This window comes from Pseudonocardia kujensis (assembly GCF_021283305.1).
GTDB classification, from domain to species: domain Bacteria; phylum Actinomycetota; class Actinomycetes; order Mycobacteriales; family Pseudonocardiaceae; genus Pseudonocardia; species Pseudonocardia kujensis.
This window is the reverse complement of record NZ_JAJSOK010000014.1, coordinates 57,672-142,127: the sequence shown is the minus strand read 5'-3', so window position 1 is coordinate 142,127 and position 84,456 is coordinate 57,672. Positions and strand designations below refer to the sequence as shown.

Genomic DNA, 84,456 nt, shown 5'->3' with positions numbered 1-84,456 from the left:
GGTCATCGGTCCCGCCGGGCCCGGCGGCCGATGACCCGCCGGGTCCGGCTCCGCGTCTTCGCCGTCGCGGCGGCGGCCGTCGGCGTGCTGCTGGTGGTCACGGCACTGGGCATGCCGCCGTTCGGCAGCGCGTCCCACCCGTACCGGGACGCCGCGGTGGCCGCCTCGCTCGCGCACACCACCGCCAACGTCGTCTCCGGCGTCAACTACGACCTGCGGGCGTTCGACACGCTGGGCGAGGAGACGATCCTGCTGGGGTCGGTCGTCGGCGCGTCGGTGCTGCTGCGGCCCGGCCGGGAGGAGCGCGCGCGGACGGCGCCGCCCGAGGACGCCCCGCCGCTGCAGGCGGTCCGGCTGATCGGGTACCTGCTGCTGCCCGTCACGCTGCTGCTCGGGCTCGACGTCGTCGCCCACGGCCACCTCACCCCGGGCGGCGGGTTCCAGGGCGGGGTGGTGCTCGGCACGGGGCTGCACCTGCTCTACCTGGCGGGCGGCTACCGGGCGCTCGAGCGGCTGCGGCCCTTCGCGCCGTTCGAGGCGGGGGAGGCGGTCGGCACCGCCGCCTTCGTCGCGGTCGGCGTCGCGGGGCTGGCGATCGCCGGCTCCTTCCTGGCGAACGTGCTGCCCCTCGGCTCCTTCGGGGCGCCGCTGTCGAGCGGCATCGTCCCCGTGCTCAACATCGCGGTCGGGGCGGAGGTCGCCTCGGGGGTGGTCCTCCTGCTCGGCCACTTCCTCGACCAGGCCCTGCGGGTGGAGCGCCGATGACGGTCCTGCACGTGTCCGCGTACCTGGTCGCGGGCTGGCTGCTCCTCGCCGGCGCGTTCGGCATCGCACGCAGCCGGAACCTCGTCCACGCGGTGGTGTGCCTGTCGGTGGCGCAGTCCGGCACGTACGTCCTGCTCATCGCGGTGGGGTACCAGTCCGGGGCGTCGCCGCCGGTGTTCGACGGCAGCACCCCGCCCGACGTCGCCGCCCGGAGCCCGGTGGTCGACCCCGTGGTGCAGGCGATGACGCTGACCGACGTCGTCGTGTCGGCCACGGTGACGGCGCTGCTGCTGGCGCTGGCCGTGCAGGTGGCGAAGCGGCACGGCACGCTCGACCCCGACGAGCTGACCTCGTTGCGGGGCTGACGTGGCCGTCTCCGTGCTGGCCCCGCTCGCCGTCGGGGTGCCGATCGTCGGGGCCTGCCTGCTGCTGGTCGTCGGGCGGTGGGCCCCGCGCCCACTCGTCGACTGGACGGCGGTCGCGACCGCCGCGGCCGTCGTGGTCCTCGACGTGCTGCTGCTCCTGGGCAGCGCGGCGGCCCCCGCCGGACACGTCGCCACCTGGCTCGGCGGGTGGGGCCCGGGCGGGCCGCTCGGCATCGCCCTGGTGGCCGACCCGGTGTCCGCCGGGGCCGCCGTGCTCGCGGCGGCGCTCACCGTGGCCGCCCTGGTCTACACGTGGCGCTACCTCGACTCGGCCGAGGCGCACTTCCACGCGCTGCTGCTGCTGTTCCTCGCCGGGATGACCGGGTTCGTGCTCAGCGGCGACCTGTTCGACATGTTCGTGTTCTTCGAGCTCATGGGCGCGGTCGCCTACGCGCTCACCGGGTTCCGGGTCGAGGAGCCGAGCTCGGTGCAGGGGGCGCTCGCGTTCGGCGTCGTGAACTCCTTCGGCGCCTACGTCACTCTGACCGGCATCGGCGTGCTGTACGCGCAGACGGGGCAGCTCGGCCTCGCCCCCCTCGCGGTCGCGCTGCAGGAGCATCCACCCGGGGCCGTGGTCGTCGGCGGGTTCGTGCTGGTGCTCACCGGGTTCTGCGTCAAGGCCGCGATCGTCCCCTTCCACTTCTGGCTCGACGACGCCCACGCGGTCGCGCCCACCCCGGTGTGCGTCCTCTTCTCGGGGATCATGGTCGAGCTCGGGCTCTACGGCGTGTTCCGGGTGACGACGACTGTGTTCGGCCCGGTGCTCCCGGAGGCCGACCTGCACCGGGCCTTCCTGGTGCTCGGCACCCTCACCGCGCTGCTCGGCGCCCTGCTGTGCTTCCTGCAGCGCCATCTCAAACGCCTGCTGGCCTACTCCACGATCGCGCACGTCGGGCTGTTCGTCGCGGCGTTCGGCACGCTCGACCCGGCGGGGACCGCCGGGGGCGCCCTCTACGTGGCCGGCCACGCCGCGGTGAAGTCGGCCCTGTTCCTCGTCGCCGGGTCGATCCTCGACCGGTACGGCAGCGTCGACGAGATCGACCTGCACGGCGCGGGCCGGCGCGCCCGGTTGCTGCCCTGGCTCATGCTGCTCGCCGGCTTCGCCCTCGCGGGGCTGCCGCCGTTCGGCGCGGGACTGGGGAAGGCCGTCGCCGAGGAGGCCGTCGCCGAGGCCGGTGCGCCCTGGGCTCCGGTGCTGTTCGTGCTGGTCTCCGCGGTGACCGGGGCGGCGGTGCTGCGGGCCGCCTGCCGGATCTACTTCGGCCTCGGGAGCAGGCCGGACAAGGACACCGCCCGGGAGGACACGACCGGGAGCGGGGAGGAGGCCGAGGTCGGCGGGCTGCTGCAGCGGATCCCGGCGACCATGCTGGCGCCGATCGTGGTGCTGCTGGCGGGCGGTCTCGTGCTCGGCGTGCTGCCGGGCGTGCCGGCGGCGTTCGCCGTGGCCGCCGGTCACTTCCTCGACCGTGCGGGCTACCTCGCCGCCGCGTTCGGCACGGTCGCCGCCCCGCCCGCCCCGCCGGCCGCCTCCGGGTGGACGGCCTCGGGCGTGGCCCTCGGGCTGGTCTCCGCGGTCCTCGCCGCGCTGCTCGCGCTGGCCGCGCTGTACCGGGACCGCCTCCTGCATCCGCCGGGACCCGGGCGCCGGGTGGGCGTCGCCGCGGTCGGCCGGCTGCGGGGCCTGCACTCCGGGCACATCGGCGACTACCTGACCTGGCTCCTGGTCGGGGTCGCGCTGCTCGCCGTGCTGATCGGGGTGCCGGTGCTGCTCCGCTGAGGTCCGGCTCACCCGATCGCGTGCGACGCGGGGTACGGCGGGTAGTCCCCCGGCATGCCGGACGAGCCCACCACCGAGCCCGTCGGTCCCGACGCCGCCGACACCACGGACCCCGACACCACGGACCCCGACACCGACACGCTCACCGTCGTCGGCCTGCTGGCCGACCCGAACCTGCCCGGCGAGCTGGCCGAGCGACTCGCCGAGGGCCTGCCGCAGGTCCTCGCCGCGCGCCTCGACGGACCACGCACCTGGGAGGTCGAGACCGTGGTCGAGCCCTTCGAGGCCAACGACCGCGGCGAGCGTGCCCTGGACCGGGCGCGGGAGCGGGTCCGGCGCACCCGCTGGGACGTCGCGGTGTGCCTCACCGACGTCCCGGCGAAGTCGAGCGGTGTCCCGGTCGTCGCGCAGGTGGGCGAGCGGGACCGGGTGGCCGTGGTGTCCGTGCCCGCACTCGGCGGGGTGCGGCTGCTCCCGCGGGTCCGCGACGCCGTCGTCGACCTGGTGGGGCGGCTGCTCGGCATCGACGCGGCGCCCTCGGCCCGCCGGCCCACCCGGCGGCCGGCTGTGCAGCACGAGCCGGGCACGACCACCGAGGACTCCGACGAGATCGTCCTGACCCGGGGTGGTTCGGTGCGGCTGCTGGCCGGGATGGTGCGCACCAACCGGCCGTGGCGGCTGACCGTCGGGTTGGGCACCGCCCTCGCCGGGGCCGCCGCGGGCTCGGCGTTCGGGCTGCTCTACTCGAACATCTGGCAGCTCGCCACCTCCCTCGCGGCCTGGCGGCTCGCCCTCGCGTTCGTCGGATCGCTCGCGATCTTCGTGGTGTGGCTGATCGTGGGGCACCGGCTCTGGGAGCGGGGTTCCCCCGAGCTCGGCCTCGACCGCCTGCTCAACCTGGGTACCGTCCTCACGCTCGCGACCGGGACGGGCCTGTTCTCGCTGGCCCTGCTGGTGCTCAACTCGATCGTCGCGTCGGTGATCATCCCGGCCTCGTACCTGACCCGGGTGCTCGGCCATCCCGCCGGGCTCACGGACTACGTGTCGATCGTGGTCCTCGCGACGATCATGGGCGTGGTCGCCGGGGCGGTCGGCTCCGGGCTGGAGGACGACGCCACGGTCCGGCTGGTCGCCTACGGCCACCGGCAGCGGGAACGCCGCGACATCGCCGCCCGGCTCGACGCCGCGGCCCGGGAGGAGTGAGCCCCCGCCGTGCACCGAGGTCGTCGTCCCGGCCGGCCGTCCCGGCCGACATCGGTCGACGACCAGCGTCCGGCGCGTTCGTGGGCGATGTCGCTGTGCGGGGCTGTGAACGGGCCGGGTGGCGCGCAGGACCGGACGGGCCCTTCCCCACCGGCGCACGGAGGGGCCGCTACGACAGCAGCCCGTGCCGCAGGGTGGCGAGCGCGCGGGCGAGCAGGCGGGAGACGTGCATCTGCGAGAGCCCGACCAGCTCCCCGATCTCGGACTGGGTCTTGTTGCCGAAGAAGCGCAGCAGCACGATCCGCCGTTCCCGATCGGGCAGCTCCGCCAGCAGCGGCCACACGCTGCGGCGCAGATCCACCTCGTCGAGGTCGGGGTCCGCGTCACCGAGCCGCTCGGCGAGCGGGGGCTCGCCGGGCTCGATCGAGGCGTCGAGGCTGGCGCTGCGCCGCTCGGCCCGGACGGCGAGCGCGTCGATCACCTCGTCGACGCCGACCCCGAGCTGCTCGGCCAGCTCGCTCGGCCGCGGCGCCCGCCCCAGCCGCTGGGTGAGCGGCCCGACGGCCTTGTCGAGCGACACCACCAGCTCCTTGACCGGCCGCGACACCCGCACCGACCAGGTGCGGTCCCGCAGGTGCCGCAGGATCTCCCCGCGCACGCAGGGGACGACGTACCCGAGCGCGTCGCCGCGGGCGGAGCCGGGATCCCAGTGGTCGACCGCGTGGATCAGCCCGATCACGCCGGCCTGGGTCAGGTCCTCCTGCGCGGCGTCGTCGCCGTACCGCCGCGCGATGTGCTGCACGACCGGCAGGAACGCGAGGATCAACGTGGACCGCAGGCCCGCCCGGCGCGGGTCGTCGCCGGGCAGCCCGGCGTACTCGGCGAGCGTCGGCAGGTAGCGGGCGTAGTCGCTGGGGACGTCCACCGTGCACGCAGCCTCCTCCACGGGAAGGGGGTGGATCCGGCGTGGCCGGAGGGAGGGCGGGAGGCGGCCGCCCGGTTCCCGCCGCCGCCTGCCGGGCGGCGGGCCCGCCGCGCGGGAGCGGCGGGAGTGCGGGGCGGATGCCCGGGCGCAGGCGGGCCAAACCGGTCGCCGCAGGTTTCCCACGGGCCTCCACACCACCCCGCGGCCTGGCGCACCCGTTCCGGTCCGCCGCCACACCCGACGGTCCCCGACTTCCTGACGGCACCTGTCAGGGATGCCGGACAGATTGACCGACATGACCGACATGACCGACACGACCGGCGGAACGGCACCACTGCAGGGCAGGATCGCGCTGGTCGCGGGGGCGACCCGGGGCGCGGGGCGGGGCATCGCGCTCGAGCTGGCGGCGGCGGGCGCGACCGTCTACGCGACCGGGCGCAGCACCACCGGCCGACCCTCGGAGTACGGCCGAGGGGAGACGATCGAGCAGACCGCCGAGCTGGCGGCGGGGCTGCCCGGGCGGGTGGTCCCGGTCGTCGTCGACCACCTCGACCCGGCACGGGTGGAGGCGTTGTGCGCGCGGATCGACACCGAGCAGGGCCGCCTCGACGTGCTGGTCAACGACATCTTCGGCGGCGACCCGCTGACCGAGTGGCTCCGGCCGGTCTGGGAGCACTCCCTCGACGACGGCCTGCGCCTGCTGCGGCTCGCGATCGACACGCACATCGTCACGGCCCGCTTCGCCTTCCCGCTGCTCGTCCGCGAACCGGGCGGGCTCGTCGTCGAGGTCACCGACGGCACCGCGGAGTACAACGCCGAGAACTACCGGTTGACCGTCTACTACGACCTCGCCAAGGTCGCGCCGATCCGGTTGGCCCGCAGCTGGGCGCACGAGCTGCGCGAGCACGGCGGCACCGCGGTCGCGGTGACCCCCGGTTGGCTGCGGTCGGAGGCGATGCTGGACCACTACGGCGTCACCGAGGAGACCTGGCGGGACGCGCTGACCACGGTGCCGCACTTCGCCATCTCGGAGACGCCGCGGTTCGTCGGCCGGGGGATCGCCGCGCTGGCCGCGGACCCGGACCGGGCCCGCTGGACCGGCCGCTCGACGTCGAGCGGGGAGCTCGCGAAGGTCTACGGCGTCGACGATCTCGACGGTTCCCGGCCCGACGCCTGGCGCTACGTCGTCGAGGTCCAGGACCCGGGCAAACCGGCCGACACCACCGGATACCGGTGATCAGGCCAGCGCGCCGCGCCGGGCGAGCCGCCCGATCGTCAGCGCGCCGAGCAGGGGCACGGCGGTCAGTCCCACCCACGCGACGACGGGCGGGGCGACGGCCGGGTCGAGCAGGGCGCCGGCCACGGTGCTGCCGACCAGCACCGCGAGCCCGCCCGCCGAGGACAGCACGCCGAAGTAGGCGCCGAGCCGCCGCTCGCCGGCCAGCCGGGGCACGAGGTCCTGCGCGATCGGCACGGCGAGCATCTGCCCGGCGGTGAGCAGCACGACGAAGACCACCGCGGGCCAGGGCGCCGGGGGCAGCGCGGCGATCGCCACCGCCACGACCGCGAACGCCGCCGCCATCAGCACGAACCCGAGCACCAGCGGTCGCAGCCCGCCCCGCCGCCGCGCCCACCGGGTGACCGGCAGCTGCCCGACGATCACCAGCACCGAGGCCAGCACGAACAGCCATCCGAGCGCCGCCTGCCCGCCGGTCGCGCGGGTGAGCTCGGCGGGCAGGGCCAGGTAGAGCTGGTTGTAGCAGAGCAGGTAGCCGGAGTAGCCCGCCGCGAACGCCAGGAAGCGCCGGTTGGCCAGCACCTCCGCCCAGCCCGCCAGGATCGGCTCGCCGGCGTGCGGGGCGGGCCGGTGCGGCAGCCAGGCGGCGTGCGCGGCCAGGATCAGCACGAACGCGCCGGCGGCGACCAGGCAGGCCAGCCGGAAGTCGACGAGCAGCAGCGCGGTGCCGACGAGCGGCCCGACCACGGACCCGATCTGGCCGCTGACGGCGAACATCGCGAAGACGTCCGCCCGTGCGACCCCGCCGAGCTCCTCCTGCGCCCCGGCCTCCCGGGCCAGCGACGACTCGACGGCCGGCGAGAACAGCGCGGCCGCGAACCCGGTGAGCAGCGCCCCGGCCAGCACGCCGGGCAACGCCGTCGCGAGGCCGAGGAGCACGAACCCCGCGACCCGCAGCACGCAGCCCGCCAGGACGACCGGTTTCGCCCCCCACCGATCGGCCAGCGCGCCGCCCACCACGAACAGGCCCTGCTGGCTGAACGTGCGCAGCCCGAGCACCAACCCGACGACACCGCCCGCGAGCGCGAGGTCCTCGGCGAGATGCGTGGCCAGATAGGGCAGCACCATGTAGAAGCCGATGTTGAAAGCCAGCTGGGTCGCCACGAGCAGCCGCACGACCGGCGGCAGCCGGCCGAAGTCCGCCAGGGCGCCGAACCGGCGCAGGCCGGCCCGGGCGGGGAGAGGGCCCTCGGGCCGGGTTCCGGGCATAACCGCCCATTACTAGCATTTGCACTGCTCCCGCGACAGAGGGCGTCCGCGATCATGGTCGCGGCTTTCATGCAGGCCGGCGCACATGATTGACAGGCTGTTCCGATGCACGGACGATCTCCGCGGCCCGGCGGCGCCTGCCGGCCCCGACGCCGTGCCGAGCGGCGTCGAGACCAGTGGCGAGACCAGGAAGGCCCCGATGCCCCGCCCCACCACGCCCCGCCGACGCCTGCGCGCCCGGCCCGTCGTCGCACTCGCCGTCCTGCTCGGGCTGGTCACGGCGTGTGGATCGGGGGCCGGGCCGTCCGGCACGCCGGTGCCGGACGGCGAGCTCCGCCTCGCCGCGCAGTTCGCTCCGCGCTCCGGCTACGCCATGGACACCGACGACGCGTTCGTCGTCGCGCAGCTGGGGTCGGCCGAGACGCTGGTGGAGGCCGGGCCGGACGGCACCCCGCAGCCCGGCCTCGCGACCTCCTGGGCGCAGACCGCCGACCCGCGCACGTGGCGGATCACGCTCCGGCCCGGCGTCACCTTCCACGACGGGACCCCGCTCACCCCGGCCGCCGTGGTCACCGCCCTGTCCTGGGTCGCCGGCGTCACCGCTCCGCCGCGGGCGGTCAAGGGCATCGGGCTGCGGGCCGCCGAGGACGGCCCGTCCGCGGTCACGGTCACGACGACCGCCCCCGACCCGATCCTTCCGTTGCGACTGAGCAGCGTGAACACCGCGATCCTCGCGCCCTCGGCCTACACCGGCGGGCCGCCCGCCGTCGTCGGCACGGGGACCGGGCCCATGCGCCTGGTCGCCACCGACGGGACCCAGTCGGCCACCCTCGAGCGCAACGAGGCCTACTGGGGCGGGCGGCCGCAGCTGGCGAAGGTGAGCGTGCGCTACGTGACCGACCCGGCGGCCCGCGCCCTGGCGCTGCGGGCCGGGGACGTCGACGTCGCGCAGGGCCTGCCCGAGTCCGCCCTGCTCGAGTTCACGCCCGGCTCGGGTTACGACGACCGGACCGTGGCCGCCCCGCGGACCGTCTCGCTGAAGCTCAACCAGTCCGCCGCGCCCTTCTCCGACGTCCGGGTCCGGCGGGCCGTCGCGAAGGCGATCGACCGCACCGCCCTGGCCGAGCAGGCGCTCGCGGGGTCGGCCCTGCCGGCGTCGGAGCTCTTCGGGCCGGCCGTGGCCTGGGGCAGCCAGGACCCGCCGCCCGCGCCGGACCTGCAGGGCGCCAAGGATCTGCTGGCCCAGGCCGGGTACGGGCCGGAGCGGCCGCTGACCGTGCGGCTGCAGACCTACCCGAACCGTCCCGAGCTGCCCACGCTGGCCACCGCGGTCCAGGGCATGCTCCGCGAGGTCGGCGTCGACGCGCAGATCCGGATCGGGGAGTACGGGCCGCAGGAGCCGGAGCTGCTGGCCGGTCGCTACGACATGTTCCTGCTGTCCCGCAACTACCTGACCGACGTGCCGGACCCCGGGTCCACGCTGGTCACGGACTACTCCTGCGCCGGCTCGTACAACATCGACCGGTACTGCTCGGGCGAGTACGACGCGCTCCTCGCCCCGCTGGCCACGACCGCGGATCCCGCGCAGCGCCAGGAGGTGTTCAGGGCCGCCGCGGCGAAGCTGACCGCGGACGCCGTGGGCCTGCCGCTGGTGCACTCGCAGGAGAACGCCGTGGCGAAGGGTGTCGCCGGGTTCGCCGTCGACCCGCTGGCGAAGTCGTTGATCACGCCCGAGCTGACCCGCACCGGCTGAGTGGGCGGCACCCTCGCGCGCCGGCTCGCGACCCTGCCGGCGCTCCTGCTCGGCGCCTCGCTGCTGATCTTCCTGCTGCCGCGTCTGGCCGGTGTCGACACCGTCCGGGCGGTGCTGCGCAGCCGCGTCGCCGAGGCCGAGCCGGATCCTGTGGTGGCCGCGCGGGTGGCGGCCGAGCTGGGCCTCGACCGCTCGTGGCCCGAGCAGTACCTGCGCTGGCTCGGCCAGGCGCTCACCGGAGACCTCGGCCTCTCCTTCGCCACCCGCACCCCGATCGCCCCGCAGCTGGCCGCGGCGCTCGGCGTGTCGGCGGTGCTGGCGGCGCTCGCGCTGCTGGTCGCCGCGGTGGTCGGGATCCCGCTCGGGGTGCGGGCCGCCCGGCGCCCGGGCCGCCTGCTCGACCGGGCGGTCACGGGCTGCGCGGTGCTGGGCGTGGCCGTGCCGGAGTTCGTGCTGGCGCCGGTACTGGTGCTGCTGCTCGCGGTCGCGGTGCCGCTGTTCCCGGCGACCGGCTGGGGCACGCCCGCGCAAGCCGTGCTCCCCGTGCTGACCCTGGCCGCGTTCCCCGCCGCGCTGGCCGCCCAGCTCGCCCGGGCGGAGACGATCGACGCCCTCGCCCGCCCGCACGTCGCCGTCGCCCTCGCCAAGGGGATAGGCGGGTCGCAGCTGCTCTGGCGGCACGGGGCCCGGCTCGCGCTGACCGGGGTCACGGCGCTGTCCGGGATGTTCTTCGCCGGCCTGCTCGGCGGGGCGGTCGTGGTCGAGGTCGCGTTCGGGATCCCCGGGCTGGGCCGGCTGCTCTACGACGCCGTGATCGCCCAGGACCTGCCGATGCTGCAGGCCGGGCTGCTGGGCGTGGTGGCCGTGGCGGTGCCGGCGGGCCTCGCGGGCGAGCTGCTGCAGCTCGCGCTGGACCCGGTCGCGCGGGCGGCGGTGGAGGCGTGAGGCGCGGCCGTGTCCCGGTCGGCTCGGTCGGCCCCGCGGTGCTCGCCGCGCTGCTGGTGGCGGCCGCCCTGCTGCCGGTCGACGCGCTCACCACGAACCTCGCCGACCGGTTCGCCGGGCCCTCCCTCGCGCACCCGCTCGGTACGGACAACCTGGGCCGCGACGTCCTCGCCCGGCTGCTCGCCGGCACCCGGCTCTCGGTGTGGTTCACCCTGGTCGCGGTGCTGGCGTGTGCCGCGGTCGGCACGCTGGCGGGGCTCGCCGCGGGCTACGCGGGCGGGGCCGCGGGCCAGCTCCTGCAACGGGTGCTCGACGTCCTGGTGGCGATCCCGACCGTGGTCGTCGGCCTGGTCGTGGCGGCGGTCCGCGAGCCCGGCACGACCACGCTGCTGATCGCGGTGCTGCTCACCGGATGGACGCCGTTCGCCCGGCTCGCGTACCAGCTCACGGTGCGGGAACGGGGCCGCGAGTACGTCGAGGGCGCGGTGGCGCTGGGCGCCGGGCCCGGCCGGATCGCGCTGCGGCACATCCTCCCCAACGCGCTTCGCCCGCTGACCGCGCACGCCTGCCTGCGGTTCGCGAACGTGCTCCTCTCGCTCGCCGGCCTGTCGTTCCTCGGGCTCGGTGCCCAGCCGCCCACCCCCGAGTGGGGCGCGATGCTGGCCGAGGGACGGCAGTACCTGTTCACCGCGCCGCAGCTGGTGCTGGTGCCCGCGGTGGCGGTCGTTGCCGTGTCGCTGGCCGTCACCCTGCTGGGTCGGAGGCTGGAGTCGCGGTGGTCCGGCCGATAAGGTGCTCCTGCCAGTAATTTGCGAAAGGGGCTCCGGGTGGCGGTCACGGATGCGGGCGGGCGGCGGCGCGGCGAGGTCCGGCCGGAGTGGAAGGACACGCTCGGCGCGGTCGGCCGCGTCCCGCCGGTGGTGACCGACCTGCGTGCGGGGCTCGCGGCCGAGGGCGCGGTGATCGTCCCGGGGTACGCCGCGGAGCCGGAGCGGCTGGTCGACGCGGCCGCCACCGCGCTCGGCGGCCGGCTGCGCGAGCTGCTCGGCATCCGTCCGCAGGGCGGGCCCGACGCGCCGCCGCTCGGGCTGCACTCGGACGGCGCGAACGTCGTCGTCGACGTGCACGGCCGGTCGGTCCGGCTGCGCGACCCGGACGAGGACTGGCTGCTCATGTTGTGCGGCAAGGCGGCCGACGACGGCGGCGACTCGGTCCTGATCGACGGGTACGCGCTGGTCGAGGCGCTGCGGACCGCCGCGGAGCCCGAGCTGCGCGAGGTGCACGACTTCCTCGTCGGCACCGACGTGGACTACTTCGGCACGTGGGTGAACCCGGCTCGAGGGGTGCCGGGGACCCCGCTGGTCCGGCGGCTGGTCGAGTACACCCGCGCCGGCCGCCGGGTGGTGCGGGCGAGCGACTACGCGGCCCCGGTCCCGCGCGAGCCGGAGTGGGACCGGCACCTCGCGCTGCTCGAGCGGTACGCCGACGTGCTGGCCACGGCGATGGAGGTGGCGCCGCGCTTCCGGCTCGACGCGGGCGACCTGTTCGTCCTGGACAACTACCGGTTCCTGCACGGCCGGGACGGCTACCGGGGCGAGCGCACCCTGCACGTGCTCACGGTGCGCTCCACCGAGGCGGCGTAGTCCTCACCGGCGCAGGTGTCGCCGGAGGACCTGCAGCTCTCGGCCCGCCCGGCCCCGCGTGGCCGCCAGCAGGAGGAGAGCGAGCGCCGGGGCGGCGACGGTGGCGGCGAAGCCGAGTGCGCCGTAGCCGGCGTGCAGCGGCACCCACACCAGCGGGGCGAGCGCGCCGCCGAAGAACTGGAAGGACAGCGCCAGCGACGCCGCCCCCGCCCGGTTCGTCGGCGCGCTGGTCGCGGCCACCGAGTTGATCGTGGTGCGCAGCCCGGTCACCGCGATTCCGACCGCGGCGATCCCGACCCCCAGGAGCAGCACCGAGGGACCGAGCGCGGCGACCAGCAGACCGGCCGCCAGCAGCAGGTTCATCGTGACGCCGGTGCGGCGCGGACCGAGCGCGTCGAGCCGGCGGCCGAGCAGCGGCGCAGCCAGTAGCCCCGCCACGCCGAACGCCGCGGCGAGCAGCCCGCGCTGCCAGGGGCCCAGCCCGAACTCCTCCTCGGCCCGGAGGATCGACAGCACGGTGAGGCCGACCGCGCCCAGGTAGCAGAGGAACGACAGCCCGCACGCCGTCGCCAGGTCGCGGTTCGCCAGCGCCCGGACCGACGGCGGGCCGCCCCGGGCGCCGGAGGTCATGGTCGGCGGGAACACCGCCAGGACCAGCGCCACCACCGCCGGGAACGCGAACGCCAACCGCCAGTCCACGGCCGCCGACGGCCCGCTCACCAGCGGGCTGGAGGCCTGCCCCGCCGCCTGCAGCCCCGCGAACAGGCCCAACGCCCGTCCCAGCCGCTCGCGCGGAACCAGGTCGGTGATCGCCGCGACGAGCAGCGGGGTGGTGAAGGCGTTGGTCGCGCCCTGCGCCGCCCGCGCCACGAGGAACCAGCCCATGCCCGGCGCCAGCACGCAGGCCGCGCAGGCCAGCACGAACAGCAGCAGCGAGACCTGCATCGTGCGCGTCCGGCCCCAGCGCTCGGCCAGCGTGCCCGAGACCAGCATCAACGCGGCGAAGGGGAGCATGTAGGCCGTGACGGCGCCCGCCGCGAGCTCGGGCGTGGAGCCCAGTCCCGCCGCGACCTCGTGCACCATCGGCGTGACCATCGTGCTGGCGTAGGGGCCGAGGAACCCCCCGACGTACAGCGGCCACGCCCGGACCGCCGGGCGTGGCCGCACGACCGCCGGGACGGCGTCAGACATTCACCAGGTTCTTCACGACGGAGTCGTAGGAGTTCGTGTCCTCGATCAGGCCCCAGGACACCATCCAGTCGTAGGTGCGCTGGAACTGGTCCTGCGGGTACGGCGCCGGGTCGACGTAGCGCAGCCGGCCGAGCGGGATGTCCTCCGGCGCGACCGTGCCCAGCTCCGCGGGGATCTCCGCGGTGAGGTGGTGCAGGTACGGCCGCGGGTCCTCGTTGAGCTTCGCGACCGCCTTGACGACGGCCCGGTTGATCCGCGCGTAGGTGTCCTCGTCGACCTCGGGGCTGGCGATCTCGGCGCCGACGTAGAAGGCCTCGGCCAGCACCTTGTAGCCCTGCTTCTCGGCGAGGGTGATCCACGGCTCCATCAGGGCCGCGGCCTCGACGGTGCCGTCGCGCAGCGCCTCGAAGCGGACCTGCGGACCGCCGTAGTGCGCGACCTTGATCTCCTCCCGCGGCAGGAAGCCCTCCAGGGTCTGCAGCGCGACGTAGTGCGAGCCGTGGTGGAAGTTCACCGCGACGGTCCTGCCCGCGAGGTCCTGCGGGTGGGTGGCCGGGTGGTCGCCGCGGACCATGATCGCCTGGCCGTTCACCGCGGCGCGCTTGCTGACCACACGGCCGCCGACGGCGGTGTCCTGGGTGCGGCGGATCTGGCCCCACTCGCAGGCGCGGTAGAGCGAGGCCTCGCCCGACTCGAAGTGCGACTTGGTGGAGCCGAACGAGCTCAGCAGCTCGTGGTCCTCGAGCGGGGAGATGCCGGCCCTGGCGTACTCCTTGGTCACGAACTCGACCTCGACGCCCTCCTCGTCGAAGTAGCCCTCGTCCTTCGCGACGAGCTGGGGCAGGGAGAAGACCAGGGAGAGCAGCTCCATGGTCACCTTGGGGCGGGTCATGACACGGTCCTTTCTCAGGGCGCTCAGAGCGCGGCGACGATGCGGGAGTGCAGGTCGAAGAGGTGGGGGTCCTCGGCGGACCGGGGACGCTCGCGGTCGACGCGGTACTCCGCGGCGACCTGCGCGGGCCGCCCGGCGAGGACGATCACGCGGTCCGCGAGCAGCGCGGCCTCGAGCGGGTTGTGGGTGACGAGCAGCCCGGTGCGCGGGCGCTGCATCCACAGCTCCTGCAGGAGCAGGCGCAGCTTGCGGGCGGTGAGCTCGTCGAGCGCGGAGAACGGCTCGTCGAGCAGCACGAGATCGGGTTCGACGGCGAACGCGCGGGCCACGGCGACGCGTTGGCGTTGGCCGCCGGACAGCACGGTGGGGTAGGAGCCGGCGTACTCGGCGAGCCCGACGGCGGCGAGCGTGCCGTCGGCCGCGGCGGGGTCGAGCCCGGCGGCCTCCAGGGCGAGCGCCACGTTCTGCCGGACCGGCAGCCAGTCGAGCAGCCGCGGCTGCTGGAAGACCACGCCGAGGCGCGGCCGTCCGATGTCGACGGTCCCGGCGTCCGGCTCGACCAGCCCGGCGACGACGTGCAGCAGCGTGGTCTTCCCGGTCCCGGAGGCCCCGACCACGGCCACCAGCTCGCCGGGCTCGACGGTCAGCGAGAAGTCTGCGAGGACCTGCTGCGGGGCGCCGCTGCGGGCGTCGACGAAGGTCTTGCCGATCCCGTCGAGCCGGACACGGGTGGTGGTCGGGGCGTGCGCTGCCGAGGGTTCGCTCACACGGACACCGCCTTCCGCCAACGGCCGGTCCGGCGTTCGAGGCCCTGCAGCACCCCGTACTCCAGGACCGCCATGACGATCGCGAACAGCAGCGTCCAGGCCAGCACCGCGGCGACGTTCTGCGCGGCGAAGGCGTTGTTGAGCTGGTAGCCGACGCCGCTGGACATGCCGAACACCTCGACCAGCACGATCACCTTCCAGCCCAGGGAGAGCCCGAGCCGCGCGCCGGCGAACAGCGCCGGGGCGAGGGCGGGCAGCCAGAGCCGGCGCAGCCGGGTCGCCCGGGAGAACCGGTAGACGTGCGCCATCTCCAGCAGGTCGGGATCGACGGAGCGGGTGCCCTGGTAGATCGTCAGCATCAGCGGTGGCGCCGACGACAGCGCGACGGCCGCGACCGGGTTGACCAGGTCGATCCCGAACCAGATCACGCAGAGCAGGGCCCAGACCAGGCCGGGGATGGTGAGCCCGAGGAGCACCGCGGGTTCGAAGAACCGGCGGGCGAACTCGTTGCGCCCCATCGCGATCCCCACGGCGACGGCGACCACGAAGGCCAGTGCGAAGCCGAGCCCGACCCGTAGCACCGTGATGCCGAGCTGCTCGGCGAAGGAGCCGTCGGCCACGATCTCGACCAGCTCGGTCACGATCTGCGGCACGCCGGGGACCAGCACGCTGTCGAGCAGCACCGCCATCAGCTGCCAGGCGCCGGCGAGCAGCACGAGGAACAGCAGGGCGGGAAGCGCGCGCCACCGCCGCCGGGGCCGCGCCGGCACAGCGGGCACGGCTGCGGCGCGGGCGGGGCGGAGGTCGGTCGCCGTCATGCGGGGGCTCCGAGATCGACCCACGGGGCCTGCGCGGGCTGCGCCTCGATCAGCCCGACCTGCTGCGCCACCTCGGTCTGCCTGCGGAGGTTGGCGAACACCGACTCGCCCCAGGCGACCGGGTAGACGTCCTTCATCCGGCTGGGGAGCAGGTCGATCGCGGCCTTCTCGCCGGCCGGGATGCCGTAGGCGTCGGAGAGCTCGGCGAGGACCTGCGGGCGCTGCTGGATGATCTCGTGCGCCTTGAGCCGCAACGTCGCGAGCGCGGCGGCGGTCTCCCGGTTCCCGTCGACCCAGGCGCGGGTGGCGCCCTGCCCGTTGAGGAACAGCGCGTTCGGGTCCTCGCCGGTGCCCTGCGCCCACAGCTCGCCGACGGTCGCGATCTGCCGCGCGCCCTTGCCGACGAGCCGGGTGGCGTTGGGCTCGATGGTGACGATCGCGTCGACGTCGCCGCGGTCGAAGAGGGCCAGTCCGGCCAGCACCGCACCGGGGAAGAGCTGGTAGTCGGCGTTGAGGTCACCGCCGTTGACCGCTGCCGCGAGCTGGGTGGAGCGGAAGGCGTCGCTGTTGTTGGGCGGTGTCGCGACCTTCTTCCCGCGCAGGTCGGCGGGGGTGCGGTAGGGGCTGTTCTCCGGGACCAGCCAGCGGACGTGGTTGTTCAGGCTGGTGCTGAACAGCACCACGTCGGCACCGGCCTCGGCTGCGACCACCGCACCGAGCGGCCCCATGCTCGCCACGTCGAGTGCGCCGGAGAGCAGCTTGTTCTGGACGTCGCCGGGGCCGGTGCCGGCCACGTAGGTGAGGTCGAGGGTCCCGACCAGGTTGTTCTGCTCGCTGATCGGGCGGATCACCGCGCCCGCGGTGCCCGCCTGGGTGTCCTCGACCCGGGCCGCGAGGGCCGGACCGGATCCCGACGGTCCGGGCGAGCCGCCGCACGCGGCGAGCAGGGACGTACCGGCGAGGCCGGCGGCACCGAACAGGCCGGCGCGCAGCACGGCCCGCCGGTCGAGCAGCAGGGGACGAGCGGGCATGGGGTACTCCAGGGGAGGGCGCGCGGGGGCGCGCGACAGCGGACCGGCACGCGGCGCGCGCGGTCTCGAGGGAGAGGGGACGACGGGTGGGGACGCTCAGCGCCCCGGACACGTCCCGCCGTTGATCAGGCAGAGGTCGACGTGCCGGCGCCGGGTGAGCAGCGGTGTGGTCACCCCGGTCATCGCAGGGCCCGCAGGGTCTCGTAGCCGGAGCGGCCGTCGGTCAGTCGCCAGGAGCGCATCCAGGCGTACGTCTCGGTGAACCGGCGCTCGGTGAACGGCGCGATGTGCGTGTAGCGGTAGTAGTCCGGGCGCAGGTCGGCCGGGTCGAGCCGGTCCCCGGCCTCCGCGGCGATCGTCGGCGCCCAGCGGGCCCGGTCGGCGTTGACGAGGTCCACGGCCTTGTCGACGGCCGTGCGGTACGCCTCCTGCTGCGCCGCGGTGAGGTGCGGGGCGACGACCTGGGAGCCGCGGTAGGCGTAGGTGCCGAGGACGTGCGCGCCGTGGGTCAGCGCGACGGACAGGAAGGGCTCCATCAGCATGGTCGCGCGGGACTCGCCGGCCAGCAGCAGGTCGAGCCTCGTGCCGGGCGGGCCGGTGTGCGCCAGCGTGATCCGCTCGCGGGGCACGGTGCCTTCGAGCAGGTGCAGTGCGGTGTAGTGCGAGCCGGTGTACTCGTTGATCGAGACCGTCACGTCGGCGAGGTCGTGCGGTTCGTTGAGGTCGTCGTCGAGGCTGACCAGGGCCTGCGCGACGACCGCCGCGCGCAGGTGGCCGATCCGGCCGCCGCGGGTGTCCCGCTCGAGCCGGTCGATGCCGCCCCACTCGCAGACGTTGTAGACGTCCGCCCGGGCGGCGGTGAACTGCGACTCCTTGTGGCGCGCCGCCGGGTTGCGCTCGGCGTCGGCGGAGCGGTCCGCGGCGTCGGCGAAGCGCACCCGCAGCCCGACGGCCTCGAAGAGCCCCTCCTGCACGGCCACGATCTCGGGGAGGTCGAAGACGACGTGGTTGGGCGACACGACGATCTCGCCGTCGCGGTCCGTGGTCACGTGCGTTCGCCTCCTCTCCCGATCGGGTGAGCCGAGAGTAGGCAGGCCCCGCGGTGATGGTCAACGCCCCTTTGCGGGATGCGGGACACATTCGCGCATGGTGAAATGTCCGGTCAGGAACTGGTCCTTCGGACAAATGTCCGGTCAGAAATCCCCGAACGCCATCGACACCGGGAGACCCTCCAGCGCGTCGGCCGCGGCCCGCACGACCGAGCCCAGCCCGTCGAGCCGCTCGTCGGGCAACCGGCTGGCCGGGCCCTGGATCTCGACCCCCATCCGGACGTGCTCGCTCGCCCCCACCACGGGTGCCGCGACCGCCCGCAACGCGGGGTCGTGCGGGTCGTCGAGCACCGCGTAACCGCGGAACTGGGTGGCCAGCAGGTCGATCTCCGTCGCCCACGACTCGGGACTGCCGCTGCCGGTCCGCGTCAGGACCTCCGCGGCCTGGCCGACCGGATCGGCGCCGAACGCCACGATCGCGCAGCCGATCGCGGACTCCAACAGCGGCACGCGGGCACCGGGACGGCCGGTGTAACGCAGGGCCTTCGTCGACGGCACGGACAGCAGGACCAGGACCTCGTCGCCACGGCGCATGCCGATGCTCGCCGTCTCACCCGTGCGGTCCGCGAGCTCCTTGAGCACGTCGGCGGCCTCCGGGACGCCCGAGGCGCCGAGGGCCTTACGGGCCAGCCGCAGCAGCAGCGGGCCCGGCAGGAAGCGCTCGCTGCCCTGGTCGCGACACAGCAGGTTGCCCGAGACGAGCGTGTGCGCCAGCCGGTGCACCGTGCTCACGGTCAACCCGGTGATCTTGGCGATCTCGGTGGTGGTCAGGCCGTGCGGGCTGTCGACGACCACGCCGAGCACCGAGGCCGCACGGGCCACGGACTGGATCTCGGAGCCGCGCGCGGAAGGGGCGGCGGCCGTCACGCCCGCTCCCGGGGCGGCGGGGGAACTCGCAGCACCGATCCACCGTAGCCGCGCCGGGCCGGAAAACCGGTGGTGGCGGCGCGCGCATCCGGTCCACCATCCCGGACCGATGGCCGTCCTCTCCGCCGCACAGGTCCGCGCCTTCGCCGACGACGGGTTCGTCCGGCTCGAGGAGGCCTTCCCCCGCACGCTCGCCGACGAGTGCCGCGCGCTGCTGTGGGAGCAGGTGCGGGCCGAGACCGGCGCCGCGCCCGACGACCCCGCCACCTGGACCCTGCCGGTCCACCGGATCCCCGGCCGGGGCGATCCGCCGTTCCGGCGGGCCGCGACGACGGACCGGCTGCACGGCGCGCTGGACCAGCTCGTCGGACCGGGGCGGTGGCGGCCGCGGCGCGGGCTCGGCACGTTCCCGATCCGGTTCCCGCACGCCGACGACCCGGGCGACGCCGGCTGGCACGTCGAGGCGAGCTTCGCCGGCCCGACCGGCGAGTTCCGCCTGAACGTGCGCTCCCGGAACCGGGCACTGCTGATGCTCTTCCTGTTCTCGGAGGTCGGCGAGGCGGACGCCCCCACGAAGGTGCGGATCGGGTCGCACCGGAAGGCTGCGCGGTTGCTCGCCCCGTACGGCGACGAGGGCGCGGACTTCTTCGCCTTCGCCCGCGAGGCCGTCCCGGCGACCGACGACCTGCCCGTGGCCCTCGCGACCGGCCTGCCCGGCGACGTCTACCTCGTCCACCCGTTCCTGGTGCACTCCGCGCAGGTCCACCACGGCACCCGGCCGCGGTTCATGGCCCAGCCGCCGCTCGACCCGACGGGCCTGCTGGACCTGCACGCGACCGACCCGACGCCCGTCGAGGAACCGGTCCTCGCGGCCCTGGCGGCCGGGTGAGTCTCGACCCCCTCCGCGATCCCCGCCACCGCCGCGGGGCCGATGCGCACGCCCTGGCCCGTCGCCGGTGAGACCTTCGACGGGATCGTCTGCCTCGACGCCGACGAGTATTTCGGCACGCCGACGGCTCCCTGTCGTCCCCGGGCTGGTTCCTGCGGCCGGGCGGGGAGGTCGGCGACTGCTCGTGGTCGAGGGGGTCCGGGGTCTGCTGTCAGCCGGCCAGTCGCACGGCGGCGGTCGCGGTGCGCCACCGCTCGTCGAGCCGGGTGGAGCCCGCCGTGCCTGCGCGATGGCAGTCCTCGATCGTGCCGAGGAGTCGGTAGAGCGCCTCGGCGACGAAGCCGCCCGGCAGGGTGCCGACGGCGGTGCTCGCCTCGGAGATGGCCCGCGTGACCTGCGGCGACCGTGGCGCGTGCCGCAGTGCGGCGACCGCGAAGTAGACGGCCCGGAGTGCGCGGCTCACCTCCCGGTCCGACGCCCCGCGCCGGTCGCGCTCCGCCCGGCCCTGCTGGTGGATCCGCCCGTCCATCTGCCCACACCTCCTGGGTCGCCGCTTCTCGTCAACGCCGAGTTGACGTTCGTCAACCTATCATTGACGGCCGAACCGTCAAGCTAGCATTGACGCGTGTCGGCTGACAGTGGCCTCAAGCACGTGCAGAAGGCCCTTGACGCGCTCGCCGCGGCCGGGAGTCCCCTCGAGGCCCTCGCCGCCGCGAGAGACCTGCGGTGTGCCGCGGAGGAGGTCGAACGACGCCGTGCCGCCGAGGCCCGCGAGGCCGGCGCGAGCTGGTCGAAGATCGGCGCCCTCTACGGCACCACGAAGCAGAACGTCCAGCAGCGCTTCGGCGCCGCGCGGAAGCGGGCGGCGGAGGAGCCGGCCTGATCCGCCTCACGCCGCCGCGGCGAGGGCCTTCGCGAGGCGGTCGGGGTCGGGCTGGGCGGGGGCGGGAACCCCGTCGGGGTGCGCGGCCTGCACCTCCCGGACCCGGGCGACCACGGCGGGGTCGATGTAGACCGCCTCGGGGCGGACGAGCATGCCCCGCACCGAGGCGGCGGTGCGGAAGAGCGTCGCGTCGAAGAAGGCCGCGGCGGAGAGCTCGTCGAATCCCACCCGCTCCGGCGACGGAGGCGGTGCGGCCGGTGCCGCCGGGGCCGCGGGTCGCCCGTCGAGCACCCCCCGCACGTGCAGCACCCCGCGGACCCGGGCGAGACGCGCCGCGTCCGTGCGGGCCTGGTCGAGGTAGAACGGCTCGACGCCCTCGGTGATCGCCGCGTCGTGGGCCAGGGCGCGGGCGAGCGGGTCGTGCGGGTGTTCTGAGAGGGCGTCGACGAGGTCGAGCGCGGTCCGCAGCGCCACGCCCAGCCCGCGGGCCAGCGTCGGGTTGGTGGTGCAGACCCCGTCACCGACGGCGTGCAGCCCGAGGGCGACCGGACCGGCCGCGTCGACCAGGCGGTGCAGGGTGTTGTGCAGGCCGCCCATCGGGAACACCTCGCCGATCGGTTCCAGCACGTCGAGCCAGCCCCGCAGGCCGGGCACCGTGGCGAAGACCGCGGTGAACACCTCCGGGTCGCGCAGCACGCGGAACCGGTGGTCCTCGGCCAGCGGGCACAGCCCCAGCAGGACCGTCCCGTTGTCGGCGCCCCACATCCCGGCCACGAACTCGTCGAGCGGGAGGATGGTGCGGTTGTCCGCGCGTCCGGGCAGGTCGTTCGTGGTGCGCAGGCGGTAGTGCCGGCTGTAGTAGGCGAGACCGCAGTCGGCCCTGACGACGGGGCGTGGCCGCGCGCCCACCCCCGCCAGCCAGCCGTCGACCCGGGACCGCCGCCCCGAGGCGTCGACGACGACGTCGGCGGCCAGCGCGCCGTCGTCCAGCCGGACGCCGGTGATCCGCGGGGGCGCTCCGCCCCGGGTGAGCAGCCCGCGGACGGTGGCGCCGCCGCGCACCGTGATCCCCCGCTCGGAGCGCACCCGCGCGTCGAGGACCCGGTCCAGCGTGGACCGGCGGGTGAGCAGCATCGTGTAGCGGTCGTCGTGGGGCCCGGGGGCCAGGTCGCGGAGCGTGGGCGGGAGCTGGGCCGCGAGCCGGGACTCGACGGCGCCGTCGCGGACCAGGTCGTCGTACACGTCGGGCAGGTGCTCGCGCAGCAGGAGCCGGTACCGCGCGAGCAGCACGTGCGGCTGCACGATCTGCGGTGCGGTCGGCCGGAACGCCCGGGCGGCGGCCTCCTCCACGGATCCCGCCGGCGCCGCCGGCTCGCGCTCCAGCAGCGTGACGTGGTGCCCGGCGCGCGCCGCGAGCAGGGCGGTCATCGCCCCGGCCGCGCCCGCGCCGACGATCACGACCTCCATACCGGCCCCCTGAGTCGTCCTCCTCAGTGGAGCAGCATCTTGAGCCCGATGACCAGCCCGCCGAGCGCCGCGCTGCACAGGCCCCAGCCGATCGCCGCGAACCGGGAGGCGCCGGCCCGGCGCGCGGCGGCGTGCCCGAAGCCGCCGAGCATGAGGGTGGCGAGGCCGAGCGCGACGAACACAGCGAGGGCGAGGCGGCCGGTGAGCAGCGCGAGGACCACCAGGACCACCAGCGGGCTCAGCCCCGCCTCGACGACCGGGAGCCCGCGGCGCAGCGCGGCCCGCACCCGTTCCCGGCGCCCGGCCGCGTGGACCGCGGCGGCGAGCACGTCCGCATAGCGCTCCGCGGCCCAGTAGACCACGACGGTCACCACCACGGTCAGCACGATCTCGCGGAGGTCCCCGTGCGCGCTGCCGACCGCGATGCCGGCGGCGCCGATGACGGTGCCGTAGATCGCCTGCGCGAGGTCCTCCTCGCTCCCCCAGTGGTGCTTGCTCAGCATCGTGTGGCGGACGAGTCCGCGGAGCCGGCCGGGGGGAGCGGCGGCGTCGGGTCCGGACCTCGTCGTCGCCTCGCCGTCGGCGGTGGGAGCCATCGTCCGACGATGGCCCCGCCGTGCCGGTCGGGCCGTCACCCCACACGGGTGAGAGACCCGTTCTCACCCCGCGGCCACACCGCGGGGGTGAGGCCGGACCCACCTCGGCGCGCCATCCTGCGTGCGTGAGCGGAAACGGATCCGAGGGCACGTCCTCGCCGGTCCCGGGGCTTGCCCTGTTGCGGAGCTACCGGCCGTCGTGGCTGCCCCGGGACGTGGTCGCCGGCCTGGTGCTGACCGCCCTGCTCGTGCCGCAGGGCATGGCGTACGCGGAGCTGGCCGGGCTGCCCGCGATCACCGGCCTGTACACGTCGATCCTCTGCCTGCTCGCGTACGCGGTCTTCGGCCCGTCGCGGGTCCTCGTGCTCGGCCCGGACTCCTCGCTCGGCCCGATGATCGCGGCGACGGTCCTCCCCCTCGTCGCGGCCGACGGCGACCCGCAGCGCGCCGTCGCCCTCGCCTCGGCGCTGGCGCTCATGACGGGCGCGATCATGGCGGTCGCCGGGCTCGGCCGCCTCGGGTTCGTCGCGGACCTCATCTCGAAGCCGACCATGATCGGCTACATGAACGGGCTGGCCCTGACGATCCTCGTCGGGCAGCTGCCGAAGCTGTGCGGGTTCTCGGTCGACGCCGAGGGCTTCGCCGGTGAGGTCGTCGGGTTCGTCCGGGGCGTGGTCGGCGGCGAGGTCGTCCCGGCCGCGCTCGCGGTCGGGCTCGGGGGCCTGGTCCTCATCGGGGTGCTGGCGCGGGTGTTCCCGCGGGTCCCGGCGGTGCTGATCGTGGTGGTGCTGTCGATGCTCGCCGCGGCGCTGTTCGCGCTGGACCAGCGCGGCGTCTCGCTGGTCGGTGTCCTGCCGCAGGGCTTCCCGCCGCCGACCCTGCCGCGGATCGCGGCGTCGGACGTCCTCCCGCTCCTGGCCGGCGCCGCCGGCATCGCGCTGGTGTCGCTGACCGACACGATCTCCACGGCGTCGGCGTTCGCGGCGCGGGAGGGCAGGACGATCGACGGCAACCGGGAGATGGTCGGGATCGGCGCGGCGAACCTCGCGGCCGGCTTCTTCCAGGGGTTCCCGGTCAGCACGAGCGGCTCGCGGACGGCCGTGGCCCAGCAGGTGGGGGCGCGTACGCAGGTCACCGGCGTGGTCGGCGCCGCCGCGATCACGCTGATCCTGCTCCTGGCCCCGGGCCTGCTGCGCACCCTGCCGCAGCCGACGCTCGCCGCGGTCGTGATCGCGGCGAGCGTGTCCCTCGCCGACATCGGCGGGACCGTGCGGCTCTTCCGCGTGCGCCGGACCGAGTTCGCGCTGTCGATCGCCGCCTTCGCCGGCGTCGTGCTGCTCGGGGTGCTGCCCGGGATCGCGGTGGCCGTCGCGCTCTCCGTCGGCAACGTCTTCCGGCGCGCCTGGTGGCCGTACCAGACCGTGCTCGGCCGGGTCCCCGGTCTGCCCGGCTTCCACGACGTCCGCAGCTACCCGGCGGCGGAGGTGCTGCCGGGCTGCGTCCTGCTCCGGTTCGACGCGCCGCTGTTCTTCGCCAACGCCCGGACCTTCCGCGAGCAGCTGGAGCGGCGGAGCCGGACCGCCCCGCCGCCCCGGTGGCTCGTCGTGGCGGCCGAGCCGATCACCGACGTCGACACGACGGCGGCGGACATGCTCCACGACCTGGACGTCGCGCTCAACGCCCGCGGCGTGCACCTCGTGTTCGCCGAGATGAAGGACCCGGTGCGGCGCAAGATCGACCGCTACGAGCTGACCCGGACCCTCGACCCGGCGCACTTCTTCCCGACCCTGGACGCCGCCGTCGACGCGTTCCGGCGGGAGACGGGCGCGCAGTGGGTCGCCCCGCCGGCGGGCTGACGGTCAGGTCCTCGGGCCGCGGCGTCGCCGGTGGACGACCACCCAGGTCACCCCGGCCAGGGCCAGGCCGCCGAGGAACACCCCCGCCTCCGCGACGACCAGGCCGACGAGGATGCAGAGCACGGAGAGCACGACCAGCACCGGCACGACCCAGCGCCAGCGGTGGCCGCCGGGCGGCCCGAGCCCGCGGCCGAGCCGTTTGTCCAGCTCCGGGTCCTCCGCACGGAGCTGGCGCTCGATCGCCGTGAGCAGGCGCTCCTCGTCGCCGCTCAGCACGGCGCACGCCCCGCTCCGGGCGATCCCGTCCGTTCGTCCCCCGCAGGCACCGCGCCACCTCCCCGCTCGCCGTGCGTCGGACGATGGGTGGCCCGCCGCGTCCGCGCCTCGCCCCGGCGGGGTGAAGGTCGGTCCCGGGTGGGGCGATCGGAGTAGCCGAGCGGCTCCGCCCGTCGGGGCTTTCGGCCGTTTCCGGCGGCGGGCGGCCCCTGGGACCGTGATCCGACGGCCAAGGCGTGTGGGGAAGGGGTGGTCGGGGATGGCGCACGCGACCCTGTCGGCGGCATGCGGCACGGCCCTCCCGGCCGGGCGTCGACGGCGCCGACGATGACCCGGACCGAGTACTACCACCACCCCGACCCGCCGCGGCCCACCCTGGTCGCCCCCAGCGTCTTCGCGGTGGTGCGCGACGACGCCGACCGGGTCCTGCTCGTGCGTCGCGTGGACGACGGCTTCTGGGAGCTCCCCGGCGGCCGCGTCGAGGTCGGCGAGTCGGCGGTCCGGGCGGCCGAGCGGGAGGTCGCCGAGGAGAGCGGCGTCGCGATCAAGGTGTTGCGGGTGGCCGGGATCTACACCGACCCCGGACACGTGATCGTCGACGCCACCGGTGAGGTGCGCCAGCAGTTCGCCGTGTGCGTGCACGCCCGGCCGGAGTCCGGGAACCCCCGGCCCGACGGCGAGGAGACGAGCGAGGCCGACTGGGTCCCGGTCGACCGGCTCGAGGGTCTGGCGATGCACCCTGCCATGCGTCAGCGGCTCCGCAACGCCCTCGCCGAGCCCGACCACGCGCACGTCGGCTGACGGGGCGGCCCGGGCCGGACGTGGGTGCGGTGACAGGCGTTGCGGGCCCCCTGTCGGACGGGCCCCGGTGCGGGGAAGACTGTGCGCCGTGACCGGTGACCAGGCCCCTGCGGCCGAGCAGCTGCTGCGCGTCGACCTGCGCCGCGCGGGGTCCGCGATGGTGGTGACCGTCGCCGGCGAGGTGGACATGTTCACGGCCCCGCGGCTGGAGGCGGCGGTGGGCCGGTCGCTGGCCGACGCCACGGTGAACGTGACGGTGGTCGATCTGACCCGCGTCGCCTTCCTCGACGACGCCGGACTGAGCGCGCTCGTCACCGCACACCGCGCGGCCGAGCGGCAGGACGAGCCGCTGCGGATCGTCGTCGACCACAACCGCCCGGTGGTGCGCCCCCTGCAGATCACCGGGTTGGAGCGCGTCCTCGCCCTGTACTACGACGTCGCCGAGGCGCTCCGGGAGCCGCACAGCAGCGGCGGCTGACCCGGAGGCGCGCCGGGGAGCGGCCCGGCTGGTCCTGCGGGGGCGGGGCGCGTCACACTCTCGGGTAGTGCCAGCGCATCGGGACCAGTCGGAGGACCGTGCGGGCCCGCCCTCGGGCGCGGGTCCGGCCGGTGGTGCGCCCCCGCCGTCCGCCGCCGCGCACATCTGGGAGATCCGCCTGCCGGCCGTCCTCGAGACGTTGGGGCTGGTGCGGACGGGGCTGCGCCGCCGGCTGGCGCAGCTCGACTGGCCCGACGACGCCGCGCTCGACGTCCTGCTCGCGGTCAACGAGGCGGTGAGCAACGCGGTGGAGCACGCGTTCCCGCCCGGGGCGCCGGACGGGACGGTGGAGGTCGCCGCCCGGGTGGAGCCGGTCGGCGGTCGGCGGCGCCTCCGGGTCCGGATCCGCGACACCGGCCGCTGGCTCCCGCGCCCCGGCCCCGAGGAGGACGTCAACCGTCGCCGCGGGCTGCCGATGATGTCCGTGCTGATGGCGGAGGTCCTGATCCACCGGGGCGGGCCCTCGCCGCTCGACGGCACGGTGGTCACGCTGCTCAGTCCGCCCGTCCCGGGCCCGTGAGGGCCGGTGGTGCGGGAGGGTCGCCTCGTTCGACGTCGGTAGTGCCAGGGGTGGGGGGACCGGTCGGCGGGTCGAAGACTCCGGACACGCAGCGTGATTCCATGGTCGTCACCCCGGCGCCCCAGGTCGCGTTCGCGCGCTCGGATCGGTTGTGAGCGAAGGGGAACACGGCGGTTTCGGGTCCTACACGAAGCGCAACATCCGCGCGCCTAGCCTCCGGCTGGTGAACCCGTCGACCCTCCTCGCCCGCGTCGCCGTCGACGAGCTCGCCCGCTGCGGCGTGCGCGACGTCGTGCTCTGCCCGGGCTCGCGCAACGCGCCGCTGTCCCTGGCGCTGGACACCGCCGACGCCGACGGCCGGCTCCGGCTGCACGTGCGCCTCGACGAGCGGGGGGCCGGTTTCCTGGCCCTCGGCCTGGCGCTGCGCTCGGGCCTGCCGGTCGCCGTGGTGTGCACCTCGGGCACCGCGGTGGCGAACCTGCACCCGGCCGTGCTCGAGGCCGCGCACGCCGGCGTCCCGCTGCTGCTGCTCACCGCGGACCGGCCCGCCGACCTGGTCGGTACCGGCGCGAGCCAGACCGTCGTCCAGCGCGGGATCTTCGGCGACGCGCTGCGGCTCGAGGCCGTGCTGTCCGCCGAGGGCACCCGGCCCGAGGCGTGGCGCGCGACGGTCGTCCGGGCCGTCGCGGCCGCCCGCGGCACGCTGAGCGGCGACCCGGGCCCCGTCCAGCTCGACGTGCCGCTGCGCGAGCCGCTGCTGCCCCCGCCCGGCGACGACGGCGCCTTCCCGCCGGGCCGACCCGCCGGCCGGCCCTGGTCCGAGGTCCACACCGCGCGGGTGGCCCTGCCGCCATTGCGCCTCGATCCCGCCCTGCCGACGCTCGTCGTGGCCGGGGACGGCGCCGAGGGCCGCGACGCGCCCGCCGACGTCCCGGTCGTGGCCGAGCCGTCGTCGACCTTGTGGGGGAGCGCGGTCCGCACCGGCCCCTGGCTGCTCGGGGCGGCCCTGTCCGGGGCCGCGCCCGAGCTCCTGCCCCGCCAGCTCGTCGTCCTCGGGCGGCCGACGCTCCACCGCGCGGTGCAACGCGCCCTCGCCGACGAGCGGATCCGGGTGTTCGCCGTGCCGCCCGCCGACCGGCCCTGGTGGAACGACACCCGGAGCTCCGTCGTGCAGGTCGGGTCGCTGCCGCCGAGCCCGTGGGGCGAGAAGGCCTTCGCCGCCCGGTGGCGGCAGGCCGACGCGGCGGTGCAGCGCGCGCTCGACGCGAGCCTCGACGTCGATCCCGTCGGCGGGATGCGGCTGGCCCGCGAGCTGGTCCGGGCGGTGCCGACCGGCGGGCTGTTGGTCGTCGGGCCGTCGAGCCCGATCCGCGACGTCGCGCTGGCGGCGGCCCCCCGGCCGGACCTCACCGTGCTGTCGAACCGGGGCGTCGCGGGCATCGACGGCGTGGTCTCCACGGCCGTCGGCGCCGCCCTCGCCCACGGTGCCGACGGAGGGGGCCCGGCCGTCGCCCTCCTCGGCGACGTGACCCTCCTGCACGACGCCGGCGGGCTCCTCGCCGGTCCGCGCGAACCCCGCCCGGACCTGACGATCGTGGTGGCCAACGACGACGGCGGCAGCGTGTTCACCCTGCTCGAGCAGGGTGCGCCGGAGCACGCGCGCTCCTTCGAGCGGGTCTTCGGCACCCCGCACGGCGCCGACCTGGCGGCCCTCTGCGCGGCCTTCCGCGTGGGCCACCGGCACCTCGCCGACCTCGCGCAGCTGCGCGAGGCGCTGGGCAGGCCGGGCCTCAACGTCGTCGAGGTGCCCGTGGACCGGACCGGCCGCCGCGCCGGGCACGCCGCCCTGCGCGCCCGCGTCGAGGAGGCCGCCGGGGTGGCCGGCGAGGTGGGCGTGCGCTGAACGATCGCGCCCGGTGAGTGGGGCCCGTGCAGAACGGGGCGGGAGCGCCGGCCCGCATCCTGCGAACGGCAGTCGAACGGGTGACACCCTGAAGGTAAACGGGTGACGGCGCGCAGGTAACGGATCGCTTCGGCGCGCGAACCCCTCTTGTCCGTGTCCGGGGCCACCGCCTGGTGGCCCGCGGGGCCGGATCGGCGAAGGGAGTCCTCGTGGACGACGAGGTGTTCGAGCCACCCGACGACGGCACGTGGGAACTGGACACGACCCACAACAGCAGGCCGATCAGCTGGTTCACCAGGTCGCCGTTGGTCTCCGGCTTCCCGCGCGGGTTCGCCGAGGGCCTGGCGCGGTACGGGTTGCTGCTCGGCCGCTACGACGTGGCGGTGATCGGCGGGTTCCTGTACGCCCAGCTCGTCCCCTTCGGGGCCGGCGGGACGGCGACGCCCGAGCAGATGCAGGCGCGGATCGCGACATCGGCCCGGGCGTTCGCCGAGCGGTTCTGGCGGGAGGACCTGGCCCGGTGGGACGAGGTGGTCAAGCCCGGCGCGGTCGCCGCCCACCTGGCGGTCGAGGCGGTCGACCCGGCGGCGTTGTCCGACGAGGAGCTGGCTGCGCACGTCGAGCGGTGCCGGGACCACCTCGAGGCGATGATCGAGCTGCACCACCGCTACAGCGCGCCGTCACTCATGGCGACCGGGGACTTCCTCGCCGGCGCGCTGCAGTGGACCGGCGCCACCGCTGGGGAACTGATGGGGCTGCTGCGCGGTTCCTCGGCCATCTCCACCGGCTTCGCCACGGTCGAGCTCGATGCGCTGGCGGACGTCGTCGCGGCGTCGGACACCGCGCGGGCCGTCCTCGCGTCGCACGACCGGCCGCAGGTGGTGCTCGACGCCCTCGAGGCCGACCCTGACGCGGGCGCGGCCACGCGGAGGTACCTCGACGCGGTGCGCTACCGGTCGATCGGCTACGACGTCGGTGAACCGTGCGCGGGCGAGCTGCCCGCGATGCTGGTGGGCTCGGTCCGGGCGGCCGCTGCGACCCGGAAGTCCGGGCCCGGTGACGACGGGGACGCCGCACTGACCGCGGTTCGTGCCCGGGTCCCCGCCGAGCACCTCGCCGAGTTCGACGACCGCCTGCACGAGGCACGCCTCGCCAACCGGTTGCGGGACGAGCGGGCCACGTACTCCGACGGGTGGGCCGTCGGTCTCGCCCGCCGCGCTCTGCTCGAGGCCGGACGGCGGCTCGCCGACCGGGGTGCGCTCGCCGACCCCGAACATGCGGTCGACGCGGACGCTGTCGAACTCGGGGCGCTGCTGCGGGGCGAACCGGGTCCCGCCGCGCAGGAGGTCGCGGAGCGGTTCCGACGACGGACCACACGGACCGTCGACGACGCCCCGGCGATGATCGGGCCGCCCCCGTCGCCCCCTCCGCCCGTGGAGGAGCTTCCGCAACCGGCCCGGCGCGCCGCACTCGCGGTCGGCGTCGCGATGGCCAACCTGTTCGGGGTTCCGCAGACGGCCAACTCCGCGACGGTGCTCCGGGGTCTCGCGGTCAACACGGGTGTCTACGAAGGCCCGGCCCGGCTGGTCGCCGACGGCGCCGACTTCGACCGTGTCCAGCCCGGTGACGTCCTCGTCACCCGCATGACCTCGCCGTACTTCACGGTCGTCCTGCCGCTGCTCGGGGCGATCGTCACCGACCGGGGCGGCCAGCTCAGTCACGCCGCGATCGTGGCCCGCGAGTACGGGATCCCGGGCGTCGTCGGGACCCGCGAGGCCACCCGGCTCATCCCGGACGGTGCGCGCGTCCGCGTCGACGGGACGAGCGGCGAGGTGCGGTTGCTCAGGTGAGGGCGGCATGTTCCGGTTGACGCCGCTCGCCGAGACCACGGACCAGGCCGAGTTCGGCGGCAAGGCGGTCGCGCTCGGGGCGGCCGCGCGAGCCGGGCTTCCCGTGCCGGCCGGGTTCGCGCTGTCCGTCGACGCCGTTCAGGCGGTGGTGCGCGGGGACGCCGAGGTCGTGGCGGCACTGCGTGACGCGTGCGCGGACGGCGTCCCGTGCGCGGTCCGGTCCAGTGCCGTGGGAGAGGACTCGGGCGCGGCCAGCTTCGCGGGCGCGCACGGCACCGTCCTCGGCGTGTGCCGGCCCGAGGCCGTGGTCGCCGCCGTCCGGAGCGTGTACGCCTCCGGTGACGCGGTGGGCGCCCGCGCCTACCGCGGCCGGCTCGGCCTCGGCCCCTGCCGGATGGGTGTGGTGATCCAGGAACTCGTGCCGGCGGAGACGGCCGGTGTGCTGTTCACCCGCAACCCGGTCACCGGCGCCGCGGAGCGGGTCATCGAGGCGAGCTGGGGCCTCGGTGAGGCCGTCGTGGCCGGGCTGGTCGTCCCGGACCGGTACCGACTCGACTCCCGGGGTCGGCTGCTCGAGCGCACGGCCGGGGAGAAGGACGTGGCGCTGCGCGTCGGCCCGGCAGGCACCGAGGAGCTCGTGGTCACCGGAGCGGCGGTGCACACGCTCTGCCTGGACGCCACGCAGCTCGCCGCGCTGCACGCACTCGCCGAGGCGTGCGACGCGGTCTACGGCGTCGCGGAGCACGACATCGAGTTCGCCTTCTCCGGCGGCGCCGTCTTCCTCCTGCAGCGGCGGCCGATCACCGGTGGCTGAACCCTCGGCCAGGCGGTCGCTCGGCGCGGCCCTGCTCGCCTCCTCGCTGCTGCCGCTCAACTCGACCATGATCGCGGTGGCCCTGCCCGACATGGCCCGTGAGTTCGCCCGCCCGTCCGGGACGGTCGCGCAGGCCGTCGTGGCGAGCTATCTCGTGGCCGCGATCGTCCTGCAGAGTCCGGGCGGCAAGCTCGGCGACCGCCTCGGCCACCGCAGGGTCCTCGCCCTCGGCGAGGTGCTGATGGCAGCCGGTGCCGTGCTCGGAATGGTCGCCGGAGCCCTCGGCGTGCTCGCGGTGGCCCGGGTGCTGATGGCTGCCGGGGGCGCCGCGATCGTGCCGGCGACGGTGGCGCTGCTGCGGATCGAGCTGCCCGCGGAGCGGCGCGGCCGCGCCTTCGGCCTGTTCGGGGCCATCATGTCGCTCGCGGCGGGCGTCGGCCCGGTGGTCGGCGGAGAGCTCGTGGGTGCCTTCGGCTGGCCCAGCATCTTCGCCGTCAACCTGCCCGTGCTCGGGATCGTGGCGGTGCTGGCGGCCACGGGTCGGGGGCGGGAGGCGGAACCGCAGAACGGCCTGCCGTTCGACGTGCTCGGCAGCATCCTGCTCACGGCGACACTGGCCGCGCTGGTCCTCGGGTTGGAGGCCACCGGCACGCTCACCGCCGTCCTCCTGGCCGCGTGCGCCGCGCTTCTCGGGGCCTTCGTGTGGTGGGAGCGCCGGGCCGCCGACCCGGTGGTGGCCTTCGGGCTGTTCAGGTCGCTGCCGTTCACCGCGGGCTCGTTGCTGGTCGCGCTGCAGAACCTGGTGACGTACACGCTGCTGTTCGAGCTGCCGCAGGTGCTCGGGGTCCTGCTCGCGGTCGACTCCGCGGGCATCGGCCGGCTCCTCGTCGCGATGACGGCCACGGTGACCGTCGCGTCCCTGGCCGCAGGGCGGCTCACCGATCTCGTCGGGCCGCGGCCGATGGCGGTCGGCGGGGTCGTGGTCACTCTCGCCGCTGTGGGTCTGCTGGTGACAGGGGACCTGTCGGCACTTCGACAGCTGGTGCTCCCGCTCGCGCTGCTCGGTCTCGGGGTCGGCCTGGCCACCCCCGCCGCGCAGGCCGCTTCACTGGCAGCCGTGCCCCGCGACCACAGTGGTGCCGCGGCCGGGATCGGGTCGACGATGCGCTACCTCGGCGGGATCGTCGGCGTCGCCGCACTCGGGCGCCTGGTCGACCTCGCCGACGACCGGTCCGTCGTCCTCGGTGAGCATCGGACCGTCCTCGTGCTGTTCGCCGCGGCGCTGGTCGTCAGCCTGGCCTGCGCAGCCGTTCTCCCCGGCCGGTCGGCACCGAAGCGAGCCCGAGCGCAGAACGGCTCCTGACCTGCCGGCGTGCAGAACGGGGCGGGAGCGCCGCCGCTCCCGCCCCGCCCGATCCCCCGATCGGTCCTCGTGTCCTGCAGCTCAGTGCCCGCCCGGCCCCGGTTCCGGATCGGGCGCCGCGGGCGTCTCGACGACGGGGTCCACCACGGCCTCCAGGACGCTGACCGGGGACGCCGTGGGCACCACCCGTCGCAGCCGCAGGCCGGCTCGGGCGAGCAGCCGCCGGTACTCCTCCTCGGTGCGTTCGCGGCCGTGGGTGAGGGTGGCCATGAGCAGGTCCAGGGTCCGTCCGGGGTGTGGCTCGTCCCCGGCGGGCAGCACGTTCTCGACGACCAGCAGGCGCGAGCCCGTGCTCATGGCGGCGGCGACGGTCCGCAGGATCCGGTCGCAGTCCGCGTCGGTCCAGTCGTGCAGGACGTAGGAGAGCAGGTAGGCGTCGGCCCCGCCGGGCACGCGGTCGAAGAAACTGCCGCCGCGGACCTCGGCCCGGTGGGCGAGCCCGGACCGCCGCAGGGTCCGCTCGGCCCGGGCGGCGACGTCGGGCAGGTCGTACACCACCCCGTGCAGGTGGGCGTTGGCCTCCAGCAGGGCGACGGTCAGGCCGCCGGTCCCGCCGCCGACGTCGACCACGGTCCGGGCCCAGCCGAGGTCGTACGCCGCCGCCACGGCGCCGTACTCGCCGCCGTGGATCGCGACCATCATCCGGTCGAAGGAGGCGGCCAGCGCGGCGTCGGCGCGCAGGTTCTCGAACCAGGTGCGGCCGTGCGCGACCTCGGGGCCGGTGCGACCGCTGCGCACGCGGTCGGGGAGCGCCTCGAGGCAGCCGAGGACGGTGGGGCCCTGCATCATCAGCACGAGGTCGCGCGTGGCGCTCGGGTGCCCCGGCAACAGCATCTCCCCGGTGTCGGTGAGCGCGAAGACCTCGTCGGACCCGGTGCCGCCGAGCGAGCGCAGGAGTCCCGCGCTCGCGGTCCCGCGCACGACCTGGTGCAGCGGCCCGGCCGCCACGCCCAGCACGCCGGCCAGCTCGGCGCAGCTGCGCGGGCCGTGGGCCAGCTCGTCGACCACGCCGAGCTCGACGACGGTGTAGAGCGCACGGGCCAGGAAGGCCTGGTGCACGGTCGCCAGCACCGAGCGCGGTGCGTGGGCGGGCGCGGGACGCCCGGGCGTGCCGAGGCCCGGGTCGGCAGTGGCTGTCACGGACGGACCTCCGGTGGATCGGGAACGAGCTCGGGAACGGCTCAGGAGCCGAGCGCCTCGGTGACGGCGCGGAGCTTGGCGGCGGTCTCGGCGAGCTCGAGATCGGGGTCGGAGTCGGCGACGACACCGCAGCCGGCGAAGAGCCGGGCCGTGCGGCCGGAGAGCTGGGCGCAGCGCAGGGCGATGCCGAGCTCGCCGTCGCCGTGCGCGTCGACCCAGCCGACCGGACCGGCGTAGCGGCCGCGCCGCAGCCCGACCCGGCCCTCCAGCTCGGCGATCGTCGCGGCCGCGAGGGCGGGCGGGGTGCCGCCCACCGCGGCGGTCGGGTGCACCGCGCCCGCGAGGGCCAGCACCGACGGGTCGTGGCGCGGGTCGAGACGGCCGCGGACGTCCGTGGACAGGTGGGTGACGGTCGGCAGCCGCAGCAGGTGCGGCCCGTCGAGCTCCATGCGGGTGCACGAGGGGCCGAGGGTCCGGCACAGCGACTCGACGGCGAACCGGTGCTCCTCGCGGTACTTCTCCGCGGCCAGCACCTGCTCGTCGGTGCCCTCGGTGCCCGGCCAGGTCGTACCGGCCAGCACCCGGGACTCGACGACCGCGCCGCACCGGCGGAGCAGCAGCTCCGGGGTGGCGCCGACGAGCCCGTCGACCGAGTAGGTCCAGCACCGGGGGTTGCCCTCGGCGAGCGCCCGGACCAGGAACCGGGGATCGACGGGCCGGCCGAAGCGGGCCACCACGTCCCGGGCGAGCACGACCTTCTCGAGCGGGCCGCCGGACATCCGCGCGACGGCCTCGGCGACCGCGTCGCGGTAGGCGGCGGCGGACATCGCCCCCGCCGTCCAGTGCGCGGGGCCCGGCCGGCGGACCGGCGCGGGACGGTCGTCCGGGCCGAGCCGGGCCGGGTCTGCGGGCACGTCGCCCACGAGGGCGGGGTGGCCGGCCACGGGGCCCAGCTCGGTGATCCAGCACCGGCCACCGCGCCGTCCGACGACGACACGGGGGACGACGAGCACGGAGCGCTGGCCACCTCCGGTGCGGGTCCGCCCCAGTGGCCCGTCGCCGAAGGCGAACGACGCGAAGGCGACGGGTCCGGTGCCCGGCAGGCCCACCTCGTCGTCGACCTCGATCCGGGCGGCGAGGGCCCGCCACACGGCCTCGGCGTCGACGAAGCGGCCGGGGCCGCCGGTCTCCAGGGTCGTCGTGCGACCCCAGGCCACGAGTCCCTCGCCGCCGCGGACCCAGGACAGGGCGTCGGCGGCGGCGGGCAGTAGTCCGACCAGGTCACCCGGGTCCGCGATCTCGCGGGTGGTGGCGCGCAGGCCGGCCGGGACGGTGCGGGCGCGCGGGACCGCGGACCGGTCGCGGGCGGCCAGGTCCCGCGAGCCCAGGGCCGCGTCGGTGGCGGTCAGGGCGCTCTCGGTGGTCACGAGGGACTCCTCAGATGAGCGTGGCGATCGACGGCTCCACGCCGAGCAGCGCGCGGCCGTAGATCTCGGTGCCGGTGATCGGGTTGGCCACCGCGTGCCGGCTGGCGGCGTGCATGTCGCGGACGGTGGCCTGCAAGGGGTTGGTCTCGGCGAAGGCCGAGGCGCCGTAGCAGCTGACGAGCTGGTCGACGGCCTCGCGGCACTGGGCGGCGACGTGCCCGGTCCAGCCGCGGACCCGCGCCCGGTCCGCCGTCGAGGGGCGGGTGCCGGTGCGGGCCCACCAGTCGACCTCGCGGGCGGCGTGGTGGGCCAGCGCCCACATCGCGTCGATCGTCAGCGCGGCCTTCGCGACGGCGGTCTGCACGCCGCCGGACTCGGCGGCGCGGGAGTAGGTGGTGAAGGTGAGGGGCTTGCTCCCGGCGGCGGCGAGCACGACGTCGAGCGCCGAGGCGGCCATGCCCAGGTAGACGGCCATCATGTGGACCGACAGCGTCGGCATCAGCGGCGAGCGGTGCCGCCAGGAGGCGCCGTAGGAGCCGGGGGACCGACCCTCGAGGGCCGGCGCGAGCCGCAGCACCCGGTGCTGGGGGACGAACGCGTCGGCGGTCTCGAGGGTGTCGCTGCCGGTGGCGCGCATGCCGATGGCGTTCCAGCTGGCCGTGACGGTCAGCTCGCTCATCGGGATCAGCACGCTGGCGCGGGTGGTCGCGCCTGCGGCCTTGGGGTCGTCGGCCAGCGGGACGCCGAGCAGCGCCCAGCTCGCGTGCCGGCAGCCGGAGGCGGGCATCCACCGCCCCCGGACCCGCCAGCCGCCCGGCACCCGCTCGCTGGTGGAGCTGGGGTTGAACACCGCGCACACCGAGGTGTCCGGGCCCGAGGACCAGACCTCCTGCTGGGCGCGCTGCTCCAGCATCCCGACCAGGAAGTCCGCGCAGGACAGGATCATGGTGACCCACCCGGCAGCCGGATCGGCCGCGGAGATCCGCGCGGTCGCGTCGATCACCGACGGCGTGTCGGTCTCCAGCCCGCCGAACCGGCGCGGGACCCAGGTGCGCAGCTGGCCGGCGTCGGCGAGCGCGGCGACCGTGGCGTCGGTCAGCCTGCGCCGGGACTCACCGAGCGGGCGCTGCTCGGCGAGCAGCGGGGCGACGGCCGCGGCGCCGGCGACGGGGTCGATCGGTTCGACCGGGTCGCTCGGCGTGTCGACCGGCAGGGTGGTCGTGCTCACGGTTCCTCCTCGTCGGGCGGGCCGGGCTCAGAGGAAGGCGACGACCTGGTCGAAGTCCGGTCGCGGCAGCCGCGGGTAGGGGCTCTCGCCCGCCGGGCGCCCGGCGATCAGCACCAGGGAGGCGCGCAGCCGGCCCTCGGGGAAGAACTCGGCGTCGACGCCCTCGCGGTCGAAGCCGGCCATCGGGCCGACGCCCAGGCCCGCGGCGCGCAGCCCGAGGATCAGGTAGGCGACCTGCAGGGCGGTGTTGTACTCGGCGGTCGCGGCTCGCATCGCGGGATCGGCGAAGTAGGCGTCGGCGTCGACGAAGGGGAACAGCGTCGGCATGTGCGCGGTGAAGGCGTGGTCGGCCGCGAGGAGCAGCACCAGCGGGGCCGCGGCCGTCTTGTCCCGGTTGCCCTCGGCCATGTGCGGCAGCAGCCGGGCCCGCGCGCTGCCGCTGCGCAGCGCGAACACTCGCAGCGGGGAGCAGTTCATGGACGTGGGGGCGGCGCGCACGAGGTCGTGGACGGCGCGGAGGACCTCGTCGCCGACCGGCTCGTTGGTGAACGCGGCCGCGGTCCGCGCGTCGCGGAACAGCAGGCCCTGGGCGGCCGGGTCGAGGACGAGGGCGTCGTTCAGGGTGGAGGTCATGCGGCTCTCCGGGATCGAGGGGATCGGATCGGAAGGGGCCGGGCCGCCCCGCGACGCACGCGGGGCGGCCGGTGGTGGATCAGCCCCGAGGGGTGGGGGCGATCACGCGCCGTGCGTGCCGTGCGGCATCGGGTCGGGGTCCGCGGGCAGCGGCGCGAGGCCGAGCATCATCTCGGCCATGTGCTGGTGGATCGCGGCGTAGCCGGCGGGGTCGGCGAGGATCGCCTGCGGCTCCTGGGTGAAGTCCTTCTCGTAGTGGTACATCATCCAGTGCGCGACGACGCCGTCGATCGGGGTCGTCGGGGAGAACCCGCCCACCTCCTTCTCCGGCCCCGAGTGGCCCTCGTCGGCGAACGCGGTGCCGGCGGCGACCGCCGAGAGGGCCATGACGCCACCGGCGACCACCACACCGGCCTTCCCGGCGCGACGCAGAACGCTCTGGGACATGTCTGTCTCCTTTGGACTTCGTGTGGGGAACGAACCGAGGTCCGACCGACGACCGGGATCGGGGTTCCGGACGCGGGAGCGGGGAGCCCGTGTCGTCCTCGGCTGTTGCAGAGCGAACCAGTCGAACCGTTGCGTTCGGTGGGGCTGCAGTTACGCCGGGGTTAATCGCCCTCGATTCACCCGATCGGGGCGCGCCGTTTCCGCGACGTTTCGGACTGCTCACGGGCGGACCCCGGAACGCGTGAGGAGGCTGAGAAATGTGGTGGTTCCGCACGTCGATCCGGGGCGATGCTCGGGCATACTCTGCCGCACAATGTCTTCGCAGGCCAGTGCCAGCCGGGCGAGGTGTTCACGAACCGATTTCGCGTGCCGTGAGAAGGTGTTGACGAAATGGTCACATCGGGCCGCTTGTGCGAATCATGGCGCGGGTGGTTCTAGTCGTTCCACATCCGTCGGGGCGCATTCCGGGGAGCGAAATCCGTGCAGATTCTGGTCCTCACCTCCGATCCCGACGTGCGCGCCGTCCTCCCCGGGCTCGACCTGCTGCCGCACCCGGTGCGCGCCTGCCGGCCGTCGGTCCAGGAGTTCCTGTCGGCCGGGTGGTGCGACGTGGTCCTCGTCGACGGCCGCACACAGCCCTTCGCGGCCTGCGAGCTGAGCCGGGGGCTGGTCGCGACCGCCCGCGGGATCCCGGTGATCGGGGTGATCGAGGAACTGGTCGCGTCGCAGATCGACGAGGACTGCGCCGTGGTGCAGCTCGTGCTGGCCTCGGCCGGACCCGCGGAGATCGACGCCCGGCTACGGCTGGCCGGACGGCGCCGCGTGGTCGAACCCGGACCGGCCGCGGCGGCGGTCCTGGCCGTGGGGCCCTTCGTCCTCGACGTCCACGCCTGGTCGGTGACCGTGGACGGCGCCCCGCTCGCGCTGACCCACCACGAGTTCGAGCTGCTCAAGGTTCTGCTCCTGCACGCCGGGCGGCCGCTGACCCGTGCGCAGCTGGTGAGCGAGTGCGACGGCTGGACCGACGGGACGGGCCCGCGCGCCGTCGACTGCCACATCCGCGCGATCCGCGCCAAGCTCGGTCGGCACCGCGGCCTGGTGCGCACGGTGCGCGGCCACGGTTACGTCCTGCCCCGACTGCCGCCGGGCGCGTCGGAGGCCGGGCACCCGGCGGGGACCACGTAGCCGAGCCCCCGGACGGTGCGGATGCTGCCGCGGTGCGCGCCGAGCTTCGCCCGGATCGCGCGGATGTGGCAGTCGACCGCCCGCGGGCTGGTCCCGTCGCCGTCGACCAGACCGAGCAGGCGCTCCCGGGACAACGGCCGTCCGGCATCTGCCAGCAGCGCGCCGAGCAGCTCGAACTCCCGGTGCGTGAGCGGCAGCGGCCGCTGCTGGAGCCGGATCGTGTAGGCGTGGGCGTCCAGCTCGAACGGGCCGACCCGTACCACCTCGGAGTGCTCGCGCCCGGTCCCCGGCCGCGGGCCGAACCCGCGCCGCGCCAGCCGCAACCGGGCGTCGACCTCGGCGGGCCCGGCGTCGGCGAGGACCAGCTGTGCCACGCCGTGCCCGCGCGGCAGGCCGGTGAGACCGGCCTCGTCGGCCACGAACACCACGGGCGTGCCGCGGGCCGCCGTCGCGACCAGGGCCGCGAGCTCGAGGGCGGCGTGCGGCTGGCGGCGCCCGTCGACCACCACGACGTCGCAGCGCCCGGCTGCCAGGAAGGCCGTGACGGACGGAGCCGTCGCCCGCACCCGGTGATCGAGCAGGTCGAGCGCGGGCAGCACCGACCGGCCCGCGGGTGCCGTGGTCAGGACCAGGACCTCCATACCCGTACTCCTTCCGCAGGACGGCAGGTCCGGCCGGTCGGCCGGACGGGTTGCGGGAGATCTCGTCGCGGCTGCGTGTCCGAACGGCGGCGCGCCGGTCACCGGAAGGTCAAGTCGTCCTCACACGGTTACGGGCGATCGCGAGAACTGTGGGCCGCGGGACGGTGACCAGCACACCGTCACGCGCAGCGACCGTCGGGCGGGGCCCTCACCCACATCGGTCCGGTTGCCGAGCCGGTGCCGACCGTGCCGGCCGCGCGTGGTCGGCACGGTCGTCCCGGCCGCTGACGTGCGGATCTCACGACGAGGGGAGCGGGAGGTGATGCGGACGTCACCGCACCTCGACGGACGGTCACGGGGGTGACACGGGAGATCGCGAATCAGGCGTGTGCTCGTACCGCGGCGGAAACCCGCGCGGAACGTGGAGACGGTGCAGTTCTCGTGACGGCCCGCACCGGGTCGCGCACTCTCCGGAGCCGCCCGACGCTCCCCGCGACGAAAGGACCCGCTCGCCCATGGCCTGGTTCGATGCCGGAGTGTCCGCGGTCCTGGTCGGCCTGGGCCTGCTGCACGTCGTCCGCCTGGTGACCGCCCGCCGCGACGGCCGCCCTGCCGCCGGGGAGTCGGCGCACGCCGCGATGGCGTTCGGGATGGCCGCGATGTTCTCGCCGGCCGCCGACCCTGTGCCACCGGTCGCCTGGTCCGTCCTCTTCGGCGTCAGCGCCGCCTGGTTCACCGCCGCCGCTCTACGCGACGGCCCGGCCGCCGACGACGCCGCGCACCACGTGATCTGCGGCCTCGCGATGGTCTTCATGCTCCTCCTGGGCCCGCACGGCGCCGCGGGGAGCGCCGGCGGCGGGCACGCGGGGCACCCCGCCCACGCCGGGACGGCAGGGACACCGATCTGGATCTCCGGCGTGTCGATCGTGCTGGTCGGCTACTTCGCCTGGCACGGGATGAGATGCGGCGACCGGTTCGCGGCCGCGGCCGGACGGGCGGCGGCACGGCTCCCGCTGACCGCGGGAGCCCCGGCGACGGGCTGCGCCGGCGACGGCCGGGTGCCCGCCGGCGCGCGCCTCGGCGCCCTGCGCACGGCCCGGGTGGCAGCCGTCGCGCACCTCGTCGCCGCCGCCTCGATGGGGATCATGCTGCTGGGCGGGATCTGACGGAGACACCGGGCCGAGCGGGGCACCCGCGCGCGCCCTCGACCCATCCCTCGAGACGCACGTTCGACGCCGTCGTCGCCGGCCAGACGTGGCACTGGGTCGACCCGGTCGCGGGCGCGGCGAAGGCCGGGCGGATCCTGCGCCCGGGCGGTCTGCTGGCGCTGTTCTGGAACGTCTTCCGGCCCGCACCCGAGGTCGCGGAGGCCTTCCGCCCGGTCTTCGACCGCGTGGTGCCCGGCTCGCTGGCCGGCCGCGTGTGGCGGACCGGCGGGGGCGACCCCGGGATCTTCGGCGACCGCACCGTGGACGGGATCCGGCGGGCCGGCGGGTTCGCCGAGCCCGGGCAGTGGTCCGTCGAGTGGCGGCGGTCCTCCACCCGGGACGAGTGGCTGGACGAGATGCGCACCGGTGGCGAGGCGAGCCGGATCCCAGCGGCCACGTGGGCCGAGCTGGAGGCCGGCGTCGGCGCCGCGGTCGACGCCCCTCGGCGGGCGGATCACGATGCCCTACACCACCGTCGTCGTGACCGCCGAGCGTTCCTGGGTCGGCAGCGCCTCGATCACCGACCGCCCCGGACCTGCGGGAACGATGCCCACCACGCGGAACCCGGCGCTCGCGAGAAGGTGGTGCCGATGCCCGCAACAGGCGATGCAGCGCGGTCTCGTCGGTGCCGGTGGCGGCGACCTCCGGCGTATCAACGGCAGGAGGCGCGCGGGACGAGGGTCACGACGCTCTTCTCGGCGATCTCGTGGCGGTCGGCGTCGGAGAGCGCGTCGACCCCGTCGCCGGAGCGGTCGCTGCCCTCGAAGGCCACAGACCCACGTCTGCCGCGCCGCCAGGTGATCGTCGCGACGAGCCCGCGGGCCGCCGCGGTCCAGCGACGACCGCGCCGTCCGGCCGTTGACCGCGCTCGGTCGAGCCCACGGGCCCTACCGTCGCGGCTTCTCCCGGCCCACACTGCTCGGTGGGGCAGAGGTCGGCACGAACGGGAGGAGCAGCGGCTATGGCGGTGTGTCTGGCGGAACCCGGGGTCCGGCCCCTGGTCCGGCCCCAGCGGAGTGTGCTCGCGGTGGCGCGCGGGATCGTGCAGCGCGGGTGGATGCAGCACGGCTGGTGCACCGACAGTCGTCCCTCGCGGCTCGCGCGGCTCCTCTCCGGGCCGCCACAGCCCGACGAGGTGGAGCAGGCCTGTCTGGTGGCGGCGCTGACCGTCGCCGCGCACCGCGGCGGACGGCTGGTGAACGTCGAGCGGGACGCGATGCCGTGGATCGCCCACGTCTGGCGGTGCCTGCCGGGCACGGGCGAGCGCGCCGCGCCGGCGCTGCGCGGCCCGGGCGGCGCGGCGCTGATCCGCGAGCTGACCTCGTGGAACGATGCGCCGCACCGCAGCCGGGACGAGGTCGTCGCCCTGCTGGAGCGTGCGGAGCGCCGCGTGCCCGTCGGCTGACGGTACGCGGAACCGGGGCGCGGGGTCCCCTGACCCACCCTCCCCGGAGGGGGCCGGCACGTGGTGGTGCGCGGTCGTGCGTGCGCCGATGACGTGTGCGTCGTGCTGGCTGCACGGTGATCGGGGGAGTCGAACCCCTGCGCTGCCCCTCGCGCCCCGTCATGGGCCGGACTTCACCCGCCGGCCCTCGGGCTCGTGCCCGCTCCCCGCCCGGGTACCCGCTCCCGGGCCCCGGTCCCGCCTCCCGGCGCTCAGTCCAGCAGCTCGACGTTCCCGTTCGCCTGCTGGATCCGCGCGTCGAGCTCACGCGTCTCCTTCGATCCCGTCCGCGCGCCGACGCAGCTCGGCGACCGGCAGCGTCGCGCGCCGGCGCAGCTCGGAGCGCAGCTGACGGAAGCCGGCGCCGTGCCCGGCCGCGGCGTCGGCCGAGGCGGTGAGGACCCCGTGCCGCAGCCGCAGCACGTCCCGCCGGGCCAGCGCATCCGTCATGGTGCCGTCCGGGCCGAGGTCGGTGGCCGCGTTCGTCCGGTTGATCCGCCGGATCAGCTCCTCCAGCCCGTCGAGCGCCTCGTCGGCCTCGGCGAGCAGGGCGTGCCCACCACCATGATCACCGCGCCGCCGGATTCACCCCGCGAGTACCCGGCCGAAGGATTCGAGGGCTCGCACGGCGATGGTGTCGGCGGCGTCGACCACGCCGAGGAAGGCCGCATAGCCGTGGATGAGCCCCGGCCCGGGCACGTGCTCGACCGGCACCCCCGCCGCGGCCAGGTGCTCGGCGTAGGCGGCCCCCTCGTCCCGGAGCGGGTCGAACTCCGCCGTGGCGACGACGGCAGGCGCGACTGCGGCCACGTCGGCCGCGAGCAGGTCCACCTCGGCGACGCCGGTCCCGCCACCGGGCAGGTACTGCGCGAGGAACCAGGCCATGTCGGCGTGGGTGAGGAAGTAGCCCTCGCCGTTGTCGCGCACCGACTGCGAGGTCATCGCCGGGTCGGTCGCCGGGTAGAACAGCAGCTGCCCGGCCAGCGGGAGCCCGCCGTCACGGGCCCGCAGCGCGACACCGGCGGCGAGCGAGGCACCCGCACTGTCCCCGGCGACGCCGACGGGCCGGTCGGGATGGCGGGCGAGGGTCCAGCGCAGCGCCGTGACGGCGTCGTCGAGCCCGGCGGGGAAGGGGTGCTCGGGCGCGAGCCGGTAGTCCACGGAGACCACGACCGCGCCGAGCGCGTTGGCGACCCGGCGGCACAACGGGTCGTGCGTGTCCAGGTCACCGACCACCCAGCCGCCGCCGTGCAGGTAGACCACCGCGGGCCCGCGGTCCTCGGTGGGCGTGAAGACCCGCACGGGGACGCCGTCGGCCGTCGTGTCCTCCACCCCGGCGACCGGCTCGGCCACGAACCCCGGCCCGCGCCGGGACAGTGCGAGCGTCCGGTACCGCTCCCGTGCGGCGGGGGCGTCGCCGCCGGTGAGGCCGGTGAACCCGGTGGCGGCGAGGCTGTCGAGGACGGTGCGGAACTGCGGGTCGAGCGGCACGGGCGGGCTCCGGGTGTGATCGCGGTCGCGGGACTCCCCGCCAGTGGATCACGTCGGACGGGGTCACGTCACCCGGCCGCGAGGACGGCCCGACACCGGCTCCGACCGCTGTCCGGGTCGGGGCGTACCGCACGAGCGCACCGTGCCCCTCGAGCTGCGCGGGGCGGTGAGGAAGGGACCGACGGGAACTCCGTCTCGCCCGATCCGGTTCAGACGGCCTCGAGGCGCCGGAAGCGGCTGCCGTGGAAGACGAGGGGGGCCACGGCCGCGTCGACGCGGAGACCGTGCACGCGCAGCAGGACGATGTCGTGGTCGCCCGCGGGCACCGCGGCGTGGATCGAGCAGTCGAGCCAGGCCGTGGCCCCGTGGACGAACACCCCGCCCTCGGGTGTGGCGATCCAGTCGGTCCCGGCGAACCGGTCCCCGCGCTTGCTCGCGAGCCTGGCACAGACGTCGTCGTGCCCCTCGGCGAGCACGCTGAGCCCGAGCCGGGCCCGCTCGCGCAGCACCGGCCACGTGGTGGAGGAGTGCTGCAGGCAGACCGACACCAGCGGCGGGTCCACCGAGACGGACGTGAACGAGCTCGCGGCCAGGCCGACCGGCAAGCCGTCGACCTGCGCGCACACCGCCGTCACACCGGACGCTCGACCAGCACGGGCGGCCTGCGGGCAGAGCCCTGTTCACAAGTTGAACACGAGATGACCAATGTGGCGGCCGACACTCTGCCCTCGACGGAGTGACGCTTCTTCAGAGAGGACGCCCGATGGAACTCGGCCTGTTCATGATGCCCGCTCACCCCAAGGACGCGGACGTCTACGACGCCGTGCAGTGGGACCTGCAGATGATCCGCTGGGCGGACGAGCTCGGTTTCCAGGAGGCCTGGATCGGCGAGCACTTCACCTCGCCGTGCGAGCCGATCCCGGCCCCCGATCTGATGATCGCGCAGGCCCTGCTGCAGACGAGCCGGATCAACCTTGCGCCCGGTGCGCACCTGCTGCCCTTCCACCACCCCGCCGAGCTCGCCTCGCGGGTCGCCTTCCTCGACCAGCTCGCCCAGGGCCGGTTGATGTTCGGCGTCGGGTCGGCCGGCCTGCCCGGTGACTGGAAGCTGTTCGACGTCGACGGTCTCTCCGGACAGAACCGGGACATGACCGCGGAGGCGCTGGAGATCATCCTGCGGCTCTGGACGGAGAAGGAGCCGTTCGAGCACGTCGGCAAGTACTGGACGGTGAACCGGATCGACACGATGTACCGGCACCTGCAGTACCACAGCAAGCCGTTCCAGTCCCCGCATCCGCGCATCGGGGTGGCCGGCCTGAACTCGCCGTCGCCGACCCTGGAGATGGCGGGCGAGCGCGGGTTCATCCCGATGAGCCTCAACCTCGGTCTCGACTACGTCAGGGACCACTGGCGGTCGGTCGAGGCCGGCGCCGCCCGCTCCGGGCTGACCCCGGACCGCTCGGACTGGCGGGTGGCGAAGGAGGTGTTCGTCGCCGACACCGACGAGGAGGCCTACGAGCTCGCCGTCAACGGGGAGATGGGTCGCTACCAGCGCGAGTACATGCTGGACCTGTTCAGCCAGTTCGGCTTCCTCAAGTTCTTCAAGCACGACGCGGACCTGCCGGACAGCGCGGTCACCCCGGAGTACTGCGCCGAGCACAACTGGATCATCGGCTCCCCCGAGACCGTGACCCGCAAGCTGACCGAGCTGCACACCGCCCTCGGCGGGTACGGCACGACACTGGTCCTCGGCTACGACTACAGCGAGACCCCGGAGGTCTGGCGGCGCTCGATGGAGCTGCTGGCCACGGAGGTCGCGCCGCGCGTCGCCGCTCTCTGAGCGGATCTCCGAGCCGACCTCGCCGAGCGGGCCCCGGCGACCCCGCCGGTGACCACCCCTCAAGACGGACGAAGGACTGACGACACATGGATGTTTCGCAAGACTGCGGGCTCCGCCTTCCCCCGGTGGTCGCGGTGGGGTCGCACTCGGGGCGAGGCCGTGACCACCGCGCCGCCGCCGCTGCTCTCGATGGAGGGGGTGACCCGTCGGTTCGGTGGCTTCGCGGCCGTCGAGGACGTGAGCCTCAGCGTCTCCAAGGGGGAGGTGCTGGGCCTCATCGGGGAGAACGGCGCGGGCAAGTCGACGCTGCTCAACCTGATCAGCGGGACCGACCACGCGTCGGCCGGGACGCTGACGGTGCGGGGCAGGGTAGCGGACTACACGAGCTACCACGAGGCCGCCACACACGGGGTCTTCCGGGTGTTCCAGGAGCTCGCGCTGCTGCCCAACCTGTCGGTGTGGGAGAACCTGTTCATCGGGCACGAGGAGCACTTCCAGCGCTTCGGCATCATCGACCGCAGGTCGGCGATCATCCGGGCGCGCGAGATCATGGAGCGTTTCGACCACGGCTGGATCGACGTCGAACGGCGCGTCGAGAGCTACCCGTTCGCGGTCTGCCAGATGATCGAGCTCTTCCGGGCGTTCGCCCTCTCGGAGCTCCTCGAGCAGGAGGACCCGATCATTCTGCTCGACGAGCCGACCGCCGCGCTCGACCACGACGAGGTCGAGTACCTGCGCTCCATGATCGAGACCATCCGTGACCGGAGTGCGATCATCTTCGTCTCGCACCGCCTGGCCGAGCTCCTGGAGTGGAGCGACCGGGTCGCCGTCCTCAAGGACGGCAGGCTCGTCGGGCAGGGGGACGCCGACTCCCTGTCCGAGGAGTCGCTGCACTACCTGATGGTCGGGCGCGAGCGCGATCAGGTGTTCTACCGGGAGGGTCGACAGCGCGAGCCGGGGCCGACCGAGCTGCTCCGGGTCGAGGGCCTCGGTGACGGCGAGAGCTTCGAGGGCGTCGACCTGAGAGTGCGCGAGGGGGAGATCGTCGGTATCGCCGGTGTACTGGGCTCCGGCAAGAGCGAGGTCGGCCGCGCCGTCTTCGGGGACCGTCCCGCGACCGGGACGGTCCGCACGCGGGGCGAGCTGCTGACCCGGCGCAGTCCGCGGCACAGCGCCCGGCTCCGGGTCGCCTACGTGCCGCCCGAGCGCAAGGTCGACGGCTTCTTCGACACGATGACGGTGTCGGACAACATCGCCATCGGCTCCGTCGTGGCCCGCAACCGCGGGTGGGTGTTCCCGCGTACCGCCCAGCGGGTCGCGCGGCGGATGATCGACCGCATCCGCATCAAGACCGGCGGTGACACCGCCTCGATCCTTTCCCTCAGCGGTGGCAACCAGCAGAAGGTGGTCTTCGCCCGCTGCCTGTCCACCGACGTCAAGCTCCTCATCCTCGACAACCCGACCCGCGGGGTCGACGCCGGGGCGAAGGAGGAGATCTACGACCTCATCCGGGACCTCACCGACGAGGGTGTCGGGATCCTCCTGGTCAGCGACGACCTGCTGGAGCTGATCGGCCTGTCGAACGAGATCGTCGTGATGAAGGGCGGACGGGTCACGGCCAGGGTGTCGGCACCCACCGACGCGAAACCCACGGAGCAAGAACTCATCTCGAGAATGGTGTGACAGCGATGACCAAGCCAAGCCTCGACCCGCCCGTGGCCGCCAGGCGGACGGAACCGGCCGTGTCGCCGACCCGCGGCCAGGCCGGACGAGCGCGCGTGAACTGGTACGTCGCCGCGCCGTTCGTCGTCCTGGTGCTGTTGATCGTCGGCTTCTCGATCGCCAGCCCGATCTTCTTCACACCGGACAACCTGCTGAACATCATGCAGTCGTCCGCGGTGCTCCTCGTGCTGGCCCTGGGGACCACCGTGGTGATGCTGACCGGGAGCATCGACCTGTCGATCGGGTCCGTGCTGACCCTGTCCGCCTACGTCGCCGCGATCGCCGCCCAGTCCGCCGGGACCACCGCGGCGGTGCTGCTCGCCCCGCTCGTCGGCCTGGTGTGCGGTGCCCTCAACGGCGCGTTGATCTCCTACGCCCGGCTGCCGTCCTTCCTGGTCACGCTCGGCGGGTACTTCGCCTTCGACGGCCTGGCGGGCTATCTCTCGGACGGACAGCCGATCGGGCTCGCCTACGGCGGGGTGGCGGAGGGTTTCGGCGGCTCCGTCGGCGGTGTCCCGGTCATCTCGCTCTGGGCGATCGGTCTGCTCGTCCTCGTCGTGATCGCGGCGCGGTACACCCGGTTCGGGCGCTACCTCTACGCAGTCGGCGGCAACGAGCGGACGGCGCGGCTGACCGGCATACCGGTGCGCCGCATCAAGCTCTACGTGTTCCTGCTCAGCGGTGTCCTCGCCGGCGCGGCGGCACTGCTCCAACTCGTCCGCACCGCCAGTGCCAGCCCGGGGATGGGGGAGCCCTTCCTGCTCCTCGCGATCGGTGCCGTGGTGATGGGTGGGACCTCCCTGTCGGGCGGGTCCGGCGGGCCGGTGCACTCGATCATGGGCGTGCTCGTGATCGCGATCCTTGCGAACGGGATGGTCCTGGCCAACGTCAACCCGTACGCCCAGAACGTCATCATCGGCGTCGTCGTGGTCGCGGCGGTCGCCCTGACGATGAAACGAACGCGGGACAGCATCGTCAAGTAGCGCTCTCCCGACGGGCCCACCCACTCAGCTCGTTGCACCCGCGGAGGCAACGCCGCCGCCCAGTCCACGAAGGATGCAGCCATGAACTCTCGACACGGTCCACTCAGGACGGACCTCTCGCGGCGGACGCTGCTGAGGGGTGCCGCCGCCGGGGGGCTGGCCCTCGCCGCGGGCCTGCTCACGGGGTGTGCGACCACTCGGCGATCCCTCCCCGCCGCGGCCGCCGGGGTCACCGACAACAACTGGAAGGTGATCGACCAGTTCTACACGCTGAGCAACGCCTACTTCCAGGGCTGGGCGAACGGGTCGGCCCAGGCCGCGGCGCAGCTGGCGCTGCACCGCGAGCAGCAGGTCGACAACATGAGCAACGACAAGGTCATCTCCGTCTTCCAGCAGGCCAGGGCCTCCAACACCCGGGCGATGACCTCGATCGTCGCCGACCCCGGGATCACTCCACAGGTGCTGCGGGCGAACGCCGAGGCGGGCATCCCGACGTCCGTCGCCTGGAACCTGGCCCCGTGGACGACCCCGTTCGACGTCGGCGGCACCTTCTACCAGTTCCTCGCCGGGAACAACCCGGTCGGCGCCGAGCGCCTGGCGGGCCTGCTCTTCGAGAAGATGGGCGGCACCGGAAAGCTGATCCACATCAGTGGGATCCCGGGCAACAGCGCGAGCACCACCCGGGACGTGGGGGTCGACGCGGCCCTCGCCCGCTACCCGGGGATCACCCTGGTCGCCCGCCAGCCCGGCGGCTTCGACCGTGGCACCACGACCCCGGTGATCGAGTCGCTGCTCACCGCCCACCCCGACGTCGCCGGCATCTTCTGCCAGAACGACGACAGCGCGCTCGCCGTGGTCAACGCCCTGCGCAGCCGGAACAAGTCGGTGCCCGTGGTCGGTATCGACGCCATCCCGGAGTTCCTCGAGGCGATGCAGAGCGTGCCCGAGATCGCCTTCGCGACGTGGGCACACCACGGTGCCTGGATGGGCGGCGCGCTCATGGTCCGTGCGTACGACGCGCTGTCGGGGGTGAAGCTCTCACCGGCGGAGCGCATGATGTTCACCGGCGGGTTCGTGCTGGACACGCCTGCGGCGGCGGACGGCTACAACACCCTGATGTACAAGGGCGACACGCTCCCGTACGACTTCTCCCTCATGTCGAAGGCGCTCCACCCGAACGACTGGGACCCCCAGACCACGATGAAGCCCCTCGAGTTCGAGAGCTACTTCAGCCTGGAGAAGCCGAAACCCGCCGGCTACACCGTGGATCCGGCCTACGCCGCCGCGCGGGACGGCGACGAGTTCGCCCGCGTGGAGGCCGAGTACAAGGACCACTTCCGCAAGGACCCGTTCGCGGACATCCGCAGGCAGTGTGCGGCGGGCGGGGTCGACTTCGCCTGAGTGGGCTCAGACCAGAAGGGCACGGCCGGGAGTCCCGGCCGTGCCCTTCGTCGTGTGACCCGCGTGGTGAGAGGTCAGTGGTTGTCGTACCCGGCGTCGACCTGCAGCATGGTCCCGGTGATGTACCGGGCGTCGTCGGACGCCAGGAACAGCACGGCCGCCGAGACGTCCGACGGCTCGATCCAGGCGATCGGCATCGGGTTGTTGACCTGCTGCATGATCTCGTGGGCCTGCTCCCGGGTCGGGTGTTCGACGTCGGGGAGGAACAGCCGGCGCAGGGCTTCGTTCTGGATCATCGCGGTGTCCACACTGGTGGGGTTGACCGTGTTGACCCGGATCATGTGCGGGGCCAGCTCGTTCGCCAGCGCCCGCATCAGCCCGACCACTCCGTGCTTGGCGGCGCCGTAGTGGGAGAGGCCGGGCAGGCCCTTCGTCGCCGCCGTCGACGCGGTCAGCACGATCGAGCCGCCACGACCGCCCTCGAGCAGGTGCGGCACCGTCGCCCGGCAGGTGTGGAAGACGCCGGTTAGGTTGACCGCGATCGTCTCGTTCCACTCCTCGAGGGTCAGCTCGTGGAGGTTCCCGGTGCTCAGGATGCCCGCGTTGCCGACCACGATGTCGAGCCTGCCGAGTTCGACCACCCCGCTCTCCACGGCCGCGGAGAAGGCGCCGTAGTCCGACACGTCCGCCGTCGCGGCGACGATGCGGCGGTCGTGCGCCTCGACGAGCCGCACGGTCTCGTCGAGGTCCTCCTTGCTGGCGAGGTGGTAGGGGACCGTGCTCATGTCCGAGCAGAGGTCCACGGCGATGATGTCCGCCCCCTCCTCGGCGAGCCGTACGGCGTGGCTCCGTCCTTGGCCACGGGCGGCGCCGGTGATCAGTGCGACTTTTCCATCGAGCTTGCCCACGACGGGCCTCCTTGTCCTGCGGGCATTGTCCGCGAGTCCGCGGCATCCCGATGTTTCCCGGGCATCCCGCCGTGGCGTGTGCAAAGTTCGAACACTCTCGCGCGGCCGTCCGGCCTGCGGCGAGGTGTTCAAGTCTTGGACACGTTCCGGACCCGTGGCGTTGTACGTTGCCGAAGCGGTGCCCGCGGCACCGGACAATGGGTGAAAGCGGCCCGCATTGACCGGACATCGAGGTCCCGATCAGGAGCACATATGCCTGCCGATAACGCCGAGGAAATCCCGGTCGGCGCGGACGGCCGCGTCGGCCCCGTCCGTCCCGTGGTGGCCGAATCGTGGAAGCGCTCAGAACTGTGCGGTCTCCGGCCCTCCCGAGTCGAGCAGCGCTTCTGCGACGTCGACACGGACTCGAAGTTCCTCCGCCAGGTGCGCCCGGCGCTGGAGAACCTGTCGAAGCGGCTCGGCGGCACCGACACCAGCGTGGTCATCGCGGACCCGCGCGGCCGGATCGTGTGGCAGTGGGCGGAGAACCCCGGACACCAGCGGATGCTCGAGCGCCATCTCGTGGTGGTCGGGTCCGACCACAGCGAGGAGCAGCTCGGCACGAACGGCGTCGGGACCGCGCTCGAGATCAACAAGCCTGTGGCGATCGTGGGGGAGGAGCATTTCGCCCACGCGATGCGGCACTTCGCCTGTCACGCCGCGACGGTCCGCCACCCTCTGACCCGCCGGGTCGTGGGGGTCGCCAACATCACCAGCGCCGCCCACAACTCCTCGCCGCTGCTGAGCTCGATCCTGCTCGGCGTGCTCGACGACATGGAGCGGCTACTGTTGGAGAGCGCTTCCCCCGCCGAGCACGAGCTGCTGACCCGCTTCCTGCTCGCCCGTCGACGGGCCCAGCGCCCGGTGGTCACGGTCGGCGAGGACTTCTTCGTCGCCAACCAGTCCGCGATGCGGCTCGGGATCAGCCAGGGACGGCTCTGGCAGGAGGTCCAGGCCAGCGGTACCGCGGACTCCGTCGAGTTCCCCGTTCCAGGTCAGGAGCACGTGCTCGCGAGCGCTCAGATCGTGCGGGAGGGCACGACGATCGTCGGTGCGGTCGTCACGCTGCGAGACGAAGAGGAGCCCGTCGCCGCCGTCGCGAGCCGCAGACACGGGGCGCCCGCCACGCCCGGACCGGATCTCCTCAGTGAGGCGACCAGGCTGGCCACCGAGCGGCGCAGGCTGCTGGTGACCGGGGAGCCCGGCGTCGGCAAGCGCTCGCTGTTGCTCGACGTCGCCCGCGCCGCGGGCGAGGAGGTGACCACGCTCGACGCCGCCCTCGCCCCGGTCGACGGGTCCGCGCTCTGGCTGAAGCGGGTGCGCAGGCTGCTCGACGCCGGGTCCGGGGCGGTCGTGATCCAGCACCTCGACGGGTTGCCGCAGGACGTGCTGACCTCGTTCACGGCGGTGCTCGACGAGGAACGGGCAATGACCCCGATGGTGCTGGCGACCGCCTCCGCCGCCTTGCCGCCCTCCGTGGTGAGCTCTTTCGGCACCCCCGGCGTGGAACTCACCCCGCTGCGCGAACGGCCCGCGGACATCCCCGCGCTGGTCGCCCGGATGTGCGCGGTGCACGCCCCCGACCGCACCGTGCGGGTCTCCACGGCCGCGCTGGAGGTGCTCCAGGAGTACGACTGGCCGGGCAACGTACGGCAGCTCGACGAGGTCGTCCGAGAGGTGGTGGAGTCCACGCCGACGGCCGTGGTCGGTGCGGCGGACCTTCCCCTGCGGATGCGGCACGGCAACGGCAGGCAGCTGTCGCCGCTCGAGGCCGCCGAGGCCGCCGTGATCGCGCGGGTCCTCGACGAGAGCGACTGGAACAAGAAGCTGGCCGCCCAACGACTTCAGATCGCGCGCGGCTCGCTGTACCAGAAGATGAGGCGCTACCGGATCGTCGGTCCTTGAGGACGGTTTCGTCACCCGGGCACGGTGCCTGCGCCGTGCCCGGCCGGCTCCTGCCCGCACGACGGCGTGGGGCCGAGTTCAGTTCTTGTACACCCGACATCGCGCCGGGCACGCACACTCGGACCACGGGCGCGAGCCCAGGTCGTGTGAGCCAGCGGAGGTTGCAGATGGGCAGGATCGTCCAGGAGTTCGCGGACGTCCCCTACGAGGAGCTCGAACCCGGCGCCGTCTACACGACGACCCACCGCCTCGACCGCGCGCTGGTCGCCGAGTACGACCGGCTCGTCGGTGCGGCCCACGACGGCACGGTGCCGCCGTGGGTCTACTGCACCTTCTTCCCCATGTACCGGGCGATGGACGGTCGGATGGAGCAGGGATCCGTGCACATCCGCCAGCACGGCGTGGTGCACCGCTCCGTGCAGATCGGGACGACCCTCACGGTGCAGGTCCGGGTGACGGAGAAGTACGAGAAGAAGGAGCGCAGGCACGTGTCCCTCGAGATCGTGTTCGCCGACGGCGACGGACCGGTCTGTACGTCGACCGGCACCTTCCTCTGGGGGTTCGCGGCGTCGTGACCACCTCGACCACCGTCCTCGCCACGGTCACCCGCATCTTCACCCAGGACGACATCGACGCCTTCGGGCAGGTCAGCGGGGGCACGGGCCACATCCACACCGATCCGGACTACGCCGCGGCCACGCCGTTCGGGCGCACCCTCGTGCAGGGCCTCTACCTGCTGGCCGTGGTGATGCGGGCGGTGGACGAAGCCGTCCCCGGCGCCAGCGAGGTGTCCTGTCGGTTCGTGGCGCCCGTCGGCGTCGGCGACGAGTTCCGTGTCGTGGTCCGCGAGCAGCCGGAGGCGCCCGGCGAACTGACCGTCGAGGCCACCGTCGACGGGCGCCCCGTGGTGGTGGGCACCGCCGTCGATCCCCGACACGCGGCCACCGACACCGAGACCCGTGGGGGTACGGAATGACCGCCGGCACCCGGACGAGCCTGGCCGCGGTCTTCGAGCCCCGCTCGATCGTCGTGGTGGGCGCCTCGGACGACTCGCGCAAGATCGGCGGCAAGCTGCTGGCCCACCTCGTCCGCTACGGCTTCGGCGGCGACCTGTACCTGGTGAACCCGACCCGCTCCACGGTGCAGGGCCTGCCCGCCCACCCGTCGGTCGCCGAACTCCCGGCCGGCGTCGAGATCGATCTCGCGCTGGTGGCCACGCCGGCCGCGGGCGTGCCCGAGACCGTCGCCGCGCTCGCCGACCGGGGCACCCGGGCCGCGGTCGTCGTCAGCTCGGGGTTCGGCGAGACCGGGCCCGAGGGCCGTGAGCTGGAACGGAGGACGGTCGCGGCCGTCGGTGACAGCGGCATGCGCCTGCTGGGGCCGAACTGCCAGGGCGTGGCGAACGTCGGCGCCGGCGTCGTCGCCTCGTTCTCCTCCGCTTTCGGGACGGCCGCCCCCGTGCCCGACGGCTCCGCCGCCGTGATCAGCCAGAGCGGGGCGATGGCGGCGGTGCTCACCCAGCTCGCCCTGCCCTACGTCGACGGCGTGCGGTACTGGGCGGCGACCGGCAACGAGTGCGACCTGACCGTCGCCGACCTGCTGGGCCACGTCGTCGAGGACCCCGCGGTCCGCACCGTCCAGATCTACCTGGAGAGCCTCGGGGACGCCCCGCGGCTCGCCGAGGCCGCGCGGGTGGCCACCGAGCGCGGCGTCACCGTCCTCGTACTGAAGTCGGGTGCCACCGCGGCGGGCGGGCAGGCGGCGGGCTCGCACACCGGGGCCCTGGCCCAGGAGGACGCCGTGGTCGACGCGTTCCTGCGCCGGCACGGGTTCGTCCGGGCGCGCGACCCCCGCGAGATGAGCGAGCTCGTCCGGATCTTCACCCCGGCCCGACGGCCACGCGGCAGGCGGGTCGCGATGGTCACCAACTCCGGTGGTCTCGGCGTGCTGCTCACCGACGAGCTCGTCCGGGCGGGCCTGGAGATCGCCCGGTTCGGTGCCCCGACCCTCGAGCGGCTCGCCGGGGCGCTGCCCGCCTTCGCGGCACTGCAGAACCCCATCGACGTGACGGCCCAGCTGCTGAGCCACCCGGAGCTGATCCGCGAGGCGCTCGCGGCCGTCGAGGCCGACCCGGACGTCGACATCGTGCTCCTCGGCGTCGGGATCCTGGGGGAGTACTACGACCTCGACCGCATCCTGGAGGACGTCGCTGCGCTGAACGAACGGACCGACAAGCTGGTCGTGGTGTCCTTCGTCGCGGGCATGCCGGGGATGGTGGAGCGGTTCGCCGCCGCCGGCGTCCCGGCCTTCGACGACACGACAGCCTGCGTTCGCGCGATCGGCAGGCTGGTGGACCACACGCTCGACCCGCCCGCCGAGCCGGCGGCGGCCCCGGCGTCCCCTGGGCCGGTCGACGCGCCGCCTGCGGGGCCGTTGTCGGAGCACGCCGGCAAGGACCTGGTGCGGTCCTGGGGCCTGCCCGTGGTCGAGGGCAGGCTGGTCACCACCCCGGACGAGGCGGTCGTCGCCGCCCGTGAGCTGGGGTATCCCGTCGTCGCGAAGATCTCGGCGCCCACCGTGGCGCACAAGACCGAGCTCGGCCTGGTCGAGATCGGTCTCACGGACGACGCGGCCGTTCGCGCCGCCGCCGCGCGGGTGGCGGAGCGGGCGCGGGCAGCGGTCGAGGGGCCGATCGACGGCATCCTCGTGGAGCCCATGGTGGCGGACGGGCTGGAGATGGTGGTCGGCGTCCTCCACGACCCGGCGGTCGGCCCCGTGGTCATGGTCGGGACCGGCGGCACCCAGGCCGAGTTGCTCGAGGACGTCGCACTGCTCGTGCCGCCGCTCTCCGCCGAGGCGGTCCGCAGGGCCCTCGCCTCGCTGACGCTGTCTTCGCTGCTGGAGGGCTACCGGGGCGCCCCGCCCCGGGACGTCGACGCCCTCGTCCGGCTGGTGCTCGACCTCGCCGCCGCCCCGCTCGTCGCGAGCGGCCGGGTGGCGGAGCTCGACCTCAACCCGGTGCTGGTCCTCCCGGCCGGTCACGGCGTGTCCATCGTGGACGTCGCGTTGACCGTCCGGGAGTCCTGACGGCCCGGATCCCCGAACCCAGAACGGAAGGAACCACGATGGCGGACATCGTCCCGATCGGCAGCCTGCCCGCACCCGGCGACGTCCCGGCCCGCATGCACGCGCAGGTGGTGCGCACCGAGCGGCTCGGAGAGCCGCGTGACGCCTTCCGGTCCGAGGAGATCGAGGTGCCGCGACCGGGTCCGGGCGAGGTCCTGGTCGCCGTGATGGCAGCGGGGGTGAACTTCAACAACGTGTGGGCCGCTCGCGGGATCCCGATCAACGTGATCGCCGACCGGCAGCGGCAGGGCGAGCCCCACGACTTCCACATCGGGGGATCGGACGCCTCGGGGATCGTGTGGGCCCTGGGTGAGGGCGTCGACACCACCGCGGTCGGTGAGCACGTCGTCGTCCACCCCGGGTACTGGGACCCGGCCGACCCCGAGGCCGCGCTCGGTCGCGACCCGATGCTCGGCACGACCGCGCGCATCTGGGGTTACAACACCAACTTCGGGTCCTTCGCCCAGTTCTGCCTGGTGCAGGCCCACCAGATCCTGCCCAAGGCCGACATCCTGACGTGGGCGGAGGCCGCGGCGCCGACCCTGGTGGGCACGACGGCCTACCGGATGCTGCACGGTTGGGCGGGCCACACCGTCGAGCGCGACGACGTGGTGCTGGTCTGGGGCGGGTCCGGTGGTGTCGGCAGCCAGGCGATCCAGCTCGCCCGGGAGGCCGGGGCGTTGCCGGTCGCCGTCGTCTCCGGTGCCGAGAAGGGTGCCTACTGCGAGAAGCTCGGGGCCGTCGGTTGGATCGACCGTCGGAGGTTCGACCACTGGGGCCAGCCGCCGCACTGGACGGACGTGGAGGGCCAGAAGCGGTGGACCGCGGGCGCGCGGGCGTTCGGTAAGGCCATCTGGGATGCGGTGGGGTCGCGGCGCAATCCGCGGATCGTGATCGAGCACCCGGGTGAGGACACGATCCCGACCTCCGGATTCGTCTGCGACAGCGGCGGGATGGTCGTGATCTGTGCGGGCACGACCGGATACTCCGCGGCTGTGGACCTGCGTCACCACTGGGTGAAGCAGAAGCGGCTGCAGGGGTCGCACGGCACGAACGACGCGCAGGCCATCGCCTACAACCAGCTCGTCCGGGCCGGTCGGATCGATCCGTGCGTAGGTGAGGTGCGCGCGTTCGACCAGGTCGGCGCGGCTCACCAGGACATGCACGAGGGCAGGCTCGCCCACGGCAACACCGTCGTCCTGGTGGGCGCCACGTCCGCCGACGAGGGCGCCACCCGCTGAACCCGACCGCCGACCCCAAGGAGGTGGCGATGTCCGAGACGACCTATCCCGAGCCCGCGCTGTTCCTCGAGGGCAGCTGGGTGGCGGGCGAAGAACAGGGACCCGAGGTGGTGGACCCGGCGTCCGGGACGGTGCTCGCCCGCACCCCGGGAGCCAGCGGCCGGCAGGTCGACGCCGCGATCACGGCTGCCGCCCGGGCCTTCCCGACATGGGCCGCCCTACCGGGCAAGGAACGCGGTGATGTGCTGCGGACCGCCGCGGACCACCTCGCCGGGACCGTGGACGCCGACGCGGCGGTGATGACCCTCGAGCAGGGCAAGACGCTCACCGAGTCCCGCGCCGAGATGCTCTCGATCGTCGAGCTCTTCCGGTGGTTCGCGGACCAGGCCGACGGCCCGACGGCCCGGGTCGAACCGGGGTCGGTCCCCGGCGGCAGGGTCACCGTGCACCATCCGGCAATCGGCCCGGCGGCGATCCTCACGCCGTGGAACTTCCCCGCGTCGCTCGCGGCGCGCAAGCTCGCCGCAGCCTTCGCGGTCGGCTGCACCGCCGTGGTCAAGCCCGCCCCGGAGACCCCCGGATCGTTCCTCGCGGTGGCCCGGGCGCTGGCCGCCGCCGGCCTGCCCGACGGCGTGCTCAACGTCGTCAACGGCGATCCCGTCCGGATCAGCGGCGAACTCGTCGACGATCCCCGGATCAGGGTGGTCAGCTTCACCGGCTCGACCCCCGTCGGGCGGCAGATCGGCCGTCGCGCGGCCGAGTCCCTGACCAGGGTGACACTGGAGCTCGGCGGGCACGCGCCCGTGCTCGTCACCTCCGACGTCGACGTCGCGGCCGCCGCGCGCACGCTGGCGGCGACCAAGTACCGCAACGCCGGGCAGGTCTGCATCGCCCCGACCCGGTTCCTCGTCGAGCAGCCCGCCTACGAGGAGTTCGTGGAGCACTTCGTCGAGCACGCCCGCGGTCTGCGCGTCGGGCCCGGGCTGGAGCCCGGTGTCGACATGGGCCCGCTGGCGGTCGAGCGCCGTCGCCGCGGCGTCCTGGACCTCCTCGACCGCACGGTGGCCGACGGGGGAGAGCTCCGCTGCGGCGGGTCGGCCCTCGACGGACCCGGCTGGTTCATGGCGCCCACGGTCGTCACCAACGTGCCGGCCACGGCGGCGGCGATGAACGAGGAGCCGTTCGGGCCGCTGGCGATCATCAACCCCTACCGGACGGACGACGAGGCGGTCGCCGAGGCCAACCGGCTCCCCTTCGGGCTTGCGGCGTACGTGTTCAGCGGATCGGAGCAGCGCGCGGCCGCGCTCGCCGACCGTGTCGAGGCCGGGACGGTAGGCGTCAACACCGGGGTGATCGTGCATCGCGACTCCCCGCTCAGCGGCATCAAGGACAGCGGCTACGGCAGCGACGGCGGGCTCGAGGGCATGCACGAGTTCCGCGCGGTCAAGTCGATCAGCAGCCTGCCGACGACGACATCCTCCCAGGAAGGAACAGGACATGACCGATCTGACGGGTAAGGTCGCCCTCGTCACCGGCGGCGGCCGTGGGCAGGGCCGCTCCCACGCGGTGAACCTGGCGCGGTGCGGGGCGTCGGTCGCGGTCTGCGACATCGACGTCCAGTACGACACCATCCCCTACGACATGACCGCGGACCGGGACCTCGACGTCACCGCGGCTCTCGTGAAGGAGGCCGGCGGGGAGTGCCTCACGGTCACCGCGGACGTCCGTGACCCGCGTCAGGTGGAGGCGTTCGTCCAGGCGGCGGCCGACCGCTTCGGCCGGATCGACATCCTCAGCGCGAACGCCGGGGTCTGGGCGCCCGCCCAGGTCAAGGACACCTCGGACGAGCTGTGGCGGGACACGATCGACACCAACCTCGGCGGCGTCTTCCACTCGATCCGGGCGGTGGCGCCACACATGATCGCCCAGCGGAGCGGGCGGATCGTGGCGACGTCGTCGCAGTGCGGCCGGCGCGGGGTGCAGAACCTCGGTGCCTACACCGCGACCAAGTGGGGCGTGATCGGGCTCGTCAAGACCGCCGCGATCGAGCTCGGCGAGTTCGGGATCACGGTCAACGCGCTGTGCCCGTCCTACGTCGACACGAACATGATCAACTTCGACCTCTACCACCGACTCTTCCGGCCGGATCTCGACGAGCCGAACCGCGAGACGTCGGACGACGTGCTGAAGACCCAGCACACCCTCCCGGTGGGGTCCTTTCCCGCCCAGCACGTGTCGGACGCCCTGCTGTACCTCGTCTCGGACGGTGCGGCGATGGTGAGTGGCACCGCGCTCGACGTGACGGCCGGGATGAGCACCCTCTGGAGCGCGTGAGCGGCGGTCGTGGGGGGTGGACGGAGCGCGCGGCGCCCCCCACCCCCGGCTCGAACAGCCGCCAGGTGGGCTGGTTGTCCACCATCGCCGTGCGCACTGCCGTGGGGTGCACCGTGCCACTGCTCCCGGGAAAGCTCCCGGCCCCTGGCGTGCGCGGGAAGGGGGCGGGAACGTTCGGATTTCTGACGGCCGCAGCGTCAGAAACTTGAATGGTCGGCGCCGCGCGGCTGACCCAAGCTGATCGCACGCCCCGCGCCGCCCCCGGAGAGCGCGGGCCTCGACGAGGAGGAGACACATGTCCCGGATGAAGTTCGGCACCTTCATGGCGCCCTTCCACTGCCCGGCCGGTCAGGACCCGGTCTCGGCCTACCAGCGTGACCTGGAGGTCCTGCAGCACATGGACCGCCTCGGCTTCGACGAGGCGTGGATCGGCGAGCACCACTCCTGCGGCAACGAGCTGATCCCGGACCCGTTCATGTTCATCACCTGGGCCGGCCCGCAGACCCGCAACATCAAGCTCGGCACCGGTGTCGTCTCGCTGCCCTACCACAATCCGCTGTGGACGGCCGATCGCGCGCTGTTCGCCGACAACCTGTTGCGCGGTCGGTTCATGCTCGGCCTCGGCCCGGGTGCCCTGCCCACCGACGCCACCATGATCGGGATCTCGATGGAGGAGCAGCGCGGCGCGTTCGAGGAGGACGTCGACGTGCTGATGGCACTGCTGCGGGGTGAGACGGTCACGGCGAAGACCCCGCGCTACACCTTGCAGGACGCTCGCACACAGTACGGCGCCTACAGCGACTTCGACATCGTGTGTGCGGCGATCGCCTCGCCGACCGGGCCTCGTGCCGCGTCGAAGAACGGCGTCGGGCTGCTCTCGGTCGGGGCGACCGCCAAGGGCGGGTTCGACTCGCTGGCGCTGCACTGGGACGTCATGCAGGAGCGCGGCGCCGAGTTCGGCAACCCCCCACGGCGCGACCAGTGGCGCCTCGTCGGCCCGATGCACCTCGCCGAGACCAAGGAGCAAGCGATCGAGGACGTCCGCCACGGCCTCGACGACTGGGCCGACTACACCCAGCACGTCCTCGCCGCCCCGCATTTCCGTGCCGCCGGCGCGACGTTCGAGGAGCGGGTGGCCTGGGTGAACGAGACCGGGCTGGGTGTCATCGGGACCGTCGACGACGCGATCGCGCAGATCGAGCGCCTCGCCACGCAGTCCGGTGGCTTCGGCTCCTACCTGCTGCTCCACCACGAATGGGCCCGGCCGGAGGCGACGCTGAAGAGCTATGAGCTCTTCGCCCGCCACGTCAAGCCGCGCTTCCAGGGCACCACCGAGCGACTCGAGAGGTCCGTGGCCTACGCGCGGTCCCGGTGGGAGGAGCTCGACCAGCGGCAGGCCGACGCCATCCAGGCTGCCACCGACCGCCACGCCGCCCAGAAGACCGCCGCCCGGTAGATCGCCGCCGAGACGACGCGGCGCTGACCCGTGATCGTCCGATAATCGAACATCCCCTGCTGCCCCGGCCGACTAGGGTCGAGCCAACGTCGACCAACGTCGGTCCGGGAGCGGGATGAAGACACGCACCGCATGGGAGCGGTTCCAGTTCGAGGGCGAGCGCGGCGACGGCGCCCTCCAGGTTCGGTCCGAGATCCTCACCTCCTGGCGTCGCTCCCGGCTCAGCGGCGTCGACCCGTCCCGGCTGAGCCTGCCCCACTCCGACATCGACCCCGACACCCGGTTCGCCCGTGCCGCCCGCCCGGTCCTCGAGGCGGCCACCGACGAGATGGCCGACAGCGGCCTCTGCCTGGCCATCACCGACCGCAACGGACGGGTGCTCTGGAGCTGGGCGCCGAACGCCACCCTGCGGCGCGGCCTCGACGACCTCGAACTCCACCGAGGCTTCTGCTTCGACGAGGAGATCGCCGGCACGAACGGCCTCGGGACCGCGCTGGAGACCGGACGGCCGGTCACGATCAGCGGCGAGGAGCACTTCAAGGAGCCGTTCCACTCCTTCAGCTGCGTCGCAGCACCCGTCTACCACCCGGTGACCGCCCGCGCGGTCGGCGCCGTCAACATCACCTGCCAGGTCGGCGACACCCACCCCGTGCTCACCACCACCGTGGTCACCCTCGTCCGCGAAGTCCGCGAAGCGCTCCTCGCCGCCTCGGGCGAACGCGAACGCCGGCTCCTCGACGCCTTCCTCGCCACGAACGCCCGCCGTGGCACGGCGGTCGCGACCCTCAGCGCCGACGTGCTCATCACGAACGACGCCGCTGCGGAACTGCGCCTCGACCACCGGCAGATCTGGGCCCGCGTTCTCGAGGCCGCACCGGACGACGAGATGATCGAGGTTCCCGGCCTGGACGGCCGAACCGCCAAGCTGCGCCTGCTCGTCGAACAGCGGAAGACGACGGGAGCGATCCTCCTGCTCGACCCGGTCCCCCAGCCTCCCCCGACCACCGGCGGCGCGGGCCCGCTCACGATTCCCACGGCCTCCGAGCACCTGACCAAGGCCCTCGACCGCAGCGTGGACATCAACGGCGCCGCCATGCTCCGCGGGGAAGCGGGCACGGGCAAGAGAACCGCTGCCCGCCGAGCCTTCGAACGCGGCGGCCGCGAAGCACCCGTCGTCCTCGACCCCGCCGAGATCACCGTCACCAGCTTCGGCGCATGGTGCACCGAACTGGCTGCAGCGCGCTCCTCCACGGCACCTGTCCTGCTCACACGCATCAACGCGCTCTCCGTCGAACAGGCCCTCACCGTCGCCGCGCTCCTCGCCCGTACCGAATCCTCCGCTCCGCTGGTCGCCACCTGGGACGCCGGTTCGACCGAGGCGGTGCCGGCGCACCTGTCCACGTTGATGGATTCCCTCGGCGGCGCCGTCATCGAGGTGCTGCCGCTGCGGCGCCGGCTCAACGAGCTGAGAAGCCTGATCCGTGTGCTCGTCGACGCAGCACGACATCCCGTCCCGCAGGCAGTGCAACTGCTCGAGGAACATCACTGGCCCGGCAACGTCGCCGAGCTCGCGAACGTCCTCCACAGCGCATCCATCGCAGCCGGCCCGGGGCCGATCCGCCCGGACCACCTGCCCACCTATCTGCGGACGGGGCGGACGTTGACCCCGTTGGAGCAGGCTGAGGCCGCCGTCATCGCCGAGGTGCTGGCCTCGACCCGGGGCAACAAGACCGAGGCGGCGAAGCAACTCGGCATCGCGCGGCCGACGTTGTACGCGAAGATCCGCGCCTACCGACTCTGACCGCACCAGCCGCTCGTACGGCTCACCCGAGCGCTCCGTCGACCCGACGCCGACGGCCGAGCTGCCGGTCGTGCCCGCCGAAGGGGTCTCACCGCGAGGCGGGCAACGCGGGGTTCATCCTCCGGCACGACGTCCTCGCCCCGCCGCTCGTGATCACCCGCTACGTGGCCTGCCGACGCACCGGGGGCCCTCCGGCTCTATCCGGGGCCGGCGCCTCCCGGGACCGTCGCCCGGTCCGACGAGGCACCGGGAGGGGTCATGGGCCAGATGTACCTGCAGAAGTTCGTCTACCGGGACGGCGCGGCCAAGGCCGACGTCGACGCCGCCTGGGCCGAGGCTTTCCGGGCGATGGCCAGGACCGGCAACTACGGCAACGTGGAGAAGGGTGTCGCGCACCAGAAGAGCCTCGGCTCGGCATGGGGCGGCTACGTCCTCATCGAGGTCGACGACCCGGACTCCTTCGCCGCTTACCAGGTCTTCCACATGCAGAACTACGGCCACATCGCCCACATCACCTGGGAGCCGGTCTACGACACGGACCGGGTGTTCGCCGAGGCCGTTGCCGCCGCGCTGTGAGTGGGCGGCCTCGGGGAACCAGACAAACCCGGCGCTAGGATCTCGGCCGTGCGCGCGCTCCCCGGGTCCCGCCGGTTCCTGACCGGCCTCGCCGCGGCCGTCCTCACCGTCGGCCTCGCCGGCTGCGGGGGCGGGTCGACGAGCACCGACTGCGGGCTCGACGGCTGCACCGTCACCTTCCCGCGCAGCGGCGAGGCCTCCGTCTCCGTCCTCGGCGTCGAGGCGCGCCTGGTCGGCGTGACGGACGACGTCGCCGAGATCCGGGTCGCGGGCCAGCAGGTCCGGGTGCCGGTCGGCGGCCGGACCGAGGCGGGCGGGTTCACGGTCGCGGTCGAGCGGGTGACCGCCACGGAGGTCGTCGTCCGCGTGCGTCCCTAGGTCGCGCCACCTCCTGCAGGCCGATGCGGTGGAGGTCGGGCGATGACCGAGCTCGTCCGGGGGTGGTGACCGCCCGCGCCGGGCCGCGCGACGGACCGTGAACCCCGTGGCCCGGAGCGCCGCCGTCTGGGACCGTACGAGCGGGGCGGTCTGGCGAACGGACGGTGGACGATGGCGCACCACACCTCGGGGAAGGGCCGTGCGCGACTGCTCGTCGCGATCGTCGTGACGGGCGTGCTCGCCGTCGTGGCGGCCTGTGGCACGACGACCACCGTCGCGACCGGGTCCGGCACCGTACGGACCGAGAACCGGCCGGTGGCGGCCTTCGACTCCGTCGAGTTCGCCTCCGCGGGGACGCTCACGATCGAGCAGACCGGTACCGAGTCGCTCGAGATCCGGGCGGACGACGGCATCCTGCCGGCGCTCACCAGCGAGGTGCAGGGCACCACCCTGAAGCTCGGGGTCAAGGACCACACGATCCCCCTCGACGCCAAGCAGATCGACTACCGGGTCACCGTCGGCCGCCTGGCAGGCCTGACCGTGTCGGGCGCCGGGCAGGTCACCGTGAACGGGCTCGACGGCCCCGAGCTCGCCGTCACGCACGGCGGTGCGGCCCGGGTCGTCGTGTCGGGGCGGGTGACCCGCCAGGTGGTCGACCTGACCGGCATCGGCGAGTACGACGCCGCGAACCTGACCTCCGAGGAGGCCGACGTGACGGTCGGCGGGGCCGGCTCGGCCGTCGTCGACGTGAGCCGCACCCTGCAGGCCCGGGTCACCGGCGTCGGCAGCATCCGGTACGAGGGCTCGCCGCAGGTGACCCAGGAGGTCACCGGGATCGGCGCGGTCACACGGCAGTAGCGACCGCTCACGGATCGGCCTCTGGCCCTTCTCTGTGGTCTCCGTCACACTCGCCGCCGGGCGGTGGAGAGGAGGGACGGAGATGACCGCAACCGACACCGAGAGCGGCACCTACGTGGTCGAGGGTCGCCTCCTGGAGGTCTGCACGTGCAAGGCGGTCTGCCCCTGCTGGGTGGGCCTCGATCCCGACGGCGGGGTGTGCGACGGCTCGGTCGTCTGGTACGTCGACAGCGGGACCGTGCAGGGCGTCGACGTGTCCGACCGAGGCCTCGCCCTGCTCGCCTACATCCCCGGCAACGTGCTCGCGGGGAACTGGACCGCGATGGTCTACGTCGACGACCGGTGCTCCGAGGAGCAGGAGAAGGCGCTGCTCAACGTGTTCACCGGCGGGCTCGGCGGCCCGATCGCGGATCTCGCCGCCTTGATCGGGGAGGTCGTCGGCGTGGAGCGGGCGCCCTTCGCCGCGACCGTGCAGGAGGGCAGGGGCACGCTCAAGATCGGCGACGTGGTGGAGGCGGAGTTCGAGCAGCTGATGGGCGCCACCGGGAGGCCGACCACCCTGTCCGACTCGGTGTTCTCCACCATCCCGGGCTCGCCTGCGTACCCCGGCACGGCCTCGGTGTACCGGCGCAGCGGCAAGAAGCTCGGCCGCCCGGACATCGACATCTCCGGCTACAACTCGGTCCAGGGTCACTTCCGGTTCACCGGCTGATGTCCACGGTCGCGGTCCGGGTCCGGGTCCGGCTCCGCGACCCGGCGACCGGGCTGTGGGTGGCCGCGGGCGCGTGCTGGCTGCTCAGTGGCTGGCTCGTGCTCGCGGGCGGCCACCATCACGGTGCCCCGGTGCCCACACCGGGGCCGTTCCTGCTGGCCTGGGTGGTGATGGTCGGGGCGATGATGCTGCCGACCGTGGTCCCGCTGGTGCGGTTGTTCGCCCACGTCCGGGCGCGGGCGCCGCAGCCGGGCGGGGCGCTGCCCGCGCTGCTCGGCGGCTACCTCGCCGTGTGGACGGTCGTCGCGGGGCTCGCCTTCGCCGTCGCGCTGGGGGTGGCGGCCGCGACCGGCACGGTCCCGTGGGTCGCCGCCCGGCCGGAGGTCCCGCTCGGCGTGGCGATCGTGCTCGCGGGCGCCTTCCAGTTCAGCCGGCTCAAGGAGGCGTGCCTGCGCGCCTGCCGCAGCCCGGCGACCGTGCTGCGCCGCGAGTACCGGCGTGGTCCGGCGGGCGCCGCGCGCCTCGGGCTGCGGCACGGGGTGTCCTGCGTGGGCTGCTGCTGGGCGTTGATGCTGGTCATGGTGGTGACCGGGGCCGCGGGGCTGCTGTGGATGCTCGGCCTCACCGCCGTGATGGTGCTGGAGAAGACGAGCCGGTACGGGCCGCGGCTGGTCCCGGTGGTCGGTACGGGCCTGTTCGTCGTGGGCGGCGCGCTGCTGATCGCCGGGGTGGCGCGGCCGGCCTGACTGCCGCCGTCAGACGAGGTCGCTGCGGCTGAGCACCCCGACGAGCCGGCGGCCGTGGACGACCGGCAGGACCCGGAAGCCACGGTCGATCACCAGGTGCCGGGCCTCGGCCAGCGGCGTGTCCGGACGGAGCACGGTGGGGGAGCGGGTCATCGCGGCCCCGACCGTGCGCGGTGGCCCGCCGCGGCTTCCGTCGAGCGGGTCGCGCAGGAGGTCGGCCTCGCTCACGACACCGACCAGTCCGCCGTCCTCCTCGACCACCGGCAACAGGCTGAACCGGCGGGTCAGGAGCAGCTCGACGGCCCGCGAGCAGGGTGTGGTGGGCCGGACGACGACGAGGTCGGTGCCGGTCATCGCCTCGCCGACCGTCCGGGCGCCGGGCTTGCGTTCCCGCGGCATCCGGGGCGGCACGGGATCGGGCAGCGTGGTCCGGCCGAACAGCCGGGTCAGCAACCCCGGGCGCTCCCGGGGGCCGCGCAGCAGGTCGCTGCGGGTGACCACCCCGACCACGAGCCCGCGCTCCACGATCGGCATGACCCGCAGCTCGCCGTAGGTCCGCAGCCGGTGCGCGACGACGGCCGCGCTCGTCGCGGGCGACATCGTCAGCACGTCCGTGGTCATGATCGACCCCACGGTGGCGCCGGCGTCGGCGCCGTCCTCGCGGTGGCGCAGGACGTCGACCAGGCTGACGATCCCGACCAGCCGGTCGACGCCCCGCACCACCGGCAGCGCGCTGAACCCGGCCCGCAGCATCCGCCGGGCCGCCAGGTCCACGGGGTCGTCCGCCTGCACCGTGACGAGCCGGCGGGTCATGACGTCGCGCGCGCGGACGGGCATTCGTCCGACCCTAGTGGGCCTTCGGCGTCGAAGATCCACGTCGCGAGGGCCTCGACCGTGCCCGCGCCGCAGCACGTCGGCGACGCGGCGGGCCCACCGCTCGTGTGCCGACTGCCGGCTCACCCCCGGCCGCCACGGCCGGACGGCGGTCGACGCCTCCGGGAGCGCGCAACCGCCAGGCCATTCAGCTCGCCGCCACTCACGGCGTCGAGGCCGCCGCTACCGCCGTGCGGCTCGTGCACCAGGTCGCAGGCACCTCGGCCATCCGCAACGCCCGCCCGTTCGCGGCACACTTCCGCGACGTCCACACCCTCACCCAGCACGCGTTCGTCTCGCCTGCCCGGTACGAGTCCGTCGGCCAGCTGATGCTCGGGCTGCCGCCGGAGTGGCCCCTGTTCGCCTTCTGACGGGCGGCGAGGCGCTCAGCCCGGCCGGCTGCCCGCGGGGGCCACCAGCAGCCCCCAGCGTGTGGCCAGCTGCGCGGCCTCGACCCGGTTGCGGCAGCCCGTCTTGGCCAGGATGTGCTCGACGTGCGTGGCGACCGTACGGGTGCCAATGCCGTGGCCGGCGGCGATCTCGGTGTTGCTCAGGCCGCGGGCGACGCCGTCGAGGACGTGCAGTTCCCGCACGGTCAGCCCGGCCGGCGAGGGCGCCTCGCGGTGCAGGACGACGACACCCGACGGGGAGGCGTACAGCTCGACGGCGACCACGGCGACGTCCCGGACGAGGTGCAGGACGGGGGCGGCGGGTGGGACGCCCGCACGGACCTGCGCCACCACTGCGGCCAGTGGCGACGGCGGCGCGACGAGGTCGGGGCGCGGCGAGGGGGAGAGCGGGGTGACGGTCCCGTCGGCACCCGTGACGAACCCGTCGACCTCCCCGCGGACCAGCCGTTCGGTCGGGGAGCGGGGTGCGGCGACCGGGTCGAGCGCGGCGGCGAGATCGGGGCCGAGCAGGTCGAGCAGGGCGACCGTGTCGTCGTCCGGATGGCGGGCGTCGAGCGTGCTCGCGTTGAGCATGCCCACGTACCGCCCGTCGGCCGCGAACAGGCAGTGGGTGACGCCGTCCCGGAAGCCGAGCGGCGTGATGATCCGGTCGAAGATCTCGCCGTGCCGGCGGCGGGGCGCCAGGTCGCGGACCCGGACGGGAACGCGGCCGGACCGGACCCGGTCGAACAACGGATCGGTGTGCATGCGTCCGTCGAGCAGGGCGGTGACCGCCGACGGGTACGAGGAGGCGAGCGTGCGGTGCCGCCACGCCGCGGGGTCCCAGAGCGACAACGCGACACAGTCCGCCGGCACCACGGGGCGCAGGGCCTCGAGCGCCGCCGACGCCGCGCCGGGGGTGCGGCTGCCGTTGCGCCGGAGGAAGGACCTCAGCTCACGGGCCGCGGTGAGGGCGGTCACGCGGCGCACGCTACCGGGCCCGCAGCCCTCGGACCAGCGGCGACGACGGGCCGGGGGGCATCCGTCAACCGACCGATGTGGCGTGGCGGGGTCGTCCGTACCGTCGCGCCTCCCGACCACGGAGGACGCCATGAAGCCCGACGAGTACGCCGACCTCGACGCCACCGCGCTCGCCGCTCTGATCCGCTCCGGCGAGATCTCGGCCGGCGAGGTGCAGGCCGCCGCGTCCGAGGCCCTCGATGCCGTGCAGCCCACGCTGAACGCCCTGGTGGGCGCCCGGTTCGCCGCGCCGCTCGACCACGCCGCGGACGGGCCCTTCGCCGGGGTGCCGTTCGCGATCAAGGACCTCATCGTGCACGCGGCAGGCGTTCCGCAGCGTGCCGGCAGCCGGCTGCTCGGCGACGGGGTGGCGATGCCCGCGGACACCCACCTCATGGCGCGCTTCCGGCGTGCCGGGCTGGCGACCCTCGGTGTCACCGCCACCCCGGAGCTGGGCTTCAACGCCAGCACCGAGCCCGTCGCGACCGGTCCGGTCCACAACCCGTGGGACCTCACGCGGAGCCCGGGCGGGTCCAGCGGCGGCTCGGCCGCCCTGGTCGCGGCCCGGGCGCTGCCCGTCGCCCACGCGAACGACGGCGGCGGTTCGATCCGCATCCCGGCGGCGGCGTGCGGGTTGGTCGGGTTGAAGCCCAGCCGCGGGCGGACCTCGCCCGGACCGGACTACGCCGACCCGCTGCTGGGACTCGGCATCGAGTTCGCCGTGACGCGCACGGTGCGGGACTGCGCAGGCCTGCTCGACGCCGTGCACGGGTACGAGCCGGGCGACCGGTACCTGCTGCCGGACCCCGTCCGGCCCTTCGCCGAGGAGGTCCGCGCCGGGAGCCGGCCGCTGCGGATCGCCCTGCACACCGCCGCGTTCTCCGGCCACGGCACCGTCGACCCGCGCTGCGTGGCGGCCACGGAGGCGGTCGGGCGCACCCTCGAGGAGCTGGGACACACCGTGGAGCCCGCCGCCCCCGCGGTGGACCCGGAGGCGTTCGACGACGCCAACCTGATCGCGTGGACCAGCTTCCTCGCCGACGGCGTGGACTCCCTCGCCGCAGCCCTCGGCGTCGATCCCGGACCCGAGCACCTCGAGGCCACCACCCGTGCCTGCGCCGAGCACGGGCGGACCCTCCGCGCCTCGGACCTCTTCGCCGCCGACCGGGTCTTCAACGCGACCGCCCGGGCCGTCGCCGCCTTCCACCAGCGGTTCGACCTGATCCTGACGCCGACGATGAACGTCCCCAACACGCCCCTCGGCCACCTCGACGCCGACGACGACTCCCTCGACGCGCGCGGCTGGTACGACCACCTCTTCGCCACCGCCGGCTTCACCGCGCTCTCCAACGTCACCGGGAACCCGGCGATCTCCCTCCCGCTCGGCCGCACCGACGAGGGCTGGCCCGTCGGTGTGCAGCTGACCGGCCCGTACGCCGGCGAGGGCACGCTCCTCGCCGTGGCCGCCGATCTGGAGAAGGCCCTGCCCTGGGACGACCACCGTCCGGCGACCGTGGTCGGCTGAGCACCTCTAGCCTGGGCGCATGACGACCGGCGCGGACCGTTGACGAGCCCCTGGGGCGGGGACCGGCCGTTCACGGCGGTGGTCACCGGCGCGGGGAGCGGGATCGGTCTCGCGCTGGCCGCGCAGCTCCGGGAGCGCGGTGCCGAGCTGGTCCTCGCCGACGTCGACCGGGCTGCGGTGCTGGGCGCGGCCGAGCGGCTCGGGGCCACCGCGGTGGTCGCGGACGTCGCGGATCCGGAGGCGGTGGAGCAGCTCGCCGAGCAGGCGTCGGGGGCACGGTTCGTCTGCCTGAACGCCGGGATCGTCGGGCCGTCGGTCGGCGCCCCCTGGGAGGTGCCGGCCGCGGAGTGGGACCGCGTGTTCGCGGTGAACGTCGCGGGGGTGGTCAACGGCCTGCGCGCCTTCGTGCCCCGGCTGCTCGGCGCGGCGGAGCCGGCCCACGTGCTGGTCACCGCCTCCCTGGCGGGGATGACGGTGTTCCCGGGCGGCGGGGCGTACGGCCCGTCGAAGCACGCGGTGGCGGCGGTCGTCGCGCACGCCGCGATGGCCCTCGAGGGCACGCCGGTCGGGATCGGCATGATCTGCCCGGCCCTGGTGGCCACGGGGATGTCGCCGGTCGGCGCGGATCCCGCGGACGTCGCCCGGGAGGCCCTGCGTGCGGTCGACGACGGCGTGTTCGCCGTGGTGCCGCCGGAGTGGCGGGCCGCCGTGGTCGACCAGCTCGCGACCGTCGCCGCCGGCGGGCGACCGACCCCGCCCGCGCCGGCGGGCTGATCCGTTCAGCCGGGATCCGCGGCCGGCTCACCCACCCTGATCTCCGCGCCGGCCACCACGACCGGGAGCCTCCCGAGCGGTTCCTCCGCCGGCCCCCCGACGACGGCCCCGTCGCTGATGCGGAAGCGGCTGCCGTGGCAGAAGCAGTTGATCGTCCCGGCGGCCACGGCCCGCACCGTGCACCCGCGGTGCGGGCACGTCGTGGAGAACGCGACGAACGTGCCCTCCACCGGCTGGGTCACCACCACCCCGTCGGGCAGGATCGTCCCGCCGCCGACGGGCACCCGGTTCATGGGCACGGTGGTGGACACGGGAGGGCTCAGCGGTAGACGAGGCCGTCGTCGAGGTCGGCCTTGGGCAGGACCTCCTGTTCCTCCTCGTGCTCCAGCATGTGCGTCCAGGGCTCGCGGTCGCCCTGCTTGAAGAGCACGTGCTGCGAGCGCAGGACGTATCCGGAGTTGAAGTTCTCCGGGTCCGACCACGGGCGCAGCGGCATGTCGGCGTCGCCCGGCCGCAGCGTCGGGACGACCACCGTGGCGCCCTTGTCCCGCATGTGCTGCCACATCCGGCACACCAGGTCGGCGACGAGGTCGACGCGCAGCGTCCAGCTGTGCCGGAAGTAGCCGAACACGTAGGCCATGTTCGGCACGTCGCTGATCATGATCCCGCGCCAGGTGACCTTCTGCGTGAAGTCGACCGGCTCGCCGTCGACGCGGAAGGCGACGTCTCCGAAGGCCGACAGGTTGAAGCCGGTCGCGGTGACCACCACGTCGGCCTCGATCTCGTCGCCTGAGCCGACGCGGATGCCCTTCTCCGTGAACTCCGCGATCGTGTCGGTGACGATCGACGCCTTGCCCGCGCGCAGGGCGGCGAAGAAGTCGCCGTCCGGCACGATGGCGATGCGCTGCTGCCACGGGCGGTACCGCGGGGTGAGGTGCTTCTCGACGTCGAAGCCCTCCGGCAGCAGCGGGCGCATCGACTCCATGAGGAACGTGTGGACCTCGTCGGGTGCGTCGAGCGACGTGCGGGCCAGCCAGTGGTATTGCTGCATGTACTGGCGGCGCAGGATCTCGTGGGTCCACTCCTCGGGGATGTCCAGCGCGCGCAGCTGCACCGCGAGCTCGTGCACGACGGGCGGGGCGAAGTAGTAGGACGGCGAGCGCTGCAGCATCGTCACGTGGTCGGCCGTCTCGGCGATCGCGGGGATCAGCGTCGAGGCGGTCGAGCCGGAGCCGACGACGACGACGCGTTTCCCCGTGAGGTCGAGGTCCTCGGGCCAGTCCTGGGGGTGCACGATCGTGCCGCCGAAGCGGTCCATGCCCTCCCACTGCGGCTGGTACGGCTCGGCGTGGTTGTAGTAGCCCTGGCACATCCACAGGAAGTCGGTGGTGAAGCGCAGTAGCCGGCCCGTCTCCTCCTGGTCGACCTCGACGGTCCACCGGCGCTCCTCGGAGGACCACGCGGCCGCGACGACCCGGTGCCGGTAGCGGATGTGCCTGCGCAGGTCGTCCTCGTCGAGGACCTCGTCGAGGTACGCGAGGATCTCCTCCCCGGCGGCGATCGACGGGCCGCGCCACGGCTTGAACCGGTAGCCGTAGGTGAACAGGTCGCTGTCGGAGCGCACGCCCGGGTACCGGTGGGTCCACCATGTCCCGCCGCGGTCCGGCTGGGCGTCGAGGAGGAGGAAGGTCCGGTCGGGGAAGCTCTCCTGCAGGTGGTGGGCGGCGCCGATGCCGGAGACGCCGGCGCCGACGATGAGGACGTCGACGTGGCCGGCCTCCTCGACGGCCCTGTCGGTGGTGCCCTGGGGAGCGCTCGCGGGTGCAGACGTCATCGGCTCGACCTCCGGTGCACGGGATGTGACCCACGTCATGCTAATGCGGATTGCATCGCGCAACGTCCGCCGAGCGGGTCCGCGCGAAATTGGGCCCGCCGGGCCGTTGCCAGGGGCCGCGCGGGGGTGCACCGTACGTGCACCACACCGACGGGAGGCCCGCCGTGGCTGACCCCTGGGGTTTTCTGCGCACCGCACGCCGGACCACGCCCCGGCGCCCGGTGGACCTGCGGCTGCGCGACTGGCGCGAGGTGTACGAGCCGCTGCCGGAGCCGGCGCTGCGTGAGCAGGCCGGGCGCTGCATGGACTGCGGGGTGCCGTTCTGCCACGCGGAGTGCCCGCTGGGCAACCTCATCCCGGAGTGGAACGACCTGGTCCACCGTGAGCGCTGGCGGGAGGCGAGCGAGCGGCTGCACGCCACGAACAACTTCCCCGAGTTCACCGGCGTGCTCTGCCCAGCCCCCTGCGAGGAGTCGTGCGTTCTGGCCATCAACGCGGACCCGGTGTCGATCAAGCAGGTCGAGCTGCAGATCGTCGACCACGCCTGGGCGGAGGGCTGGGTGCGGCCGCTCCCGCCCCCGCGCCGGACGGGCCGGTCGGTCGCGGTGATCGGGTCGGGGCCGGCCGGGCTGGCCGCCGCCCAGCAGCTCACCCGCGCGGGCCACGACGTCGTGGTGTGCGAGCGGTCCGACCGGATCGGCGGCCTGCTCCGCTACGGCATCCCCGCGTTCAAGATGGAGAAGCGCCGGCTCGACCGGCGGCTGGCGCAGATGCTCGCGGAGGGCACGGCCTTCCGGGCCGGGGTGGAGGTCGGCGTCGACGTGCACGCCGACCGGCTGCGCGCCGAGTCCGACGCCGTCGTGCTGGCCTGCGGTGCGACCGCCCCGCGCGAGCTGCCCGTGCCGGGCCGGCACCTGGCCGGGGTGCATCTCGCGATGGACTACCTGACCTGGGCGGACCGGGTGCAGGAGGGCGACCTCGCCGTGTCGCCGATCAGTGCCGAGGGCAAGGACGTCGTCATCATCGGCGGGGGCGACACCGGCACGGACTGCCTGGGCACCGCGCACCGTCAGGCCGCCCGGTCGGTGGCGCACGTCGACATCCGGCCCCGCCCGCCGGAGCGCCGCACCCCCGAGATGCCCTGGCCGACCTATCCGGCGGTGCTGCGCACGTCGCCGGCGCACGAGGAGGGCGGGGCGCGCCTGTTCTCGGTCGACACCGTCGAGTTCCACGGGGACGCCGACGGCGGACTGCGGGCGGTCACGCTCGTCGAGGGTTTCCGCGACGAGACCAAGCGCTTCCACCCCGCCGGGGCGACCACGGAGGTCCCCGCCCAGCTCGCGCTGATCGCCCTCGGGTTCACCGGTGCCGAGCAGGGCGACCTCGTCGCCCAGCTGGAGGTCGGGATCGACGCGCGCGGCAACGTCGTCCGGGACGAGGACTTCATGTCCACCGCGGAAGGCGTCTTCGTCGCCGGGGACATGGGCCGCGGTCAGTCGCTGATCGTCTGGGCGATCGCCGAGGGCCGCGCCGCGGCGGCCGCGGTCGACGCCTACCTCACCGGTCGGGACCTGCTCCCCCGGCCGATCCGGCCCGACCGCGTTCCGATCGCCTGATCGAGCGCCGGAGCCACACGATCGCCCCGAGCGCCACGACGAGGAGCCCGACGAGGGCGACGACGGCCACGACGGTGTTCGCGGCGCCGCAGTCGTTCACCGGGTCGTCGCGGGTGAGCGCGCAGATCATGCGCTCGCCGCGGTCGGTGCCGTACCGGGCCACCAGCTCGGACCGGAAGTCCTGCCACTCCCGGCGGGTCTCGGTGACGGCGCCCGACACGGCCTTGGCGAAGTTGGTGCCGACCATCCCGCGCGGCGTCGTCGGGTCGGTGGCCGCGCCGGTGACGGGGTCGATCTGCCCGCGGTCCTTGTTGAGCCCCGCGTGGGTGACGCGCAGCTGGCAGGCCCCGACGCCGGGAACCTCGTCACGGGCCACGTAGCAGCCGGTGCTCAGGTCCGCGGGAGGGTCGGGCGCCGCGGCGCCGCGCAGGTCGAGCAGCGGGCTCGGCGCGGGCAGGTCGAGCCCCGGCGGGTTCTCGTCCCCGACCGGGCGGGCCGGGTCGGCCTGGTCGGCCCAGTTGCTGTGGGCGTAGAAGTCCTGCACGCCGTGCAGCGCCCGGCCGAACCCCTCCAGGGTCGTGCACTTGGCGCGCACCTCCCGCTCGTCCCGGGGCCGGCACTCGGGGTCGAGACCGACCTCGCCCGCCAGCACCTCGCCGTCGGGACCGAGGAGGCGCTGCGCCGCGTCCAGACCCTCCCCGAACCGCATCCGCATGCGGTTGAGGCAGTCGACGAGCGACGCGGTGGCCTGCATCCGGGTGCGCGGATAGGCGCCCGCGACGTAGTCCGCGTCGTCGCAGTGCGCGGCCGGGTCGGACAGCTCGTCGCTGTCCGGTGCGCCGATCGCACCGAACTCGTGGCCGTGCCCGGCGAGGTAGTCCATCGTCGCCGGCTGGAAGCAGTCCGGCTCCGCGCGGACGTCGCCGGCGCAGCTCAGGGCCGCCCGGGTGAGACGCTCGTGCTCGCGGCTCTGGCCGCCGCTGTCGATCGTGCCGAATCCGGCGGCCGGGCCGGGCGCCGCGACGAGGCCCAGCACGACGAGCACGCCGAGCAGGACCGTGAACCGCCGTCGTCGCACCGCGGAGCCTCCCCCTCGGACGGGCCGCCCCCCGGATCGTGCCGCGCCGAAGATCGCGCGGGCCTCATCCCGGCGGGGTGACCGCGGGGCCGAGCCCGTCGTTCGCGGTGAGGCGGGTGCCGGCCACCCGGGCCCTGCCGGGCCGGGCGACCACCCAGGCGACACCCAGCAGGATCCAGGCCGCCGCGAGCGCGGGATAGGTCCCCGCGCCGCCCTCCGGGTACGGGACGATGTTGCGGAACAGCGTGTACCCGAGCAGGACCAGCGCGAGCGCCGGGATCACCACCTCCCACGCCGCCACCTCGCGGCGCCCCGAGAAGAACAACAGCCGGGCGGCGCCGATCGTGGCGAGCACGTAGACCACCAGCAGGATCAGCGTGCCGATCGTCGCCGAGGCCTGGAACAGGGTGAACGGTGCCGCGTCCAGCACGAACCAGGCGAGCGCGACCTCGACGTACATCGCACCGACCACGACGACCGCCGCCCGCACCGGCGTCCCGCGCGTCGGCGAGACCTCGGCCAGTCCGGCCGGGCCGACGCCGTCGCGGGTGAGGGCGAACAGGAGCCGGGAGCCGCCGACCGCGCAGGCCAGCGCACAGCCGAAGGCGCTGACCGCCGCACCGACGGTGATGAGGTTCCCGACCCAGCCGGCCACGTACTGCGCGCCGAGGTCGCCGAGCAGCGAGGACGACGCGATGAACGCCGACACCCCCGCCGGGTCGGTGCCGAAACCCATCACCTCGACGGTGGTGACGAACACGAAGTAGACGCCGCCGAAGACGGCGGTGCCGAGGATCGCCCGCGGGATGCTGCGGCGCGGGTCGCGGGCCTCCTCGCCGAGCGTCGCCGCGGCCTCGAACCCGGCGAAGGACAGGAAGCCGAACACCACGCCGAGGAACAGCGCGGACACGCCGGTGCCGGGCGCCACGCCGAACACCGACCCATCGAGGGTGTGGCCGCCCGGCGCCGTCCCGCCGGCCAGCCGGACGAGGACCACCACGCAGACCGCGAGGATCAACGCGACGGTCACGCCCTCGATGGTCAGCAGCACCCGCGTACCGCCGCGCACCCGGACGACGGCGAGCGCCAGCACGCCGAGCAGGGCGACCGCCGCCAGGGCGAACCCGGCCCAGCCCGGCTGGTCGGGCCAGATCCCGAGCACGCGCAGGGCGTCGGCCCCGAAGATGCCGGCCGCCGTCGACGTGACCACGCCGTAGAACACGTACGTGCCCAGCAGTGACCACCCGGCGACCACGCCGGCGCGTGGGCCGAGGGTGGCGCCGACGAAGCCGTAGACGCTGCCGGCGTGGTGGAACCGCTGACACAGCCGCACGAAGGTGTACGCGACGAGCAGGACGCCGAGGGTCGCGAGCGCGAAGGCCAGCGGGACCGCGCGCCCGACGGAGCTCGCCGTGCCCTGCGGGTTGATGTTGGCGGCCATCGACGGTGCCATGAGCGCCAGGGAGAGCCCGATCGCCTCCCACACGCCGAGGCCGCGGCGGAGCCGGGAACCGGGGGTCGAGCTCTGCACCATGGCGCTCACCTCTTCCGACCTCGAGGGGTCGGCGGGACGCGGGCGGGAGTTACGCGCGCACGAGGGGCCGGGGGCGCAGACTGTCGCGCATGCACGACAGCTCGACGGGGAGTGACCCCTCCGCGCCGCCGTCCCGCGCGAACCGCCGCCGGTGGCGCCGCATGCTGGCCGACGAGCGTGAGGAGGCGAAGGTCTACCGCGACCTGGCCGGCCGGCGCAGCGGGGACGAGCGGGAGATCCTGCTCGGGCTCGCCGACGCGGAGGAGCGGCACATCGCGCACTGGGCGGGCCTCCTGGGCGACGACGCGGCCTCGGCCGGGCGCGGCTCGCTGCGGATGCGGCTGCTGGCCTGGCTCGGGCGGCGGTTCGGCTCGGTCTTCGTGCTGGCGCTCGCCCAGCGTGCGGAGACCCGCTCGACCTACCGCTGGGACGTCGACGCCACCCCGGCGATGGCGGCCGACGAACGGATCCACGAGGAGGTCGTCCGCGGTCTGGCGGTCCGCGGCCGCGCCCGCGTGTCCGGGACCTTCCGGGCCGCCGTCTTCGGCGCGAACGACGGCCTGGTCAGCAACCTGTCCCTCGTGCTCGGCGTGATCGGCGGCGGGGCGTCCCGCGGCACGATCCTGCTCACCGGTCTCGCCGGGCTGCTGGCGGGCGCGTTGTCGATGGGGGCGGGCGAGTACGTCTCGGTGCGCTCGCAACGCGAGCTGCTGGCGGCGTCGGCCCCCGACATCAGCGACGCCTCCCGGGTCCTGCCGCAGCTCGACGTCGACGCCAACGAGCTCGCCCTGGTCTACCGGGCCCGCGGGTTGACCGCCCAGGCGGCCCGCGAGCGGGCGGAGCAGGTGTTGCGCAGCAGCGACCCCGCCCTCGCCGTGGCCGCGACGAACCCGGTCCCCGAGGGGCACGACGTGGTGGGCAGCAGCATCGGCGCCGCCCTGTCGAGCTTCCTGTTCTTCGCCTCGGGGGCCCTGATCCCGATCCTGCCGTTCCTCGTCGGCCTGTCGGGTGGCGTGGCCGTGACGGTGTCGGGCGTGCTCGTCGGGATCGCGCTGATGCTCACCGGGGCCGTCGTGGGCGTGCTCTCCGGTGGGCCACCGCTGCGGCGGGCGTTGCGCCAGCTCGCGATCGGCGGGGGTGCCGCGGCGGTCACCTACGGCCTGGGTGTGCTGTTCGGCGCGACCCTCGGCTGAGGACGACGCCCTCGCGTCCGCGCTCTCCGGACTGCCGGGTTCCTCACGAAGGGCCTAGGTAAACCGGCGGCAAAATCTCCTGTCCGACGTCGACGTCGGGTATTTGGTCCCCTGTCCGGATCGCTCCGTCCGGGACACCCTCGACAGCCGAGACGAGCCGTCGGACGAGTGCTTGTCGCGCAACGCGACAGCGCCGGGGTGGGGGCCTCATGTCGATCGTCACGCCGCGGGACCCCGGTCCCGGGCACCCGGACGCCGCCGTCCGCCCGCGACCGGACCTCCCGCTGTCCGAGCTGGTGGTCGTCGACCGCCACGAGGCGCAGGGCTGGCGGGTCCGCCGTCACGAGCGGCTCGACGCCGTCTTCGAGGAGCGGTGCGACTGGATCCGGGAGTACGGGCGCGCCGGACAGCTCGCCGTCGACGCCCCCGGAGGCTCGCTGACCTACGACGAGCTCGAGGCACGGGCCAACCGGCTCGCCCGCTACCTGCGCGTGCGCGGGATCGGTGGCGGCGAGCGGGTCGCGCTGCTCTTCGACGACCGCGTCGACGCCTACGTCGCCCAGCTCGCCGTGTTGGCGATCGGCGGGACGTGCGTGCCGCTCGATCCCGACGCCCCGGGGGACCGGCTGGCCTTCGTCCTCGCCGACTCCGCCGCGCGGCTCGTGCTCGGCCGCGCCCACCTGCGGGGCCTGATCCCGGCCACCGCCACCCTGCTCGCCGGCGCCGCCGAGGTCGTCGCGATCGACGACGCGGCGAAGCTGATCGCGGAGATGAGCCCCGGGCGGCTGCAGCCGGCCGAGCGCGGCGACCGCACCGAGCGGCCCGCCTACCTGGTGTACGTCCGCGGGCCCGGCGGCTGGCCGGCGGCGGTGCCGATCGACCACCGCGGCCTGTGCAACGCGGTGCGGATCGCCTCCGAGACGTTCGGGCTCCGCGGACACCGCGTCCACCAGGGGCGCCCGCACTTCACCGGCGGGGGCATCGAGGAGACGTGGATGGCGTGGGTCGCCGGTGCGACGCTGGTGCCCGCCGACCCGTCGTTGCGCGGCGAGGCGCTGCACGCCGCGCTCGCCGACCGCCGCGTGACCGCATGGTGCACCACCCCGGCCCTGCTCTCGACGGTCGAGCCGGACCTGCCCGCCCTGCGCCTGCTGGTCGTCTCCGGGGAGCCGTGCCCGCCGCCGCTGGTCGCGCGATGGCACCGGCCGGGGCGGTCTCTGCGCACCGCCTACGTGCCGGACGGTGCGATGCTGGCGGCGGCCTGGGCCGAGCCCGACCCGGACGCGCCGGCGGCGATCGGCGTGCCGCTGCCGACCTACGCCGCCGTGGTGCTCGATCCCGACTTCCCCCTGGCCCTGGGGCAGGGCCGCACCGGGGAGGTGGGGCTCGCCGGGCTGGGCCTCGCGTGCGGGTACCGCGACCGCGGGGGTGCGGCGGTCGTCGAGGACTTCCTCGACATCCCCGGCAACCCGTCGGGCCGGATCCACCGGACCGGCGATCTCGGCCGGGTCGACGAGGCCGGGCGGATCGAGTACCGCGGCCGGCTCGCGCGCCAGGTGGACCTCCGCGGCGAGCGGGTCGACCTCACCGCGGTCGAGGCCACGATGCTGGCCGTGCCGGGGGTGGCCGCCGCGGTGGCGACGGTCCGGGACCTGGGCCCCGGCGAGGTCGCGCTGGTCGGCTACTACACCTGCCGGACGGGCGCGAAGGTCGACGACCGGGCCGTCCGGTCCCGGCTGCGCGAGCGGGCGCCCGGCAGCCACGTCCCGGCGGTCCTCGTGCGGCTCGACGACGTCCCGGTCGGTCCCGACGGGCACGTCGACCGGGCGGCCCTGCCGGCTCCGGGCGCCGGGGAGCCCACGCCACGGCGCTCCGGGCAGGCCCGGACGCCGCAGCCGCCCGGCGTGCCCGAGCGGTGCGTGGGGGAGGCGCCGGGCGTGCCGCGGCCGACCCCGTACCCGCGCACGGCGCCGGACCCTGGCCTGGCTGCGGCGCTGGCGGACGTCCTGGCCGAGGTGCTGGCGGTGGAGCACGTCCCGACCGACCGCAACGTGTTCGACGACCTGGGCGCCGACTCGATGGTGATGACCCGGTTCTGCGCGCGGCTGCGCAAACGGTCGGACCTGCCGTCGATCGCGATCAAGGACGTGTACGCGCACCCGACGCTCGCCGGGCTCGCCGCGGCGGTCGGGCCCGTGGCTCCCGAGACGCACACCCCGGCATCCGGCGCGCCGGCGGGCGACGCCGACGTCTACGCCACCCCGACGATCGCCGGCATGGCCGCCGCGGCCGCCGGCCCGGCGGACGACACGGCGGCCGCACCGCCGCCGTCGGCCTCCGCGGCGGTCACCCCGGTGCGGCACAGCACCGGGGGCTACCTGCTCACCGGCGTCCTGCAGCTGTTGATCTTCCTGCTCTACGTCACGGGCACGGGCGTCGTCCTGGACCGTGCGTACCTCTGGATCTCGACGAGCGTCGGGCTGGTCGAGATCTACCTCCGCGCGCTCACGGCGGGTGCCGTGGCGTTCCTCGCCCTCGCCCTGATGCCGATCGTGGCGAAGTGGGTGCTGATCGGGCGCTGGAAGGAGACGGAGTTCCCGGTCTGGAGCCTGCGCTACGTGCGGTTCTGGCTGGTCAAGACCCTCGTGCGGGGCAACCCGCTGGTGCTGCTCATGGTGGGGTCGCCGCTGTACACCCTGTACCTGCGCCTGCTCGGGGCGAAGGTGGGGCGCGACGTCGTGATCCTCACCCGCTTCGTGCCGATCTGCACGGACCTGATCTCCGTCGGCGCAGGGACCGTCGTGCGCAAGGACGCCTACCTGCTGGGCTACCGCGCGCACGCCGGCAAGATCCAACAGGGGCCGGTCACGCTCGGCCGCGACGTCGTGGTCGGGGAGAAGTGCGTGCTCGACGTCGGCACCGCGATGGGCGACCGGGCCCAGCTCGGCCACGCCTCCTCCCTGCACCGGGGCCAGCGCGTGCCCGCCGGGGAGCGGTGGCACGGGTCGCCGCCGGTCCCGACGCGGACCGACTTCCGGGCGGTGCCGGGCGTCCGGGTGCGGCGGCTGCGCAGGGTCACCTACGTGACGAGCCAGCTGGTCAAGCTGTTCGCGATCTACCTGCCGCTCGGGTTCGGCGGGTTGTTCCTGCTGCTGACGGAGGTGCCGCGGATGCGGGCGCTGCTCGCCCCCGGCGCCGGCGGGTACACCACGTCCGAGTTCTACCTCGACGCGGTGCTCGGGTCGGTCGGGATCGTCTTCGGCGGCCTGCTCCTGGGGCTGGCCGTGGTGTTCACCGTGCCACGGCTGCTCGCGGTGTTCGTGCGGCCGGACCGGGTGTACCCGGTGCACGGGATCCGGTACTCGCTGCATCGCACCGTGACCCGGCTGACCAACGTCAAGCTGTTCGTCACGCTCTTCGGCGACAGCTCGTACATCGTCGGCTATCTCTTCCTGCTCGGCTACGACCTCGGGAAGGTCGAGCAGACCGGCTCGAACTTCGGGTCCCTGGTGGCCCACGAGACGCCCTTCCTCGCCTCGGTGGGGACCGGCACCGTGATCGCGGACGGGCTGTCGGTGAACAACGCCGACTTCTCCAACACGTCCTTCCGCACCTCGCGGGTCGTGATCGGCGCCCGGAACTTCCTCGGCAACCACGTCGCCTACCCCGTCGGCGGCCGGACGGGCGACGACTGCCTGCTCGCCACCAAGGTCGGGGTCCCGATCGACGGGCCGGTGCGCGAGGGGGTCGGCCTGCTCGGCTCGCCCGCCTTCGAGATCCCCCGGACGGTCCGGCGCGACCGGGGCTTCGAGATCGGCCCCGAGGAACGACGTCGGCTGCTGCGCCGCAAGAACGCGCACAACGCCCTCACGATCGCCCTCGCCCTGCTGGTCCGGTGGGGGCACGTGTTCGGGCTCCTGCTGCTCGCGATGGTGGCGGTGGACCACTACGCCGACCTGGGCGCGGTCGCCTTCGCGGCCGAGGTGGCTGCGAGCGTGCTGTTCTCGCTGCTCTGGTTCATCTTCTGGGAGCGGGCGGTGGTGGGCTTCCGTCGCATCCGGCCGAAGTCCTGCTCGATCTACGACGTGCGCTTCTGGCGGCACGAGCGGTACTGGAAGCTCACCATGCCGCCCCTGGAGCGGCTGCTGGCCGGCACCCCGTACCACAACCTCGTCGCCCGGATGCTCGGCCTGCGGATCGGCCGGCGCGTGTTCGACGACGGCGCGTCGATCACCGAGCGCACCATGACCGCGGTCGGCGACGACTGCTCGCTCAACATCGGCAGCATCATCCAGTGCCACTCGCAGGAGGACGGCGCCTTCAAGTCGGACCGCTCCACGCTCGGCGCCGGCGTGACCCTCGGTGTCGGGACCCTCGTCCACTACGGGGTCTCGATCGGCGACGCCGTGGAGGTCGAGCCCGACTCGTTCGTCATGAAGGGCGAGGAGGTCCCGGCTGGCGCCCGGTGGGGCGGCAACCCCGCGCAGGAGGTGGCGGAGCCCGCGTCGTCGCCGGCCGGTGGGACGCCCGGCCGCGTCACGGTGGGGGTGGGGGCCACCGATGAGTCCCGGAGCACGCCGGCTGCGCGCAGGTCGGCTCTTCCTCGGTGATCTCGACGGGTTCGTGGCCGCCGCGGCCCGACGCGGGGTCCACCCGGGGACGCGGGAGACCTACGGAAGGGCGTGCGGAAGGCGCTCCACCGCGACCCGGACGGCAACGAAGTCGGCGTGGGCGGCGGGCCGCCATGGCCTGGCGTCACTCCGAGTCGTGGTGCGGGATGCGGTGGCCGACGTGCTCGGCGAACGCGTAGGTCTCCTCGACCAGCCTCCGCACGTGGTCGCTGGTGAGGCGGTAGACCATCCGCCGCCCTTCGCGGCGCGCGCCGACCAGGCCGGCGAGGCGCAGCCGGGCGAGGTGCTGCGACACCGACGACCGCGAGGCCGCCACCCGCGCCGTGAGGGTGTTCACGTCCTGCGGGCCCTCGGCGAGCAGGCCGAGCAGGTGGAAGCGGGTCGCGTCGGCCAGCTGCCGCAGCACGTCCGCGGCGAGGGCCACCACGTCGGCATCGAGCGGCTCCCGCACCGGAGTGGCAGCTGCGATGTCCTTGTGTGCGCGCATGGTTGCATAATGCCGCTGAGCTGGGCATCCTGCCAACCATGGCAGGGGAGCGGGTCGACGGACGGCACAGCCACGAACACGGCCACGGGCACGGGCACGGGCACGGGCACGGGTCCGGCGGGCTGCCCGGGTTCCTCGGCTCGCTCGTCCGGCCGCACAGCCACGACGCCGCGGACTCCGTCGACCAGGCCCTCGAGGCGAGCGCCGAGGGTATCCGCGCCCTGAAGGTCAGCCTGGTGGCGCTGCTGGGGACGGCCCTGGCGCAGGCGGCCGTGGTGGTGCTGACCGGCTCGGTGGCCCTGCTGGCCGACACCATCCACAACTTCTCCGACGCGCTCACGGCCGTGCCGCTGTGGATCGCCTTCGTGCTGGCGCGCCGCCGCCCGACCCGGCGCTACACCTACGGCTACGGCCGCGCCGAGGACCTCGCCGGGGTGTTCATCGTGGCGATGATCGCGCTGTCGGCCGTGGTCGCGGGCTACGAGTCCGTCCGCCGCCTGCTCGACCCGCAGCCGATCGCCGATCTCGGGGTGCTCGTCGCCGCCGGCCTGGTCGGTTTCGTGGGCAACGAGCTCGTCGCCGTGTACCGGATCCGGGTGGGCCGGCGCATCGGGTCGGCGGCGCTGGTGGCCGACGGGCTGCACGCGCGCACGGACGGTTTCACCTCGCTCGCCGTGGTCCTGGGGGCGCTCGGCGTGCTGGCCGGGTTCCCGCTGGCCGACCCCGTCGTCGGCCTCCTGATCACGGTCGCGATCCTCGTCGTCCTGCGGGGCGCGACGCGCGACATCTACCGGCGACTGATGGACGCGGTCGACCCGGAGCTGGTCGACCGGGCGGACGAGGCCCTGCGCGCGGTGCCCGGGGTGCGCGGGATCGAGCAGCTGCGCCTGCGCTGGGTCGGACACCGCGTGCGCGCCGAGGCCGGGCTCGAGGTCGACAGCGACCTGTCGGTGGTGGAGGCGCACGCGATCGCGGCCGAGGCGAAGCACCGGCTGCTGCACGAGGTGCCCAAGCTCGTCGACGCCACCCTGCACGTGAGTCCGCACGGGCCGGAGGGCCACGCCCACCACGCGTCGCTGGCCCATCACGGCCTCGCGACCTGACGACCGGCGAGCCGGGCGAGGAACGCCTCGCGGACGCGCCGGATCGAGAACGGCAGGTCTTGACAGCAAGGTTTGTGCGTCTAGCCTTACCGTTCGTGGCGGCTTACGGAGATGCGGGACTGGGGCTCCTGGGTGACCCCAGCCGGCGGGCCATCTTCGAGCTGCTCGCGCGGCGGCCCAGCTCCGTCCAGGAGCTCGCCGACGCGTTGCCGATCAGCAGGCCCGCGGTGTCGCAGCATCTGCGCACGCTGCGCGAGGGCGGACTGGTGGTCAGCCGGGCGGAGGGGACCCGGCGGATCTACCGGATCGACCCGGAGGGCGTCGGCGCGTTGCGGACGTGGCTCGAGGGCGTCTGGAGCGACGCGCTGACCGATTTCCAGAAGGCCGCCGAGGCGAGCACGCCCGGCCTCGACCCCCAGGACGACGCAGATCCCACCTGACGCAGATCCCACCCGAGGAGAACTCATGAGCGGCACGACCCCGATCCCGCCCATCACGGGCACGGTCAGCCTCGCGGTCCCCGTCGAGCGGGCGTTCGAGGTGTTCACCGGCTCCGTCGACGCCTGGTGGCCGCACCAGTACCACATCGGGCAGGCCGAGGTCGCCGAGGTCGTGCTCGAGCCGCGGGTGGGCGGGCGCTGGTTCGAGCGCGGCGTCGACGGCAGCGAGTGCGACTGGGGCCGGGTGCTGGTCTGGGAGCCACCGCACCGGCTGGTGTTCACCTGGCAGATCAACGGCTCCTGGCGGTTCGACCCGGACCCGGGGAGGGCCAGCGAGATCGAGGCGCGGTTCACCGCGACCGGTCCGCGGGAGAGCCTCGTCGAGGTCGAGCACCGCCACTTCGAACGGCTCGACGGCGGACGGGCGATCAACGACGCGATCAACGGCGGCGGCGGCTGGGCGCTGCTGCTCGACGGGTTCGCCAAGACCGTCGCCGAGCAGGGCTGAGCCCGCGACCGACGCGTGGACCGGTGAACACCGGGGACACGATGGCCATGGCCCGCGAGGAGCGCGGCGAGCTGGTCGACCTGCTCGTCACGCTCACCTCGGAGCAGTGGGAGGCCGACGCCCTGCAGCGAGTGGTGCGTGCGCGAGG

79 protein-coding genes are annotated in these 84,456 nt (G+C 74.3%); 49 read left to right on the top strand and 30 right to left on the bottom strand.

Annotation, left to right across the window (positions count from 1 at the left end; translation table 11 throughout):
- From LWC35_RS12970 to LWC35_RS12955, 4 genes are all read left to right on the top strand, one after another.
- A partial coding sequence (locus LWC35_RS12970) for an MnhB domain-containing protein (protein WP_232870341.1) occupies window positions 1–765 on the top strand: 765 nt, incomplete at its 5' end.
- Window positions 762–1,130: a sodium:proton antiporter gene (locus LWC35_RS12965; RefSeq protein WP_232870340.1), complete on the top strand. Its 369-nt coding sequence runs from the start codon at window positions 762–764 to the stop codon at window positions 1,128–1,130. The genes LWC35_RS12970 and LWC35_RS12965, both read left to right, overlap by 4 nt.
- A gap of 1 nt (window position 1,131) precedes the next feature.
- The gene (locus LWC35_RS12960; RefSeq protein ID WP_232870339.1) at window positions 1,132–2,967 is read left to right on the top strand and encodes a complex I subunit 5 family protein; all 1,836 of its coding nucleotides are present in this window, start codon (window positions 1,132–1,134) and stop codon (window positions 2,965–2,967) included.
- A gap of 54 nt (window positions 2,968–3,021) precedes the next feature.
- Window positions 3,022–4,170 (top strand): hypothetical protein, encoded by a 1,149-nt coding sequence (locus LWC35_RS12955; RefSeq protein WP_232870338.1) that lies wholly within the window; start codon window positions 3,022–3,024, stop codon window positions 4,168–4,170.
- Between the two features lie 169 nt (window positions 4,171–4,339).
- Here LWC35_RS12955 and LWC35_RS12950 read toward each other — a convergent pair whose 3' ends face one another.
- Entirely contained in the window at window positions 4,340–5,095 is a 756-nt protein-coding gene (locus tag LWC35_RS12950; RefSeq protein ID WP_232870337.1) for a sigma-70 family RNA polymerase sigma factor, read from the bottom strand.
- A 295-nt stretch (window positions 5,096–5,390) separates the two neighbouring features.
- Here LWC35_RS12950 and LWC35_RS12945 point away from each other — a divergent pair, with 295 nt between their 5' ends.
- On the top strand, window positions 5,391–6,332 hold the full coding sequence (locus LWC35_RS12945) for an SDR family oxidoreductase (protein ID WP_232870336.1): 942 nt from the start codon (window positions 5,391–5,393) through the stop codon (window positions 6,330–6,332).
- On the opposite strand, the gene LWC35_RS12940 is transcribed toward LWC35_RS12945, so the two are convergent.
- Window positions 6,333–7,601 carry an MDR family MFS transporter gene (locus LWC35_RS12940; RefSeq protein WP_232870335.1) on the bottom strand — a complete coding sequence of 423 codons (1,269 nt, stop codon included), beginning with the start codon at window positions 7,599–7,601 and terminating at the stop codon, window positions 6,333–6,335.
- Between the two features lie 199 nt (window positions 7,602–7,800).
- On the opposite strand from LWC35_RS12940, the gene LWC35_RS12935 reads away from it, so the two are divergent.
- The 4 genes from LWC35_RS12935 to LWC35_RS12920 are packed head-to-tail and all read left to right on the top strand — an operon-like array spanning window position 7,801 to window position 11,942.
- Window positions 7,801–9,354, top strand: a complete 1,554-nt coding sequence (locus LWC35_RS12935; protein ID WP_232870334.1) for an ABC transporter substrate-binding protein — start codon at window positions 7,801–7,803, stop codon at window positions 9,352–9,354.
- Complete coding sequence (locus LWC35_RS12930; protein WP_232870333.1) at window positions 9,355–10,299, top strand: ABC transporter permease; 945 nt, start codon at window positions 9,355–9,357, stop codon at window positions 10,297–10,299.
- Window positions 10,296–11,090: an ABC transporter permease gene (locus LWC35_RS12925; RefSeq protein ID WP_232870332.1), complete on the top strand. Its 795-nt coding sequence runs from the start codon at window positions 10,296–10,298 to the stop codon at window positions 11,088–11,090. The genes LWC35_RS12930 and LWC35_RS12925 overlap by 4 nt, the downstream gene beginning before the upstream one ends.
- Window positions 11,091–11,126: 36 nt before the next feature.
- On the top strand, window positions 11,127–11,942 hold the full coding sequence (locus tag LWC35_RS12920; protein WP_232870331.1) for a TauD/TfdA family dioxygenase: 816 nt from the start codon (window positions 11,127–11,129) through the stop codon (window positions 11,940–11,942).
- Window positions 11,943–11,945: 3 nt separating this feature from the next.
- Here the strand turns inward: LWC35_RS12920 and LWC35_RS12915 are convergent, their stop codons facing one another.
- The 7 genes from LWC35_RS12915 to LWC35_RS40245 all read right to left on the bottom strand — a co-directional run bounded on the left by LWC35_RS12915 (window position 11,946) and on the right by LWC35_RS40245 (window position 18,617).
- On the bottom strand, window positions 11,946–13,133 hold the full coding sequence (locus LWC35_RS12915) for an MFS transporter (protein ID WP_232870330.1): 1,188 nt from the start codon (window positions 13,131–13,133) through the stop codon (window positions 11,946–11,948).
- A complete protein-coding gene (locus LWC35_RS12910; RefSeq protein ID WP_232870329.1) occupies window positions 13,126–14,025 on the bottom strand; it encodes an ABC transporter substrate-binding protein in 900 nt (299 codons plus the stop codon). The genes LWC35_RS12915 and LWC35_RS12910 overlap by 8 nt, the downstream gene beginning before the upstream one ends.
- Window positions 14,026–14,048: 23 nt before the next feature.
- Complete coding sequence (locus LWC35_RS12905; RefSeq protein ID WP_232870328.1) at window positions 14,049–14,792, bottom strand: ABC transporter ATP-binding protein; 744 nt, start codon at window positions 14,790–14,792, stop codon at window positions 14,049–14,051.
- Window positions 14,789–15,610: an ABC transporter permease gene (locus tag LWC35_RS12900; protein WP_232870327.1), complete on the bottom strand. Its 822-nt coding sequence runs from the start codon at window positions 15,608–15,610 to the stop codon at window positions 14,789–14,791. Before LWC35_RS12900 ends, LWC35_RS12905 begins: the two co-directional genes overlap by 4 nt.
- Window positions 15,607–16,641 (bottom strand): ABC transporter substrate-binding protein, encoded by a 1,035-nt coding sequence (locus LWC35_RS12895; RefSeq protein WP_232870326.1) that lies wholly within the window; start codon window positions 16,639–16,641, stop codon window positions 15,607–15,609. Before LWC35_RS12895 ends, LWC35_RS12900 begins: the two co-directional genes overlap by 4 nt.
- A 179-nt stretch (window positions 16,642–16,820) precedes the next feature.
- Window positions 16,821–17,690 carry a substrate-binding domain-containing protein gene (locus LWC35_RS12890; RefSeq protein WP_232870325.1) on the bottom strand — a complete coding sequence of 290 codons (870 nt, stop codon included), beginning with the start codon at window positions 17,688–17,690 and terminating at the stop codon, window positions 16,821–16,823.
- A 144-nt stretch (window positions 17,691–17,834) separates the two neighbouring features.
- Window positions 17,835–18,617, bottom strand: coding sequence for an IclR family transcriptional regulator (locus tag LWC35_RS40245; protein WP_232870324.1), 783 nt, complete (start codon window positions 18,615–18,617; stop codon window positions 17,835–17,837).
- A gap of 109 nt (window positions 18,618–18,726) precedes the next feature.
- On the opposite strand from LWC35_RS40245, the gene LWC35_RS12880 reads away from it, so the two are divergent.
- Window positions 18,727–19,506: a phytanoyl-CoA dioxygenase family protein gene (locus tag LWC35_RS12880; protein WP_232870323.1), complete on the top strand. Its 780-nt coding sequence runs from the start codon at window positions 18,727–18,729 to the stop codon at window positions 19,504–19,506.
- Window positions 19,507–19,717: 211 nt separating this feature from the next.
- Here the strand turns inward: LWC35_RS12880 and LWC35_RS12875 are convergent, their stop codons facing one another.
- Complete coding sequence (locus LWC35_RS12875) at window positions 19,718–20,035, bottom strand: hypothetical protein (RefSeq protein WP_232870322.1); 318 nt, start codon at window positions 20,033–20,035, stop codon at window positions 19,718–19,720.
- Between the two features lie 96 nt (window positions 20,036–20,131).
- On the opposite strand from LWC35_RS12875, the gene LWC35_RS12870 reads away from it, so the two are divergent.
- A complete protein-coding gene (locus LWC35_RS12870; protein ID WP_232870321.1) occupies window positions 20,132–20,389 on the top strand; it encodes a hypothetical protein in 258 nt (85 codons plus the stop codon).
- Between the two features lie 6 nt (window positions 20,390–20,395).
- Here the strand turns inward: LWC35_RS12870 and LWC35_RS12865 are convergent, their stop codons facing one another.
- On the bottom strand, window positions 20,396–21,856 hold the full coding sequence (locus tag LWC35_RS12865) for an NAD(P)/FAD-dependent oxidoreductase (protein ID WP_232870320.1): 1,461 nt from the start codon (window positions 21,854–21,856) through the stop codon (window positions 20,396–20,398).
- A 23-nt stretch (window positions 21,857–21,879) separates the two neighbouring features.
- Window positions 21,880–22,452, bottom strand: coding sequence for a hypothetical protein (locus LWC35_RS12860; protein ID WP_232870319.1), 573 nt, complete (start codon window positions 22,450–22,452; stop codon window positions 21,880–21,882).
- A 125-nt stretch (window positions 22,453–22,577) separates the two neighbouring features.
- Between LWC35_RS12860 and LWC35_RS12855 the strand changes: the two genes are divergently transcribed.
- The gene (locus LWC35_RS12855) at window positions 22,578–24,308 is read left to right on the top strand and encodes a SulP family inorganic anion transporter (RefSeq protein ID WP_232870318.1); all 1,731 of its coding nucleotides are present in this window, start codon (window positions 22,578–22,580) and stop codon (window positions 24,306–24,308) included.
- A gap of 3 nt (window positions 24,309–24,311) precedes the next feature.
- Here the strand turns inward: LWC35_RS12855 and LWC35_RS12850 are convergent, their stop codons facing one another.
- Window positions 24,312–24,584 (bottom strand): DUF3040 domain-containing protein, encoded by a 273-nt coding sequence (locus LWC35_RS12850; protein WP_232870317.1) that lies wholly within the window; start codon window positions 24,582–24,584, stop codon window positions 24,312–24,314.
- A gap of 327 nt (window positions 24,585–24,911) precedes the next feature.
- On the opposite strand from LWC35_RS12850, the gene LWC35_RS12845 reads away from it, so the two are divergent.
- The 7 genes from LWC35_RS12845 to LWC35_RS12815 all read left to right on the top strand — a co-directional run bounded on the left by LWC35_RS12845 (window position 24,912) and on the right by LWC35_RS12815 (window position 32,373).
- A complete protein-coding gene (locus LWC35_RS12845; RefSeq protein WP_232870316.1) occupies window positions 24,912–25,385 on the top strand; it encodes an NUDIX hydrolase in 474 nt (157 codons plus the stop codon).
- Between the two features lie 88 nt (window positions 25,386–25,473).
- Window positions 25,474–25,863, top strand: a complete 390-nt coding sequence (locus LWC35_RS12840; protein WP_232870315.1) for an STAS domain-containing protein — start codon at window positions 25,474–25,476, stop codon at window positions 25,861–25,863.
- 67 nt (window positions 25,864–25,930) lie between these two features.
- Window positions 25,931–26,443: an ATP-binding protein gene (locus tag LWC35_RS12835; RefSeq protein WP_232870314.1), complete on the top strand. Its 513-nt coding sequence runs from the start codon at window positions 25,931–25,933 to the stop codon at window positions 26,441–26,443.
- Between the two features lie 223 nt (window positions 26,444–26,666).
- Window positions 26,667–28,346, top strand: a complete 1,680-nt coding sequence (gene menD, locus LWC35_RS12830; protein ID WP_232870313.1) for a 2-succinyl-5-enolpyruvyl-6-hydroxy-3-cyclohexene-1-carboxylic-acid synthase — start codon at window positions 26,667–26,669, stop codon at window positions 28,344–28,346.
- A gap of 209 nt (window positions 28,347–28,555) precedes the next feature.
- A complete protein-coding gene (locus LWC35_RS40240; protein ID WP_232870312.1) occupies window positions 28,556–30,196 on the top strand; it encodes a PEP-utilizing enzyme in 1,641 nt (546 codons plus the stop codon).
- A gap of 7 nt (window positions 30,197–30,203) precedes the next feature.
- Window positions 30,204–31,010, top strand: coding sequence for a PEP/pyruvate-binding domain-containing protein (locus LWC35_RS12820; RefSeq protein ID WP_232870311.1), 807 nt, complete (start codon window positions 30,204–30,206; stop codon window positions 31,008–31,010).
- Window positions 31,003–32,373: an MFS transporter gene (locus LWC35_RS12815; protein WP_232870310.1), complete on the top strand. Its 1,371-nt coding sequence runs from the start codon at window positions 31,003–31,005 to the stop codon at window positions 32,371–32,373. The genes LWC35_RS12820 and LWC35_RS12815 overlap by 8 nt, the downstream gene beginning before the upstream one ends.
- A gap of 81 nt (window positions 32,374–32,454) precedes the next feature.
- Here LWC35_RS12815 and LWC35_RS12810 read toward each other — a convergent pair whose 3' ends face one another.
- The 5 genes from LWC35_RS12810 to LWC35_RS12790 form a co-directional block, all read right to left on the bottom strand.
- Complete coding sequence (locus LWC35_RS12810) at window positions 32,455–33,573, bottom strand: methyltransferase (protein ID WP_232870309.1); 1,119 nt, start codon at window positions 33,571–33,573, stop codon at window positions 32,455–32,457.
- Between the two features lie 41 nt (window positions 33,574–33,614).
- Window positions 33,615–35,000, bottom strand: a complete 1,386-nt coding sequence (locus LWC35_RS12805) for an isochorismate synthase (protein WP_232870308.1) — start codon at window positions 34,998–35,000, stop codon at window positions 33,615–33,617.
- A 10-nt stretch (window positions 35,001–35,010) separates the two neighbouring features.
- Window positions 35,011–36,228, bottom strand: coding sequence for an acyl-CoA dehydrogenase family protein (locus LWC35_RS12800; protein WP_232870307.1), 1,218 nt, complete (start codon window positions 36,226–36,228; stop codon window positions 35,011–35,013).
- Between the two features lie 27 nt (window positions 36,229–36,255).
- A complete protein-coding gene (locus LWC35_RS12795; RefSeq protein WP_232870306.1) occupies window positions 36,256–36,861 on the bottom strand; it encodes a malonic semialdehyde reductase in 606 nt (201 codons plus the stop codon).
- 102 nt (window positions 36,862–36,963) lie between these two features.
- Window positions 36,964–37,308, bottom strand: a complete 345-nt coding sequence (locus LWC35_RS12790) for a hypothetical protein (RefSeq protein WP_232870305.1) — start codon at window positions 37,306–37,308, stop codon at window positions 36,964–36,966.
- A 480-nt stretch (window positions 37,309–37,788) separates the two neighbouring features.
- On the opposite strand from LWC35_RS12790, the gene LWC35_RS12785 reads away from it, so the two are divergent.
- Window positions 37,789–38,493, top strand: coding sequence for a winged helix-turn-helix domain-containing protein (locus LWC35_RS12785; protein WP_232870304.1), 705 nt, complete (start codon window positions 37,789–37,791; stop codon window positions 38,491–38,493).
- Here LWC35_RS12785 and LWC35_RS12780 read toward each other — a convergent pair.
- On the bottom strand, window positions 38,430–39,134 hold the full coding sequence (locus LWC35_RS12780; RefSeq protein WP_232870303.1) for a winged helix-turn-helix domain-containing protein: 705 nt from the start codon (window positions 39,132–39,134) through the stop codon (window positions 38,430–38,432). The genes LWC35_RS12785 and LWC35_RS12780 overlap by 64 nt on opposite strands.
- A gap of 515 nt (window positions 39,135–39,649) precedes the next feature.
- Between LWC35_RS12780 and LWC35_RS12775 the strand changes: the two genes are divergently transcribed.
- Window positions 39,650–40,300, top strand: a complete 651-nt coding sequence (locus LWC35_RS12775; protein WP_232870302.1) for a DUF5134 domain-containing protein — start codon at window positions 39,650–39,652, stop codon at window positions 40,298–40,300.
- 1,003 nt (window positions 40,301–41,303) lie between these two features.
- Complete coding sequence (locus LWC35_RS12770; RefSeq protein ID WP_232870301.1) at window positions 41,304–41,747, top strand: DUF6197 family protein; 444 nt, start codon at window positions 41,304–41,306, stop codon at window positions 41,745–41,747.
- A gap of 303 nt (window positions 41,748–42,050) precedes the next feature.
- Here LWC35_RS12770 and LWC35_RS12765 read toward each other — a convergent pair whose 3' ends face one another.
- The 3 genes from LWC35_RS12765 to LWC35_RS12755 form a co-directional block, all read right to left on the bottom strand.
- A complete protein-coding gene (locus tag LWC35_RS12765; protein WP_232870344.1) occupies window positions 42,051–42,281 on the bottom strand; it encodes a DIP1984 family protein in 231 nt (76 codons plus the stop codon).
- A gap of 90 nt (window positions 42,282–42,371) precedes the next feature.
- On the bottom strand, window positions 42,372–43,277 hold the full coding sequence (locus LWC35_RS12760) for an alpha/beta hydrolase (protein WP_232870300.1): 906 nt from the start codon (window positions 43,275–43,277) through the stop codon (window positions 42,372–42,374).
- Window positions 43,278–43,486: 209 nt separating this feature from the next.
- On the bottom strand, window positions 43,487–43,912 hold the full coding sequence (locus tag LWC35_RS12755; RefSeq protein ID WP_308194535.1) for a flavin reductase family protein: 426 nt from the start codon (window positions 43,910–43,912) through the stop codon (window positions 43,487–43,489).
- Window positions 43,913–44,040: 128 nt separating this feature from the next.
- On the opposite strand from LWC35_RS12755, the gene LWC35_RS12750 reads away from it, so the two are divergent.
- The 4 genes from LWC35_RS12750 (at window position 44,041) to LWC35_RS12735 (ending at window position 49,223) form a co-directional block, all read left to right on the top strand.
- Entirely contained in the window at window positions 44,041–45,117 is a 1,077-nt protein-coding gene (locus tag LWC35_RS12750) for an LLM class flavin-dependent oxidoreductase (protein ID WP_232870299.1), read from the top strand.
- 159 nt (window positions 45,118–45,276) lie between these two features.
- Window positions 45,277–46,800: a sugar ABC transporter ATP-binding protein gene (locus LWC35_RS12745; RefSeq protein ID WP_232870298.1), complete on the top strand. Its 1,524-nt coding sequence runs from the start codon at window positions 45,277–45,279 to the stop codon at window positions 46,798–46,800.
- A 5-nt stretch (window positions 46,801–46,805) separates the two neighbouring features.
- Window positions 46,806–47,822: an ABC transporter permease gene (locus LWC35_RS12740; protein ID WP_232870297.1), complete on the top strand. Its 1,017-nt coding sequence runs from the start codon at window positions 46,806–46,808 to the stop codon at window positions 47,820–47,822.
- Between the two features lie 81 nt (window positions 47,823–47,903).
- Window positions 47,904–49,223, top strand: coding sequence for a sugar ABC transporter substrate-binding protein (locus LWC35_RS12735; RefSeq protein WP_232870296.1), 1,320 nt, complete (start codon window positions 47,904–47,906; stop codon window positions 49,221–49,223).
- A gap of 74 nt (window positions 49,224–49,297) precedes the next feature.
- On the opposite strand, the gene LWC35_RS12730 is transcribed toward LWC35_RS12735, so the two are convergent.
- Window positions 49,298–50,131 carry a mycofactocin-coupled SDR family oxidoreductase gene (locus tag LWC35_RS12730; protein WP_232870295.1) on the bottom strand — a complete coding sequence of 278 codons (834 nt, stop codon included), beginning with the start codon at window positions 50,129–50,131 and terminating at the stop codon, window positions 49,298–49,300.
- Window positions 50,132–50,383: 252 nt separating this feature from the next.
- Between LWC35_RS12730 and LWC35_RS12725 the strand changes: the two genes are divergently transcribed.
- The 14 genes from LWC35_RS12725 to LWC35_RS12660 all read left to right on the top strand — a co-directional run bounded on the left by LWC35_RS12725 (window position 50,384) and on the right by LWC35_RS12660 (window position 65,303).
- On the top strand, window positions 50,384–52,075 hold the full coding sequence (locus LWC35_RS12725) for a sigma-54-dependent Fis family transcriptional regulator (protein ID WP_232870294.1): 1,692 nt from the start codon (window positions 50,384–50,386) through the stop codon (window positions 52,073–52,075).
- Window positions 52,076–52,242: 167 nt separating this feature from the next.
- Window positions 52,243–52,650 (top strand): hypothetical protein, encoded by a 408-nt coding sequence (locus LWC35_RS12720; protein ID WP_232870293.1) that lies wholly within the window; start codon window positions 52,243–52,245, stop codon window positions 52,648–52,650.
- Complete coding sequence (locus LWC35_RS12715; protein WP_232870292.1) at window positions 52,647–53,051, top strand: MaoC family dehydratase; 405 nt, start codon at window positions 52,647–52,649, stop codon at window positions 53,049–53,051. Before LWC35_RS12720 ends, LWC35_RS12715 begins: the two co-directional genes overlap by 4 nt.
- On the top strand, window positions 53,048–55,162 hold the full coding sequence (locus LWC35_RS12710; RefSeq protein ID WP_232870291.1) for an acetate--CoA ligase family protein: 2,115 nt from the start codon (window positions 53,048–53,050) through the stop codon (window positions 55,160–55,162). The genes LWC35_RS12715 and LWC35_RS12710 overlap by 4 nt, the downstream gene beginning before the upstream one ends.
- Before the next feature lie 38 nt (window positions 55,163–55,200).
- Complete coding sequence (gene ccrA / locus LWC35_RS12705) at window positions 55,201–56,442, top strand: crotonyl-CoA carboxylase/reductase (RefSeq protein WP_232870290.1); 1,242 nt, start codon at window positions 55,201–55,203, stop codon at window positions 56,440–56,442.
- A gap of 29 nt (window positions 56,443–56,471) precedes the next feature.
- A complete protein-coding gene (locus tag LWC35_RS12700; protein WP_232870289.1) occupies window positions 56,472–57,959 on the top strand; it encodes an aldehyde dehydrogenase family protein in 1,488 nt (495 codons plus the stop codon).
- Window positions 57,940–58,776 (top strand): mycofactocin-coupled SDR family oxidoreductase, encoded by an 837-nt coding sequence (locus LWC35_RS12695; RefSeq protein ID WP_232870288.1) that lies wholly within the window; start codon window positions 57,940–57,942, stop codon window positions 58,774–58,776. Before LWC35_RS12700 ends, LWC35_RS12695 begins: the two co-directional genes overlap by 20 nt.
- A 295-nt stretch (window positions 58,777–59,071) precedes the next feature.
- Entirely contained in the window at window positions 59,072–60,232 is a 1,161-nt protein-coding gene (locus LWC35_RS12690) for an LLM class flavin-dependent oxidoreductase (protein WP_232870287.1), read from the top strand.
- A gap of 115 nt (window positions 60,233–60,347) precedes the next feature.
- A complete protein-coding gene (locus tag LWC35_RS12685) occupies window positions 60,348–62,033 on the top strand; it encodes a sigma-54-dependent Fis family transcriptional regulator (RefSeq protein WP_232870286.1) in 1,686 nt (561 codons plus the stop codon).
- 258 nt (window positions 62,034–62,291) lie between these two features.
- A complete protein-coding gene (locus LWC35_RS12680; RefSeq protein ID WP_232870285.1) occupies window positions 62,292–62,609 on the top strand; it encodes a hypothetical protein in 318 nt (105 codons plus the stop codon).
- A 48-nt stretch (window positions 62,610–62,657) separates the two neighbouring features.
- Window positions 62,658–62,987 (top strand): hypothetical protein, encoded by a 330-nt coding sequence (locus tag LWC35_RS12675; protein WP_232870284.1) that lies wholly within the window; start codon window positions 62,658–62,660, stop codon window positions 62,985–62,987.
- 171 nt (window positions 62,988–63,158) lie between these two features.
- Entirely contained in the window at window positions 63,159–63,845 is a 687-nt protein-coding gene (locus LWC35_RS12670; protein ID WP_232870283.1) for a GIN domain-containing protein, read from the top strand.
- 82 nt (window positions 63,846–63,927) lie between these two features.
- Window positions 63,928–64,557, top strand: a complete 630-nt coding sequence (locus LWC35_RS12665; RefSeq protein ID WP_232870282.1) for a DUF1326 domain-containing protein — start codon at window positions 63,928–63,930, stop codon at window positions 64,555–64,557.
- Window positions 64,557–65,303: a DUF2182 domain-containing protein gene (locus LWC35_RS12660; protein ID WP_232870281.1), complete on the top strand. Its 747-nt coding sequence runs from the start codon at window positions 64,557–64,559 to the stop codon at window positions 65,301–65,303. The genes LWC35_RS12665 and LWC35_RS12660 overlap by 1 nt, the downstream gene beginning before the upstream one ends.
- 9 nt (window positions 65,304–65,312) lie before the next feature.
- On the opposite strand, the gene LWC35_RS12655 is transcribed toward LWC35_RS12660, so the two are convergent.
- Window positions 65,313–66,140: a CBS domain-containing protein gene (locus LWC35_RS12655; protein ID WP_232870280.1), complete on the bottom strand. Its 828-nt coding sequence runs from the start codon at window positions 66,138–66,140 to the stop codon at window positions 65,313–65,315.
- A gap of 104 nt (window positions 66,141–66,244) precedes the next feature.
- Here LWC35_RS12655 and LWC35_RS12650 point away from each other — a divergent pair, with 104 nt between their 5' ends.
- The gene (locus LWC35_RS12650) at window positions 66,245–66,547 is read left to right on the top strand and encodes an acyl-CoA dehydrogenase family protein (RefSeq protein WP_232870279.1); all 303 of its coding nucleotides are present in this window, start codon (window positions 66,245–66,247) and stop codon (window positions 66,545–66,547) included.
- Window positions 66,548–66,562: 15 nt separating this feature from the next.
- Here LWC35_RS12650 and LWC35_RS40235 read toward each other — a convergent pair whose 3' ends face one another.
- Window positions 66,563–67,546 carry a helix-turn-helix transcriptional regulator gene (locus tag LWC35_RS40235; protein ID WP_232870278.1) on the bottom strand — a complete coding sequence of 328 codons (984 nt, stop codon included), beginning with the start codon at window positions 67,544–67,546 and terminating at the stop codon, window positions 66,563–66,565.
- A 130-nt stretch (window positions 67,547–67,676) separates the two neighbouring features.
- Between LWC35_RS40235 and LWC35_RS12640 the strand changes: the two genes are divergently transcribed.
- The gene (locus LWC35_RS12640) at window positions 67,677–69,110 is read left to right on the top strand and encodes an amidase (protein WP_232870277.1); all 1,434 of its coding nucleotides are present in this window, start codon (window positions 67,677–67,679) and stop codon (window positions 69,108–69,110) included.
- A gap of 39 nt (window positions 69,111–69,149) precedes the next feature.
- Window positions 69,150–69,884, top strand: coding sequence for an SDR family NAD(P)-dependent oxidoreductase (locus LWC35_RS12635; RefSeq protein ID WP_232870276.1), 735 nt, complete (start codon window positions 69,150–69,152; stop codon window positions 69,882–69,884).
- A 5-nt stretch (window positions 69,885–69,889) separates the two neighbouring features.
- On the opposite strand, the gene LWC35_RS12630 is transcribed toward LWC35_RS12635, so the two are convergent.
- Both LWC35_RS12630 and LWC35_RS12625 read right to left on the bottom strand, forming a co-directional pair.
- On the bottom strand, window positions 69,890–70,195 hold the full coding sequence (locus LWC35_RS12630; RefSeq protein ID WP_232870275.1) for a Rieske (2Fe-2S) protein: 306 nt from the start codon (window positions 70,193–70,195) through the stop codon (window positions 69,890–69,892).
- Between the two features lie 8 nt (window positions 70,196–70,203).
- On the bottom strand, window positions 70,204–71,718 hold the full coding sequence (locus LWC35_RS12625; protein ID WP_232870274.1) for a flavin-containing monooxygenase: 1,515 nt from the start codon (window positions 71,716–71,718) through the stop codon (window positions 70,204–70,206).
- A gap of 164 nt (window positions 71,719–71,882) precedes the next feature.
- On the opposite strand from LWC35_RS12625, the gene LWC35_RS12620 reads away from it, so the two are divergent.
- A complete protein-coding gene (locus tag LWC35_RS12620) occupies window positions 71,883–73,334 on the top strand; it encodes a glutamate synthase subunit beta (protein WP_232870273.1) in 1,452 nt (483 codons plus the stop codon).
- On the opposite strand, the gene LWC35_RS12615 is transcribed toward LWC35_RS12620, so the two are convergent.
- Together LWC35_RS12615 and LWC35_RS12610 are read right to left on the bottom strand one after the other, a co-directional pair.
- Window positions 73,276–74,412, bottom strand: a complete 1,137-nt coding sequence (locus tag LWC35_RS12615; RefSeq protein WP_232870272.1) for a hypothetical protein — start codon at window positions 74,410–74,412, stop codon at window positions 73,276–73,278. The genes LWC35_RS12620 and LWC35_RS12615 overlap by 59 nt on opposite strands.
- A 64-nt stretch (window positions 74,413–74,476) precedes the next feature.
- The gene (locus LWC35_RS12610; RefSeq protein ID WP_232870271.1) at window positions 74,477–75,946 is read right to left on the bottom strand and encodes an APC family permease; all 1,470 of its coding nucleotides are present in this window, start codon (window positions 75,944–75,946) and stop codon (window positions 74,477–74,479) included.
- A gap of 89 nt (window positions 75,947–76,035) precedes the next feature.
- Between LWC35_RS12610 and LWC35_RS12605 the strand changes: the two genes are divergently transcribed.
- Together LWC35_RS12605 and LWC35_RS12600 are read left to right on the top strand one after the other, a co-directional pair.
- On the top strand, window positions 76,036–77,139 hold the full coding sequence (locus tag LWC35_RS12605; RefSeq protein ID WP_232870270.1) for a VIT1/CCC1 transporter family protein: 1,104 nt from the start codon (window positions 76,036–76,038) through the stop codon (window positions 77,137–77,139).
- A gap of 209 nt (window positions 77,140–77,348) precedes the next feature.
- A complete protein-coding gene (locus LWC35_RS12600) occupies window positions 77,349–81,749 on the top strand; it encodes a Pls/PosA family non-ribosomal peptide synthetase (RefSeq protein ID WP_232870269.1) in 4,401 nt (1,466 codons plus the stop codon).
- Between the two features lie 145 nt (window positions 81,750–81,894).
- On the opposite strand, the gene LWC35_RS12595 is transcribed toward LWC35_RS12600, so the two are convergent.
- Window positions 81,895–82,257 (bottom strand): ArsR/SmtB family transcription factor, encoded by a 363-nt coding sequence (locus tag LWC35_RS12595; RefSeq protein ID WP_232870268.1) that lies wholly within the window; start codon window positions 82,255–82,257, stop codon window positions 81,895–81,897.
- A gap of 38 nt (window positions 82,258–82,295) precedes the next feature.
- On the opposite strand from LWC35_RS12595, the gene LWC35_RS12590 reads away from it, so the two are divergent.
- The 3 genes from LWC35_RS12590 (at window position 82,296) to LWC35_RS12580 (ending at window position 84,308) form a co-directional block, all read left to right on the top strand.
- Window positions 82,296–83,360 carry a cation diffusion facilitator family transporter gene (locus tag LWC35_RS12590; protein ID WP_232870267.1) on the top strand — a complete coding sequence of 355 codons (1,065 nt, stop codon included), beginning with the start codon at window positions 82,296–82,298 and terminating at the stop codon, window positions 83,358–83,360.
- A 95-nt stretch (window positions 83,361–83,455) separates the two neighbouring features.
- A complete protein-coding gene (locus LWC35_RS12585) occupies window positions 83,456–83,800 on the top strand; it encodes an ArsR/SmtB family transcription factor (protein WP_232870266.1) in 345 nt (114 codons plus the stop codon).
- Between the two features lie 25 nt (window positions 83,801–83,825).
- Window positions 83,826–84,308: an SRPBCC family protein gene (locus LWC35_RS12580; RefSeq protein WP_232870265.1), complete on the top strand. Its 483-nt coding sequence runs from the start codon at window positions 83,826–83,828 to the stop codon at window positions 84,306–84,308.
- The last annotated feature ends 148 nt before the right edge of the window (window positions 84,309–84,456 follow it).

What these genes read in the sequence shown, in the direction of transcription:
- LWC35_RS12720 (WP_232870293.1), top strand. Translation starts at nt 52,243, where the DNA reads ATGGGCAGGATCGTCCAGGAGTTCGCGGACGTCCCCTACGAGGAGCTC.
- LWC35_RS12865 (WP_232870320.1), bottom strand. Translation starts at nt 21,856, where the DNA reads ATGGAGGTCGTGATCGTCGGCGCGGGCGCGGCCGGGGCGATGACCGCC.
- LWC35_RS12875 (WP_232870322.1), bottom strand. Translation starts at nt 20,035, where the DNA reads ATGGACGGGCGGATCCACCAGCAGGGCCGGGCGGAGCGCGACCGGCGC.
- LWC35_RS12680 (WP_232870285.1), top strand. Translation starts at nt 62,292, where the DNA reads ATGGGCCAGATGTACCTGCAGAAGTTCGTCTACCGGGACGGCGCGGCC.
- LWC35_RS12780 (WP_232870303.1), bottom strand. Translation starts at nt 39,134, where the DNA reads ATGGAGGTCCTGGTCCTGACCACGGCACCCGCGGGCCGGTCGGTGCTG.
- LWC35_RS12600 (WP_232870269.1), top strand. Translation starts at nt 77,349, where the DNA reads ATGTCGATCGTCACGCCGCGGGACCCCGGTCCCGGGCACCCGGACGCC.
- LWC35_RS12640 (WP_232870277.1), top strand. Translation starts at nt 67,677, where the DNA reads ATGAAGCCCGACGAGTACGCCGACCTCGACGCCACCGCGCTCGCCGCT.
- LWC35_RS12790 (WP_232870305.1), bottom strand. Translation starts at nt 37,308, where the DNA reads ATGTCCCAGAGCGTTCTGCGTCGCGCCGGGAAGGCCGGTGTGGTGGTC.
- LWC35_RS12735 (WP_232870296.1), top strand. Translation starts at nt 47,904, where the DNA reads ATGAACTCTCGACACGGTCCACTCAGGACGGACCTCTCGCGGCGGACG.
- LWC35_RS12655 (WP_232870280.1), bottom strand. Translation starts at nt 66,140, where the DNA reads ATGCCCGTCCGCGCGCGCGACGTCATGACCCGCCGGCTCGTCACGGTG.
- LWC35_RS12625 (WP_232870274.1), bottom strand. Translation starts at nt 71,718, where the DNA reads ATGACGTCTGCACCCGCGAGCGCTCCCCAGGGCACCACCGACAGGGCC.
- LWC35_RS12700 (WP_232870289.1), top strand. Translation starts at nt 56,472, where the DNA reads ATGTCCGAGACGACCTATCCCGAGCCCGCGCTGTTCCTCGAGGGCAGC.
- LWC35_RS12880 (WP_232870323.1), top strand. Translation starts at nt 18,727, where the DNA reads ATGGCCGTCCTCTCCGCCGCACAGGTCCGCGCCTTCGCCGACGACGGG.
- LWC35_RS12590 (WP_232870267.1), top strand. Translation starts at nt 82,296, where the DNA reads ATGGCAGGGGAGCGGGTCGACGGACGGCACAGCCACGAACACGGCCAC.
- LWC35_RS12770 (WP_232870301.1), top strand. Translation starts at nt 41,304, where the DNA reads ATGGCGGTGTGTCTGGCGGAACCCGGGGTCCGGCCCCTGGTCCGGCCC.
- LWC35_RS12660 (WP_232870281.1), top strand. Translation starts at nt 64,557, where the DNA reads ATGTCCACGGTCGCGGTCCGGGTCCGGGTCCGGCTCCGCGACCCGGCG.
- LWC35_RS12965 (WP_232870340.1), top strand. Translation starts at nt 762, where the DNA reads ATGACGGTCCTGCACGTGTCCGCGTACCTGGTCGCGGGCTGGCTGCTC.
- LWC35_RS12685 (WP_232870286.1), top strand. Translation starts at nt 60,348, where the DNA reads ATGAAGACACGCACCGCATGGGAGCGGTTCCAGTTCGAGGGCGAGCGC.
- LWC35_RS12955 (WP_232870338.1), top strand. Translation starts at nt 3,022, where the DNA reads ATGCCGGACGAGCCCACCACCGAGCCCGTCGGTCCCGACGCCGCCGAC.
- LWC35_RS12940 (WP_232870335.1), bottom strand. Translation starts at nt 7,601, where the DNA reads ATGCCCGGAACCCGGCCCGAGGGCCCTCTCCCCGCCCGGGCCGGCCTG.
- LWC35_RS12895 (WP_232870326.1), bottom strand. Translation starts at nt 16,641, where the DNA reads ATGCCCGCTCGTCCCCTGCTGCTCGACCGGCGGGCCGTGCTGCGCGCC.
- LWC35_RS12605 (WP_232870270.1), top strand. Translation starts at nt 76,036, where the DNA reads ATGCACGACAGCTCGACGGGGAGTGACCCCTCCGCGCCGCCGTCCCGC.
- LWC35_RS12775 (WP_232870302.1), top strand. Translation starts at nt 39,650, where the DNA reads ATGGCCTGGTTCGATGCCGGAGTGTCCGCGGTCCTGGTCGGCCTGGGC.
- LWC35_RS12695 (WP_232870288.1), top strand. Translation starts at nt 57,940, where the DNA reads ATGACCGATCTGACGGGTAAGGTCGCCCTCGTCACCGGCGGCGGCCGT.
- LWC35_RS12915 (WP_232870330.1), bottom strand. Translation starts at nt 13,133, where the DNA reads ATGTCTGACGCCGTCCCGGCGGTCGTGCGGCCACGCCCGGCGGTCCGG.
- LWC35_RS12910 (WP_232870329.1), bottom strand. Translation starts at nt 14,025, where the DNA reads ATGACCCGCCCCAAGGTGACCATGGAGCTGCTCTCCCTGGTCTTCTCC.
- LWC35_RS12935 (WP_232870334.1), top strand. Translation starts at nt 7,801, where the DNA reads ATGCCCCGCCCCACCACGCCCCGCCGACGCCTGCGCGCCCGGCCCGTC.
- LWC35_RS12710 (WP_232870291.1), top strand. Translation starts at nt 53,048, where the DNA reads ATGACCGCCGGCACCCGGACGAGCCTGGCCGCGGTCTTCGAGCCCCGC.
- LWC35_RS12740 (WP_232870297.1), top strand. Translation starts at nt 46,806, where the DNA reads ATGACCAAGCCAAGCCTCGACCCGCCCGTGGCCGCCAGGCGGACGGAA.
- LWC35_RS12845 (WP_232870316.1), top strand. Translation starts at nt 24,912, where the DNA reads ATGACCCGGACCGAGTACTACCACCACCCCGACCCGCCGCGGCCCACC.
- LWC35_RS12580 (WP_232870265.1), top strand. Translation starts at nt 83,826, where the DNA reads ATGAGCGGCACGACCCCGATCCCGCCCATCACGGGCACGGTCAGCCTC.
- LWC35_RS12750 (WP_232870299.1), top strand. Translation starts at nt 44,041, where the DNA reads ATGGAACTCGGCCTGTTCATGATGCCCGCTCACCCCAAGGACGCGGAC.
- LWC35_RS12945 (WP_232870336.1), top strand. Translation starts at nt 5,391, where the DNA reads ATGACCGACATGACCGACACGACCGGCGGAACGGCACCACTGCAGGGC.
- LWC35_RS12820 (WP_232870311.1), top strand. Translation starts at nt 30,204, where the DNA reads ATGTTCCGGTTGACGCCGCTCGCCGAGACCACGGACCAGGCCGAGTTC.
- ccrA (WP_232870290.1), top strand. Translation starts at nt 55,201, where the DNA reads ATGGCGGACATCGTCCCGATCGGCAGCCTGCCCGCACCCGGCGACGTC.
- LWC35_RS12670 (WP_232870283.1), top strand. Translation starts at nt 63,159, where the DNA reads ATGGCGCACCACACCTCGGGGAAGGGCCGTGCGCGACTGCTCGTCGCG.
- LWC35_RS12795 (WP_232870306.1), bottom strand. Translation starts at nt 36,861, where the DNA reads ATGACCTCCACCCTGAACGACGCCCTCGTCCTCGACCCGGCCGCCCAG.
- LWC35_RS12725 (WP_232870294.1), top strand. Translation starts at nt 50,384, where the DNA reads ATGCCTGCCGATAACGCCGAGGAAATCCCGGTCGGCGCGGACGGCCGC.
- LWC35_RS12665 (WP_232870282.1), top strand. Translation starts at nt 63,928, where the DNA reads ATGACCGCAACCGACACCGAGAGCGGCACCTACGTGGTCGAGGGTCGC.
- LWC35_RS12610 (WP_232870271.1), bottom strand. Translation starts at nt 75,946, where the DNA reads ATGGTGCAGAGCTCGACCCCCGGTTCCCGGCTCCGCCGCGGCCTCGGC.
- LWC35_RS12690 (WP_232870287.1), top strand. Translation starts at nt 59,072, where the DNA reads ATGTCCCGGATGAAGTTCGGCACCTTCATGGCGCCCTTCCACTGCCCG.
- LWC35_RS12860 (WP_232870319.1), bottom strand. Translation starts at nt 22,452, where the DNA reads ATGGCTCCCACCGCCGACGGCGAGGCGACGACGAGGTCCGGACCCGAC.
- LWC35_RS12595 (WP_232870268.1), bottom strand. Translation starts at nt 82,257, where the DNA reads ATGCGCGCACACAAGGACATCGCAGCTGCCACTCCGGTGCGGGAGCCG.
- LWC35_RS12900 (WP_232870327.1), bottom strand. Translation starts at nt 15,610, where the DNA reads ATGACGGCGACCGACCTCCGCCCCGCCCGCGCCGCAGCCGTGCCCGCT.